Source organism: Pseudomonas sp. 5Vm1k (assembly GCF_056161485.1).
Genome location: NZ_JBSPCZ010000015.1, coordinates 57,672 through 169,809, shown reverse-complemented (window position 1 = coordinate 169,809; position 112,138 = coordinate 57,672). Strand labels below are relative to the sequence as shown.

Here is a 112,138-nt window from a genome sequence, read left to right as displayed (position 1 = left end):
TGGTTTCACAGGCAGCGTTATCACCCTGCCCCTCTATCTGGACAATCAGCGAGTTTGCCTGAGCGTCGCCGCGTCGTTCATCACTCAATCGTGACTGAATATGAACAGCACATCAGTAGATGTCGATGTAGTCGAACGGTGGCGTCGGCCAGTTCTCTTTCAGTGCATTGAAAATCTGCATGACCCAGACCTCGTCACTGGCCGCGACCAATCCCACATAACCCGAGCCCTTGGCCCACGTCTCCAGACGAAACAGCAGGCCACCGATATCGGTACCGCCGACAACGCCCGATGAAATATAAGCGATGCCAGCCTTGGTCACCCGCAACTGGGTGTGCTCGTCGTCGCTGGCGGAGGCCAACAACTGGCGCACGGCCTCAAGGGTCAAACCGTCAGGGGTGTTCAAATCGATCTGCACAGCGCGGTCCTTGAAAATCCATCAAAGACCAAGTGTCGCATAGCCCTACCCTCATGCCTAAGTCGGAGTGCCAAACGTTGCGCAAAATGGTTAACTCAGCACTCAGACTTTTCCGACTTTACGAGCGCCATCATGACCACCGTAAGTATCGACGCCGACATCAAAGCCAAGTGGGCACAGGGCCACAGCTCTTACAGCCCCGGTAGCCCGGAAGAGCTGGCAATCATTGGGATCGATCTGTTGGTCAAGGAACTGGGAACGCAAGCCGCGCAGTCGTTCATCGCCCAGGTATTCGAGAAATACCCGGCGGACTACCTCGGCGTGGTGGATTCAGGCAGGGAATAAAAACCCGCAGGCTGGCACCTGCGGGTATACGGCTTACTTCAGACGAGCCAGACGCTGGGTCAGCAGATCGAAGAAACCCTGAGCATCGCCATTCTCGACCCAGAAAGCATTCTTCGGCGCTTTCAGGCCGTCATACCAATCGACGACAGTCTGGCCAAAGGTGATGCCTTCGCGGCTGTCGATCGCCACATTGACCGAACGACCGGTGAACAGCTCTGGCTTCAGCAGGTAAGCGATGACAGTGGCGTCATGCACCGGGCCGCCCGGGATACCGTAGTGCTCCATATCGCCCTTGACGTACTCATTGAGAATATCGCCCACGATCTTGCCGGCATTGTTGTTGAGCGCGGCGATCTGCTTCAGGCGCGCGTCACTGGTGAGGATCTTGTGGGTCACGTCCAGCGGCAGGTAGGTCAGCTTCACGCCACTCTTGAGCACCACTTCCGCAGCCTGTGGGTCGGCGAACAGGTTGAATTCGGCCACCGGGGTGATGTTGCCGCCATTGAAATGCGCACCGCCCATGACCACCACTTCCTTGATGCCCTGAACGATTTCAGGCTCCTGGATCAGCGCCAGAGCCAGGTTGGTCTGTGGACCGAGCATGGCGATGGTGATGCTGTGGGGTTTGGCGGCTTTCAAAGTATCGATCAGGTAATTGACCGCATTGCCCTCGGCCAAGCCTTTCTTCGGCTCGTGCACGGTGACACCCGACAGGCCTTCCTTGCCATGGATGTTCTCGGCGTAGATCGGTGTGCGCATCAGTGGTTTCGGTGCGCCAGCGTAGACCGGCACTTCTTCGCGCCCTGCCCACTCACGAGCCAGGCGCGCATTACGCGAGGTCTTGTCCAGGCGCACGTTGCCCGCCACGGTGGTCAGCGCGCGAATGTTCAGTTCTTCCGGCGAAGCCAGGGCAAACAGCAAGGCGACCACGTCATCGGCACCCGGATCGGTGTCGATGATCAAGTCGATTTTTTCCGCCGCCTGGGCGCTTGTTGCGGTAATCAGGGACAAAAGCAGCAGACTCCGGAGCAGATGATGCAGTTTCTGAGCATAGCGGTGCATAGCGCACTCCTTGTGCGTGGGAAAGCAAAAAGGGATACAGCGAGTTAGAACGTCACCCCGGACACCAGCACGATGTTGCAGTACGGCGAGCACTCGCCGGTACGAACAATCGCCCGCGCCTGTCGGCTGATGACTTTGAATTGCTCATGACTAAGCAGTTCGCGACGACCCAGCGCGCCTTCGACATTCAGCTCATCCAGCGTCGTCAGGGCCACCGGTTGCTTGTCCAGAATCTCCTGGGCGAGCACATGGCTTTCAACCTGCATTTCGCTGAGCACCACCTTCAAGGTGCTGACAAAATCCGGAATGCCGTGGGTCAGGGCCAGGTCGATCAGTTCGACGCCTGGCGGCACCGGCAGGCCGGCATCGCCGATCACCACCATGTCGCCATGGCCCAGGGACGCGATCAGCCGCGACAGCGCGACGTTGAGCAAAGGTGTCTTTTTCATGGTGTCTTAAAGGCCTGTACGTCGGACAAGGTAGGAATCGAAGGTTGAGCGCCCGCACGAGTGACCGATAGCGCTGCGGCGACTTGACCGAAACGGATCGCCTCGGCCTCGCTTTTGCCGGACGCCAATGCTGCGGCGAAACCACCGACGAAGGTGTCACCCGCCGCCGTTGTATCCACCGCTTTCACGGTCGGCGCAGGGAAATGCTCGAAGCCTGTGCCATTAGCAAACAACGATCCTTGGGCGCCAAGGGTAATGATTACTTTCGCGGCGCCCATGGTGATCAATCGAGTCGCGGCGGTTTCGGCGGTGTCCAGGGAATCCACCGGCAACCCGCTCAGGGCCGATGCTTCGCTTTCATTGGGGATCAGATAGTCGATGGACGCGTACCAATCCGCCGGCAGCGGGCGACTGGCTGGCGCCGGGTTGAGAATCACGGTTTTGCCCAGTTCACGACCGCGCTTGAGCGCATGACCGACTGTGGCGTCCGGCACTTCCAGCTGACAAATGATCACGTCTGCTGCTTGCAATACTGCATCGAAACCGTCGATCACTGCCGGCGTCAACGCACCGTTGGCACCGGCGACAATCACGATCGCGTTCTGGCTGTTGTCATCGACCACGATCAAGGCCACGCCACTGGCGCCGTCGACAATACTCACGGCCTGACAATCGATCTGCTCGGCCAACAGCGCCCCGCGCAACTCCTGCCCATAGGCATCGGTGCCGACGCAGCCGACCATCGACACCTGGGCACCCAATCGCGCCGCGGCTACGGCCTGGTTTGCGCCCTTGCCGCCAGAGACTGTGGAAAATGACTGGCCGATCAGTGTTTCACCGCCACGGGGCAGCCGCGGCGCTCGGGTCACCAGGTCCATGTTCAGGCTGCCTATTACCACTACTTTTGCTGGCATACGTCACTACTCATCAATTCGGTTTCTGCGGTGCTTTCAGCGGAATTCGGAGAACACGCCGGCCAGCGGCGCAGTCGATTCTCGCAAGACGATACTGGGGGTCACGATCCGTTGATCGGTGGCCAGGTCCGGCGTGGCAATCCTGCGCAACAGCACTTCGGCGGCCATCTCACCAAGCTGCAGGATCGATTGGCCGACGGTGGTCAGCGCCGGGTAGACATAACGACTCATCTGGATGTCATCGAAGCCGATCACCGACAGTTCGGTGGGTACGCGAATATTGCGCTCGGCGGCCGCTCGCAGCACACCGATGCCAATCATGTCGTTGCCGGCAAAAATCGCGCTAGGCGGGTTCTTTTCCAACAGGATCGCGGCGGCACTGTAACCGCCGGTGCTGGTGAAGTCGCTTTCCAGCATGCGCTCGCGGGGCACTTCGACGCCCGCCTCTCTCAGCGCCCGGCAATAACCGGCCAGACGCATTTGCGCCACGCTGGTATCCGCCGGCCCGCCGATGGTGGCGATGTCTCGATGCCCCAGTTCCAGCAGATGTCGAGTGGCCAGGTAGGCGCCATATTCGTGGTCGATGCGCACCAGGTCGGCATTCACACCTTCCAGCCCACGGTCGACAATCACCATCGGTGTGCGCACGCCGGCCAGGCCTTCAGCGAGCACGGCATCACCGCCGGCCGAGGCCACGATCAAGCCGTCGATGCGTTTTTCCAGCAGCACCCTTAAATAGCTGCGCTGCTTATCCGGGTTGTCATCGGAGTTGCAGAGGATCACGCAATAGCCGTTACGCTCGCAGTAATCCTCGATGCCCCGAGCCAATTCGGCGAAGTACGGGTTGAGGCTGTTAGGCACCAGCAAACCGATGGTCGCCGTGGTTTTGGCTTTCAACGAACGCGCGACGGCGCTGGGTACGTAATCGAGGCTTTTGATCGCCGCCTCGACTTTTACCCGCACTTCTTCACTGACCGGCCGCGTCTTGTTCACCACGTGGGACACGGTGGTGTAGGAAATTCCTGCAAGTGCCGCCACATCCTTGATCGTTGCCATGAATCAGGTCCGCCGGCTTGCGCGCTGACTGCGATAAGTATCCAGCACCACCGCCACCACGATAACCGCACCGGTGATGATGCGCTTGGTTGGTTCGGTCGCGCCGATCTGCGCCAGACCGGCCGCCAATACCGAAATGATCAACACACCGAAGAACGTACTGATCACCGAACCACGGCCGCCCATCAGGCTGGTGCCGCCGATGACCACGGCAGCGATCACTTGCAGCTCCAGACCGGAACCGGCATTCGGGTCCGCAGCTTCCAGTCGGGAAATCTGAAACAGCGCAGCGATGCCGGCCAGCAGCCCCATCAGGCTGAACACCAGAATCTTGTAGGGTTTCGGGTTGATCCCCGCCAGACGCACCGCTTCTTCGTTGGTGCCGATGCCGATCAGGTAACGGCCGAACACAGTACGGGTCAGCACCGCCTGGGCGACGATGATGATCACAAAGGCAATGATGAACGACGGTGAAATACCGAAGGCAATCGGGTTGGACAGCCAGGCGAAAGAATCACCGATGTAGGCAGTGCGCGAGCCGGTCATCTGGTACGCAAGGCCTCGGGCCATTTCCAGCACACCGAGGGACACGATGAACGACGGGATCCGCCAGGCCACGGTGATCGAACCGGTGATGGTCCCGGCCAGTGCCGCCACCGCCATGCCGAGCAAGGCTGCCGGCAAGACGCTCCAGCCCCAGCCGAGAATCGCCACGCTGACCGCCGAGGCCGCGAGCGCCAGCACCGAACCAACCGACAGGTCGATGCCGCCGATGATCAGCACGAAGGTCATGCCGACCGCCAGTACCATCAAGTCCGGAATCTGGTTGGCCAAAGTACTGAAGGTGTCGTAAGACAGAAAATGGCTGCTCAGGACCGAGAACAGCGCGACCATCGCCAGCAAGGCACCGGCCAGGCCCAGATAGGTGCCGAGGCCGTAAAAATTGCCACTACGTTTACCGGCAGACGTTGCAGTTTTCATGGAAGATCCCTAGGCGCTGCTTCGTTGAGCAACGCATCACGTTTTTGGTAGCCGGCAAAAGCGGCGGCAAGCAAATCATCCTGGGTCCAGCTGTCGCGCTCGAACGTGTCAATCAGACGTCCCGCCGACAACACACCGATCCGGTCGCAGATCAGCATCAGTTCACGCAGGTCACTGGACACCACCACCAGTGCCTTGCCCTGACGAGTCAGTTCACCGAGCAAGGCATAGATGTCGAACTTGGCGCCGACGTCGATGCCGCGGGTCGGTTCGTCGAACAACATCACCGAACAATCGCGCTCCAGCCAGCGGCCGATCACGACCTTCTGCTGGTTACCGCCAGACAGCTCGGACACCAGTTGCGTCGGGCTGGAACTGCGGATGCGCATGGCGTTGATCTGACGCTGGGCCAGGGCCATCTCGTCACCATTGTTGACGACGCCCGCGCTGGAAATCACCGGCATGTTGCCCAACGCAATGTTGGCGCTGATCGATTGGGTCAGCAGCAGGCCTTCGCCCTTGCGGTCCTCGGTGATCAGGGCAATGCCGTGACCCACCGCGTCGGCTGGTGAACGAATGCTGACGACTTTAGCCGGTGAGCCCAGAGCGACCGTGCCGCTGTCTGGCGTGTCGGCACCGAAGATCAGGCGCAGCAACTCGGTGCGCCCTGCCCCGATCAGCCCGGAAATCCCGTAGATTTCACCGGCACGCACTTCGAAAGACACGTCACGAACCTTGTCGGAGCGGGTCAGCCCTGTAACCGTCAAGGCTGGCGCCCCGATGTTGCGCGGGCCCATGTCCATGTGTTCGCCGAGCTCGCGGCCCACCATCAGGGTGACCAGTTGCTCGCTGTTGTAATTGGCCATCGGCTCGACGCAGACCAAGTTGCCGTCGCGCAGCACCGCAATGCGCTGAGCCACCCGCGCCAGTTCTTCGAGGCGATGGGAAATGTAGATGATCGACACGCCGCGAGCTTGCAGGCGGGTGATCTGTTCGAAGAGCATCTCGACTTCCCGCGCCGTCAGCATCGCTGTCGGTTCGTCGAGGATCAGCACGTGGCAGTCGCCGATCAGGTTGCGGGCGATCTCGACCATTTGCTGGTGACCGATGCCCAGCTCGCCAACCAGGGTGTCCGGGTCAATCGCGTCGAGGCCGACCTGGGCCATCGCCTCGATCGCCGCCTTGCGCAGTTGCTTGCGACTGATCCAGCCACCGTTGCTTGGCAGGTTATCGAGAAAAAGGTTTTCCGCCACCGACAGGGTTGGCAACAGATTGAGTTCTTGCATGACCATGCGGATGCCCAGGTCTTCGGCCTGGGTCCGGCTGCCGGGGCGGTAGTCCTGACCCTGGAATTGCATCTGGCCGGTGGTCGGTGAGACCAGCCCGCCAATGATCTTCGACAGGGTGCTTTTGCCGGCGCCGTTCTCGCCGGTCAGCGCCAGTACTTCACCGCGCATCAGCGTCAGGTCGATGCCGGTCAGGACCGGTTGGGCATAGGTCTTACCGATACCGCTGACCGAGAGGACAGCGTTCGGGGCGGAAACTGACATAAAAACTCTCCATGCGCTCGCCCGGACGGGCGAGCACCGTTGTGTCGCCAGAAGGACTACTTGGTAACCAGCTCTACCGGAGTTTCGATCACACCGTTGGTACCGCTGTCGACTTTCTCGCCCTTGATGATTTTCAGCGCAGTCTCGATGCCGAACACGGCTTGCTTGGCGGCAAACTGGTCAGCGGTGGCCAGGACACGGCCATCCTTGAGCATCGGTTTGATGGCATTGATGTTGTCGTAACCGACTACCTGAACCTTGCCAGCCTTGCCCGCGGCACGGACGGCAGAAACGGCACCGACGGCCATGCTGTCGTTGCCGGTCAGCAGCGCTTTGACGTCCGGGTATTCACTGAGAATCGAGGCGGCAACCTTGTTGCCTTTGTCGATCTCCCAGTCACCGGATTGCAGCGACACGACCTTGATATTCGCCGCTTCCATCGCATCCTTGAAGCCTGCGGTGCGCTGCTGGGCGTTGGTGGTGGTGGACACGCCTTCGATGATGCCGACTTCGTCACCGGCCTTCAGTTGCTTGGCCAGGTACTCGCCGACCAGACGCGCGCCTTTGCGGTTGTCCGGGCCTACAAACGGTACGCTGATGTTCTTGCTTTTGACGACCGCCGGGTCGAGTTGGTTATCGATGTTGATCACGGTGATACCGGCATCGACAGCCTTCTTGATCACCGGCACCATGGCCTTGGAGTCAGCCGGCGCGATGACCAGCGCATTGACCTTGGCCAGAATCATTTGCTCGACGATGCGCGTCTGGCCAGCGGTGTCGGTTTCGTCCTTAATGCCGTTGGAGATCAGGTCGAAGTCGGCGGAATGGTCTTTCTGATAAGCCTTAGCGCCGTCTTCCATGGTCAGGAAGAATTCGTTGGCCAGGGATTTCATGACCAGCGCTACTTTAGGTTTTTCAGGGGTGTCGGCGAAAGCCGAAGAGAGGGGCAAAGCGGCGGATGCGGCAGCCAGCATAGCGACAGCGAGAAGACGTCCAGCGAATGGCAGCTTCATGGGTTCACTCCGATCTTATGATTATTGTGAGCAACGCTTGCGCTGGCGTAGGCTACAGGGCGTTCGTCGATGGATTAAGCCATCACGACTGCCGCGCAAACGTTTGCGTAGACCGAACTATGCGAACCCTGCCGAGATTTGTCAACGAGCAGAATCGACCATTTTGTGTCCTGGCTGGCAAAAACCGGACATTGCCCTTATGCCGTGGTATTGACCACCGATCCGGTGCTGGCCCCCTTGGACAATTCCTTGATCAGGGCGGCTGACACTTCCAGCAGCGCGCCGTTGGTCTCGGCGATCTGCCCTTGAATGGCCATAACCGCAGTGGCCTTGGCTTCCGGCGTCGGATAAGACGCTGCTTGAGCCTGGGCCAATTGCTGCTGTTGCTCGCGCAATTGCTGTTGCAACTCTTGCATACGTTTGAGGAGGACTTTCACCGCCACGCTCTGGTTGCTAACGGCCTCGGCTGTGGCTTTTGCATCGGCGCTTTTATCCAGCCCTACGGGACCGGTCTTGACGACCTTGCCGTCGTCTTCTTTAGTGCCCAGCGCTTTGGCTGCCTCGGCCTCCGTAGCGTCGTTCAACGCGCGGATGATGGCAGCGGACTTGCCGCCAATGGTGACGCCCGCGGCATTCGGAATACCGACCGATAACGACATGTGAACTCCTGAAAAAATAAGATCCTTTAAAGGACCATCGACCTGAGTGCAATTTTCTTTAGCACTGATTCGAAAATCAGCAAGGCGATTTAATCTGCAAAGTTCGCAGTCCTTTTCGGAGAACCGAACATAGACGCTCAACGCGTTCGGAAACCCGGACAACCCGTTGTGTAATTTCGTTTAAACCCACCTAAATACTGATAAAAATCATCAACTTAAAGTTTTCCCTCATTCAAAGTTCGGCTGGTACAGATCCTGCTCCTTCTCGTGTACCCCAGGCGTTCAGATCTGCCGGGGGCGTATCTAGATGAACCTGCATCAGCACCGTCACTACTAGAGAGAAAATAATGAAATCTGCATTCAACACCCTTCTTCCGGGCGCTTTGGCCCTCCTGCTACTCCTGCCCACCGCCCTTCAAGCGAAAGAAGCCGAAACCCAACAGAAACTGGCGAACGTGGTGATCCTGGCCACTGGCGGCACCATCGCCGGCGCTGGCGCCAGTGCAGCCAACAGCGCTACTTATCAGGCTGCCAAAGTCGGTATCGAACAATTGATCGCTGGCGTGCCGGAACTCAGCCAACTGGCTAACGTGCGTGGCGAACAAGTCATGCAGATCGCGTCCGAAAGCATCACCAACGACAACCTGTTACAGCTGGGTCGCCGCGTCGCGGAATTGGCAGACGACAAAGCCGTCGATGGCATTGTCATCACCCACGGCACCGACACCCTGGAAGAAACCGCCTACTTCCTGAACCTGGTGGAAAAAACCGACAAGCCAATCGTCGTTGTCGGCTCCATGCGTCCGGGCACCGCGATGTCGGCTGACGGCATGCTGAACCTGTACAACGCCGTGGCCGTGGCCAGCAGCAAAGAGGCACGCGGCAAAGGTGTGCTGGTGACCATGAACGATGAAATCCAGTCCGGTCGCGACGTCAGCAAAATGATCAACATCAAGACCGAGGCCTTCAAAAGTGCCTGGGGTCCGCTGGGCATGGTCGTTGAAGGCAAATCCTACTGGTTCCGTCTGCCGGCCAAGCGCCACACCATGGACTCGGAATTCGACATCAAAACCATCAAGAGCCTGCCTGACGTAGAAATCGCCTATTCCTATGGCAACGTCAGCGACACTGCCTACAAGGCCCTGGCGCAATCGGGGGCCAAAGCGATCATTCACGCCGGCACCGGCAACGGTTCCGTGTCTTCCCGCGTGGTGCCAACCCTGCAAGCCCTGCGCAAGGATGGCGTGCAAATCATCCGTTCGTCCCACGTCAACGCCGGCGGTTTCGTCCTGCGTAACGCCGAACAGCCTGACGACAAGTACGACTGGGTCGTGGCGCATGACCTGAACCCACAGAAGGCGCGCATCCTGGCCATGGTCGCGCTGACCAAGACCAACGACAGCAAAGAGCTGCAACGGATGTTCTGGGAGTACTGATCCGCCCTCGCCCGACCGGTTCCGGTCGGGCACCGCTTGCGCCACTTGCCCATCTTGGAAAGTGGCATCTCCTACAAAAAAACGCCAACCGTCTTACACCAAACGGAAAAAAACACTGTCAGAGGATTTTCTTGAATTTTAAGCAGTTGCGAAAATGCTTACAGTTAAATACTGTATACACGTACAGCTTAATAAGGATAACTCCGTGGCCACTACTCCTGCCTCTCCTGGCTCCTTTGAACGCATGGGTCTGCGCGTTCAAAAAATCATCAATTCCCCTACCGCGCAAAAATCCAAAGCCGCACTGATTTTCCGTTTGCCGGACGAACCGGTGGACGAATGGGAACAGTTGCTCGAAGAAATCGACGAGAACGATAACGTCACCCTCGCCTACCGCGACGATGGCGGCGTGCAGATTTTCTGGGTTGTGCCGAAGGAAGATTGAGTCAATGAGTGTCCGTTGTTTTGCTTTGCTGTTTCTGTTCATCGCCATGGGGGCCCAGGCCGGCGCGCCGCGCACTTTCAACGAAGCCAAGAAAGTCGCCTGGAAGCTCTACGCACCGCAATCCACCGAGTTTTATTGCGGCTGCAAATACACCGGCAACAAGGTCGACCTCGCCGCCTGTGGTTACGTGCCGCGCAAAAGTGCCAAGCGCGCCGCCCGCATCGAATGGGAACACATTGTCCCCGCGTGGCAGATTGGGCATCAGCGCCAATGCTGGCAGGCCGGTGGACGCAAGAATTGCACCCGCTACGATCCAACCTATCAGAAGGCCGAGGCCGACTTGCACAACCTGGTGCCGAGCATCGGTGAGGTGAATGGGGACCGCAGCAACTTCAGCTTTGGTTGGCTACCGGTGCAATCAGGTCAATACGGTTCGTGCCTGACCCAGGTCGACTTCAAGGCCAAGAAGGTCATGCCCCGGCCGTCGATTCGCGGAATGATCGCCCGGACCTATTTCTACATGAGCAAGCAATACGGGTTGAAGCTGTCCAGGCAGGATCGCCAACTGTATGAAGCCTGGAACAAGACCTATCCGGTGCAAACCTGGGAACGCCAGCGCAATCAAAGCGTGGCGTGCGTGATGGGGCGCGGCAACGAGTTTGTCGGCCCGGTGGACATGAAAGCCTGCGGTTGAACAAACGCTGAAAACACAAAGGCCTCAGGCATTAAAACCCGAGGCCTTTGTTCGTTTCTAACCGCCGGTTTTGTTGTAGCGCCAGTAACCCATCAGATTGAGCGACTCACGGGGAATGCCGCGCTCCTTGATCAGGTACTTGCGCAGGCTCATGACCGCGACCGTTTCCCCGGCGATCCAGCCGTAGAAACCATCACTGGCAGATTCGGCGGTTTCCCAGAGGATGTCCTCGTCGACGTCGACTTCCGCCAACTCCGCCGTGTCGCGGGCTTTCGAAGAAGAGGACGGCAGGCTCGCTCGGCGAACGGCATCGACCATCAGTGATCCTGCGCTGGCGTGATCGCGAATCAGCCATTCAACCGAAAGCCCCGGCCAGTCGGGCACCGGCAACGCATCTTCCCGGCTGTCGACTTCAAAAAAAGCCTGGGTCACCGGCGGTTCGGCCAGGGCAGCCATCTCGTCGAGAATCCCCAGTGCCGCCGGCAATGCCGTGGCATCGGCGACCAGCAACAATTGCCTGAGCGCTTGCGGCGGTTTCCATTCAAAACCGCCCGCGTCCTGGGCCGTAAAGTGCCGATCCGGTGCGGTGATCTGGATCGAAGTCCCCGGCACCGCATGAATGGCCCAACGGGAAGCCGGACCGGTTTCACCGTGCAATACAAAATCGATGTCCACTTCGCCTTGCTCGGCGCGCAAATGGCGAATGGTGTAAGTGCGCATCGCCGGACGCTGCATCACCGGCATTGAACGGTAACGGGCGTACCAGCCATCGTCATGGGCAAGCCTGGCAGGCGATCCATCTTCCGCGGGAAAGAACAGTTTTACCCGCTGATCCGGGGCCCAGGTGGCCATTTCGGTGACCATCGGCCCGGCCAGGGTGACGCGCATCATATGCGGGCTTAGCGTCTGCTTGCGCTGCAAGACCGCGTCGAAGATTTTGTAAGGATTGGCGGAGGCCATGGGAACTCCTTCTGGGAATCGACAGTGATTACGTATAAATACGAGTCACCACCGACGCCCTTTAAGATTCCCTGCTGAACGGTGCCTGAACAGATGCGCGGTTATTGAGCCGCCGGACGCTCGATGATCAGCGACTCGATGTTCATCTTTTTCGCCCGGGCCAGCGCCGCGTTCAAATCAGCCTGCCTGGCCTCGGCCTCAGCTTTCGAACCGAACGGGCCGAGCAGGATCCGGTCCTTGCCGTTTTCCCGGACCACATTGGAAACGAAGCTGTGCTCGATCAGCCAGCCGCTCAAGTCGCTGACCGCCTGGGTTGTTTCGCCGCGCACTTCGAGGTCCCATTGCGGACCCGTTGCCACAGCGGGCGCTTTTGCCGGCGCGGAAACAGTCGCGGATGGCGTTTTTTGAGCGCTCGCATCCTTGCCCTCACCACATCCCGCCAACGCCAATACTGCGATTACCAAGGCCATTTTGCGCACAACGTTTCCCTCTGAATGCTGAAAGCGCGGATTTTAACATTCATGAATACTTCCCGAGTGCCGCAAAATGGGCTCAAAACAACGAGAATCATGGATGCGGCCTCTGTATAGTTACGCCTTGGGAATTAATGCAGCATCTGCGCGTCAGAAAGAGGCACCCAAACCGTGAGACTTCGCACTAATCTATAACTACACCGACCTCTGCACTGTCTGAATCAGGTGCCCTACAAAGCAATCAAGGAGAAGACCATGCTGATACTCACCCGCAAAGTCGGTGAAAGCATAAACATCGGTGATGACATCACTATCACCATTCTGGGCGTTAGCGGCCAGCAAGTCAGAATCGGCATCAACGCTCCGAAAGACGTTGCCGTGCATCGCGAAGAAATCTATCAGCGCATTCAGGCCGGTCTGACCGCTCCAGACAAACCGCAAACACCCTGAATCCTGCTGCAGTCAGTAGCCAGCCCGTTCGCTTCAGCGCAATGGCTGGCTAAAGATTCATGCTCAGTGTTCCGCTGAGCACCCGCCGCCTCCCCCTCCTCGTTACGTGAAGCCGATACTACCGGCTTCGGCTAAGCCATGGCTGTCAGACCATTCGCTTTAACCCCGACGAATAGTTCACCACTACCCGAAGGCAACGCCGCGCGCCATGCCGGTGGCCGCCACCACCATGAGCATCAGCAACAACGCTTCGATATGGCTGATTCGGGCAAACAGCTTCGCTCGCCCCAGATCAACTGCCGCGCCGCGCCCCAAAGCCATCCGCCATTTGATCAAGGTGATCATCGGTGCCAGCTCGAGCAACAGAATGATCACGAAAAGTGTCATTTTGAGATGAAACAGCGGCTGATGAAGGTAATAGTCAGTGCCTTTTTCGTATCCGCCGAAGGCGCGCATCAGGCCGGTAATCAGCAAAATCCCCGCCGAAATCCCCCACACGTTATCAGCCACCAGCACATTGCGGACCTGCGCCGTACCCGCAGCCAGGCGACTTAATGCCGTTCCCCGGGTGAGCACACCCCAAAGCCCCATGGCAAAAGCCAAGAGATGGATCGCCGCAAGAAACCAGTGAGACAGCATAGGAATGCTCCAGACAGGGAAAAGGAAAGGGCTTGTCAGTAGTAGTCCAAAACCCGGAAATCTGCCTGTCAGCGACCTACAGAAAAAGAGGCCGATTCTGACCAGCATGATGTGACTCAAATGCACCAGAATAGGTGCTCACCAAGGATGGAACACATGGACCGATCAAATCTGCCCACACTTGTATTGCTGCCGGGAATGGATGGAACAGGCGAACTGTTCAAGTCTTTCATGTCGGCGCTGCAGCACGCTTGCGACATCGTTGTCGTGACCTACCCCTGCGATGTCCCGCTGAGTTACGGGGAACTGGAAACCATTGCCAGACAGTCGCTGCCCACCGACCGACCGTTCGTACTGCTGGGCGAATCATTCTCCGGACCGATCGCTATCGCGCTGACGTCTTTGCGCCTGCCGCAGCAGGTCGGGCTGGTGCTGTGCTGCACGTTTGTCAGAAACCCTCGACCGCTGCTCAGTCCCCTGCGCTTTGTAGCCAACCTCCTGCCGATTGGAGCCGTGCCCGCCAGATGGCTTAGCCCGCTGTTACTCGGTCAATTTTCTACCGCTGCATTGCGCACGGCCCTAAGTCGAGCGATCAATCGGGTCAGCTCCGCGGTGATGCGCTCGCGACTGCGGTCGGTGCTCGATGTCGATGTGTCAGCGCAACTTGTCCGTGGGATCGTGCCGACTGTTTATCTGCGCGCCACCTATGACCGGGTGGTGCCAAAAACTGCCTCCGGGCAAATCGCTCAGTTGAAACCGCAGGTGCAGATAATCGACGTAAAAGCACCCCACTGCCTGCTTCAAGCGGCACCCGATGAGGCCGCACGCCGGGTCATTGAGTTTTTGCGAACCACTGACACCCCGTAACGCATTACAACTTTGTCATTGAGCTGTCAGCGTAGGTAGCACCCTCGATTCATAGAGTGGCGTCGTCAGTTACCCAGCCTGGGTGACTCGCCTCCCACTGATGATGACAAGGGTCGACACCATGAAGCCAATGAGCAAACTCTGCCTGATCGCCGCCAGCCTGTTGATGCTGGGCACCGGCTCCGCCATGGCCAGCAACATTGCCCCAGTGAAGGCCAACAACGTTGTGCTGGTGCACGGTTCCTGGGCCGATGGTTCGAGTTGGTCCGAAGTGATCACGCGACTGCAGGCCGCCGGTTTGCACGTCACCGCGGTGCAGAATCCGCTGACCTCCGTGGTCAACGACGTCGCGGCCACACAACGCGTTCTCGATCAACAGGACGGCCCGACGGTATTGGTCGGCCATTCCTACGCAGGCACCGTGGTCAGCGAAGCCGGGGTTGATCCGAAGGTTAGTGCGCTGGTCTACGTCGCCGCCCGCGCGCCGGACGCCGGAGAAGATTTCGTCGCCCTCGCTGGTAAATACCCAACCATGCCCGTGCGGGCCGGCACCGAGGAACACGACGGCTACGTCAGCTTGAAGCAGGACGCTTTCCTCAAATACTTCGCCGGCGATGTCCCGCACGACAAGGCCCTGGCCCTGTTTGCCGTGCAACAACCGATCGCCAAAACCCTGTTCAGCGAGCGCACCACTGCGGCGGCCTGGCACACCAAGCCATCGTGGTACGCGGTCTCCAGCCTCGACCAGACCATCAACCCGGACCTGGAACGCTTCCTCGCCAAGCGCATGGGTGCGACCACCATCGAGGTGCCATCGAGCCACCTGTCGCTGGTGTCCCACTCGAAAGAAATCGCCGACCTGATCCTCGAAGCCTCCGGCCGTCAGCCGTAATCCCGGGCCGATTTGCATTACAACTTTGTCATTCAACTGTTGGTCGGCTGTTCGGATCGCCTCGTTAACCTTAGCTCACTGCCCAGACACCCAATCGGCAGCCACCTTCATTCAGATCTTAGAGAGACACGTCATGAAAATGTTAATCCTCGGTTTCGCCGCCCTCCTCGCCACCGGTTCGGCCTTTGCCGACACCCAGCCACAAACAACCGTGATTCATGACCAGACCGGTTTCTTCGTGCACCTGGACGTCGCGAAAGTGCTGTCCACCACTGACATCTCACAACAGTGCGGCATTATTCCTGCGCGGCTGGACTACCTGGACCACAAAGGCCTGGAGCATGTGCTGGATTACCAGGTTGAAGGCTCCGGTTGCACCAATGACAATTGAGTGTGCGTCGCCAGCCCTGTGTAGCTCGCCTCAGGTGCAGATGATCGGGCTACACTGGCTCACGCCCTCCGCAGCGCAATGACTTCTTACGGATACCGACCATGAACATCCTTGTCGTTGAAGACGAGCCAAAGGCAGGCAATTACCTGCTCAACGGCCTGCAGGAACTCGGTTACTCGGTCAGCCTGGCACGCGATGGCGTGGACGGGTTGCACCTGGCCCTGGAAACCTCGTTCGACGTCATCGTGCTCGATGTGATGATGCCGAAAATGGACGGCTGGGAAGTGCTGCGGCGCTTGCGCAAGGAAGCCGATACACCGGTGCTGTTCCTCAGCGCCCGCGACGACATCGCCGACCGCATCAAAGGCCTGGAACTGGGCGCCGACGATTACCTGATCAAGCCGTTCTCCTTCGCCGAATTGGTGGCGCGCCTGCGCACCCTGACCCGACGCGGCCCATCCCGGGAAGAAGAACAATTGCAAATCGCCGACCTGCAAATCGACGTGCTCAAACGCCGCATCACCCGCGACGGCGTGCGGATCACCCTGACCAACAAAGAGTTCGCCCTGCTCCACTTGTTCGCCACGCATCAGGGCCAAGTGCTGTCGCGCTCGCTGATTGCCTCGCGGGTGTGGGACATGAATTTCGACAGCGACACCAATGTGGTGGACGTTGCGGTGCGGCGTTTGCGCTTGAAAGTCGACGACCCGTTCCAGCTCAAGCTGATCCATAGCGTGCGTGGCATCGGCTATCGCTTTGATACGCAGCCATGAACAGTCGGCCGCATTCCCTGACCCTGCGCCTGGCACTGTTGTTTGCCTTGCTGGCATTTGCCTCTGTGATCACGCTGGGCGTGTGTTTGTATCGCGAGTTGGAACGCGAGTTGATCCGGCGGGACGATGCCGCACTGATCACCCGGGTCGATCAACTGCGCACCTTTCTGAATGACAGCAACACCCTGGACTTGATCAAAAGCAAACCGGCCTTGTTCCAAAATATGCTCGGCAACCGCGAATCGGTGCTGGTGATCGGTGCGGCCGGACAAAAACCGTTGCTGGTGGTCAACCCTGGCAACCTCGACATACCGACCTTGGCCCCCGTGACCATGGACCATCCGTTGATTCTGGCCGACGTGCAGCATTTTTCCGGCGTGGATGGCGTGCCCTTCGCGGCGCTGGCGGCGACCATCGACTCGGGCGACCTGGGCAGCCTGCAAGTCGTGGCCGGGCGATTGATGACTGAACGCACCAGCGTGCTGGCCAACTACCGGATACGCGTTTACCTCCTGGCCGGTGTCGCCGCCCTATTGCTCGCGCTCTGCGGCTATTTGCTGCTTTATCGCGGGCTGCTGCCATTGCGTCGCCTGGCCAAACACGCCCACGGCATTGGCGTCGGCAACCTCACCGAACGCCTCGATAACCACGGCGCGCCGCTGGAAGTGCAGCCAATGATCGACGCCTTCAACGGCGTCCTCGACCGCCTCGCCAAAGGCTTCGTCCAGCTCGGCCAGGTCTCCACCGACATGGCCCACGAACTGCGCACTCCGATCAACAACCTGCTCGGCGAAACCCAAGTCGCCCTCCAGCAAAACCGCAGCGTCGAAGCCTACCAACAACTGCTTGCCTCCAACGTCGAAGAACTTGAACGCCTCGCGCGCATGCTCGACAACATGCTGTTCCTGGCCCGAACCGACCCCGCCAGCGCCCTGCGCCAACGCCAGGAACTGGATGCTGCGGACGAAATGGAACGCATGGCGGATTACTTTGAAGGGCTGGCGGCAGATGTCGGGATCAGCATCAACGCCCATGGCAGCGGCGTGATCTGGGCCGAGCCGATGTTGCTGCGGCGGGCGTTGGCCAACTTGTGCTCGAATGCCATCAAATATGGCGCGCCGGATTCGGAACTGGCGGTGAGCGCGACGCCCTCCTCTGACGGGATCAGCCTGCGAGTGAGTAACCATGGCGCAACCATTGCGCCCGAACATCTGCCGAAACTGTTTGATCGGTTTTATCGGGTGGATGAGTCGCGGGAGCGGTCGGCGCAATCGAATGGGTTGGGGTTGTCGATTGTGGCGACGATCATGCAGTTGCATAGCGGAGGGTATGGCGTCACCAGTGAGAATGGGGTGACGTGTTTTGAATTGTTCTTTCCGGCGCGGGTATTGGAAGGATGACAGGGCTTATGGGTCTATTTGAATAACAGGCCGTGACATAACTGGCGAACAGCCACCTATCTCCCTATCATGCCGCCCACTGGCCCTCGACTAAGAGGTCAGAGGACAATCATTCAAAAGGGAATAGACGTGAAAGAGTTTGTAATTGGCGTAAACAACGTAGTTCTGTATGTCGCGCTGGCTGTTATCTGGATCATGGCCGTGGTCATGGTCTTCGTTCAGGGCTTCTGGTCCGGCGCCGGCATTTTCATTGCGGGCACCCTGACCTGGTGCATCGTTTCCGGCTTCTGGTTTGTACAGTCGGCGACGTATGAAGAACTGAAAAAGTTGAACGCCAAACAAGGCTGACACTTGTTGGCTGGACCTACCGCACAGGTCCGATATTGCTTCATGCAACAAGTGTAACGAGGGGGCAATCCCCTCGTTACAGTGCCTGGCGACTACCCAGGCTTGTGGTTATCCAGCACTCGATTCACCGCTAACTCACCCAACCTGATTACCTGCTGCAACACCAGCATTCTCCTGCGCTGTGCGCCGTCCATTGTGCTGGCGATCTCACTCGCTATCTCGGTGGCAGACCCCAACGATTCGCAGGCCTGGACGAGCAATGTTTCGTCATTCGCCGCTGGGTTGATGATGAAGGTGTCGTTACTGGAGCTGTGGGGCGGTATCTGCGTTTTCGTCGCCCCGGGGTTCAGGTAGAAGTTGAGTGCGCGGTCGGCTGCTTCTTTTAGCTTCTTGGGGTCAAGATCAAGAGAGGCGTCGTAGGGTACTGGATTGGTGTTCGGGGGATTGGGCGTTACTTTGAACATAAATTGCTTACTCCAAACTGGGGCCGCAACCGTTCTCGACTAAAAGTAGGGTGGCGGCTGTACGCAGGTTAGTCGACCGAGGGAGTTAGCAAACCCGGCGCGCCCTAGGGCGCCCTGCGCACAACCACCATCAAGTGCAGGAATAGAATGACCTGACTGAATGGCGCTTATGCACCTCACTAACAACCTCGGGCGACTAAACCCGACCACTGATGGGCAGTGGCAGGTAAACGATAGAGGCCGGGCGCAAGAGGCACAAGCCGGAGGATTCTGGCGTACGCGTAGGCAACGGCGCAAGGGTTTGTAGCCTTTAGGACGTAACACTGAGTGTCTTTAAACGTCCTGCCCTATCCAGTTAAACACCCACCAAAAAACCCGTAATCCTTGGTCAGAGCCAGCAAAAAGGTAACGACGCCGTGTCCGCAACAAAGGTGAATGGCAGATCGATCAGCGCAAACGGACCAATAAACTGCGCGAACTGGTACTCAACGTCTAACCCGCTATAGCAGTCGTATGAGTGGTAGGGATTCGTCACTGCACCAAGCCAGGCACAACCGCTCAACTGCAAAATAGCCGCTATCAAAACAAGCTTCCGTAGCACGTAATTTCCTTATTACTTTTCCATGCGTGAGGCATAAGCACCTCAAATATTGCAGGTGTACTGAAATTCGAAAGGGAAAAACACGGTATCGACCACAAAAGAAAACGGCGCGTCGATCAGCAGGAACGGGATGAGTTTTCCGTGGGAGGTGCCAACTAACCACCAATCAAAACGAAGCCCCGTGTAAGGGCAAGGGTGGTTGTAGTCCATTCGCATCGCGACCGCCATGCAACCACCCAAACAGGTGAACATAACCTGCAAAATCACTTTCCAAAGCACGTAACGTCCTTATTACTTTTATACGCAGAACTGCAGAGACGGCATCGCAAGAAGTTAGTCACCAATGCCGAGTTCGTCAGCGACTGCGATGCCCTTACGCGCTAGATACCTTGGAGCGCGGGATCAGCTTATGGCTTGGTCGCATGCCCTTGGAAAAGCTTGGTATAGGCGAAGTAACCACCCGCTATCTCAACGACGGCCAGCACCCCATACGCCGCGCCAAACATGAACGATGAGGCGATGAAACCTATCGCCACAATGCCCACAAAAACCTGGATGATTTTCAGCGTCTTTTCTTCCAGAGAAAATTTCCCATGCAGAAACAGACCTGCGGCAAGACCGATCAGAACGCCCACAATGATTCGTGCAAACATCACTCAACTCCTTTTGCTGAAAGGCAGGAAGCTTACTCCAGAAAAGACAACCACACTCCTTCCAGAGGGATTCGGCTTGCACTCAACCGCCCCACTAACGTTGATACCTCGAGCTGACCTTACAAACCTGACCGAGGATGACCTATGCTCCTCGGCAGCTACTCCCTTCGAGTGTTCCCTCAATGATCAAACGCTGCACTTTGCTCGACCATAATGGTTGGCTGCCCCTGCGTATCGCCCTGTGGCCTGATTCCGCCCCGAACAATGACCATGACAAACAAACCCTACTGAGCACGCCAGAACGCTACGTGGTATTGATCTTCGTTAATGAAGAAGGCAATGCGCTAGGGTTTGCCGAAGCGTCGATCCGAACGGATTACGTTAACGGCACCAACTCCTCGCCCGTGGCCTTTCTCGAAGGTCTATACGTCCAGCCTGCCAGTCGGGGCGAAGGCATAGCGCGGCAACTCGTGGCGCGCATTCAACAGTGGGCCGAACAAATGGGCTGCACAGAACTGGCTTCGGATGCACTGGTGGATAACGAGGGAAGCCACGCCTGCATAAGGCCTTGGGCTTCGCAGAGACTGAACGGGTGGTTTACTTTCTGAAGCCTTTAGGGGGAATCAAGGCGTAATAGAAGTGCGCGTATGATCAGCATTCATAGCAAAAGGTGACAGGTTTATTTATTGGTTGGAGCGATGGAAAGTAGATTCGCCACTTTTCTGTAAGCATAGAAAAGCCACGAAAATGGATGCGTCACCTTTTTTCAGGTTTCAACTAATGGCGCAAGGATTCGTAGCCATTAGGACGTAACACTGAGTGTCGCTAAACAAACGGTGTGCAAGAGATAAACACGCCTAAAAATCAGAAAGCACCTGAGGTGCTTTTGGCTGCAAATACCGGCAGGTGTAGAGCAAAAAAGGGCCGAGATCCATGATGGACTCGGCCCGCGAACTACTTTTAACTCAGAATGCGGCCTATCAGCCGCGGCTGACCGTGAAGCCCATAGCTGGCGAGGTATAAATTTTGAGAGACTCAGACTCAAATACGTCCTCTAAGCGCTTGGCCTTATCAAACCATTGGCATTTGACTCCATCCTTTGGGCCCGTCCCGTATCCGCTATAGTCGCCAATATCTACAACAGTCATTTTCGGCCCCCCACTAAGCATCACTACAACGTCGCCTTTCTTGAATTCAGTCATGACACGCTCCTATGTGTGAACTGCTTTTATTGGGGCGCCGCGCCACCATTTCAATACCACACCCAAAGAAACACTAAATACATACGCGTCACAAATTACGCATCCAAAAATGTAACGCGAATCACTTACTTCGCCTCTCGCCCAAGAAAAAGGTGATGGATTTATTTACTGATCAGACCTATGAGAAGTAGATATTTCAAGGATCTGTAGTGTAGGAAAACCGCGAAAATATGTCTGGCTCTTTTTTCTCGTTTTTTCTTGAGGTGAACCCAAGCCCAGTCCGCTAGTCTTCCACGTGTATGGATTCACAGTATTACCTAAGCATCAGTGATGGCATAATGCCGTTTCCGTATTTTTGAATAATACGTTGAACTTTAAAAATTAACCACTACTGGGAAGTCAAATGGACGTAACCTCAATCCCCTCAACGGTCTATGTGGCCTTCGGCGTAATTACCGCTGCGCTTCTTACCGGATTTTTCTCGTTTATGAACATGGTAAGTGCAAAGGAGAATAAGGTTTCTGAATTCCGCCTTGCTTGGGTAGATGGCCTTAGAAACGAAATCGCCGAATATACCTCTGCAGCACAGGAGCTCGTGCGTGTTTCCAACAGATTTCAAGCAGAGGATTTTCATACTCCGCAGGAAAAACACGCGCTCAAAATCGAATGGTATAAAGAGACTAAATCAGCATATGCCAGAGCTATTGAATGCCTGAGCAAAATCCAACTTCGCCTAAATGCAGAACACATCAAGACTCACCCTGAAAGCCCGGAAGCAAGTCTAATGAGAGCAATTTCAATTGCACGAGACTCTTCAGCCAAGGGAGACTTCGATAGCGTTTTAAACTCTTGTAATGATATTAGGTCGGCAGCCGCGCCCATTTTGAAAAGCACATGGAATCTAGTCAAGCTTGGAGAAACAGGATATCGACGAATTCGCAAATACGCACTGCTAACCGTTACAGCAGGATTTTATGCAGTCATCGTTTTCGGAATTTATATCGGAGTGAACACATACAAATCTGAAGTAGACAAACCACGAAAGGATTTATCCGTACCTCCAAAGGAGGCTATAGGTAAGTTCCCAACTCCTTCTGGCGAGACTCCAGCCCAAGACAATACTAGCAAGTAGTAAACGCAAAAAGGTGACGAATTTAATTAATAGACCCAACCTTAAATAGACCCGTCAGTTATGAATATCAAATATCTTGACCCATCACGCACTGAATTAAACGACGCATATTTTGATCATGAAATATCACCGATCGTGACTCCAGCACGAAGATAAAAACCATTAGAGCCCGCCCCGAGAAATAATTGGGCCAACCTGCTAATAAATGCATTCATATCAACTTCACTAACCTTATAACTTACAACCGAGCAGTCGGAGAATGACGTGAGGCGGCTGTTTGAACTATTCAACTCTGTTATTCCAGTGCTCGTGAGAAGCTTAAGTAAAAAGTCAACTGCTTGATTTTTGAGGATCAGGTCCCACTTTTTACACGTGATCTTTCCAACCCAAAATATCGAAAAAACAATCCAGTCGTTGCTCATAGCAAACTTTGTCATCAGGCGCCCAGCTCAAAATCCACTCTCGCGAAAAATAGTTAGATAGGGGCACCGATGTTACTCGCCCATTGGCATTAAACATCTGCTACAACTAAGTACGTGTAAGTACGTGCACGTAACTCACGCTTAAAGCCTTCCGCATCGTAACAAACGCCACGTTCTTATTTGGATTTTTACGCCCACCTTTAGCTGTCAGCACTCTCCCCTTGCAAAAAGATTGACGGTTTTTTAAAGGACAAAATGTGACAGATTTTTTCACTGATTGAATTTACGAAAACGATCTGCCAATTTCTGTTTCGAACCCGGGTAAAAAGTGACAGATTTATTTATGGTAGAGCCATGTAAAACAGATCTGCTACCTATTTTAAAAAGCATTAATCAGGCCATGTTTTTTTTAAAAAACCCTTCAAAGGCAATGCTGTACGCGGCGCCTTCAAATTCAACTTACCAACAAGTCGCCTCATAAGGTTATCAGCGTCTTTTTCACTTACAGGCAAAGTGTATTGATTAGTAATTTCCGCCTTCCACTTCTTAACAAAAACAGGCTCTGCAATTTTTTTACTTGAAAACTCAGCATCGAGTGTTGTGATAAGTCTCAATACAACATCTCCAAACCCGACGACCCCTCTAAGCGTAACATGATAACTATCACCAATCACAATTACGGGACACTCTGGAATTTCTGACACCCCCAAATCCGCAGCTGTTAGAGCACTGTATAATTTATACGCCTTCAGCTGATTATCACCAGCTACCCCGCCCTTGTGGATAAAACCATTTCTCAACTCTTTAAAAAATCGATAGCAAGTCATCATACAAGGAAGAGCAGACAGATTATATTTCTTATTCTCAGCAAGAGTGACATGTATAGTATCTTTAAGTGGCAAACTATTAGGCAAAGTCTGGATCTTCGCTAAAACCGCAGGATATTCATATCCTTTTTTTTTACCACCCATCAATCCATCCAATTCTTCATCAAGCGAAGAATACCAAGCCTCGTATAAAGCGCAGAACTCGGAAAGCATAATTTTCGCAAACTGCTCTTTTTGCTGATCCCAGGTACTTTCAATACATGAACGCCTCAAATTTACTCCACGGATATCACTCCCGGCAACAAATCTACCGAGAAGTGCGTCATGGCCAATATCCGGATTTTCGCCAAGCAGACCTTTCACTTGCCATCGTAAATTCCACATCGCCGCGGCGGTTGGCCAAATGAAGTCAAATATCGCTGTCATCTGAGCGATGATAATTTTTGAAGAGTCGAAAAATAATCTCTGCTGCATCAACCAATCTCCCTATCTAAAAAGGTGACGAATTTATTTAAGGAATAGTCCATTAAAAATAAATCAGCCATTTTTTATGTCCGTTCTCTTGATGTAGTGAGAAGAGGCCTATATAGCACAGCCACTGCCATCCGCTCACTTCAATTTGCATGCTTGCATGAATTTGTCTGTTTCTCGTGTAGATCCACCTGCGGAAGCGGTTCCAGACCATTTAGAGTCAAATTCTTCCGACTGAAGTCCGAGCTGAATTACTGACTTCGCATTACGAAGATCAGCTAAAACCTTAAGAATTTCCTCTTTCTCGCGAGTGATGTACTGAGCGTAATCGTTGTTACGCTGAGCGCTCTCCGCCGTGAAGTGGTGAATCTCACCTTGATCTACTTTGATCAGAAGTTTCCACTCTGAACTGGTCCGCCCGTCCGCCCATTTTTCTTTTTGCAAGAGCGCAAGGGAAAGCCCTTCCGAATCGCAGTCGAACGCGACCGCTTGGCTCGGGCTAATGTTGCCAAAAAGCATTGCTTTCTTGCCACCCGAAAAGATGTCGTCTTGAGTGCTGGTACTCCAATCAGCACTAGCAACTGATGGAATGGCGATACCGAGAAATAAAACCGTTGCGGCTATCCCTGCTTTCATGTCGATACCCTTCGGAAAGATAGGGTGATCTTAGCCGCTCTATGGGCACCTTGCCATCACGTCACGCGCTGAATCTACGGTGGGTGATTGCCACCCTCCTCGCTTCGAATCCGATGTAGGGCCCACCCACGGAATTAGCCACTATCGGCATTTGCATGCCAAACGTGATCGAACTCAAGATGTCGCGAACGCAGCTCAAAAAACACACAGGCACAAAAAAGGGCCCACCTTTCGGTGAGCCCTTCTAGACCGCCCAGCAGAGCGGATTTTGTTTGGTAGGCGCGATTGGACTCGAACCAACGACCCCCACCATGTCAAGGTGGTGCTCTAACCAACTGAGCTACGTGCCTGCTGTGAGGCGGCATTCTACGGAATTCCGGAGGGGTGTCAACACCTTTTTTCGAGCTAACCCTATGAATATGCAAAATATTTAATTTTGGTGCTGCGACGAAGATTTTCCGGTGGCTGGCGGCGGTTTTTTAACTCGGGTAGGATCGGTGCACTCGTAAAATATATTAAACAGAGGCTGCAGGATGGCGAACACCCCCTACCCAGAGTCCTATTATGCTGCATCGGCGAATGCGGTTCCGCCGCGTCCGGTTTTGCAGGATGACGTAGAGACTGATGTCTGTGTGATCGGCGCCGGTTACACCGGTCTGTCCTCTGCCCTGTTTCTGCTGGAGAACGGTTTTAAGGTCACGGTGCTTGAGGCGGCCAAGGTTGGGTTTGGTGCGTCGGGACGTAACGGTGGCCAGATTGTTAACAGTTATAGCCGTGACATTGATGTGATCGAGCGCAGTGTCGGGCCCAAGCAGGCGCAGTTGCTGGGGCAGATGGCGTTTGAGGGTGGGCGGATCATTCGAGAGCGGGTCGCCAAATATAATATCCAGTGCGATTTGAAGGACGGCGGTGTGTTCGCGGCCATCACGGCCAAGCAGATGGGTCATCTGGAATCGCAGAAGCGGCTGTGGGAGCGCTTCGGGCATACGCAGCTTGAGTTGCTGGATCAGAAGCGCATCCGTGAAGTGGTGGCGTGCGATCAGTATGTCGGCGGCATGCTCGACATGAGCGGCGGGCATATTCATCCGTTGAACCTGGCGCTCGGTGAAGCGGCGGCCGTGGAGTCGTTGGGCGGCACTATATATGAGCAGTCGCCGGCGGTGCGCATCGAGCGCGGGGCGAATCCGGTGGTGCATACGCCGCAGGGTAAGGTTCGGGCCAAGTTCATCATTGTTGCGGGCAATGCTTACCTCGGTAATCTGGTGCCGGAATTGGCAGCGAAGTCGATGCCGTGCGGGACTCAGGTGATTACCACTGAACCGCTGAGTGATGCGCTGGCCAAGGCGCTATTGCCGCAGGATTACTGTGTCGAGGACTGCAACTACCTGCTTGATTACTACCGTTTGACCGGGGACAAGCGTTTGGTCTTCGGCGGTGGCGTGGTGTATGGCGCGCGGGATCCGGCGAACATCGAGGCGATCATTCGGCCGAAGATGCTCAAGGCGTTTCCGCAGTTGAAGGACGTGAAGATCGATTACGCCTGGACCGGAAATTTCCTGCTGACGTTGTCGCGTCTTCCGCAGGTCGGGCGGCTGGGGGATAACATTTACTATTCCCAGGGTTGCAGTGGGCATGGCGTGACGTATACGCATCTGGCGGGCAAGGTGTTGGCTGAAGCGTTGCGTGGGCAGGCCGAGCGGTTTGATGCGTTTGCGGATTTGCCGCATTACCCATTCCCGGGTGGGCAGTTGTTGCGCACGCCGTTTGCGGCGTTGGGTGCGTGGTATTACGGGTTGCGGGATAAATTCGGGTACTAAGCAACACCGCAACACCCTGTAGGAGCTGAGCTTGCTCGCGAAAGCGGTGTGTCAGGCAACAATGATGCCGACTGATACGGCCTCTTCGCGAGCAAGCTTCGCTCCTACAGAGGGTTGGGTGTCAGTCGATATTTATGTTGTCTGACAGGCCGCCTTCGCGAGCAGGCTCGCTCCCACAGGGGGAACGGGGTTAGAGGCGATGTCGGGGGATACCGCTGCGGATTCGCAGGATATCGGCCAGGACGGCCAAGGCAATTTCCGCTGGGGTTTTGCTTCCGAGGTTCAGGCCAATCGGCGCATGAATCCTTGCGAGCTCCACATCCCCCAACCCTCCAATCCTGCGCAACCGCTCAAAGCGCTTCTGCGATGTCTGCATCGACCCCATCACACCGATATAAAACGCATCGGTGCGCACGGCTTCCATCATCGCCAGGTCATCAATACGCGGATCATGGGTCAGCGCTACCACCGCCGTATCGCTATGACAGCCGCCATCCGCGATAAACACCGACGGCAATTGCCGGCGAATCTCGACGCCCTGCAGCACCACGCCTTCCAGCACTTCATCGCGAGGATCACAAAGGATCACCTCGAAACCCAGGCCCACGGCAAATTCCGCACAAGCCTGGGCGACGCTGGAATACCCCGCCAGCAATAACCGCTGAGCCGCACCGATCCGCACGCGCACCCGGTCGATCTCACGCTCGATGCGCGCACCCTGCTCACTGTCCGCGAACACACTGCGCGCGCCGCTGGCCAGATCGACCTCGCGGATCAACCGACGCTGCCCGAGCAACGCCGATTCCAGTTCCCGCAAATGCGCCTGAACCTCGCAATCCGATTCAAGCGTCTCCACCAGCACATCGAGTACGCCGCCACAGGGCAGACTCACCCGCGAACGCGGGTCATCGCCTTCACCGTAGCGGACAACGCTGACGGCTTGATCAAACAACCCTTCGGCAACCCGCTCAAGAAAATCTTCCTCAACGCAGCCACCGGACAGCGAGCCGATCCATTTCCCATCAACGTTCACCGCCAGCAACGAGCCCGGCGCACGGGGCGCCGAGCCGTAAGTGGCGAGCACGGTGCACAGCCACACGCGCTGCCCAGCCACCGACCATTCCAGCGCGCGGCGCACCACTTGCAGATCGAGATGCTGCATGTCAGTGCGCCTTGTGCTCGGCCGGTGGTGCGTCCGCTTGCAGCTTCTGCACATCACTGACCGCCAGCTCACTCGACTGACCGCCCCAACCCTGACGCAGGTAATTCAGCAGATCCGTCAGTTGCTCGTGATTGAGTTTGTCGGCGAAGCCCGGCATCGGTTGCATGCGTTCGAACCCGGCGAATTTCTGTTCGCCGATGCCGTCCTCGATCACTCGCAACAGGTTGCGCGGATCTTCCAGGCGCAACGTGGTGTTGCCGCGCATGGCCACCGCGATGTGCGGCTTGCCTTCGCCGTTCGGTGCGTGGCAACCAGCACAGACGTTCAGGTAATCCTGACGACCGCGCTGGGCGCTTGGGCTCATCTTGTCCAACGGGACTTCGGTCAGCACTTTGGCCGCAGGCGCTGGATCGCCCAGCAGGTACGTCGCCATCGCCGCCAGGTCCGGGTCGCTGAGGCCTTGGGTGCTGTTGTGGAACACCGGGAACATCTCGTTGAACATCGTGCCCTGGGCGCTCATGCCGTGTTTGAGGAACGTGCTCAGGTCCTGATGATTCCAGCCGCGAGCGGCCAAATCAGTGGCCAACAGGCTTGGCGCCAGGTAGCCGTTGAGTAGGCCACCAGTCAGGCGTTTGTCCTGCTGCATCGCGCCGGGCAAACCGCGTGGGGTATGGCATTCGCCGCAGTGACCGAGCACTTCGACCATGTACTCGCCGCGCTTGAACTCTTCACTTTTGCCTTCGGTCGGCGCGAGTTTCACGTCCTTGCCGTAGAGCATGTTCCAGCCCATCAAACCCAGGCGCACGTTGAACGGAAAGCTCAGGCTGGTGACCGGTGCTGCGCGTTCAATCGGCTCAACGGTTTTCAGGTACGCGTGAATCGCGTCCGAGTCTTCGCGCGGCATCAGGTGATAGGAGGTGTAGGGCATCGCCGGGTACAGGTTCGCGCCATCCCGGCGCTTGCCTTCGGTGAGCGCGGCAAAGAATTCGTCATCGTTGTACAGACCGATGCCGTGCTCTTTGCTCGGGGTGATGTTGGTGCCGTAGATCGTGCCGAACGGCGAGACGATCGGCAAACCACCCGCAAACGGCGCGCCGCCCGGTGCGGTGTGGCACGCCATGCAGTCAGCCGCGCGCGCGAGGTATTCGCCGCGTTTCACCTGATCATCCGCATGGGCCAGCAACACCGGCGCAGCCAGGCCGACCGCCAACGCCAGGCGGGAAAGTAGTTGCTTCATCTTTAACCCTCCTTGACCAGGCCGAGATCAGTCAGCACGTTGCGCGTCGCGCTGTAGTAACGCACGTAGCCGGTGCAGCGGCAGATGTGATGACCGAGGCTGTCCTCGATGACTTGTTCCAGCTGACTTTTCACGATCGGCTGACGCTGGAGTTTTTCCACCAGCACGGTCGCGGCGTTCACAAAACCTGGCGCGCAATAGCTGCACTGGAAGGCGAACTCATCGACGAAGCGCTGCTGGATCGGATTCAGTTCGGTGACCTTGCCCTGCTCATCGCGAGTCGCATGGCCTTCGATGGTCCGCACTTTCTTGCCTTCGAAGTAATGCGCGCCAGTAATGCAGGTGCGCACTTCTTCGCTGGTGCCGTCCGGGTTATCGACGATCACCACACAAGCGTGGCAGATGCCTTGGCCACAGCCCAGACGCGAGCCGGTAAGGTTTTTGTATTCGTGCAGGTAGTCAATCATCGGCAGGTCATCAGGGATGTCCACCGGGCCGACGGATTGACCGTTGAGGGTCAGTTGAAGCGGACGGTTAGCCATTGAGGGCCTCCTTGATGCGTGCGGAAGTGATAGGCAGGTCGCGGACCCGTTTGCCGATGGCGTGGGCCACGGCGTTACCGATGGCGCCGACCACCGGGATCATCACCACCTCGGCGATGCCCTTCGATGGGTCGCTCGGCGACAGCGGCGGCAGGATCTCGGCGGTCTGGTTCCAGACTGCAACGTGCCGGGCCATCGGCAAGCGGTAACGGTTGAAGTTCCAGTCACCCTCCCCCGGCCCGCCTTCGTACAGCGGCATCTCTTCGAGCAGCGCATGGCCAATGCCCATGGCAATCCCGCCTTCGAGCTGGCCCTTGACCAGTTCTTCCACCAGCACCCGACCGCACTCGACCCACGAGTGATGGTTGAGCACTTGCACCTCGGCGGAGCCCTTGTTGACTTTCAATTCCACCAGCGTCGCGACCGGGCTGTAGTAAGTCACCGCCGCATTGTTTAGCTGGGTGTCCGGGTAGTGCACGTTCTGGCGATCCAATAAATGGAAACCGGAGCTGGTCATCTGCGCTTTCTTCGCGCTCGGGGCGCCGTCGCCGTACTTCACGGCCAAGCCGTCGAGGGGCAGACGCTCGCGCACGCCGTCGATGCTGAACTCGGCCTCGGCCCAGCTCCAGCGGTTGAAACCGTGCACGGTCGCGCCAGTCACCAGGCCTTTTTCGTGGGCGTGTTTCGCCAGTTGCTCAAAGCTCAGCGGCTGCATGCCGTTGGCAGTGAGTTTGCCGTCGACCCAATGCGCGTCTTCGCGGCGCACCACGTACGGGTTGGCCTGGCCGCCGTAAGGGCCCTGGCCCCAGATCTGCAACGCTGCCGGCCACAAGCCGTGGTTGAACAGCACGCGAGAAGCTTCACGGGTGGCGTGGCTGAAGTAGTAGGCAGAGTTGGTCGCCGACGAGGCCGAGGCGAGTTTGCCGACCCAGCGCGGATTGCGCAGGAAACCGTCCTGTTCAGCCTGGCTCATGATGTACGGGTTGCCGCCGGTGATCAGCTGCAACTCTTTCCATTCGGTTTCGCCGGTCTTCACTTCGGTGGCCGGGATACCAATGAAATCCGCCACCACCAAGGCTTGTGAGGTGGACATGCCGGTGCCGATTTCGATGCCGATGTGGCGCAGGCTCACGTGGCCCTCAGCGGTGAACTCGATGCTGGCCATCGGCGCTTCGGAGCCGGTGCCAAAGTCTTTCTGGCAGATGGCGAAACCGACGCCGTACCAGTGATCCGGGTCGGCGGCTTCGCGCTGAAGCTTGATCAGGTCGCGGTTTTTCCAGACTTCATGGACCGCGGCTTTGTCGAGAATCTCGTGCAAACGCAAGGCGCCAGCCGGGACCGCGCCCTGGGTGTTTTTCATGCCCGAGAGCATGGCGTTTTTCTTGCGCAGATCGATGGCGTCGATGCCAAGACGACCGGCGATTTCATCGACCATCATCTCGGTGGACGCCATGCTTTGCAGGGTGCCGTAACCGCGCATCGACCCGGCCTCAACGGCTCGGGAATGGTAGGCCGTGACCTGCAAATCGTTCTGCGGCATGTAGTAGATCGACTGCGCCGCCGTGGCGCCAACCGCTGCCACCGACGGGCTGTAGTTGATCCGCCCGCCGCCGTCGACGCTCATCTCGGCACGGAAAATCTTGAAGCTGTGATCGGTCTTGTCCACGGCCAACTGGTAGCGGATGTCGAACGGATGACGCTTGATGCCGCTCTGGAATTGCTCGTAGCGGTCGTTGGCCAGACGCACCGGCACACCCGCGCCGTACAACGCAGCGAGGGCGGCGTAGTAGACGAATATGTTGTGGTCTTTGGAACCGTAACCGACGGTGTAACCAGGGTGCATATTCAGATTGGCCAGGCCGAAACGCGACGGCGCGATCATCTTCGCGGTCTCGGTGGCGGCTTCTAGCGGGCACTGGGTAGCGACGACAAAGTGCAGGGTCTTGGTTGCCGGATCGTACCAGCCGTTGCCGTTGTCCGGCTCCATCGCGGCGGGTTCGATCGACGGGGTTTTGTAGCGCTCGTCGAAGACCAGCCAGTTGTCTGGCGGGCTGTCGATTTGCTGCTTCATGCGGTCGGCGTAAAACAGTCCGCGCTCAGTCAGATTGCCGTGCAGGTCCGGCTGGGAATTCCACACCGGGCGACGGTTTTTCAGCATCGGGAACAGGATCGAATCCTTGAGGCTGGCGAATTCATCTTCGTCCGCCGAGGTCGCACCGCCGACGCGCACGTAGCGGAAACTGCCGTAGGGATCGCCTTCGTAGAACGGCACCTGAGCACCGTAACGAATTGCTTTGTCATTGAACTTGAGTTTGGCCTTGGCCTGGCGGAAGCGCTCGAAATCGTTCCAGATCAGGATCGCCACCGGGTGACCGATGAACATCGGCACCTTGCCTTCGGGCAGCAACGGATCAGGCGCGTGTTCTTCCGGGAAGACGATGCCGTCCTTGTCCAGGTCGGCGGCGGTGACGATGCGGTCAGGCTGCAAGTCGGCGCCGAGCCACGACAGGTCGTAGCCGGCATAGATACGGTCGGCCTTGGTGATTTTCAGCAACATGGCGTGGCCCTGCTGCTGCGGCCAGCCCGGCATGTCCTTGGCACGAATGTCGCGGGCAAAGACTTTGCTGCCGCAGACCTTGGACAAGGCATCGTTACGCGAGCGTGCCTTGCCATTGTTGCCGAGCCACTGCTCGGACGGCACGGTCACGCTGTTTTCCATCAAGGCAGCCAGCGCCTGGGAGCTGAGCGGCGTGAGCGTCACGCTCACACCCGCCACCAGCCCGCCCTGAAGGAACGAGCGCCGGGAGATATCACGGTTGGACATGGATCATCCTCTGGGCGGTTATGGGTCCGCCCTTCTGGTTATGTTCTGGGGATCTCGAGTCTTGCAGAAGCGCTTTTGGACGAAGCAAAAGGCTGTATTTGACAGTGCAAAGCTGACCGAAAGGTTAACTTTATAGGTTTCTGCGCTTGCGGCAAACAACCGGTTACAAAAAAACTGACCAATGAATCAAAATATTGCTGCGTTGCGCTGCAATAAATCGATGGAACACGCTGATCTCTATCGATGAAAAACGCTGTTCCCTGTAGGAGCGAGGCTTGCCCGCGAAGGCGTCCTCAAGGGCACCACCTGTAGGAGCAAGGCTTGCCCGCGATAGCGATCTCAAGGACGCCTTCGCGGGCAAGCCTCGCTCCTACAGGTTCTGCGTACGTCAGGCTTCGAGTCGCTGGAGGAATTCCGCGCGGCGGTGCTGGTCGGCTTCTTCTTTGGCCATCAATTCGGGTAGCAGCTCGGCCGCTCGCTGGGCATCGATGATGTAGACGCCGTCATCGTCACCGATGACCAGATCCCCCGGATGCACCGTCACTTCGCCAATCTGGATCGGCTGATTGACCTCACCTTGGGCGCCAATGCCACGAGTGGTGTACGCACTGACATCACGACAAAACACCGGCAAGCCATGTTGGCGTAGCGCGCTGACATCAGTGACGGCGCCCGACACCACGACCCCGGCCAGGCCCTTGATCAAACCGGCCAAGGTTCTCAATTCGCCCCAGCAGCCGCACTCTTGATCGCCCACACACTCAATCACCAGCACATCCCCCGGCTGACTCAGCAATAGCGCTTCACGTAAAACGCTGCCATCCGGCGGGAAGACTTTGATGGTCACCACATTGCCGACCATGCGGATATCGTTGAACAGCGGTTTGACCCCACGCAGGAAGCCGTGGTCGGAAAAATGGCCGATGGTGGACGACGGGATGGTTCGGTATTTTTCCAGTAACTCTGGACTGACCAGTTGCTGGCGAGGGTTGATCTGATAACTCATCGGCATTTTTTCCCCGGACGCAGCAATGGGCAGGTCGAACAGTATTCAGCGGGCTCAGTGGCCAGGTAATAGAAACAGCAGGTTCGGCGAAAACGAATGCTCCGCTGCCCGTCGTCCACCAGCGTCGGCGGTCTGCGGAAATGGCTCAGCGGGTTGTATTCGAGGCCGAACAGCGCCGGTTCGGCCTGGCTCATCAGCCAGGTGAAATCCGCTTCACAGCGCACGCGCACCGCCGGGTCCTCGATTTTCGCCATGCGTTTTTCATACAGCGAATACACGCGCACCGCGGTGTTTTCCCAGAGGATGCGCCGGGAAACGCCGGTGATCCGGTTGAAGGTTTGCCACAGCGGTTTCAGCAGATCGGCAAACAGTGCCTGCACCAGAGCTTCGCGCCAGGCGTCGCGCTCGTTGGCCCCATAGGTCAGCGGCTGGCCGTGAATCAGCGGCATCGACGACGTCCACAACCCATCATCGTGGCCATACTCGACCACCGTGTTGTCCAGCGACATCAGCAAGCCTTTGTCATACACCGACATCGCGTACAAACAGGCGCCGGTCGCCAGAAACGACAAACGCTTGCCCAGCAACGAGGCGGTAATCGCCCGAGTCGGCGAGCCGATCACCGGGCCCAACCTGTCCAGCAACTGTTCGCACACGTCCTCTTGCAACAAGTCCCGTGCCATCAGCGACCGCAGCGAATCGCGTTCAGCGCCGTCCTTGAGCCGCAACCCAACGGACAATGCTGCCCACTCCGACTCAGTGAAATGGCCAGCCAGATTCATTGCGGCAATTCCCGGCCAAACGGAATGCACAGCGGAGTGCCGAAGAACGGATCAGGAATGATTCGGCAATTGAGGTCGAACACGGTTTTGACCAGCGCCTCGGTCAGCACCTCGTCGGGTCGGCCCTGAGCGAATGCAGTCTGGTTGTGCACCGCGACCATGTGGTCGGCGTAACGACAGGCCAGGTTGAGGTCGTGCAGCACCATGATGATGGTTTTGTTTTCGAGCCGATTGAGGTCGCGCAGCAGGTCCAGCACTTCGATCTGGTGCGCCAGGTCGAGGAACGTGGTCGGCTCGTCGAGCAGCACGATGCCGGTGTCCTGGGCCAAAGTCATGGCGATCCACGCCCGCTGGCGTTGCCCGCCGGACAACGCGTCCACCGGTCGATCCGCCAGGGCCAACAGACTGGTTTGTGCGAGTGCGCGGTTGACCATGGCTTCATCTTCCGCCGACCACTGTTGCATCCAGCTCTGATACGGATAGCGCCCCAGCGCCACCAATTGCCGCACGGTGATGCCCTCCGGCGCGCTCGGGGTTTGCGGCAAAATCGCCAACTCCCGGGCCACCGCCGCCGTAGACTTTTGCTGGATGTCCACGCCGTTGAGAATCACCGAGCCCTGCTGCGGTTTCAGCAGCCGGGCGAAGGATTTGAGCAAGGTGCTTTTGCCGCAGCCGTTGCTGCCGATCAATACCGAGATCTTGCCTTGGGGCAGTTGCATGTCCAGCGCGTCAATAATCACCTGGCGCTGATAACTCAGGGTCAGGCCGCGACTTGCAATCGACGTCATACGTTGAATTCCTTAATGACGTTGTTTAATCAACAGATAGAGAAAAAAGGGTGTGCCCAGCACAGCGACAAAAATCCCGGCGGGCAGGTCCAGCGGCAAAAACAGCGTGCGCCCGGCAAGGTCGGCCAACACCACAAGATTCGCCCCGACCAGCGCCGCCATCACCGCTTGGCCGCCAAACCCCGGCGCCACCAGGCGCTTGGCAATGTGCGGCGCGATCAGCCCGACAAACGCAATCGCCCCGCCCCAGGCAATCGCCGCACCGGCCAACGCCACGCTGACCAGCAACAAACCGGCCCGCAGCCACTGCACGCGCACGCCGATGCCTTGGGCGAGGCTGTCATCCAATTGCTGCACCATCACCTGCCGCGCCAGGAACACCAGCAGCGGACAAATGCCCAACAGCCAGGAACCCAACGCCAGCGGTTCCGGCCAACTCGCACCGTACACGCTGCCGGTCAGCCAGACGTAGGCCGACAAGGTCGTGGTCAACGGACTGAATACCAGAATGAACGTGGTGGCGGCGGTCAACATCGCGGAGATGCCAACGCCGATCAACACCAGTCGCAGCGGTGAAGTCCCCTGTTTCCAGGCCAGCAGATAGATCGCCAACGCCGCCAGCCCCGCGCCGAGCATCGCTGCCAGCGGCAGATATTGTTGGCCCAGCGCCACTGAGAAAAACGACAAATACAACACCGCCGCCGCACTGGCGCCGCTGGTGATGCCGAGTAGGTCTGGCGAGGCCAACGGGTTGCGGATGATGCTTTGCAGGATCAGCCCGGACACCGACAACGCCGCGCCCACCAACGCCGCCAGCAGCAGGCGCGGAAAGCGCAGTTGCTCGACGATAAACGTCAGGCTGGCGTCCTGGTTCGACAGCAATATCCGCAGCACTTCCAGCGGCGACAGCATGACTTTGCCCAGGGACAGCGAGCCGAGCATGATCAGCGCCGTCACTATTAACGCCGCCAGCAATCGCCACAATGTCGCAACATTGATCCGCCGGGAAAACCCGCTGCGACGCCAGGTCAGGACCTTATCCATAACGACCTCCACGCCGCGCCAACAGGATGAAAAACGGCGCGCCGAACAGTGCGGTCATCACGCCCACCGGCACTTCTTGCGGCAAGATCAGCACCCGCGACAAGGTGTCCGCCAGCAGCAATACAATCGCGCCCAGCAGCGCACAGCCCGGCAGCAACCAGCGATGGTCAATCGACAAGCCTTTGCGCACCATGTGCGGCACCAGCAAACCGATAAACCCGATGCTGCCGGCCAACGCCACCGCACTGCCCGCCAGACACACCACCAACACGGCCATTAACAAGCGAATCAAACCCGTCCGCTGTCCGAGGCCGGTGGCAATTTCTTCGCCTGCGTTCAGCACATTGACCTGCCCCGCCAGCAACATCGACCCAAACAACCCGAGCACGCCACACAGCAGCAGCGGTGCGGCGACCGACAGACTACGTTCGGTCAACGAACCTGCGAGCCAGAACAGCACCGTGTCCAGTCCATCCTGATTCACAACGAGCAACGCCTGGCTGAACGCGGAGAACAACGCCGCCATCGCCGCACCCGCCAGCACAATGCGCAACGGGCTGAGACTGCCCTGCCCCATGTTGCCGATCAGCCACACCAGACTGCCCGCCACGGCCGCGCCGATAAACGCGCACCACAGCCAGGCGTCCGGGGATGCCAGGGAGAACAACGAGGAACCGAGGATGATAAAAAACGTCGCGCCCGCGTTGATGCCGAACAGTCCGGGAGACGCCAGCGGATTGCGCGTCAGCGCTTGCATCAGGGCACCGGCCACCGCGAGGCTCGCGCCGACGGCCATTGCCATCAAGGTCCGCGACAGGCGCGTGGTGGTGACCAGCACATGACTGACGCTCAGTGGATCAGGATGCACAAATGCCGCTGCAATCTGCGACAACGGAATCCAGGTCGCGCCGACCGCCAGACTCAGCACGCAGCTCAGCAACAACACAACGCCCGCACTCCACATCTTCAACGCGTTGCTCATGAGGCCGTGACCAAACGCGCAACATCATCGAGCATCAGATTCGCGCCAAGCATGCCGCCGGACAGGCTCCACGCCACGCCGTCGACCCGCCACACTTGCCCTTGTTGCGGCGCGCGCATTTGCTGCCACAGCGGGTGCTGCACCAGGCTTTCATAATTTCGCTGCACCGCCGCTTTCTCCGCGCGCAAGAAGATGAAGAAAATATCGGCATTCACGACAGCAAGACTTTCCTTGCTGGTGAGTTTGATCGACACCCCGCTCGCCGCTCGACTGGCTTCGCTCCAGTCAAAACCCAACTCGGTGATCACCGAACCCGGAAAACTTGCCGGCAAATAGCTACGGATATGGTCTTCACGCACATCCAGAATCGACACCGTCGGCGGCCAGCGCCCGGCAAACTTCTGCTGCAATTGCTGCCGCAGTTGCGCAACACGCTGCTGCCATTGGGCCAACACCTCGTCAGCCCGCTGCTGGCGGTACAAGGCAACGCCCATCAGCGCCAGGGTCTTTTTGAACTCGAACACTTCCTCCAGCATCACCACCGGGGCGATCTGCTTGAGCAACGGGGCGATGCGTTCATGGCGAAAGCGCGAGGCGATGATCACGTCCGGCTTTAGCAACGCGATGTCCTCCAGGCTGGGCTGAGTTTCCAACCCGACATGAGGCACCGGCTCCAACGCCGAACGCAGATAACGATAAGTGGGTTTCTCGCTCCAGGAATCGACGATGCCGCACGGCGTAACGCCCAACGCCACGGCGCTGTCGGTGGCCCCTTGAAACAGGGTGATCACCCGCAGCGGCGCGGCGTCGGTTTGCGCCCACGCCGGTATCGAATACCTGAGGGCAAGCGCACCCAACGACAGGCGCAACAGCGTGCGCCTGGAGGGATGGCATTGAAGGTCAGTCTTCACGATGCAACCGGTGGAAAGGGTTTACCACCTGGCCTTTGCCGAACGGCATGCTGCCGGGGCCGCCCGCCCGTTCGATCATCGGCGTAAGCAGCAACTTCTGTGGCCAGTGCGGTGCTTCGAACAGTTGCTGTTTAATCATCGCCCGAGCTTCGGTGTCGAAGTCGATGGTGTCAATCAACTCGTTCAACACTTCGCCCATCGCCTTCCACAAACCGCGCTCCGGCAACGCGTAAACCAGCGCCAGAGTTTCGATGATCGAGCGGAAGTTGACCTGGATACCCAGGGTCTGCAACCAGAACAGCAGGTCTTCAGGGCGCTCGTGATACAGGGTGTTGGCGTGGCCCTTCTTCAACCGGTATGCCGGATCGGCCAGGCCGTTGCGTTCCAGCCACGGCACGAAAATGCGCAGCGAATCGTGATCGCGCAACAGCAAGCCTTGAGCATGACCGGCCTTCCACACCAGCACCGCGTTTTGCCCGTGAATCTCCCCGAGCATGCCGATGCGGAACATCCGCAGGTTGATGTCGAAGAAGCTGTGGCACAACTCGCGGAACAACGTCATCACCGACGCCGCGCTGGCCGGCAGTTGACGATAAGCCATCCAGTCATCGAAGAAGTGCTGATTGCTGCCGGGCAGCGGCGTGCCGAGGGCGGCCATCGGCACCAGTCGGGTGTCCCGATCTTCCAGCAGCGCCGGTGGATAACCACGGACCATGGCGGCCAAGTGACGCGGCGCTTCATCGAACAGCGTCGCGTCCGGCGGCATGAACGCCCACCACTTGGTTTCATCGCACAGGTGCAGTTTCTCTTGCAGGGTTTCATCTTTGCCCAGCGCCTGGCGCAGCAGCTTTTCACTCAAGCCGCCGTTGATCATCTTCACCGCCGGCAGGTAACGCGAGGCGCCGAGGGAATAGATCGCCATCGGCAACTTGAGGTAATCGGCGCTGTTGAAGCACGGGGTCATCGAACGCAACGACGAAGTGGCGTAGAAATCACCGTCGTTGAAGTCCAGGCGTTGGCAATCACCCTTGGCGAAGGCGTCGCCGAGTTGCGCTTCCAGCACGTGATCGAACTGCCACGGATGCACCGGCAGCGCGATATGGCTCTCGTAAATGCCCCGTTGTTGCATCTCGTGTTGCAGGCCGGCGTGCAGGGCGAATGGCAGCAGGTACTCGGCGGGATTATCCAGCGTCAGGTCCGTCACACCGTCGCCGCATTGCAGCAACGTGCGGTCGATGGCGACCCAGTTCAGCGCCACCGGGCGAGCGAATTCCGCTTGATAGTGTTGATATTCCGCGTCGTTTAAACCCTGTTTGGCCTTGGCCAGCGGGTGATAAGGACGATCACGCAATGAAGCCCACTGCTCCATGGTCAGGAAAAAATCGGCGTTGCTCTTTTCCAGCAAGCGCTCGCTGTTGACCCGATGGGCCAGAGACAACTCGGTCTGGCGCACGCTGGTGCGCAGCACGTCGAGGAACAGCGCAAAGCCCTTTTCATTGTCCTGGTAGCGGTCGGTCATCCCGGCCAGTACTTGGGTCATGAACGCTTCGGGTGACAGTTCAGTCAGTTGGCCATTCTCGCGACCCAATACCGGCGTACCCGGGACTTTCTCCCATTGCTGAGTGATGCCGGGACGCAGGGCTACGAAGATTGAACCCTGCCATTCCCAGATGCGCTGATCGGCATTCAACCCGGTGAACGGCTGGTCGGCTGCGGGCGCCACCAGGTTCAGCGGTTCGGGCCCGAAAAAATGTTCGGCCAGCAAACAATCGACCAGATCCTGCATCACCCTGTCGGCGGCCATTGTGGTGAAGTTCATCGGATTATTTTCCTTCTGCTGAAGTGGCGGCCAATTTGGCCTGGAGGGCACGAAAAGCGATGCCACGCTCGTCACCCAAAACAAAACTTTTAACGCCCCGGCCCAACCACCGTTCGTGGTCGCCCGGCTGACGTGGAATCGCGCAATACGGCACGCCGGCAGCACTGGCGGCTTGCCAACTGGCGAGCAGCGCTTGCTGCACGTCGGGGCGGTCGATCTGCCACGGCAGGCCCATCGATTGCGATAAATCCGCAGCGCCTTCGAGGATCATGTCGAGGCCCGGCACAGCAGCAATCTCCGCCGCGCGTCGCACGCCTTCGGCGCTTTCGATCATCGCCACGATCATGATTTGCTCGTTGGCCAGACCGATGTATTCCGCCAGGCTGTGTTTGCCAAACGCACCGGGGCGCCCGGCATTCAGGCTACGAGTGCCCTGCGGATGGTATTTGCAGGCGCGGACGCTCTCGGCCAACGACTCGGGGCTTTCGATCATCGGCAACACGATGCCCTGGGCGCCGCCGTCGAGCAGGCGCAGCATGGTTTTCGGGTTGAGGTCCGCCACCCGCACCAGTGGCGTGAGCGCGTAACTCTCGGCGGTGCGGATCATGTTCTCCACGGTTTGCGGGTTGATCAGCACGTGTTCCATGTCGATGATCACGAAATCGAAACCGGCTTCGGCAATCAACTCGATGGCCGCTGGCGCTGGAATCGAGCTGATCAGACCGTAGGCCGGTGCCCCGGTGGTGAGTTTCTGCTTGAGCAGATTGGTCCTCAGCATGATTGCGGCCGAAAGGCTTGCAGCGGATTGGGCACCTTTTTGAATCGACGCTCACCGTCGCCCAGCAGGCGACGCTTGGTCAGTTCCTCGACTTCATAGAACGGCGCGAACACATCAAACGCTTCGTAGCGCACGCGGTGTTGCGGATGCTCGACTTGGTAGCCGGTGATCACCTCGGCGGTCATCTGCCAGAACTCGGTTTCGGCCAGTTGATAGTGCTGATGCAGGAAGATCGCCATCTCGGCCAGGGCGATGAAGAAGAACGAGTCACAGGAGAAATCGCGCACCGCATCCACATCGTCCGTGAGGATGAACGAGTTGCGGTTGAGCTTGGCGTGGCTGGCCGGCAGCGGCACCAGGGTCGGGCTCAGTTCGGGACGGCCAAGGTGTTGCGGCGAATAGCGCACGCCGTCGTGGAAGTCTTTCAGGGCAATCCGTTGCGGCCAGCCCTGCTTGACGATCAGGACGATGTTCTGCCCGTGGGATTCCATGCCGATGCCTTCGGCGTAGAGCATGTGAATGATCGGCGACACCGCGACTTGCAGCAGTTGGCGGGTCCAGGCGTGCAGGCCGTATTGCTTGATCCAGGCGTCGATAAACGGGGTTTGCTCACCGTCACCGTATCGGTTGTCCACGGAGCTCAAACCATTGAAAGGCACCGCTTGCTCATCGTCTTCCAGGTACTGGTGAATGCTTTCGCGCCACAAGGTACCCATGGTGCCGTAGGCCTGGGACATGCGCGTGGCGGGCAGGCGGTCGTAGTCAAAACTGACGCCGACCACTTCGCCGAGAATCACAAAGCCAAGGTCGCGGGCGGTGCTGTCGCTGCGGATCAACTGATGCAGCCAATCGGTAATGATCGGGCCGTTCATCACGGTGTGACGGGCCAGGATGCGGGTGCTGGAGGTGTTGGTCATGCTCAGCGCAAGCTTGACGTAAGGCCGCTGCTTTTCCGTGACGTTGGCCAGGGTGCGGATCGATTGCTGCGCTTTATAACGATCATCCGTAGTGCCGAGATGGATCAGCTCACCGCTGACCAGTTCCGGGTAGAACACCGGGACAACAACGTTTTCCCACTGCCACGGGTGCACCGGCATCAGCCAGTAATCGCCCATCGACTTGCCTTGGTCGGTGAGGCTCTCAGCGAGTTCCTGCCAGCGTTGAAGACCGAATTCCTGCTGGATGAAATCGTCGTAGTTCAGGTGTTGGGAGATGTTCATCGCACCGCAGGTTTTCGCCACGGCCAGCCAAACGATGGCGACTGGCGTGGCAAATTCCGGCCCGTAGTTGGCGTTGTCTTCCAGCGAGAAACCGATGCGCGATTTGTAGCAAGGGTGATAGCTGTGGGCGTCCATGAAGTGCTGTTCCAGCGCATCGACGTCCAGTTGATGGGACGGTTGCGCCGCTTGATAACCCTGACTGCGCGATTGCAGATCCTTGAGCAGTGTCTGTTCCAGTTCATGGGTGAAGCGTGGCAGGTGTGGGCTGTCTTGAAGCTCGCTCAGCAGTTCGGCCAGCGCCTGATGCAAGCGCGGTTGACTATGCTTGCCTTGGGCATCGACGCGCTCAAGGCTGGAGTAGTCGAGGCGGATCAGTTCGAAGCTGGCGCTGAGCAAACCGGTGCAGTGGTATTCCACCGGCTGTTGCAGGGCGTCAACGCCGCTAACGACAAACCGGTACTGGCTACCCGCCAAGGGTGAATGTTGGTACGGCAGCACGTTTTCATACAGCAGGGTTTGCAGCAGTTGGCCGACCACTCGCTGCTCCACTTGTTGATAGCGCTGGGTGTCGGCGGTCGCCAGCCAGACGCCTGGAGCCTGAGGTGTTGCCTGAGATGAGGTCGCCATTGTCATACCTTGTCGATTAAAGAATTAACGGTGTTCGAGGGCCGAAGGCAGTGCTTCGGCCGGCTCGTCGGATGCGTGTACGGGAAAACGCCAGGCGCAGGGCAGCGCCAGCAAAACCAGGATGCCGGTGGCCATGAACACTTCGCTGATTGCCCCCGGCGTAGCGGCGGAATCAACCCCGGTCCCGAGACGAAACTCGAGCCAGAGCGAAGCAATGACGATGGCCAGTGACGACACGAGACGGCGTGAAATGTTGTTCATCGCCGCACCCTGGGTGACCATCGGTTCGGGCAAGGCATTGAGCCCGGCGGTGGTAATCGGGATGTACGACAGGCCGAGCCCGGCGCCGCGCACCATCATCAGGAAAAACACCACGCCGATAGAGGTGCCGGCACCGAGCAGGCCCAGGCCCAGCGTCGCGGCGCCGGTCAGCAGCAGCCCCCAGAGCACCACGCCCCGTGGTCCGTGCCGATCCAGCCAGCGACCGCCGATGTGCCCGAACAAACTGGCAAACGCCGCCGTGCACAGCAGCGACAGGCCGGTCCAGATCGCGCTGTAACCCATCACCACTTGCACCAGCAGCGGCAGCAATACCAGGCACTCGAACATGCCGACCGACTGCACCACCGCGATGATCACGCTCAAGCGATAACCGCGCAGGGCGAAGATCCGCAGATTGAGCAGCGGTGAGGTGCGGTTCAGTTCCAGGCGTACAAATGCGATCAGGCACAGGATCGCCGCCAGCAACATGCCGAGATTGAGCGGATCGGTCAGGGCGTCGGCGTGACGCAAACGCCCCACCGCGACCATCAGCAGGCCGATGCCCGCCGCGATCAACAGATAACCCGTCAGGTCGAACGGTTTGCGCTCGGACGCTTCGGACGCTGGCAGCACGGCCACGCCGAGAATCAGCGCCACCAAACCGATCGGCACATTCATCAGGAACAGCGAACGCCAGCTAAACCACTCCAACATCAGGCTGCCGCACAACGGCCCCAGCGCCGGCGCCAGCATCACCGCCGCGCCCCACATTCCCGTGACCCTGCCCCGCTCGCCTTTGGCGTACACCGAAAAAATGATCGCCAACGACAACGGAATCATCAGCCCGCTGGCAATGCCTTGCACCACCCGTGCGGTGATCACCAGCGCGATAGAGTTGGCGAAAGCGCCCATCAGCGAGCCACAGACAAACAACGCCACGCCCCACAAATAGAGTCGCTTGCGCCCTACCCGTTGGCTGAGAAAACTGGTGAGCGGCATGGTCATGCCCATGCTCACCATGAATGCCGCGACGATCCACGTGGCCAGCAGCGGCCCGATCTCGAAGGCAGTCATGAACGCCGGCAATGCCGGGTTGAGCGAGCTGTTGTTGAGGCTGACGGTCAGCGTGCCCAACAGCACATTGACCACCACCAGCCAGCGCGGAGCGGCGACCGTCAAACCCAAGATGCGCCTCCTGCGTCTTGCACAAACATCTGCGGCGGTCGCGGATGGCAGAGGAAATCGGCGTGGGAAATGTTGTAGCCGTAAGCCCCGGCCAGCGGCAGCACCAGCATGTCGCCGACTTCGACGCCGGTCAGCGGACAATCGCGGCTCAGCACATCCTTGGGGGTGCAGAGTTGGCCGACCACGGTCCATTTCTGCTCCACCGCACCTGATGTCATGGGGTGCCGAGGCAGATGAATCACCGGGTGATCGTGACCTTGGGCGACGGGTAGACGGAAATGGTGGGTGCCGCCGCGACAGACCAGGAAGTGCTTGCCGTGACTGGTTTTGCTGTCCAGCACTTCAATGGCGTAGTAGCCGCAATAAGCACTGATGAAACGACCGGGCTCAAAGCGCACGATCGGTGCATCGGCACACGCCGCCAGGGACTCGCCCAGGTGCGCGCACAAACGCTGCCAATCGAATTGCTGCGGGCCGAGGTAATTCACACCGATGCCGCCGCCGACATTGAGATGCGTGATGGTCGCCGGATTGGCTGACAACGCCTTCCATTGCGGCCAGCGTTCCAGGTATAGATCGAGCAGTTGTTCGTGACGCTCCACCAGCGACTGATGGGACATCGCATGCACATGGAAACCCTTGAGCCGCAGATGGCTGGCGTTATCGACCCAGCTCACCGCTTGCGCCAGTTCTGACTCGTCGATTCCGAATGGCGTCGCGGTACCCGCCATCGCCAGTTTGCTCGACAGCGGCGACGGCAGTTCCGGGTTGATCCGCAGCAACACGTCCTGCACCCGCCCCGCTTCCAGCGCCAGCCGTTGCAGGCGAACGATTTCATTCAGGCTTTCGATGTGGATCGCTTCGACCTGATGGTGCAGCGCCGAACGCAGGTCGGAATCGAGTTTGCCGGGACCGGAGAAGATGAACGGTTTGGGCGTTGGGCATGTCTGGAGTCGATCGATTTCGCCGCCGGAGGAAATCTCGAAGCCGTGCACCAACGGCGCCACGGTGGCGAGGATCTGCGGTTCGCTGTTGGCCTTGATCGCGTAGTAAAGCTCTACGCCTTTGGGCAGCGCTGCCATCACTTCCGTGACGTGCTGTTTCAGTGCGTCCAGGTCGTAGATAAACAGCGCCAGCGGGTCTTCGCTTTGGATGCGGGCTTCGTCGATGGCGGCCAGCACCGTTGCGGGAAGCTTATCCATGCTGGGTCTCCTTGCCCCACGGGGACACCAGACTGACGTAGCCGGCCTGGCGATCAGCCTTGGCTGCCAGACGCACTTTCAGGTTGGTTTTGCAGGCAATTGGCTGACCGTCGATTAGCGCATCCAGCTCCGGTGCCGCGCGAGTCAGTTCGGCGCGGATGCTGATCAGTTGCTGCTCGACCCGTTGCCACATCAGCGGTGCCAGGTGCGGACGCTCCCAGCTCAGGGCCAGCACTGCCTCGGACAAGTTGTTGACGAACAGGCAATAGACGATGCGGTTCCAGCCTTGCTGGCGGGTATAGAGCAGCGACTCACGCACTCGCGGATGCACGTCGGCATCGATCCGCGAAGCCCCCAGTTCCTCGGTCAGTTTCACTCCTTCGAAATCCCGCAGCAGCAGGCGTTGCGGGCGACCGTTGTCGTGCACCAACACGCTGTTTTGCAGGTGCGGTTCCATGACGATGCCGTGGTTGAAGAACAACGCCAGCACGGGTCGCAGCAACAGCGCCTGATAATCGTCGAACCAGCTCAACAGCTGTTGGTCGTCGATGTCATTGCCGTTGAAACGGGTGAGAAATTCATGCACCAGCGGCCGCAAATGCAGGCCGCGAGCGAACAGCGTGCCAGCCATGATGCTGCAGTCGGTGCCGCTGTCGAGACAGAAGTTCTCGCGCAGGATTGCTCCGGTCTGTTCGCGGAACCAATGGCTGTCGGCTTCGCTGGCGCTGTGCGGCGCCCAGCTCAACAAACCCGGTTCGGCCACCACTGACAAGCCGCCGAGGGTTTCGGGTTGGGTCAGTTGCAGGTTGCGGAAGATCCGGTCGATCATCAGCGCGCTTTCCAGTTCGTACCAGGCGTTTTTCCTGACGCAATTGGTGATGCGCACGTTCAACGAGCCCTTGATAAAGAACTCATGGCCCTCGATGTACCAAGTGCGGATCGAGGCCGTGGGATTGGCCATCAGGCCCGTGGCGCCGAGATCGACGATGGCCTTGGACTTGAGCAATTGCTGCACCCGGCCATCCTGTATGAACAACTGCGCCTGGACCGGGTGCATGCAGATCACTGCGTGCCCCGGACGTGCCTGTGCCTGATCGGCAAAACCGGCCAACACCTGGGCTTTGCTCAGGCCGTTGGCGCCGACGCTCAAACCTTCCAGCGGCACTTCGAACAGGTGCAACGCCGTGCGCGCCTGGAATTCCGGGGCGTAGGTTTCCTGGGCCAGATGCGCTGGCCACAATCGCGCCTTGGGTGCCGGGTGATTCGGGTGACCAAACCACAAGCCCTGTTCGCTGGCCAGGTACCCGCTGAGCGGGTCTGAGTCCTTCGGCGTGTTGTGGCCGACGATGGCGGCGGTCAACAACTGGCTTTGCAGCACCTGATCCAGCAACTCGTCGTTGCTGGCGCGGGTCATGTGTTCGCACGCCGCGAGCAACTGCTCGACGAACTCGGCAAACCCCAGGCACGACCAGTCACCCTCGCCGCGCCGGGCATAAACGTCCGACAGGTAACGGTGACTGCCGAGACCGTCGCGGCGGTCCACCATCACAAAGAACTGCTGCTGGTTCGGCAGTTTGATGGTCAGGGGAATGCCCTTCCATTCCAGACCTTCGAGGTAACTGCCCGGAGCGATACCTTGCATCTGCGTCGGCCAACTGTAACTGAGGCAGTTTTCCGGTAAGGCAAACTCTTTGATCAAACAATTAAGCAACGCACAGGTCGTCGCCAACTCACTGACCATATTCGGTAATACATTGCGATTTGGATGATTCATGGGTGCTCCACAGTAGCCCGTGAGGTCACTGAATACGTTATCTCGCGAAAAAATTAATTGCTGATCGACTGATTTAACGGCCGACGAAACTCCACATAACGACATGACTTCGTTGAGCCTTTTAAATAATCAATGGCATCTTCACCAACACCATAAAACTGAAATATGGCGATTGGCTTACGTAACTTCGATGGATTAACTCAAGGGCGCAACTGCAATAACGCAGCAGCCACGGCGTTATCAAAACGCTGGATCACTTGCTGACATTGTTCTTCGTCGATAATCAATGGCGGCAACAAACGGATGACATTGCCCTTACGCCCGCCGCGTTCCAGCAACAAGCCTTGTTTGAAACAGTGGTGCTGGATGGCCACGGCCAACGCCGGGTCCATCGGGAAATGCCCGTGGCGATCAGCCGATTGGCGTTCGTCGACAATCTCGATGCCCAGCATCAGGCCGCGACCGCGTACCTGGCCGAGGGCTGGATAATGCGCCTGCAATTCCACCAACCGGTCCTTGAGCCACTGGCCACGGCGCTCGGCGTGGGCTGCGAGGTGTTGCTGTTGCAGCACCTGCATCGTGGCCAGCCCGGCGGCCATGGCCATCTGATTGCCGCGGAAAGTGCCGGCATGGTTGCCGGGTTCCCAGGCATCGAACTCGCGACGGATGCCCAGCACCGCCATGGGCAAACCGCCACCGAGGGCTTTGGACATGACGATCAGGTCTGGCTCGATTTCGGCGTGTTCGAAGGCAAACATCTTGCCGGTGCGACCAAAACCGGTCTGCACTTCGTCGAGGATCAGCAGGATGCCGTGCTTGCGCGTTACTTCGCGGATCGCCCGCAGCCAGCTGACCGGGGCACAGTTGACCCCGCCTTCACCCTGCACCGCTTCAAGTATCACCGCCGCCGGCAGCGACACGCCACTTTCGACGTCTTCAATGAACTGGGTGAAATAGTGGCTCAGCGCTTCGACGCCGGCCTCACCGCCAATGCCCAGCGGGCAGCGGTATTCGTGGGGGAATGGCATGAACTGCACCCCCGGCATCAGGCTGGCGATCGCGTTTTTCGGCGCGGTGTTACCGGTCAGGGCCAGGGCGCCGTGGGTCATGCCGTGGTAGGCCCCGGAGAAACTGATGATGTTATTGCGCCCGGTGTAGGTCTTGGCCAGTTTCAGCGCCGCTTCCACTGCATCCGCCCCGGACGGCCCGCAAAATTGCAGGCAGTAATCGCGCCCCTGGTCCGGCAACAGGCTGAGCAGCGTCTCGCAGAACGCATCTTTGACCGGTGTCGTCAGGTCCAGCGTGTGCATCGGCAAGCCAGACGTGAGGAAGCTGTCGAGGCAGGCCATGACCGCCGGGTGATTGTGCCCCAAGGCCAACGTACCAGCGCCGGCCAGGCAATCGAGATAAGTATTGCCCTCGACGTCAGTTACCCAGACTCCGTGTGCCTTGGCAATTGCCAGTGGCAATTTGCGCGGATAACTGCGTACATTTGATTCGAACTTGCTTTGTCGAGCCAGATAGTCGGCATTGGTTTTTTGCAATGGATTAGAGTGCAATAAGCCATCATTCAACATCGGTTTATCCTCGATAAGTTTCGATATGCAAACTATTCCCATTTAGAAATGGACGCAACTGCTGACCCTGACTTTTTTGGAAAATTTACATAACTTGATATTCAGTCATTAAAACTTTTCGCGCACACAAAATCACAAGTTATGAAAACCTGAGAGTCGATCATCAGTGCCATTATCCGGCCATGTTCTTGTTATAAAACTGACAACTTTGTTATTACCTTGGAGCAGGCACTAACTTATAGAAATATATCGTGATAGTTCATCAAGTCAGGGTGAGCATGGTTTCTTCCTCTAAAGGAAATAGCTGACTGCGGCGCCCCTCCCTGTGGCGCAGCGCACGTTTGAATCGATTCAGAAGTCGACGGTCGCCGACAGGAGGTAGGTTCGTGGGGTCGCGAGCGTCAAACCAGGCTCGCTGTCATCCGAGGCCCCGGCGGAACTCCAGTAACGTTTGTCCGCCACGTTCTCGACATTGGCCCGCAGGGTGATGTTCTTTTCGTCGACCTTGAAGGCGTAGCGAGCACCGACATCCATGCGCGTCCAGGCGTCGATTTCCTTGACGTTGGACTGATCCAGGTACTGCGAGCTGGAATAGATGGCGCGACTGGTCAGGGTCAGGCCTTCCACGGAGCGCACGTCATATTCGGCGCCTACGTTGACGTTGTATTTCGGCGTAGCGGGCGCGCGGTTACCGTCGAAGGTGCCGTTGGTGGTGTTTTTCAACTCGCTGTCGATGTACATGACACCGCCGAGCAGGCGGACGCCTTTGAGCGGTTCGCCGAACATGCTCACTTCCACACCGGTATTTTCGCGTTTGCCGTTCGGGCCGAAGACGCGCGTCTGGGCGTTGGTCTCATAGGCCGGCTGCTTGATTCGGAACACCGCTGCCGTTACGGCGAAAGGACCCGCGTCATACTTGGCACCGACCTCAACCGAACGGCTGATGAACGGCGGGAAGATTTCGTCTTCGTTCACCGAAGTCGACGGCGCGATCTTGCCCTGGCTCAGGCCTTCCATGTAGTTGGCATACAGCGACAGCTTGTCGGTGGCCTTGAACAGGATGCCACCCGACGGCGAAACTTTTTCCTCGTCATAGGCCGTGTCGCCTTTGATATTGTCCGACCAGTCGTCAACCTTCACGCGCTGCCAGCGGGCTCCGAGGGTCAGCAATACGCGGTCATCGAAGAAGCCCAGGGTGTCGGACAACGCCACGCCGCTGAAGCGGTTCTCGGTATAGACCTTGGGATCCTGCCGCGTGGGTCGGACCGGCGTCGGCGTTTCCACGGGGTCATAAAGGTTGCTGGGGGACGCAGCATAACGGGCGCCGCCATTTTCGAAGTCCATGTAGAAATAGCTGGCCGCCAAGTTGACCTCATGGCTCACCGGACCGGTATGGAACCAGTTGCGCACACCGAAATTGGCCGTACGGACATTTTCGTCACGGGTGAAGTCGCGCGGTTGAACGCTGAAATCGCCAGCGTCGTTGGTGATGGAAACGGCATGCCGGAGGAAGTCATGATTACTTTTCCGGGCGCCCACACCGCCGTAGAGCATCACGGAATCACTGACATCGAATTCGCCATTCACCGTGCCGAAGGTGTCCTTGGTCCGCGCCTTGCTCCAAGGCTGCGCATAGTTGCTGCGGACTTCGCTGGCATGCGGAACCTGGGCGTTGGCGCCGACGATCACACGCTCCTGCGGGGCGTCGGTATCACGCTCGGTGTGTCCGACGTCGGTCGAGAGCCGCAAGCGTTCACCGCGAAAATCCAGGCCCAGCACGAACATGTCGCGGTCGACACTCTGGTGATCCCATTCGGTATCACCGGACTGCTTCACGCCGTTGAAGCGTAAACCGAACTTGTCATCCTCACCAAAGCGCCGGCCGATATCCACGGCGCCGCCAATCTGGTTGTTTGAGGCGTAGTTGGTGGTGAACGAGGTGATCGGTTTGTCGGTGGCGCGCTTGGGCACAACGTTGATCCCGCCACCGACGCTGCCTCGCGGCGAGATGCCGTTGATGAGCTGGCTCGGGCCTTTGAGGATGTCGACGCGGTCTGCCATCTCCATGTCGATCGTGTAGGTCGGCAAGACGCCATACAGACCGTTGTAGGAAACATCACTATTGAACAGGCTGAGCCCGCGAATGGTGAACTGCTCATAGCGCCCGCCGGCCGGGTTGGTGGCGCGAACGGAAGGATCGCTGGCGACCAAGTCGCCCAAGGTTCGCGCCTGCTGGTTCTTGACCGCCTCGCTGGTGTAGGTGGTCATGCTGAACGGCGTTTCCATGAAGTCTTTCGAGCCCAGCAAGCCTTGCGAGCCTTTGCGCGCGACCTGGCCACCGGCATACACCTCGCCGTCCGATCCGCCTGTGGCACCGAGAATCGAGGTCGGCGCCAGTTGCAGGCTGCCGCCTTCCGGCGTCGGGGTCAGGATGTAGGCCTGTTCACCCACCGGTTGCAGTTGCAAACCGGAACCCTGCAAGAGTCGAGCGAAGCCCTCCTCGACGGCGAAGTCACCGGAAAGACCAGGGCTGTTACGCCCGCTGACGAGTGCCGGGTCCACCGACAGATTGACCCCCGCGAGCCCCGCGAATCGGGTCAACGCGGCACTGAGGCTGCCGGCTGGCACCTGATAACTGCGTTTAGACGCATCGGCGGCCCAACCGGAAGTGATGAACAACGGGCAGGCACTCAGGCTCAACAACAGACTCAAGTGCAACAACGGGCGCAGCCTGGAAGGAGCCAGACGCGTACTGCAGGGCATCACTGCGGGCATTGAGAATCTCTCTGATTTCGTTTCACTTGCCTTGAATGACAAGCGACGCGAAAAAAGGGGACACACCTCAAACAATATTTTTGCGCGGCAGCAGCGTTACCCAATAACACGTACGCGAATGCACCTCCAGCGGCAGGCTGGCCGCTAGCAACGCAAGGATGCGATCAGTGTCTTCCAGGCGAAAACTGCCGGTAACGCGCAGGGATTCCAGTTCGGGCTCCCAGCGCAACACGCCCGGGCGATAGGTGCTGAGTTCGCGCAGAAAGTCCCCCAGAGGTTGGTTCTGCGCCATCAACACACCGTCACGCCAGCCTGGGGCGAGCACGTCGAATGGCTCAACAGCGCCAACACCTATCGCCTGAAGGCTGACTTGCTGACCGCCGCGCAACGAGAAGACTGGCCCGCGTAAAGGCTGTAATTGCACCGTGCCTTTAAGCACTGACACCTTGCACCCAGTCTGGCCCTGACGAACGCAGACTTCGCTCTGACTGACGATCACTTGCCCGAAGTGCGTCTGGACCGTCAGCGGCGAGGCGCCCGGCACGTTCAGTGCTATTTCGCCTTCGACGAGTTTCAGAAGCCGATTCTTCATATCGATATCGACGGCGCTCGCGGTGTTCAATTGCAGCGTGCTGCCATCGGCCAACTGGACTTTCTTGCCCTCCCCGGTCGCGGTCCGCAGGTCGGCGCTCCAGACATCCAGCGGCAACTGCCGACTGATCAGCCAGGCAGTCGGCACCAACGCCACCGCGCCAACTGCGCGTTTGAGGACGGTGCGCCGACTCGCTTGCGGACGATCCAGACTGGCCATTGCCAGCGCTGACGGCAGATCAGTAAAACGCTGGCGCAAGAGTTGCGCTTTCTGCCAGGCCTGTTCGTGACTGGAATGCCTGTCGCGCCAGCTCTGTAACTCGGCGCGATCGCGCTCATTGGCCGAGCCCGATTCCATAAGGGCCAGCCACTGCGCGGCGGCCCGCACGACTTGGCGGGCTTCAGCCGTAGGCGCTGAACCGATCACAGCTCCACCAATAGGCAATGTTCATAGGCTTGGGCCATGTAGCGCTTGATCGTGCGCTCCGAGACCTGCAGGCGCTCGGCGATCTCTTGATAACCCAGGCCTTCGAGCTGACTCCAGAGAAACGCCCGTCGCACCGGGCTCGGCAAGCCATCGAGCAATTCGTCCAGGGCTTGCAGGGTTTCCAGCAGAATCCAGCGCTGCTCGGGCGACGGCACGCAGTCCTCAGGCAGCAGCGCCAATGCACTGAGGTAGGCCTGCTCCAGGCTGCGGCGCTTGTAGAAGTTGGTCAGCAGGCGCTTGCCTACGGTCGCCAGGTAGGCGCGGGGTTCTTGCAGGTCGGCGATGCACTGGGAGCTGGCGAGTAAACGCACAAACGTGTCCTGACTCAGGTCCGCCGCATCACTGCCATTGCTCATGCGTCGTCTCAACCAGCTTTCCAGCCAGCCACGATGGTCGCGGTACAGGTCGTGGAAGGTTTGCCCCGTCGGCATCGCTGCATCACTCATCTAATGGAACCCTGCGCGAAGAAATATTTTAAATGCGACTCATTCTAATTAGTGATGGGACTTCAAATAAAGCGCTTTGTGCGGTTTGCACCCCGTAAATACTTGAATAAATCAGAGGTGGGAGGGGGATTTCGGCGCGCAAGCACCGGTTAATCAGGGCTGCGGGTATTTGAGGGGAATTATCACGAAACGTCAGAATTCATTGCAGATCGCGCCTGTTCGGCGGATGCGAATCCCTGAGGCCAGGGAAAAGAAGAGAAAAGCCAAATCGCAGACACAAAAAACCCCGGTCTTTCGACCAGGGTCTTTGCTATCGACTCGAAGTAAGCCAGCGGCTTTTCTTCGTAGCTCCAAGGCGTTCAGTGGGCCTTGAAGCAGATATGGCGCAGCGGACGGGACTCGAACCCGCGACCCCCGGCGTGACAGGCCGGTATTCTAACCGACTGAACTACCGCTGCGTATCGCTTTGGACTTGCATCCAATTAACTCGTCTGATTGAAAGCTTCGAGGCTTTCAATCTCGAACCAGGTCAAAACCTGATTCGGAAATATGGCGCAGCGGACGGGACTCGAACCCGCGACCCCCGGCGTGACAGGCCGGTATTCTAACCGACTGAACTACCGCTGCGCGTCGGTGGAGGCTTTTAAAAGCTTCCATCTTGCTTTCGCAAGACTCTCGGAAGTGGTGGGTGATGACGGGATCGAACCGCCGACATTCTGCTTGTAAGGCAGACGCTCTCCCAGCTGAGCTAATCACCCGTTTGCATCTCCGAGGCCGCGAAATTTACGCAGGTAGCGAACCTAAGTCAATAGCAGGATTGAAGTTTTTCTGAAAAAGACAAAATCGTGTCATTCGACAGCGCGTTGCCAACCGCCATCATCACGCTTATGCCGACAGACCGCTTTCGCGAGCAAGCCCGCTCCCACAGTTGATTGGCAGTAAACAGAGATTATGTATACGACACACTAACCCACTGTGGGAGCGGGCTTGCTCGCGAAGACGGCGGTACATTCAGCATCAATGCATCCAGATTGATGCGAACTACTCGCTGTAAATCATCTTCTTGGTCATCCCGCCATCCACCACGAACTCCTGGCCCGTAACGAAACCGGCGTTCCTGGATAACAACCACGCCACCATTGCCGCCACGTCCTCGACCGTCCCTACCCTGCCCGCCGGATGTTGCGCATGGTCAGCATCGGTCAGCGGTTCGGCACGCCGTGCGGATGGGTCCCGCGCATCGATCCAGCCGGGGCTGACCGCATTGACGCGAATCTCCGGCCCCAGACTGATCGCCAGCGCGTGCGTCAGGGCCAACAGACCGCCCTTGCTCGCCGCATACGCCTCTGTGTCGGGTTCTGACTGGCCGGCGCGGGTCGAGGCCAGGTTGACGATCGCACCGTTGTGAGCGCGCAGATACGGCGCACAGTGCTTGGCCAGCAACATCGGCCCACTGAGGTTGACCGCCAATACACGGTTCCAGTACGCCAGATCGAGGCTTTCCAGAGTGATGTTGTGCGGGTCAGCCACTGCCGCGTTGCACACCAGCGCGTCCAGTCGCCCGAACTGCCCCAGCACCTCGGCAACGCCCAGCGCCACCTGCCCTTCGTTCGAGACGTCCATGGCGATGAACCAGGCGTTGTCGCCCAGCACCTTCGCCACTTTCGAACCACGCACTCGATCCAGATCCGTCAGCACTACTTGCCAGCCTTCGCTGATCAGCCACGCCGCGATGCCCAGGCCGATGCCGCGCGCTGCACCGGTGACCAGCGCCACACGGCCATGGGTGCCCGTACTCGGCGTAGACAACTCGATCACAAGGCAGCCAACCCGCGCGCCAGATCGGCTTGCAGGTCTGCCACGTCTTCCAGGCCGACCGCGATGCGGATCAGGCTGTCACGGATGCCCGCCGCCTCACGCTCTTGCGGCGCCAGACGGCCGTGAGAGGTGGTGCTCGGGTGAGTGATGGTGGTCTTGGTGTCGCCGAGGTTGGCGGTGATCGAAATCAGTCGGGTTGCATCGATAAAGCGCCATGCGCCCTCTTTGCCACCCTTGACCTCGAAACTCACCACCGCGCCGAAGCCCTTCTGCTGACGCAAGGCCAGCTCGTGCTGCGGATGGCTCTTGAGACCGGCGTAATGGACTTTCTCGATGCCGTCCTGCTGCTCCAGCCATTCGGCCAGTTGCTGGGCGTTGGCACAGTGAGCCTTCATGCGCAGGTTCAGGGTTTCGAGGCCCTTGAGGAAGATCCAGGCGTTGAACGGGCTGAGGGTCGGCCCAGCGGTGCGCAGAAAACCGACGACTTCTTTCATCTGTTCACTGCGACCGGCCACCACGCCGCCCATGCAACGGCCCTGGCCGTCGATGAACTTGGTCGCCGAGTGCACGACGATGTCCGCGCCCAGCTTCAACGGCTGCTGCAAGGCAGGCGTGCAGAAGCAGTTGTCGACCACCAGCATCGCGCCTTTGGCATGAGCGATTTTCGACAGCTCGGCGATGTCCACCAACTCGGCCAGCGGGTTGGACGGCGACTCGACGAACAGCAACTTGGTGTTGGCCTTGATCGCCGCGTCCCAGCCAGACAGGTCCGCCAGCGGCACGTAGTCGACTTCAATGCCGAAGCGCTTGAAGTACTTCTCGAACAGGCTGATGGTCGAGCCGAACACGCTGCGCGACACCAGTACATGGTCGCCGGCGCTGCAAAGACTCATCACCACCGCCATGATGGCGGCCATGCCAGTGGCCGTGGCCACGGCTTGCTCGGCGCTTTCCAGCGCGGCGATACGCTCTTCGAACGCGCGCACGGTCGGGTTGGTGTAGCGCGAGTAAACGTTACCCGGCACTTCACCGGAAAAACGCGCCGCCGCATCGGCAGCGGTGCGGAATACGTAGCTGGAAGTGAAGAACATCGGATCACCGTGTTCGCCTTCCGGCGTACGGTGCTGACCGGCGCGTACGGCCAGGGTATCGAACGCTACGCCGTCGAGGTCGCTGTCCAGCCGACCGGCATCCCAATCCTGACTCATGCTGTCACTCCTTGCCCTACTCGGTAATGGATACAAAACCGGCCTGTAGGAGCATGGCTTGCCCGCGAAGGGGCCTTTGGGAACGCCAAAAGCTTCGCGGGCAAGCCTCGCTCCTACAGGCCGTTCGTTTACTTAGTTGTTATACAGATCAATGATCGCGCTGACTGCCTGGGTCTTGACCTTGGAGGCATCGTTACGCGCCTGCTCGATCTTATTCAGGTAAGCCTCATCGACGTCGCCGGTAACGTACTGGCCGTCGAACACTGCGCAATCGAACTTCTCGATCTTGATCTTGCCGCCACCGACTGCTTCGATCAAGTCAGGCAAGTCCTGATAGATCAACCAGTCAGCACCGATCAGATCCGCCACGTCCTGGGTCGAACGGTTGTGGGCGATCAGTTCGTGAGCGCTTGGCATGTCGATGCCGTAGACGTTCGGGTAGCGAACAGCCGGGGCCGCCGAGCAGAAGTAGACGTTTTTCGCGCCAGCTTCGCGGGCCATCTGGATGATCTGCTTGCACGTCGTGCCGCGAACGATCGAGTCATCCACCAGCATCACGTTCTTGCCGCGGAATTCCAGTTCGATGGCGTTGAGCTTCTGGCGTACGGATTTTTTCCGTGCAGCCTGGCCCGGCATGATGAAGGTCCGGCCGATGTAGCGGTTCTTCACGAAGCCTTCGCGGAACTTGACGCCCAAGTGGTTCGCCAGCTCCAGGGCTGCGGTGCGGCTGGTGTCCGGGATCGGGATGACCACGTCGATGTCGTGCTCAGGACGCTCGCGCAGGATCTTCTCGGCGAGTTTCTCGCCCATGCGCAGACGGGCCTTGTAGACCGAAACGCCGTCGATGATCGAGTCCGGACGCGCCAGGTAGACGTGTTCGAAGATGCACGGGGTCAGGGACGGGTTGGTCGCGCACTGACGGGTGTGCAGCTTGCCGTCTTCAGTGATGTAGACCGCTTCGCCCGGTGCCAGGTCGCGAATCAGGGTGAAACCGAGCACGTCCAGGGACACGCTTTCGGAGGCGATCATGTACTCGACGCCTTCGTCGGTGTGACGCTGACCAAAGACGATCGGGCGGATACCGTGCGGGTCGCGGAAACCGACGATGCCGTAGCCGGTAACCATTGCCACGACCGCATAACCACCGACGCAACGGTTGTGCACGTCAGTGACCGCAGCGAACACGTCTTCTTCGGTTGGCTGCAACTTGCCGCGCTGGGCCAGTTCGTGAGCGAACACGTTGAGCAACACTTCCGAATCGGAGTTGGTGTTGACGTGGCGCAGGTCAGATTCGTAAATCTCCTTGGCCAGCTGTTCAACGTTGGTCAGGTTACCGTTGTGCGCCAGGGTAATGCCGTAAGGCGAGTTGACGTAAAACGGTTGGGCTTCGGCCGAAGTCGAGCTGCCCGCGGTCGGGTAACGCACATGGCCAATGCCCATGTGGCCGACCAGGCGCTGCATGTGACGCTGATGGAACACGTCACGCACCAGGCCATTATCCTTGCGCAGGAACAACCGGCCATCATGGCTGGTAACAATACCGGCAGCGTCCTGGCCGCGGTGCTGGAGCACGGTTAGCGCGTCATACAGCGCCTGATTGACGTTCGACTTACCGACGATACCGACGATGCCACACATGCGACGCAACCCCTACTTAATGGATCTGAACTGAACACAACTCACTGAGGCGTTTTGGCCGTCGGCAAGAGATGTTCCTTGAACGGTAGATCAGCGGGTACGCTGATACCGCTGGCAAGCCACTGACTGCTCCACCCCAGAATCAGGTTTTTGGACCAGTCTGCGACCAATAAAAATTTTGGCACGAGCTGTGATTCTTTCCACCAGCCGTCCTGCTGTACCGGCCCCAGGCTCAACAGCCCGACCGCCACGACCACCAGCAACACGCCACGCGCGGCGCCGAAGGCCATGCCGAGGAATCGATCGGTCCCGGACAGCCCGGTGACGCGAACCAACTCGCCGATAAGATAATTGATCATTGCGCCTACGATTAACGTGGCGACAAACATGATGGCGCAGCCCGTGATCACACGGGCCGAAGGCGTTTCGATGTATCCGGCGAGGTACTCGGACAATGAACCACCGAACATCCAGGCGACGACTCCTGCGATGATCCAGGTCACCAGCGATAGTGCTTCTTTGACGAAGCCGCGGCTCAGACTGATCAATGCAGAGATGGCGACGATTGCAACGATCGCCCAGTCAACCCAGGTAAATGGCACAGTGCAGCCTACAGACGGATAAGGCGGCGCATTTTAGCAGAGCCCATGCTTATCGGTAAGCTGCGATTGTCAGTGCATTTCAAATCGGGGCGATAGTATTAGCCGCGCTCAGGCTGGAAACGTACGACAAAACCTTTCAGGTTCTGCTGGCGCCCCAACAAATCACGCAGGCGATCGGCTTCTGCGCGCTCGATCAACGGCCCGACAAACACCCGATTCTTGCCATCGGCAGTCCGGATATAGGCGTTGTAACCCTGGCTGCGCAGGGATTTCTGCAGGCTTTCGGCGCTTGCGCGGCTCGACAGACTGGCCAGTTGCACCGACCAGCTGACCGACAGGCCATTGGCATCGACGCGACTCTGGGTGGTGTCCGGTTTTGCCGGTGCAGCAGCAATCGGCTGAGCTGGCGCTGGTTTAGCGACAGGAGCAGGCGGTGGTGTCACCGGTTTAGCGGCAGGAACCGCAGGTGCTGCCGGCGCAATCGGCATCGAGGGTGCTTGCTGATCGGCGATTTCGTCGTCGCTAGGCACTGGCTCTTGAGGCAGAGCTTGCGGTTCAGGCACCACCACTGGCTCGACCTGCAACTGCGGCACCGAAGGTGCTTGCGGCGCAGACGGTGCCTGCACTGTAACTTGACGCTGTTCGTCCTGACGGGAAAACAGCATCGGCAAGAAAATCACTGCCAGCGCGATCAACACCAAGGCACCGACCATGCGCTGTTTGTACGCCTTATCCAGCAAAGCCATTTGCCGCTTCCTCCGTGGAGCGCCGGGCCAGCCATTCAAGGGCCTCGGCAACACAATAAAATGATCCGAACAACAGAATCTCGTCGTCGCTCGTCGCCAGTGCGCACTGCCCTTCCAGGGCGGCCGCCACACTGCCATAGGACGTTACCGACGCGCCAAGGTTCTGCAAGGCCGCGTGCAAATCCGTAACCGGCCGTGACCGTGGTGAATCCAGCGGCGCGACAGCCCATGACTGGACACTAGCATTCAATTCGCCGACAACACCATCCAGATCCTTGTCCGCCAGCAATCCGAACACCGCCAGGCGCTTGCCCACCGGCGGACGGCTGGCCAGGCGCCGGGCCAGATACTCGGCCGCATGCGGGTTATGCCCCACATCCAGCAACACATTCAGCCGCTTACCCTGCCACTCGAACTGCCGGCGATCGAGGCGACCGACGATTCGCGTGGCCTTCAACGCTTCAATAATCTGCGCATCGACCCACGGCAAACCGAGCAACAGGTAAGCCTGCAACGCCAATGCCGCGTTTTCCATCGGCAGGTCCAGCAACGGCAAATCATGCAGCTCGACCACACACCCTTGAGCGTCAAGGCCGCGCCACTGCCAGTTGTGATCGGTAATGCCGAGGTCGAAATCGCGCCCACGCAGGAAAAACGGGCAAGCCAGCTCGCGCGCTTTGTCCAGCAGGGGTTGGGGAGGATTCAGGTCGCCACAGAGGGCAGGCGCGCCCTGGCGGAAGATACCGGCCTTCTCGAAGGCCACGGACTCACGGGTATTGCCCAGGTAATCGGCATGATCGACGCCAATGCTGGTGACCAGCGCGATGTCGGCATCCACTACGTTGACCGTGTCCAGGCGCCCGCCCAGACCGACTTCCAGCACCACGGCATCGAGACCGGCCTGTTGAAACAGCCAGAATGCCGCCAGGGTGCCCATTTCGAAGTAGGTCAGGGTCGTCTCGCCACGGCCGGCCTCGACCGCAGCAAACGCTTCGCACAATTCGGTGTCAGTGGCTTCGACGCCATTGACCTGCACCCGCTCGTTGTAACGCAGCAGGTGCGGCGAACTGTAGACACCAACGTTCAAGCCCTGGGCCCGCAGCAACGAAGCCACGAACGCACAGGTGGAGCCCTTGCCGTTGGTGCCGGTGACCGTGATCACCCGAGGCGCCGGCTTGCCCAGTCCCATGCGGGACGCTACCTGTTGCGAGCGCTCCAGGCCCATGTCGATGGCCGAAGGGTGCAACTGCTCAAGGTAGGCGAGCCATTCGCCAAGGGTGCGCTCGGTCATATGTTGGAAGGTACCGGTGGAACCACGATTGGCTCGATTGGCGCAGCGACGAATTTCGGCGTCGGCAGGCCCATCATTTGTGCCAGCAGGTTACCCAGGCGCGGACGCAGTTCCTGACGGTGAATGATCATGTCGATCGCGCCGTGTTCCAGCAGGAATTCGCTGCGCTGGAAGCCTTCCGGCAGTTTTTCACGCACGGTTTGCTCGATTACACGTGGACCCGCGAAGCCGATCAGGGCCTTCGGCTCGCCGACGATCACATCGCCGAGCATCGCCAGACTGGCAGAAACGCCGCCGTAGACCGGGTCGGTCAGTACCGAGATGAACGGAATGCCTTCTTCACGCAGACGCGCCAGTACCGCAGAGGTCTTGGCCATTTGCATCAGGGAGATCAGGGCTTCCTGCATCCGCGCACCACCGGAAGCGGCGAAGCAGATCATCGGGCACTTGTTTTCCAGCGCGTAGTTGGCGGCGCGAACGAAGCGCTCACCAACGATGGCGCCCATGGAACCGCCCATGAAGGAGAATTCGAACGCCGACACCACCACCGGCATACCCAGCAGGGTGCCGCTCATGGAGATCAGTGCGTCTTTTTCGCCGGTCGCCTTTTGCGCAGCGGTCAGGCGATCCTTGTACTTCTTGCCGTCGCGGAATTTCAGACGGTCAACCGGCTCCAGGTCCGCGCCCAGTTCGGCACGGCCTTCGGCGTCGAGGAAAATGTCGATACGGGCGCGGGCGCCGATACGCATGTGGTGGTTGCACTTGGGGCAAACGTCCAGGGTCTTTTCCAGCTCCGGACGATACAGCACAGCCTCGCAAGACGGGCATTTGTGCCACAGACCTTCAGGCACCGAGCTCTTCTTGACCTCGGAACGCATGATCGAAGGGATCAGTTTGTCTACTAACCAGTTGCTCATGCTTTCTTTCTCCAGTACCGGCGGCCCGAACGCTTTGGTTCGCAGCCCCGCGTATGCCCTTGAGCTAAATTCATGTGTGTGTGGCGATGATCGATGGGTTGCCGGGTCAGTGAGACTGACCTGCGTACACCCCAAAAACCCTCAGCCGTGCCTGCTTTCGTGCAAGTGAAGTTATGGACGGCGGCAGTTAGCCAGCCGTCACATCACGTACCGCGTTAATGAATGCGCGAATCTTTGCGTGATCCTTGATGCCCTTGCTGGCCTCTACCCCACCGCTGACGTCCACGGCATAAGGCCGAACCCGGGCAATCGCCTCGGCGACGTTTTCGGCATTCAGCCCGCCCGCGAGAATGATCGGTTTGCTCAAGCCTTGCGGTATCAGAGACCAATCGAACGCTTCACCGGTTCCACCCGGCACCCCTTCGACATAAGCATCGAGCAGAATACCGCTGGCACCTGGAAAGGCATCGCATGCCGCCGCAATGTCATCCCCGGCCTTGACCCGCAGCGCCTTGATGTACGGCCGATGCCAGCCTTCGCACTCCGCGGCGGTTTCATCACCGTGAAACTGCAGCAGATCCAGCGGCACCGCGTCGAGGATCTCCCCCAACTCGCAGCGACTGGCATTGACGAACAAACCCACGGTGGTCACGAACGGCGGCAAGGCCTTGATAATCGACCTCGCCTGCTGGAACGTCACCGCCCGTGGGCTTTTGGCGTAAAACACAAACCCGATGGCATCGGCCCCGGCCTCGACTGCTGCCAACGCATCTTCTATGCGGGTAATCCCACAAATCTTGCTGCGAACGGCTGACATGTCGATAGAACCCCAAGGCAAATCCGAGAAAGTCCCGGATGGTAACAAATGCGTTCGAGGGCGTCAGCCGTCAAGTTCGGCGAAACCGGTCAAGAAGTGCGGCCCGATGTAACGCTCGGGCAACTGGAACTCATCGCGGTATTCCACCTGCACCAGATACAGGCCGTACGGGTGCGCCGTCACGCCGCCGGAACGGCGAATGCGGCTCTCCAGCACTTCTTTCATCCACTCCACCGGGCGCTCGCCGGAGCCAATGGTCATCAGTACCCCGGCAATGTTGCGCACCATGTGGTGCAGGAACGCGCTGGCGCGGATATCGAGCACGATCATCTTGCCGTGCCGGGAGACCCGCAGGTGGTGCAACTCCTTGATCGGCGACTTGGCCTGGCACTGCCCGGCGCGAAACGCACTGAAGTCGTGAGTGCCGACCAGGTACTGCGCCGCTTCGGCCATGCGCTCGACGTCCAGCGGACGATGGTTCCAGGTGATTTCTTCGTTCAAGTGCGCCGGGCGGATCTGATCGTTGTAGATCACGTAGCGATAGCGCCGGGCGATGGCCTTGAACCGCGCATGAAAATGCGCCGGCATGACCTGCGCCCAACTGACGCTGACGTCGTGGGGCAAATTGATGTTGGCGCCCATGACCCAGGCTTTCAGCGAACGCTCGACCTTGGTATCGAAATGCACCACCTGGCCGCAGGCATGCACGCCCGCATCAGTACGCCCCGCGCAATGCAGCGACACCGGTGAATCGGCGACTTTGGACAAGGCGTTTTCGAGGGTTTCCTGCACGGTCAGCACGCCAGAGGCCTGACGCTGCCAGCCGCGATAACGCGAGCCTTTGTATTCAACGCCCAACGCGATCCGGAAAAAGCCGTCGGCCGCCATTTCGGCGGCCGGATTATCTATATTTGCCAAGGGGTGACAGCCTGCTGATGTAAGCAAAGGCGGGCATTATAAGGCCGCAGGTCGATGACGCCAGAACTGTGTGGCGTTTGGGTCATTGCATCGCTCCTGCAGACTTCGCTATATAGATAACTACACAACGAAAACACAAAAACCGAGACCTGATGATGACCGCCACACTCAAAGAAGCCGTAGGCCTGGCGTATAGCCTGGAAGGCATGCTCCACGCCAAACGCAAGACCTGGGAAGCCATCGACGAAATGGCCCGTCGCGTCAAACCCGGCATGCTGGAATCCGAGGCCCAGGCGATGAGTCTCGAAGTGCTGAACGAACTGGGCATGGACCGTATCTGGCACCCGTCGAAAATCCGTTTCGGCGACAACACCCTGAAAACCTTCAAACAGCGTTCCGATGGCGATCCGGTGCTGGCTGAAAACGATATTTTCTTTATCGACCTCGGCGTGGTCTGGGACCGCCATGAAGGCGATTCAGGCGCAACCTTCACCGTCGGCAACGATCCCGAAATGAAGGCCTGTGCCGAGGCGGCGAAAACCCTGTTCGACCAAGTTCACGAGTACTGGCGCACGCAGCAGGTAGCGGGCCCGGAACTGTATCGTTATGCCGACAAGCAGGCGGCCGCGATGGGCTGGAAGCTGAACCTGGAGATCAAGGGGCATCGGGTCAGCGATTTCCCCCATGCGATTTATCGTGCGGGGGATTTGGGCAATTTTGAGGATTGCCCGAATGTCGGGTTGTGGATTCTGGAGATCCAGATTGCCCACCCTACCCGGCCGTTTGGTGCGTTTTATGAGGATTTGCTGGCCTGATTAGCGCAGTAGCTCCCCTTGTGGGAGCGGGCTTGCTCGCGAATGCGGTGTGTCAGTCACCATCAATGCTGAATGACACACCGCATTCGCGAGCAAGCCCGCTCCCACAGGGGATTTGCGGTGATGCAGAAACAAAAACGGCAGCCTCAATGGGCTGCCGTTTTGTTTACAACTGACTCAACTATCAAGCCAGGCGCGAAAGCATTTCCTTGGCTTCGCTCTTCTGCCCTGCATCACCCTCGGCCACCACTTCGTTGAGGATGTCTCGGGCGCCGTCGTTGTCGCCCATGTCGATGTAAGCCTGGGCCAGATCGAGTTTGGTGGCGACTTCGTCAGTACCGGAGAGGAAGTCGAACTCCGGCTCGTCAGCCACCGAGGCAGCTGCATCTTCGGCGGTGAAGGTAGGTTCGTTGATGGTCTGGGACAGACGATCCAGCTCGGCGTTGACGTCATCCAGCTCGGTCGCGAACGCATCCTTGGGCTCAGGAACGTCCATTTCGTCCGCCAGGGACAGGTCGAAATCGGCCGGCAGTTCCAAATCATCCAGCGCCGCTTCGTTCACGGTAGGTGCGTCGACAGGAGGCAGGTCTTTGACGCCTTCATCCAGGTCCAGCAGGAAATCGTCTTCGGCCAGGGTCGCTGGCGAAGCATCGCCACCGAGGTCCAGGTCCAGATCGAAGTCCGACAGGTCGTCGAGGTTTTCCTTGATGTCTGTCTGCTGTTGCAACACCGACTCAAAGCTCAGGTCGTCGTCCAGCGGGAATTCGTCCAGCTCGGCCAAGGGTTCCGGTGCCGGTGCCGGAGCAACCACCGCCGGAGAAGCGTTTTCCAGATCATCCAGGCTCAAGTCGAACGCGCTGTCGAGATCATCTTCAGCCACCGGAGCCGGCGCTTCAGGCTCGTCCAGCAGCAGGTCCTTGACGTACTGGGCGTCCAGTTCGGCGGCAATGGCGGCGGCAGCGATACCGCCGGCCGCTGCGAGGGCCATGGCCGGGAAACGGCTTTTCAGCTGTTCGACCTGGGCGAAGTTATCGCCATTGGCCACCAATTGGCGTTCCTGCGCGACGAACGCATCACGATCACCTTGCTGTCCGTAGACTTCCATCAGCTTCAGGCGCAAGTCGCTGCGTTGCGGTTCTTGCTTGATGCCGTCTTCGAGCAACGCGCCGGCCTGATTCAGGCGACCCGCGTTGATGTGCGACTGGGCCTGGCTCAGTACGTCATCATTGCGCTCGGCGGCTGGCGAAACCAGCGGTGCGGCGATCGGCGGAGTGACGATGACCGGCGCAATCACCGGAGCCGGGGCTGGCGGAGGTATTGGCGCCCCTGGCTTAGTGAGCGTCACCGCTGGAGGTGGAACTTCAAGGCCTTCGAAGCTGCTTTCCGGCAAGTCTTGCTCGGGAGAAAACTCCTGCTCTTCAGCCAAGGCGCGCGCCATGCGCAGGTGCTTTTCAGCTTCCTGCTGGGCTTTGCGGCGACGGGCCAGCAGCAACAGCAACAACAGTAGAACGATCGCACCGCCGCCCACCAACCCCAACAGTACCGGGTTGGTCAGCAGGTCGTTGAAGGTCTGATCTTCGGAGGCCGCTGGTTTCGGCTCGATCGGCGTCTCGGTCGGGGCCGGGGTTGCTTGCGGCGCTGTCACGACAGGTGCCGGCACTGCAGGAGACGCAGCGGTCGGTGTTGCCGGAGTTGCCGCCGGCGCAGGCGTCAGCTCAGCCGAGATCACCGGTGCTGCAGCCGTCGCCGCCGGAGCTGCCGGAGCCGCTGCACCCTCAGCCTGCAACTTGGCCAATTGATTGTTTTTCAGTTCGATCAGGCGTTGCAGCTTGTCCAGCTGACTTTGCAGATCGGTCATGCGGCTTTTCAGTTCGGCGTTGTCACGACGGGTCGTGTCGAGGCTTTCCTGGGTCACCGCCAGTTTGTTGCTCAAATTCTTCGCATCACCGGCGGCACCCTTACGGCCCTTGCCGGATTCGGCAGACACCAGGCTCAGCTTGTCTTTCGCTGCCTGGGTCGAAGTGGCATCGGCACTCCCACGCTTGGTGGCATCGAGTTGTTGCTGCCCGGTGCCAGGCTTGGCCACATAACGACGGCCCTGACGCCATGCGGTGTTCTGCGCGGCGACTTCAGCGATGGCCTTGGGTTGCGGCAGGCTGGTGCTTTGCACCTGATCCGGCATGCGCAGGACCTGGCCGGTTTTCAGCAGGTTGATGTTGCCGTTGATAAAGGCATCCGGGTTCAACGCCTGAATCGCCAGCATGGTTTGCTGCACCGAACCGCCATTGCGCGCCTTCGCCGCGATTTCCCACAGGGTATCGCGCGGCGTGGTGGTGTAGGTCGATGGTTTCGTAGCACCGGTGGTTGGCGCGGTCACTGCTTGAGCCGGCGCAGGTTGCGCGGCGGCATCAGCGGTTTGCGGCGAGAATTTGGACGGATCCAGCAGCACGCTGTAATCGCGCAGCAAGCGACCGTTAGGCCACATCACCTGAACCAGGAATTTCACCATCGGTTCGGAAAGCGGTTTGCTGGAGGTCACGCGCAGGATGCTTTTGCCGCTGGCGTTGAGCACCGGAGTGAAGGTCAGGTCGTTGAGAAACGCCTGGCGATCAACCCCGGCCTTGGCGAAATCTTCCGGCGAGGCCAGGCTCGGCACCACTTCTGCAGCGGTGAGGTCCTTGACGTCGAGCAGCTCGATTTCTGCCACCAGGGGCTGGTTCAGCGTCGACTTCAGGGTCAATTCCCCGAGCCCGAGGGCATGCGCCATACCGGAGGACAGCGCCGAGGCGGCCGCTATTGCTAACACCAGTTTGCGAACTTGAACCATAGCCTCATCCTTTGTTTGAACATTCCTCGGCCAGCGAGAAGGTGTTGATAGCCGCTGCCGTAAGGCATTGCGCGCGGCGGCGAAGGGTCGTCGCGCGCGATCATTTCTTTGCTGCCCGGGAAAGCCCCACAGGGTGACTCGCCGTCAAGCACTCCGGCCAAGCATAGCGCTCGGCTAGAATCATTCGACAAATTGTTGCCAAGTATCTTTTACAGCAGGTCTTTTATCAACAATTCAGCCACCTGCACAGCATTGAGCGCGGCGCCTTTGCGTACGTTATCTGACGTCAGCCACAGATTAAGTTCCGACAGGTCGTCGACACCACTGCGAACCCGCCCCACGTAGACCACATCCTGCCCTACCGCGTCACCCACCGCAGTCGGATAATCGCCGGCTTCCACCAGCTCTATGCCCGGTGCGTCTTCCAGGGCGGCGTTGACTTTTGCCAGGTCCACAGCGCTCGATGACTGCAAGGTCACGCTAAAGCTATCGCCAAAAAACACCGGGGCTTGAATGCAAGTTGCGGAAATCTTTAATAAAGGTAGCGCCATGACCTGACGCAACTCACGCACCAGGCGTTTTTCCAGCAGTGTATGACCCTGCTCGTCAGGTTTGCCCACCTGGGCCAGCAGGTTGAACGCCATCTGCCGATCAAAGAACGTCGGTTCCAGCGGACGCACATTCAGCAGCTCGGCGGTTTGGCGGGCCAGTTCGGTCACCGCTTCGCGCCCCTGGGCGGAGACGGCCAGGCTGGCGGTCACGTTGACGCGCTGCAGGTCGATCACTTCGAGCAACGGCGCGAGCACCACGGCCAAGGTGGTGGCCGACGGGCTTGGGCTGCTGACCTGGAATGGCTTTTTCAGACCGGTCAGTACGTGGGCGTTGGCTTCCGGCACGATTTGCGGCGCTTCATCCGCCGACAGTGCGCCGGACAGATCTATCAGCGAACAACCGGCGGCACGGGCACGAGAGGCGAAACTCAGGGTCACCGCAGGGCCGGCGGCGAAGAACACCAACTGAACCTTGCTGAAGTCGAACTCATCAACTTCCCGCACCCGAACGTTCTTGCCGCGAAACGGCACCGAATGCCCGGCGGATTCGCTGCTGGCCAGCAGGTGCAGGTTGGCGACCGGGAAATCCCGCTCTTCGAGAATCTGCACAAGCGTTTCGCCGACAGTACCGGTGGCGCCGATCACGGCAATATCGAAGGACTGGCTCATGGTTCTACCTCTGGCGAAACGGGGGGAGCGGCACTTTACCGGGTGGTAGACGGTGAGGCAATTCGGTTGGGGATTTGTGGCGTTTGTACCGGCCTCTTCGCGAGCAAGCCCGCTCCCACAGGTAACCGCATTCCCATGTGGGAGCGGGCTTGCTCGCGAAGGCGGCCGATCAGGCAACCCATCAGCATCAGGTCGCCGTCCATAAAAAAACCCGCACCTCTTTCAAGGCACGGGTTCTTTCACAGCTTCAACCGATCAACGCTCAAGCAGAATCCGCAGCATGCGACGCAGCGGTTCGGCCGCGCCCCACAGCAGTTGGTCGCCGACGGTGAAGGCGCCAACGTACTGGGTGCCCATGTTCAGCTTGCGCAGACGGCCAACCGGTACGTTCAGGGTGCCGGTGACTTTGTTCGGGCTCAGCTCCTGGATGCTGATGTCGCGGTTGTTCGGCACCAGTTTGACCCAAGGGTTGTGCTGGCTGATCAGCCCTTCGATATCGGCGATCGGCACGTCTTTGTTCAGCTTGATGGTCAGCGCCTGGCTGTGGCAGCGCATGGCGCCGATGCGCACGCAGATGCCGTCCACCGGGATCGGGCTCTTGAAGCGACCGAGGATCTTGTTGGTCTCGGCCTGGGCCTTCCACTCTTCGCGGCTCTGGCCGTTCGGCAGTTCCTTGTCGATCCACGGGATCAGGCTGCCGGCCAGCGGTACGCCGAAGTTTTCGGTCGGGTACGCGTCGCTGCGCATGGCTTCGGCCACACGGCGGTCGATGTCGAGGATGGCGCTGGCCGGGTCGGCCAGTTGATCGGCAACGGCAGCGTGGGTCGCGCCCATTTGCTTGATCAGTTCACGCATGTTCTGCGCGCCGGCACCGGAGGCCGCCTGATACGTCATGGCGCTCATCCACTCCACCAGGCCGGCTTCGAACAGACCGCCCAGACCCATCAGCATCAGGCTGACGGTGCAGTTGCCGCCGATGTAGTTCTTGGTGCCCGCGTCGAGCTGCTGGTCGATGACCTTGCGGTTCACCGGGTCCAGCACGATTACCGCGTCATCCTGCATGCGCAGGCTGGAAGCGGCGTCGATCCAGTAGCCCTGCCAGCCGGCTTCGCGCAGTTTCGGGAAGACTTCGCTGGTGTAGTCGCCACCCTGGCAGGTCAGAATCACGTCGAGGGTTTTCAGCTCTTCAATGCTGTAAGCGTCCTTGAGCGGAGCAATGTCCTTGCCCACGGACGGGCCTTGGCCACCGACATTGGAAGTGGTGAAAAACACCGGCTCGATAAGATCGAAATCCTGCTCTTCCAGCATCCGCTGCATGAGCACGGAACCGACCATACCGCGCCAACCGATCAGACCTACACGTTTCATCGCAACTACACCTTCTTTAAAAAGTGGGCCGCTGCTTTCGAAGTTGAAAGTGGCAGCGGGCCCGAGAGATTACAGATTCCGCAGCGCGGCGACTACTGCGTCACCCATTTCCTGCGTACCGACTTTAGTGCAACCGGTCGACCAGATGTCGCCAGTGCGCAGGCCCTGGTCCAAAACCAGACTGACGGCCTTCTCGATCGCATCGGCCGCATCCTGCAGGTTGAAGCTGTAACGCAGCATCATCGAGACCGACAAAATGGTCGCCAACGGGTTGGCGATGCCTTTGCCCGCGATGTCCGGCGCCGAACCGTGGCACGGCTCGTACATGCCCTTGTTGTTGGTGTCCAGGGACGCCGATGGCAGCATGCCGATGGAGCCGGTGAGCATCGACGCCTGATCGGACAGGATGTCGCCGAACAGGTTGTCGGTGACGATCACGTCGAACTGCTTCGGTGCGCGCACCAGCTGCATCGCGGCGTTGTCGACGTACATGTGGCTCAGTTCGACTTCAGGGTAATCCTTGGCCACTTGCTCGACAATTTCACGCCACAGTTGGCTGGACGCCAGCACGTTAGCCTTGTCCACCGAGCAGAGCTTTTTGCCACGGACCATGGCCATGTCGAAACCGACACGGGCGATGCGACGGATTTCGCTTTCGCTGTACGGCAGGGTGTCGTAAGCCTGACGCTCGCCGTTTTCCAGGGTACGGGTGCCGCGTGGCGCGCCGAAGTAAATGCCGCCGGTCAGTTCACGGACGATCAGGATGTCCAGGCCAGCCACAATTTCAGGCTTCAGGCTCGACGCCTCAGCGAGTTGCGGGTACAGGATCGCCGGACGCAGGTTGCCGAACAGGCCCAGTTGCGCACGAATCTTCAGCAGACCGCGCTCAGGGCGAATGTCACGCTCGATGGTGTCCCATTTCGGGCCACCCACGGCGCCCAGCAGTACCGCGTCAGCAGCGCGAGCGCGATCCAGGGTTTCGTCGGCCAACGGCACGCCGTGCTTGTCGATGGCGGCGCCACCGATCACGTCGTGGCTCAGCTCGAAGCCCAGGCTGTACTTGGTGTTGGCCAGTTCCAGCACCTTGACTGCTTCGGCCATGATTTCCGGGCCAATACCGTCACCTGGGAGAATCAGAATCTGCTTGCTCATGCTTTCCTCATGTCATCAGTCGGCGCGCCCATGGGCACGCCCGGAAAAAGTCTATCGCTCGACGCTTATCGTTCAGCCATCAGTACCAGCACATCTGTACTGAACGAACCATCGGCCTCAATCTCAAAATATTCGCGTACTTCATTGCCCATCGATTGCTGCAACTCGCGGATTGCCGCGCGCATCACTTCGGGTGTGCGCATGCGCTCGACCCACGAGGTGTATTCCAGGCGCAGCCGCTGGCGGGTGGTGCTACGGGTATGCAACCCCGCTTCGCTGACTTGGCGCAACCACTCGCCGGCAGAATAATCGCGCACATGGCTGGTGTCGCGCAGCACTTCAACGCTTTGCAGGTAGGTGTCGAACAACGGACTGCCTGGCGACAGCACGTCGACAAACGCCGCCACGCCACCCGGCTTCAGCACCCGGCGCACTTCCCGCAAAGCCAGGCCGAGATCGCTCCAATGGTGCGCCGAATAACGGCTGAACACGAAGTCGAACTCGCCATCGGCGAACGGCAGGCGCTCGGCGGCACCATTGACCGTGGTGACATTGCTGAAACCACGATCAATCGCTGCCGCAGCCACCACGTCGAGCATTTGCTGGGACAGGTCGTAGGCCACCACTTCTTTCACCAGCGAGGCCACGTGAAAACTCACGTGCCCGGCGCCGCAACCCAGGTCCAGCACGCGGGCATTGCCCTGCCCGGCCAGTTCAGCCTGTAGCAATGCGAATTCGGTGCCTTGAGCGTGTACGGCGCTGCTCAGGTAGGCCGAGGCCTGTTCACCGAATTGCTTTTGTACGACTTGGCTGTGCTGGGCGGTGCTGGTCATGGGGACTTCCTTTTGGGTTGCGGGTTTTAAGATCAAAAGATCGCAGCCTTCGGCAGCTCCTACAGGTGTATGCCGCCCCATGTAGGAGCTGCCGGAGGCTGCGATCTTTTCAACGGTCACCTCAAAACATCAAACGTCGCGAAACAACCACGGCTGGCTCGCCCGGTGCTTGCTTTCAAACGACGCAATCGCCTCGTGGTCCATCAATGTCAGACCGATATCGTCAAGACCATTCACCAGGCAATGCTTGCGGAATTCATCCAGCTCAAAGCTGTAGACCTTGCCATCCGGCCGGGTCACGGTCTGGGCTTGCAGATCAACCGTCAACTGGTAGCCCGGATTCGCTTCAACCTGCTGGAACAACTCATCAACCTCAGCGTCGCTCAAGATGATCGGCAGCAAGCCGTTCTTGAAGCTGTTGTTGTAGAAGATGTCGGCATAGCTCGGCGCGATAATGCTGCGGAAACCGTATTCTTCCAGGGCCCACGGCGCGTGTTCACGGCTGGAGCCGCAACCGAAGTTTTCCCGGGCCAGCAACACGCTGGCGCCTTGATAACGTTCGGCGTTGAGCACGAAATCCTTGTTCAGCGGACGCTTGGAGTTGTCCTGGTAGGCATAGCCCACGTCCAGGTAGCGCCACTCGTCAAACAGGTTCGGACCAAAACCGGTGCGCTTGATCGACTTCAGAAACTGCTTCGGAATGATCTGGTCGGTGTCGACGTTGGCCCGGTCCAATGGCGCGACCAAACCGGTGTGTTGGGTAAAAGCTCTCATGTGCGGTTCCTCAGATCAGTTCGCGAACGTCGATGAAACGACCGTTGACGGCAGCCGCCGCGGCCATGGCCGGGCTTACCAGGTGCGTACGGCCACCGGCGCCCTGACGCCCTTCGAAGTTGCGGTTGGAGGTCGAGGCGCAATGCTCGCCCGATTCCAAACGGTCCGGGTTCATCGCCAGGCACATCGAGCAACCCGGTTCACGCCACTCGAAACCGGCTTCGAGGAAAATCTTGTCCAGGCCTTCAGCCTCGGCTTGCGCCTTCACCAGGCCCGAGCCCGGCACCACGATGGCTTGCTTGATCGTCGAAGCGACTTTGCGGCCCTTGGCGATGACTGCCGCGGCGCGCAGGTCTTCGATCCGCGAGTTGGTGCAGGAACCGATGAATACGCGGTCCAGCTGAATATCGGTGATCGCCTGATTGGCGCTCAAACCCATGTATTTCAAGGCGCGCTCGATGGAACCGCGCTTGACCAGGTCCATTTCCTTCGCCGGGTCCGGCACGTTCTGATCAACGGCCAAAACCATCTCGGGCGAAGTGCCCCAGCTGACTTGTGGCTTGATCTGGGTCGCGTCGAGCTTAACCACGGTGTCAAACACCGCATCGGTGTCGGAAACCAGGTCTTTCCAGGCTTCGACCGCCATGTCCCATTCCGCGCCTTTCGGGGCGAACGGACGGCCCTTGACGTATTCCACGGTTTTTTCGTCCGCAGCCACCAGACCTACGCGAGCGCCGGCCTCGATGGACATGTTGCAGATGGTCATGCGGCCTTCGATGGACAAGTCGCGAATCGCGCTGCCAGCGAACTCGATGGCGTGGCCGTTACCGCCGGCGGTGCCGATCTTGCCGATCACCGCCAGGACGATGTCCTTGGCGGTCACGCCGAACGGCAATTTGCCTTCGACCGACACCAGCATGTTTTTCATTTTCTTGGCGACCAGGCACTGCGTGGCGAACACATGCTCAACCTCGGAAGTGCCGATGCCGTGGGCCAACGCGCCGAATGCGCCGTGGGTCGAGGTGTGCGAGTCGCCGCAGACCACGGTCATGCCCGGCAAGGTAGCGCCCTGCTCTGGGCCGATTACGTGAACGATGCCCTGACGCACGTCATTCATTTTGAATTCGGTGATGCCATATTCGTCGCAGTAGTCATCGAGGGTCTGAACCTGCAAACGCGAGACCTGGTCGGTAATCGCTTCGATGCCGCCCTTGCGATCCGGAGTGGTCGGCACGTTATGGTCCGGGGTGGCGATGATCGAGTCGACACGCCAAGGCTTGCGCCCGGCCAGGCGCAGGCCTTCGAAAGCTTGGGGCGAAGTCACTTCATGGATGATGTGGCGGTCGATATAGATCAGCGACGACCCATCGTCGCGCCGTTTCACTTCATGGGAATCCCAGAGCTTGTCGTAAAGCGTTTTGCCGGCCATCAGACGGTCCTCATCAGCTTGTTTCTATTTTCTATGCCTTGGGTTGTGCAGCAGTTCAATAACCCCTTGGCTTGTGAGGTCGATCCTAGGGGGTTACATTAAATAACTCAAATTCATATTTTTTATGCTTTGGATAACCAACTGGAATACATGAATGGATCTGGCCAACCTCAACGCTTTTATCGCGATTGCCGAGACCGGGAGTTTCTCTGGTGCCGGTGAACGCCTGCACCTGACCCAACCGGCCATCAGCAAGCGCATCGCCGGGCTGGAACAGCAATTAAAAGTGCGACTGTTTGATCGCCTGGGCCGTGAAGTCGGCCTGACTGAAGCCGGCCGCGCCCTGCTGCCTCGGGCTTATCAGATTCTGAACGTGCTGGACGACACTCGTCGCGCCTTGACCAACCTGACCGGCGAAGTGAGCGGCCGTCTGACCCTGGCCACCAGTCACCACATCGGCCTGCACCGCTTGCCGCCGTTATTACGGGAATTCACCCGTCGCTACCCACAAGTGGCGCTGGATATTCAGTTCCTCGATTCGGAAGTAGCCTACGAAGAAATCCTCCATGGCCGCGCCGAACTGGCGGTTATCACCCTGGCGCCGGAGCCCCACGCGCTGGTCAAGGCCACACCCGTGTGGGACGACCCGCTGGATTTCGTGGTGGCCCCGGAGCATTCGCTGATCAACAATGGCCCGGTCACCCTGGCGGACATTGCCCTGCACCCGGCGGTTTTCCCCGGCGGCAACACCTTTACTCACCACATCGTCCAGCGCCTGTTCGAGGCTCAGGGCCTGACGCCGAACATCGCCATGAGCACCAATTATCTGGAAACCATCAAGATGATGGTCTCGATTGGCCTGGCCTGGAGCGTTTTGCCGCGCACCATGCTCGATGAACAGGTGGCGCGGATACCTTTGCCGGGCATACAGCTCACTCGCCAGCTAGGCTATATCCTGCACACGGAAAGGACGCTTTCGAATGCGGCACGTGCCTTTATGGCCCTGCTGGACGCACAAATTGATCTGCCAGGGACCCACGGCTAACCTGTGCTACTCCTATAGAGCTGCAAAACCCCGTGCCTAACGCCCCATTCAGCCCAAGGCCTGCTGCCAATGCCCAAATCTGTTGACCGTATTCCGCCGATGCCGCGTATTCAGGCCATTGACCCGCAGCGGTCCGAGCAGAGCTGGGAAAGCGCGCCGCAGTTGTTGGCCGCTCTGAACGGTGCGCGTCTGGGGGCCTGGTATTGGGACATCGAACGCGGGCAGATCAGTTGGTCCCGGGGCACGCAGGCGCTGTTCGGCTTCGACCCCAAGCAACCCTTGCCGGCGGACCTCGAATACCTTGACCTGCTGCCACCTGAGGATCGGGCGAAAACCATTCGCGCGTTCCATCAGGTCATTGCCGGCGCACCGCTGGAACAAGCGATGCATCACCGCATCCGCTGGCCCGACGGCAGCCTGCACTGGCTGGAGATCAATGGCAGCCTGTTGCCGGACAAACACGGCCGGCCGCGAATGATCGGGGTGATTCGTGAAATCACCCACCAGCGTCAACGGGAACAAGCCCTGAGCAGTTCGGAAAAGCGCTTCGCCACGCTGTTCCACCTGTGCCCGAACATGGTGCTGCTGACCCGCCAGGAAGACGGCCTGATCAGCGAGGCCAATCAGTATTTCGAGAGTCTGTTCGGCTGGCCGGTGCAAAGCGCGATTGGCCGCACCACCCTGGAGCTGGGCCTGTGGGTGCATCCCGAACAACGCGAGGTGCTGGTCAAGGCCACCAAGGCCAAGGGCGAACTGATCAGCATGGAAGTGCAGTTTCGCGCCAGCAATGGCCAGGTCCACGATGGCATCCTCAGCGCACAAAAAGTCGAGCTCGAAGGCCAGCCTTACTTGCTGAGTACCTTCCTCGACACCACCGAACGCAAAGCCGCCGAGCACGCGCTCAAGGACAGCCAGGAGCGCCTTGATCTGGCCCTGGATTCGGCGCAACTCGGCACCTGGGACTGGCACATTCCCAGCGGCATGCTCTACGGCTCGGCGCGGGCAGCGCAGTTACACGGCCTGGACCCCAAGCCGTTCCATGAATCCTTCGATGAGTTCTTCGAAGGTGTGCCTGGCGAAGAACGCAGCAGCATGCGCAATGCCTACCGCAGCCTGCGCGAAGGCCCGGCCGGCAATTATCAGCTGACCTACCGCGTGCAATTGCCCGACGGCAGTTCGCGCTTCCTGGAAAGCCGTGCGCGGCTCTATCGCGATGAAAACGGCCAGCCGTTGCGCATGGCCGGCACCCTGCTGGACATCACCGATCAGGTCGAACGCGAGCAGCAACTGGTGGCCTCCGAGGAGAAATTCGCCACGCTGTTCCAGGTCAGCCCGGACCCGATCTGCGTTACCCGCCAGGACAGCGGCCAATTCATCGAGATCAACTCCAGTTTCACCCAGATCTTTGGCTGGACCACCGACGACGTGATCGGCCGCAGCGCCGATGAAATCGGCCTGTGGGACGCTTCAGCGAAAAGCCTGCAACGGATCGAACAGGTGATCCGCGAACAAGGCCTGAGCAACGTCGCGATCCTCGTTCAGCACAAGGACGGGCAAACCCTGACCTGCGTGATTTCCAGCCGGCAGATCAGCGTCGGCGAACAACCGTGCATCGTCACCACCCTGCGCGACATCACCCAGCAACAGCGCTCGGAAGCGGCGCTCAAGGCCAGCGAAGAGAAATTCGCCAAGGCGTTCCACTCCAGCCCCGACGCCATCACCATTACCGAACGTGATACCGGGCGCTATCTGGAGGTCAACGACGGCTTCTGTCGCCTGACCGGTTATCGCGCCGATGAAGTGGTGGGTAAAACCGTGTACCAGGTCGGTATCTGGGCCGAAGAGAAACAACGTTCGGCGCTGCTGGCCGAGTTGCAAATCAAGGGCCGCGTGCACCATCAGGAGATGCTCGGGCGCAATAAACGCGGGGACCTGCTCACCGTCGAAGTCTCGGTCGAACCGATCACCCTCAACGAAACCGCCTGCCTGCTGCTGACCGCCCGAGACGTCAGCCTGCTGAAAAACGCCGAAGCGCAGATCCGCCACTTGGCCTACCACGACCCACTGACCAACCTGCCCAACCGCGCGCTGCTGATGGATCGCCTGAGCCAGCAGATTGCCCTGCTCAAGCGCCACAACCTGCGTGGCGCCTTGATGTTTCTCGACCTCGACCACTTCAAACACATCAACGATTCCCTCGGCCACCCGGTGGGCGACACGGTGCTGAAGATCATCACCGCGCGGCTCGAAGCCAGCGTGCGTATGGAAGACACCGTGGCGCGGCTGGGCGGTGACGAGTTCGTGGTGCTGCTCAGTGGGCTGGAAGGTTCGCGCAGCGAAGTCAGCGAACAGGTTCGGGACCTCGCGGATACCTTGCGCGAATTGCTCTCGGAACCGATGTTCCTCGACGGCCAGCGCCTGCAAGTCACGCCGAGCATTGGCATCGCGCTGATTCCTGACCACGGCTCAACCCCGACGGACCTGCTCAAGCGCGCCGACATTGCCCTGTACCGGGCCAAGGATTCGGGGCGCAACACCACGCAGATGTATCACAACACCATGCAGAAGGCCGCCAGTGAACGGTTGCGCATGGAAACCGACCTGCGCCTGGCCCTTTCCCGGGGCGAATTCAGCGTGCATTACCAGCCGCAAGTGGACGCCCAGGACAACCGCATCATCGGCGCCGAAGCCCTGGTGCGCTGGAACCACCCGGAACTGGGTGCGCAATCGCCCACCGAATTCATCAAGGTCCTGGAAGACAGCGGGCTGATTCTGGAAGTCGGCACCTGGATCCTCGACGAAGCCTGCGATGCCTTCAAACAATTGATCGCCAAGGGCTTGATCGACCCGCTCAATTTCAGCCTGTGCGTGAACATCAGCCCGCGACAATTCCGCCAGAACGACTTCGTCGAACGCATCGAACGCAGCCTGAGCAGCCATGGCCTGCCCTGCTCGTTGCTGAAACTGGAAATCACCGAAGGCATCGTCATCCAGAACCTGGAAGACACCATCAACAAAATGCGTCGCCTGAAAAAACTCGGCGTGAGCTTTGCGATGGACGACTTCGGCACTGGCTATTCCTCGCTGACCTACCTCAAGCGCCTGCCGGTGGACACGCTGAAAATCGACCAGTCGTTTATCCGCGACGCCACCACCGACCCCAACGACGCCGAAATCATCCGCGCCATCGTCGCCATGGCCCGCAGCCTGGAACTGGAAGTGATTGCCGAAGGGGTTGAGACGCCGGAGCAGCTGGAATTTCTGCAAGGTCTGGGTTGCCATTTGTACCAGGGGTATTTGCACAGCCGGCCGTTGCCGGTGGAAGGGTTTCTAAAACTCCTGAAATAACGCGTGCCCCTGTAGGAGCTGCCGAAGGCTGCGATCTTTTGATGTTGCTTTTAGGAACAAGATCAAAAGATCGCAGCCTTCGGCAGCTCCTACACCGGGCACAAAAAAAGGGCGCCAATGGCGCCCTTTTCAGTGTTCAGTCAGATTTTTTCAGGCCGCTTCGGCCACTTGCAGACCCAGTAAACGCGAAACCTGATCCAGCTCCGTTTCACGCCGCAGGACAGTGAACAACTCCACCGCTTCGGGATAATTGCGGGTCAGCATCGCCAGCCACTGCTTCAAGCGCCCCGGCGATTGACGAGCCGTCATCTGCGCCTTGGCTTGCAGCCAGAAGTCCTGGATCAGCGGCAGCAGTTCGGCCCAGGTCATCTCGATCACTTCTTCACCGGCGCGCGCGGCGGCGATTTGTCGGGCCAGGTCCGGGCGCGACACCAGGCCGCGACCGAGCATGATGTCTTCCACACCGCTGATTTCACGGCAACGACGCCAGTCTTCGACACTCCAGATGTCGCCGTTGGCGAATACCGGGACTTTGACCACGTCTTGAACGCGTGGAATCCATTCCCAGTGTGCCGGGGGTTTGTAGCCATCGGTCTTGGTCCGCGCGTGGACCACGATATGCGCCGCGCCGCCTTCAGCCAGGGCCGTGGCGCAGACCAGCGCGCCGTCCGGGCTGTCGAAGCCCAGGCGCATCTTCGCGGTGACCGGGATATGCGCAGGCACTGCACGGCGTACGGTTTCGACGATTTCGTTGAGCAGCTCAGGTTCTTTGAGCAGGACCGCGCCGCCACGGGACTTGTTGACGGTCTTGGCCGGGCAGCCGAAGTTCAGGTCGATGACTTCGGAACCCAGTTCGCAGGCCAGCGCGGCGTTTTCCGCGAGGCACACCGGATCGGAACCGAGCAACTGCACGCGCAAAGGCACGCCGGAAGCGGTGCGAGCGCCGGTCAGCAATTCCGGGCCGAACTTGTGGTAATAGGCAGGCGTGAGCAGTTGATCGTTGATCCGAATGAATTCGGTCACGCACCAATCGATACCGCCGACGCGGGTCAGCACGTCCCGCAGGATGTTGTCGACCAACCCCTCCATGGGCGCCAAAGCAATTTGCATGGAAAACACACTCAACGAAAAACGTGCGGCAGTTTACTGGTTTAAGGGCGCAGAAGGTATTTCGTCAGACGGGGCGGTGGCGATTTTACTGATGCCTTCGCGGGCAAGCCTCGCTCCTACAGGTTTTGCGGCGTATGCAAATTGGGCGCACGTCGCAAAACCTGTAGGAGCGAGGCTTGCCCGCGAAGAGGCCCACCCAGACAACCTAGGAAGGTATCTGCAACGCCGGCCCATAACCCTCGATAAACTCCGCCGGCATGCGCTTGGGCTTGCCGGTGGAGAGCTCGATGCAGACGAAAGTGGTCTGGGCGCGCAGCAACGTGGTGTTATCGCTGGGGCGCTTGAGCTGGAAGTGTCGGGTCATTTTCAGGCGCTGATCCCAATCGACGATCCAGGTCGCCAATTGCAACTCGTCCCCTTCGTAAGCGGCGGCGAGGTAATCAATCTCATGGCGCACCACGGCCATCGCCCGATCCAGCCGACGGTACTCGACCAGGTCCAGGCCAAGCCGTTGCGAGTGGCGCCAGGCACAGCGCTCGAGCCAGGTCACGTATACCGCGTTGTTCGCGTGGCCTAGCCCGTCGATGTCCTCGGCGCCGACTTCCAGATCAATGATAAATGGCGTTGCCCGATCCCAGCCCATGCCCCACTCCCGGTCAGATAAATTCGACCGGGGCAGTGTAACGGATGCTCAGGCCGATTGCCGCGCTTGAAGGCTGCGGCCGGACAGCAGTGATAGCACCCCATCAATCACCCGAGGGTCTGCCAGCACGCGCTGATGCCCGCCCTCTTCCAGGCGCAACAGACGGCTGTCGAACCAGGCTTCGTGAATGATTTGAGACTCTTTGACCGAAACGAAAGTGTCGTCTTCGGCATGCACGATCAAGCCCGGCATATCGAGCTGATAGTGAGCGACATCCAGGGTCGCAGCGCGCATTCCAACGTCTTGCTCGACCTGACGGATAAACGCTGAACGCGCCTTGGGAGGCAGCTTGACCATTCGGGCAAAACCACGCAGCACGCCAAGAATCCGCGCCGGAGCGGAAATCGTGACCAGGGTTTCAGTGCGCAGACCCAACTGCACCGCGAGCATCGCACTGGCGCCGCCCATGGAGTGGCCGATCACCGCTTGCAGCGGCGGCAATTCAGCAGCAGCTTCGAGCATGGCCCGGGCGAACAACACCACATTGGCCTCGCGACCCGGCGAGCGACCATGGGCCGGACCATCCAGGGCCACCACGGTGTAACCGGCGTCCACCAACGCAGTGATCAGACTGGCGAACTGGGTGGGCCGGCCTTCCCAACCGTGCATCAGCAACACAGCCGGGCCCTGCCCCCAGCGCAACGCCGAGAGGCCGAAGCGCAAAGTGATGCGCTCGGATTTCGCCAGCAGCGGCAATTCCCAGTCACGGGGCGCAAACTCGCGAGGCGTCATGAACGCCAAGCGCATTTTGCTCGCGACCAATTGCGGTGCGAACCAGCCCAAGGTGCCATTAACGCCACGAACCCACTTTAACGTGCTCATCGCTCCACTCCTCAGGCCATTTTGCCTTCAGGTCATAGCACCGCTGATTTGGCGGCGCGCAGCAATCGATCGGACAATTCGCCTGGCCCCAACGCCCGCGCCAGGGCCAAACCACCGACCATCAAGGCCATGTCGGCCAAGGCTTTGTCGGTGTCTTCCGGACTGGCCGCCAACTGCGCGACCATCAGTTCCACGTGTTCATTCAACGCCACTCGGAATGCGTCCGGCAGACGCCCCAGCTCACCGACCGAAGCCGGGATCGGGCACGCCGAGCCAGAGGAGTCTCGGTGCTTGCGCGACAGGTAGAACGCAGCCACCAACGCGCGGCGCTCTTCTCCGGTCAACTCAGCATCCATATCGGCAATCAGCTCTCGACGGTGGCCGAGCAACTGCTTGAACGCTTCGAGCATCATTGCGTCCTTGCTTTCGAAGTGCGCGTAGAAGCCGCCAACCGTCAGGCCGGCTGCGCCCATCACTTCACCCACACTCGGTTCGGCCGGGCCGCGCTGAATCAGCGCTGCGCTGGCAGCCTTGAGGATGCGTTCGCGGGTTTGAGCTTTTTTATCGTTCATCGTTGCCTCCGAATATTACGACTAGAATATTATTCGCATAATAAATTTGCGCAAGTCATGGCTGTGACCGCTGGTCTGAAGAACAGTTTTGAAGAAAAAGGAGAATTGGCCAAACGCCAGACAAACAAAAGGGCCATTCAATAATTGAATGACCCTTATAAATCCCGCAGAGCGGGTAATCGTGGCGTCCCCTAGGGGACTCGAACCCCTGTTACCGCCGTGAAAGGGCGGTGTCCTAGGCCACTAGACGAAGGGGACACAAACCCTTCTATACAGCTGACCAGTGCTAATCGCTGATCGATTCAAGGCCGGTGTGGCCAGACCTTGAACTGTAAAATTGGTGGAGCTAAACGGGATCGAACCGTTGACCTCTTGCATGCCATGCAAGCGCTCTCCCAGCTGAGCTATAGCCCCGATTTATCGCCTGGCGGCGGAGCAGCATCTTGCGACACTACTTCTGTAAAACTGGCGTCCCCTAGGGGACTCGAACCCCTGTTACCGCCGTGAAAGGGCGGTGTCCTAGGCCACTAGACGAAGGGGACGCAAACCCTTCTATACAACTGATCAACGCTGAGTGTTGATCGCTTCAAGGCCGGTGTGGCCAGACCTTGAAGTGTAAATTGGTGGAGCTAGACGGGATCGAACCGTCGACCTCTTGCATGCCATGCAAGCGCTCTCCCAGCTGAGCTATAGCCCCTCATCGCTGAGGACGGGGCGAATCTTAATGGCGCATCGAAAGGCTGTCAAACTTATTTTTAAAATATTTCAAAGTTTTTTGCCGACATAACAATCACTTACCGCCCTCCCCCCGTAAATTCGGGATATCTCCTGCTGTAGGAGCCAGGCTTGCCGGCGAATGAGACGCCGCGGTGTGTCTGTTACACCGCGTCATCGTTCTTCGCGAGCAAGCAACGCTCCTACAAAATCGTGCTGATCAGGCGATATTGCCCAACAGTTTTTCCCACTCCTTGTTTTCCTTCTTCGACACGCCACCGAGCAAGTCGAGGGCCTGGCGCAGACGGAAACGCGTCAGGTCCGGGCCGAGGATTTCCATCGCATCGAGCACCGACACCGAACTGGCCTGACCTGTGATTGCAGCAAACATCAGCGGCATGGCGTCACGCAGCTTCAGCTCCAGGGATTCGACCACGGCCTGGATGGTCGCGGTGATGCTGTCCTTCTCCCACTGACGCAGGCTTTCGAGCTTCCACAGGATCAGTTGCATCAACTGACGAACCTGATCGCCCGAAAGTTTCTTGGATTCGAACAGTTTCGCGTCCGGGTTCACGCCACCGGCGAAGAAGAACCCGGCCAGCGGTGCGACCTGGCTGAAGGTTTCAACCCGGCCCTGCACGTGCGGTGCGATCTTCATCATGTATTCAGGGTTCAGCGCCCAGGTCTGCAAGCGGCTGGCGAACTCTTCCACCGGCAAATCACGCAGCCACTGACCGTTGAGCCACGAGAGTTTCTCGATATCGAAAATCGGACCGCCCAATGAGACACGGCTCAGGTCGAAGTTATCGACCATTTCCTGCAACGAAAACTTCTCGCGCTCGTCCGGCATCGACCAGCCCATGCGGCCCAGGTAGTTGAGCATTGCTTCCGGCATGAAGCCCATGCGCTCGTAGAACGTTACCGAGGTCGGGTTCTTGCGCTTGGACAGTTTGCTCTTGTCCGGGTTACGCAGCAGCGGCATGTAGCACAGCTCGGGTTGTTCCCAGCCGAAGTACTCGTAAAGCAGGATCAGTTTCGGCGCCGAGGGCAGCCATTCTTCACCGCGCAGCACGTGGGTGATGCCCATCAAATGGTCATCGACCACGTTGGCCAGGAAGTACGTCGGCAAGCCGTCGGTCTTCATCAGCACTTGCATGTCCATGCGATCCCACGGGATCTCGACGTCGCCACGCAGCATGTCCGGCACCACGCACACGCCTTCGCTCGGCACTTTCATGCGGATCACGTGGGGTTCGCCAGCGGCCAGGCGGCGCGCGACTTCTTCTTTCGACAGCAACAGCGCACGGCCGTCGTAGCGCGGGGTTTCGCCGCGAGCCATTTGCTCGGCGCGCATCTGGTCCAGTTCTTCGGCGGTGCAGAAGCACGGGAAGGCGTGACCCATTTCAACCAGTTGCTGGCAGTACTTCTGATAGATCTCGCCGCGCTCGCTCTGGCGATAAGGACCGTGCGGGCCGCCGACATCCGGGCCTTCGCTCCAGTCGATACCCAACCAGCGCAGGGCGTCGAAAATCTGCTGTTCGGACTCACGGGTCGAACGCAATTGATCGGTGTCTTCGATCCGCAGGATGAACTCACCGCCATGCTGCTTGGCAAAGCAGTAGTTGAACAATGCGATGTAAGCGGTACCTACGTGGGGGTCCCCGGTAGGCGATGGCGCGATGCGCGTGCGGACGGTGGTCATGGTAAGTCTCAACAAGAATAGAAAGCGAAGATCAAACAGGGGGCGAATGGTAACAGGCGATAGCCGCCCGGCTCCAGTCAGCAGGGCATTTAAGCCAAGGTTGCGTCTACAACGCCCGTATGCCGCAGTGAATGGCCGAATATCAGCCGATGGCATTTACCGTTTATCGGCTGTATGCCAGATTCGCCTGCTGATAACTTTCCTTACACTTCTCGACTACAGTCTGCCCCATGCCTGCCCAACTCAAGCGTCGCCTGTTCATTTTCCTGCTGCTCGTCCTGCTGATTGCCGGGGGCTTCTTTGCCAACTGGTTCTTCAAGGGACGCTTTTATGAAAGCACCGACAACGCTTATGTCCAGGGCGAGATCACCCGCGTCTCCAGCCAATTGGGCGCACGCATCGATGAAGTCCTGGTGCAGGACAACCAACATGTCGAGAAAGGCCAGTTGCTGATCAAGCTCGAAGGCGATGACTTCCACCTCGCCGTCGACCGCGCCAACGCCGCCCTCGCCATGCGCGAAGCCGAGCGCGTGCAAGCCCAGAGCAAACTGACCCAGCAAGCCAGCCTGATTGCCGCCAGCGACGCGCAAGTCGCCTCCAGTCAGGCCAGCCTCGGTCGCTCGCAGATTGACCTGTCCCGCGCCCAAACCCTGCGCAAACCCGGCTACGTTTCGGAAGAACGAGTGACCACCCTCTCCGCCGACAACCACATCGCCCGCTCGCAAGTGACCAAAGCCCAGGCCGATGCGCAAAGTCAGCGCCAGCAAGTCAACGCCCTGAGCGCCGAGATCAAGCGCCTCGACGCGATGATCGCCAACGCCAAAACCGAGCTGGCCCAGGCGCAACTGAACCTGACCCGCAGCGAAATCCATGCGCCCATCAGCGGCCTGATCGGCCAACGCGCCGCGCGCAACGGTCAGTACGTGCAGGCTGGCGCTTATCTGCTGTCGATCGTCCCGGACCAGGACATCTGGATTCAGGCCAACTTCAAAGAAACCCAGATCGGCCACATGCAGCCAGGCCAGAAAGCCGAGCTGACCTTCGATGCCTACGGTGACACGCCGATTGAAGCACGGGTCAACAGTCTATTCGCCGCTTCGGGCGCGCAATTCAGCTTGTTGCCGCCGGACAATGCCACGGGCAACTTCACCAAAGTCGTACAACGGATTCCGGTAAAACTGACGTTCGCCGCGGACAATCCGCTGCACGGCAAGATCCGCCCGGGCATGTCGGTCACCGTCAAAGTGAACATCAAAGACGCCCCTGACGATGGCCGGTGATCAACTGATCCGCCCGGCCGGCGAACCGACCCGGCGGGACTGGATCGCGGTGATGAGTGTGATGCTCGGCGCCTTCATGGCGGTGCTCGACATCCAGATCACCAACTCATCGCTCAAGGACATTCAGGGCGCGTTGTCGGCGACCCTGGAAGAAGGCTCGTGGATTTCCACTTCGTACCTGGTGGCGGAAATCATCATGATCCCGCTGACGGCGTGGCTGGTGCAGTTGCTGTCGGCGCGGCGCCTGGCGGTGTGGGTGTCGCTGGGCTTCCTCGGTGCCTCGCTGCTGTGCTCGATGGCCTGGAGCCTCGAAAGCATGATCGTCTTCCGCGCCTTGCAGGGTTTCACCGGCGGCGCGTTGATCCCGCTGGCGTTCACCCTGACGCTGATCAAGCTCCCGGAACATCACCGCGCCAAAGGCATGGCGATGTTCGCCATGACCGCGACTTTCGCCCCTTCCATCGGCCCGACCATTGGCGGCTGGCTCACGGAAAACTGGGGCTGGGAATACATTTTCTACATCAACATACCGCCCGGCCTGCTGATGATCGCCGGCCTGATGTATGGCCTGGAGAAGAAAGAAGCCCACTGGGAACTGCTCAAAAGCACGGACTACATGGGCATTCTCACCCTCGGCGTCGGCCTCGGTTGCTTGCAGGTATTTCTCGAAGAAGGTCATCGCAAGGACTGGCTTGAATCGACCCTGATCGTGACCCTGGGCAGCATTGCGCTGTGCAGCTTGATCACCTTTGTGATCGTGCAGTTTTCCAAACCCAACCCGCTGATCAACCTGCGCATCCTCGGCAATCGCAATTTTGGCTTATCGAGTATTTCCAGCCTGGGCATGGGGGTCGGGTTGTACGGCTCGATCTATCTGTTGCCGCTGTACCTGGCGCAGATCCAGAACTACAACGCCCTGCAGATCGGCGAAGTGATCATGTGGATGGGCGTGCCGCAGCTGTTCCTGATTCCGCTGGTGCCGAAACTGATGAAATTCATCCCGCCGAAATGGCTGTGCACGATTGGCTTCGGACTGTTCGGCTTGGCGAGTTTTTCGTCGGGCGTGCTGAATCCGGATTTCGCCGGGCAGCAGTTCAATCAGATCCAGATCATCCGCGCGCTGGGCCAGCCGCTGATCATGGTCACCATCTCGCTGATTGCCACGGCGTACATCTTGCCTCAGGACGCAGGGTCGGCGTCGAGCCTGTTCAATATCCTGCGAAACCTCGGCGGCGCAATCGGCATCGCCCTCCTCGCCACCCTGCTGGATGCGCGAACCAAGACGTACTTTGATTATTTGCGCGAGTCGATTGTGCCAAGCAATCCGCAGGTGGCGGAGCGCATGGCGTCGATGGCGGACCGGTTCGGCAGCGACACAGCGGCGCTGGGCAAGATGAGTGAAATCGTGCATCAGCAGGCGTCGATCATGGCCTACAACGATGCGTTTCACTTTGTCGGGATTGCGTTGGGGATCAGTATGCTGGCGGTGTTGCTGACCAAGGCGTTGCCGGCGGGGTTGAAGGCCGGGGAAGCGCACTAGCCGCTTATTGTGGTGTTCTTTCGGACGCCTTCGCGGGCAAGCCTCGCTCCTACAGGATCACACTGAACCCTGTAGGAGCGAGGCTTGCCCGCGAAGAGGCCCTGACAGGCGCCGCAAAACTCAGACAGAGATCAACCGCTCCCGCAACTTGCCAATCTCATCGCGCATCTGCGCTGCCGCTTCGAATTCCAGGTCGCGAGCCAACGCGTACATTTTCTCTTCCAGCGCCTTGATCCGCTTGGCGACTTCACCCGGCGAACGCAATTCGGCTTCGTACTTGGCGCTCTCCTCCGCAGCCTTGGCCATGCCCTTGCGCTTCTTGCTGCGCGAGCCCGGCACGGTGGCGCCTTCCATGATGTCGGCGACGTCCTTGAACACGCCTTTCGGCGTGATGCCATTGGCCAGGTTGAACGCAATCTGTTTGTCGCGACGGCGCTCGGTCTCGCCGATCGCCCGCTCCATGGAGCCGGTGATCCGGTCGGCATACAGAATCGCCCGGCCGTTGAGGTTACGCGCCGCCCGGCCAATGGTCTGGATCAGCGAGCGCTCGGAACGCAGGAAGCCTTCCTTGTCCGCATCGAGAATCGCCACCAGCGACACTTCCGGCATGTCCAGGCCTTCACGCAGCAGGTTGATCCCCACCAGCACGTCGAAGGTGCCGAGGCGCAAGTCGCGGATGATTTCGACCCGCTCGACGGTGTCGATGTCCGAGTGCAGATAACGCACCCGCACACCATGGTCGGCCAGGTAATCGGTCAAGTCTTCGGACATGCGCTTGGTCAGCGTGGTGACCAGCACCCGCTCTTCCAGCGCCACGCGCTTGCCGATTTCCGAGAGCAAATCGTCGACCTGGGTCAGCGCCGGACGGATTTCGATTTGCGGGTCCACCAGCCCGGTCGGGCGCACCAGTTGCTCGACTACGCGACCGGCGTGTTCCGCTTCGTAGTTGCCCGGCGTGGCGGAGACAAAAATCGTCTGAGGGCTGATGTTTTCGAATTCGTCGAAACGCATCGGCCGGTTATCCAGCGCTGACGGCAGGCGGAAACCGTATTCCACCAGCGTTTCTTTACGCGAGCGGTCGCCTTTATACATTGCGCCGACCTGCGGCACGCTGACGTGGGATTCGTCGATCACCAGCAAGGCATCGGCCGGCAGGTAGTCGAACAAGGTTGGCGGTGCCTGGCCGGACTCACGGCCCGACAGGTAGCGCGAGTAGTTTTCGATGCCGTTGCAGTAGCCCAGTTCGAGGATCATCTCCAGGTCGAATCGGGTGCGCTGCTCCAGACGCTGGGCTTCCACCAGTTTGTTGTTGCTGCGCAGGTAGTCCAGGCGCTCCTGAAGCTCGACCTTGATCCCTTCGATAGCTCCGAGCAGGGTTTCCCGCGGTGTCACGTAGTGGCTCTTCGGATAGAAGGTGAAGCGCGGCAACTGCCGGGTGACTTCGCCGGTCAGCGGGTCGAAGGCGGAAATTTTCTCCACTTCGTCATCGAAGAGTTCGATGCGGATCGCTTCAAAGTCGGATTCCGCTGGGTGGATATCGATGACATCGCCACGCACTCGGAAGGTGGCGCGGGCGAAATCCATGTCGTTGCGGGTGTATTGCAGGTCCGCCAGACGGCGCAGCAAGGCGCGTTGATCGAGCTTGTCGCCGCGATCCACGTGCAAGACCATTTTGAGATAGGTTTCCGGGCTGCCCAGACCGTAGATGCAGGACACCGTAGTGACGATGATCGCGTCCTTGCGCTCCAGCAGCGCCTTGGTCGCGGACAGTCGCATTTGCTCGATGTGGTCGTTGATCGAGGCATCCTTCTCGATGAAGGTGTCCGACGACGGCACATAGGCTTCGGGCTGGTAGTAGTCGTAATAGGAAACGAAGTATTCGACGGCGTTGTTCGGGAAGAATGCCTTGAACTCGCCGTACAACTGCGCGGCCAGGGTCTTGTTCGGCGCCAGCACCAGGGTCGGACGCTGCACTTGGGCGATCACGTTGGCGATGCTGAAGGTCTTGCCCGAGCCGGTCACACCGAGCAACGTCTGGTGCGCCAGCCCGGCCTCGATGCCCTCGACCATCAGGCGGATGGCTTCCGGCTGATCGCCGGCGGGCTCGAAGCGGGTGACTAGCTGGAATTCAGACATGAAATACCTCTGGGTTCGCGCCTGTACGATTAAACCGCACAGCAACGAGAAAGACCGCAAACGACCAACGTCGCCCGAGGAAAAAAACTGGATTGTGCTCAATGTGGAGCCGATTGCCCGCGCTTTCAAGGCAAACGTCCTACATCCCTCGAAGTCTTTGACGATGCCAATCGACTAACGGTCGAAAAATAATCGAAAAAACTTGCTGTAAAAGCTGAATCGTCTGTCGCCATCAATCGCAGATGGCCTCTATACTAGCTCCCCGTTTGTGCACCGCTCTAGTGCATTCGGCTGGAGCGCGACACGTCCCTCCATACTCCATTCAGAGCCGCCGCAAAAATGAGCCTGTTCTCCGCTGTCGAAATGGCACCACGCGATCCAATCCTGGGCCTCAACGAAGCATTCAACGCTGATACCCGTACCAACAAGGTCAACCTGGGGGTCGGTGTTTATTGCAACGAGGAGGGGCGAATTCCACTCCTGCGCGCCGTTGTCGAAGCCGAGACGATTCGCGTCGCTCAACACGCTTCCCGTGGCTACCTGCCCATCGACGGTATTGCCGCCTACGACCAGGCCGTGCAAAAACTGCTGTTCGGCAATGACTCGCCGCTGATCGCAGCCGGCCGCGTCATCACCACTCAGGCCGTTGGCGGTACCGGCGCACTGAAAATCGGTGCCGACTTCCTCAAGCAACTGCTGCCGAACGCTGTCGTGGCGATCAGCGACCCGAGCTGGGAAAACCACCGCGCGCTGTTCGAAACCGCCGGTTTCCCGGTTCAGAACTATCGCTACTACGACGCAGCAACCCACGACGTTAACCGTGCCGGCCTGCTGGAAGACCTGAACGCGCTGCCAAACGGCTCGATCGTTGTGCTGCACGCCTGCTGCCACAACCCGACCGGCGTGGACCTGAGCCCAGCAGACTGGAACAACGTGCTGGAAGTGGTGAAAGCCAAGGGTCACGTACCGTTCCTCGACATGGCTTACCAGGGTTTTGGCGACGGCATCGACGAAGACGCCGCTGCTGTGCGCCTGTTCGCCGAATCCGGCCTGACATTCTTTGTGTCCAGCTCGTTCTCCAAATCGTTCTCGCTGTACGGTGAGCGCGTTGGCGCCCTGTCGATCGTTAGCGAATCGAAAGAAGAAAGCGCGCGCGTGCTGTCGCAAGTCAAACGCGTGATCCGCACCAACTACTCCAACCCGCCGACCCACGGTGCAAGCATCGTCGCCGCCGTACTGAACAGCCCGGTACTGCGCGCGCAGTGGGAAGAGGAACTGGCCGAAATGCGCCTGCGGATTCGCGGCATGCGTATCCAGATGGTTGAGGCGCTGGCAAAGCAAGCGCCACAGCGCGACTTCAGTTTTGTCGGTCGTCAACGCGGCATGTTCTCTTACTCCGGCCTGACGGTTGAGCAAGTCACCCGCCTGCGCAGCGAGTTCGGCATCTACGCCCTGGACACCGGCCGCATCTGCGTGGCCGCGCTGAACCAGAGCAATATCGACGCAGTGACCAAGGCCATCGTTCAGGTGATCTGAGTCTCATGCGGCACGAAAAACGGGAAGCCTTTGGGCTTCCCGTTTTTTATTTGTCGCAGATAAGTGTCAAAGCGATGTCTGCGACCTCTAAACTGCACACAGATCCAATGTGGGAATGGGCTTGATGTGGCGAGGGGGCTTGCCCCCGCTCGGCTGCGAAGCAGTCGTAAAATCATTGCATGCGGTGCAACTGAAAGATTTTGGGGTCGCTTCGCTACCCAACGGGGGCAAGCCCCCTCGCCACACAAGCCTCGCTCCTACAGAGAATGTGTACACCCGAGATTTCTGACGAGAACCCACATGAAAAACGATGACCTACGCGCTGACCGGGACGAGCTGGAGCATTTCGCGCCCCGTACGCCGACCAAACGCGGCAACAACCTGGTGCTGCAAGTGGCTGCCGGCGTGTTTCTCGGCGGCCTGGCCTTGTGGCTGGTGCAACTGGCCGCTACATCGCTGTATGCCAAGCTGATGCTCGGCACCTTCACCTTCGGCGGTTAAGCCAGTTCGGTTGCGCGCTGGCTGGCGGCATCGTCATAAGCCACGTAAAGCGATTCGGCCACCTGGCTTTTGATCGCCTTGGCGCTTTCCAGGCCAAGGACGAAGCCTTCAGCCTTGCCACCGGCGCGGTTCAATTCGTCGGCGGTGCTGGCCTGAGTGATGGCGTCCAACAGTTTTTCGGCGTGAGGGCCGACACCTTTGGGCAGACTGATCTGGGCGATGCTCATGCGAACACCCCGTTTTTTTGCGATGCGAGTGCTGGATGATTCATGGCGCTTACCTTTTCGGCGAATGGCCGGTAGCGCGTGTCACCACTTCCGGGCAGCTATGGTAGACCTCTACCACGATTCTGGTAACCGCCAATGAGCGCTAAAACACCACTAGCGCCATTGAATCGATGAAGTTAGCAATAGATGCTTGACTTCTCTTTTTGAATCAGTAACATACACGCCATTCCGCGATAGCTCAGTTGGTAGAGCAAGTGACTGTTAATCACTGGGTCCCTGGTTCGAGTCCAGGTCGTGGAGCCAGACAGCAATATCGAAAAGCCCCTGAATCGAAAGGTTCAGGGGCTTTTTTGTGGGCCTGTGAAAAGCTAAAAGATCGCAGCCTTCGGCGGCGCCCACAGGCGCGTAGGAGCTGCCGAAGGCTGCGATCTTTTGATCTACAGCCCTTCAGCTAATGCATTCGTCAGACATGCTCACCACTTTTCGAATGCAGCGCCCGTGGCTCTGCATGCCCATGGTCTGCTTCGATGATCGGGATCTCCTTGCCATCGCAGTCATGCAGCTTGCCTTCGCTGAAGTAATCCCCTTCGCGCAACGCCGCCAGGTCCTGGTAGCGCAGGACGCGCTCGGTGCCGGCGGCGAACACTGACTGCTGGTCCGAGTTACCGGTGGTGAAGTGGTTGAAGGTCAGGTTCAGCACGATGGCCATGATCGCCGACGAACTGATGCCCGAATGGAAGATCGTCGCGAACCAGCTCGGGAAGTGATCGTAGAAGTTCGGCGCGGCGATGGGGATCATGCCGAAGCCGATGGAGGTGGCGACGATGATCAGGTTGACGTTGTTGCGGTAATCAACCTTGGACAGCGTACGAATGCCGCTGGCCGCCACGGTGCCAAACAGTACGATGCCAGCGCCACCGAGTACCGATGTCGGCACGGCGGCGATGACCCGCCCCATGAATGGCAACAGGCCGAGGATCACCAGGAAGACACCGCCCGTGGCGACCACGAAGCGGCTCTTGATCCCGGTTACCGCCACCAGTCCGACGTTCTGGGCGAAAGCGCTTTGGGTGAAGGAGCCGAAGATCGGCGCGATCATGCTCGATAGCATGTCAGCGCGCAGACCATTGCCCAGGCGTTTGGAATCGACTTTGGTGCCGATAATTTCGCCCACCGCCAGGATGTCGGCCGAGGTTTCCACCAGGGTCACCATGATCACGATGCACATCGACAGGATCGCGGCGAAGTGGAAGCTCGGCATGCCGAAGTGAAATGGTGTCGGGAAACCAAACATCGGGCCTTGGGTGACGGACGAGAAATCCGCCATACCGAGGAACACGGCGATCACCGTGCCGATGACCATGGCCAGCAGAATCGACAGACGGGAGATGGTCGCGCTGCCGATCTTGCTCAACAGCAGCACCAGCACCAGAGTCACCGCTGCCAGACCGATGTTCGCCACGCTACCGAAGTCCGGCGCATGACTGTTACCGCCCATAGCCCAGCGTGCGGCCACCGGCATCAGCGTCAGGCCGATAGTGGTGATCACGATGCCCGTGACCAGCGGCGGGAAGAACTTGGTAATTCGCGAGAATACCGGGGTGATCAGCAACCCGATCAACGACGCGGCGATCACCGCCCCGAGGATCGACTGGAAGCCACCCTCCCCGCCACTGCTGACAATCGCCACCATGGTCGCGACGCCAGAGAACGACACGCCCTGCACCAGCGGCAACTGACAGCCAAAAAACGGCAGACCCAGCGTTTGCAGTAACGTCGCCAAGCCCCCCGCAAACAATGAAGCAGCAATCAACAAACCGATGTCCGCCGGTGAGAGCCCGGCCGCCTGGCCGATGATCAAGGGCACCGCGACGATGCCGCCGTACATGGTCAGAACGTGTTGCAGGCCGTAAGCCATATTCGCGCCGATCCCAAGGTTTTCATCCTCAGGCCGTTGGTGTGAAACATGGGGCGTTTTCATGGTTGGGGGGTTCCCTGGTTTTTGTTATGCGCACACTGTATGCAAGACTCAGGACAAATGTCTATAGAGTTGTATACAACTGGTCGGTCAGATTATGGACATCTGTCCATCCTGCCCACGTATCAATGCTCCTGACCCCGCAAAAACCTTGCAATACATCCATCCCGGCACAAACCCCTTCCCCCGCTAATCTTTTGCCTTCATGGCGACCGCCGGCACGGATGCCCTCTTTTTTATACATATAAAGTATGCATAATGAAGCCATTCGAAATTCAGTATGACAAAGCAAAAAATGCGGCCAATAAACTCAAGCATCGAGGTGTCAACCTGGCCGAGACCGAGACCGTATTCAATGACGAGCGAGCCCTGACGTTGCAAGACTGCGATCACGATGAACAACGCTGGGTCATCCTGGGACAGGATGCCAAAGGACGTGTGCTGGTGGTTGCCTACACCTGGAGCGATCCGAATTTCGTTCGAATTATTTCCGCGCGCATCGCCACCAAAAACGAGCGCAGCCAATACAGGGAGGCATGACCATGAAAGACGAGTACGACTTCAGTAACGCCAAGCGTGGGGCGGTTGCCTCCAGCAAAGGCAAAACCCGCATCACCATCATGCTGGATGATGCCGTGATCGAGGCGGCTCGCACACTTGCGCAGAACGAAGGGTTTGGTTATCAGACGGTGATCAACAACACCTTGCGCCAGGCGTTGCTCAACGATAAAGGGCAAGTTGCGCAGACCAATCAACACAGCGTTGCCAATGCTGGTCATCTCAAAAAAGGCGTAACGGCCACCGACCTGAAATGCCTGGAGCAAAAACTCGCAGATGCCCTCAGCGAAATCCATCGGGTGATGGAGCCGGATGTTCGGCCGTAGTTAACAACCTCACCGCCCGGCTTCGGTGTCTGGGCGGTGCTCAATGAAAATAGTGTGGTGATTTACAGGCGGGGAAAGAATTGAAACGTCCATCACTGTTCAGGCTTTTGGCCGTCCTGTTAATGGTCTTCGCAAGTGGCGCCAAGGCCGAGCTGGCCTGCGACGACTTCTTGGCAAAGCTCAGCGACAAGCCCGCATTTATCGAGTTTCAGGGGTGCCAGCAGTCAGTCGATCGCCAGGGACAACCGTTCATGGCCAGCTACCAAGTCTCGGGCGCTGACGCCTCTAAAGCTGAAAAATACCTAAAGCAACAATTTGGCCTGCCCACCCTCAAGCGAGTGTGTTGCCTATGGGAATCGACGGCACATTTCTATCGAGACAAGCAGACCGACATTGGTTACTTCATCGGGATGGGCTCAGGAGAGACGCTGGTCCATGATCGGAAATCGTGGCCCGCCATCGACTACTTTTACATCAGCGTCGACGCGTATGCAGAAGATCCCTGAAACGCCTGACGATAACCGCCCGATGCAAAGCAGACTCGATCAGCCCAGTTCTTTCGGCTCAATCAAACGCGTAAGCATCTGCCGCAACCGGTCATTGGCCGGCACCTGAATCCCGAACTCGCCTTCCAGCAATCCGGTCAATTCATCCACATCCATCACTTGACGCCGCTCGCTCTCACTGCCAATCCGGTGGATCGCAAAGCTGCCGTTGTTCAGCGTCTTGCGCCACCCTTCCCCGGTACGCGCCACCATCAACTGTTTGACGAAAGACGATTCAGGATGCGTCGAGACATACCAGTTGCCGAGGGTGTAATCGATGTCTTCCTGGCGTTGCAGATCAAAGATATACATCGCCCGCCACTCATCAGCGACCTTTGCACGAAGGGTGTAGCCGTCGACATGTTGTTCGATGCGATAAGGGTCGTGAGGGGTGCACTGTTCGTCGGTGCTATCGAGCTTCAGCGGTGCGGTGGGCACCATGCCGCCAAAGCCGACGTCAGTGATGTAGCGCACGCCGTCCAGGATCACCAGGCTCAAGCGGTGGGTACGCGCCGTCCATGCACCTTCGGGCTGCCCCATCACCACGCGACCACTGATGCCGCGAGCGTCAAAACCCAATTCCTGCAGCAAGGCCAGGAACAGATTGTTCAGTTCATAGCAGTAACCACCGCGGCCCTGATGCAGGACTTTCTGCTCAATCGAAGGCAAGTCGATCAGTACCGGTTCACCCGACAATGTTGTGAGATTCTCGAACGGGAAGGCGCCAGTGTGGCGCAGTTGAAGCTGACGCAAGGTTTCCAGCGTGGGGGCGGGATGAGCGCTGAAACCCAGGTGTTGCAAATACAGATTCAGATTCTTCAGGCGTGGCTCGCTCATTGCTCAGTCCTTATGCGCAGGGCTGCGGATCACTCCGCCGATGGGCGCCATTTATAAGGGATAAAGCGCTTTGATCGACAATTGATTTAGCCAATCGCCCTCCACGTAAATATCACCTGCGCTTGCGCGTCCCCAGCCGGATCCAGGTCGGCGCATGGTCACTGGCATGAGGCTCGTTGCGCACCCAGGCATCGACGCCGGCCTCTTGCAGATACGGACTCAGCGCCGGGTTCAGCAGCAGATGATCGATGCGCAACCCGGAGTTTTTCTGCCAGTGTTGTCGAAAGTAATCCCAGAACGTGTAGAGACGATCTTCCGGGTAAAGATGCCGCAGGGAATCGGTCCAGCCCTGGTCCAGCAATCGCTGATAACACTCACGGCTCTGGGGTTGCAGCAACGCGTCCTTGAGCCAGGAACGCGTGTTGTAGATGTCCAGGTCGGTGGGCACCACGTTGTAGTCGCCGGCCAGCACCACCGGATGTTCGCTGACTTGAAGCGCCTGTGCATAACTGATCAACCGCTCGAACCACGCCAGTTTGTAATCGAATTTAGGCCCCGGCTGCGGGTTGCCGTTGGGCAAATACAGACATCCCACCAAAACCCCGTGAACCGCGGCTTCCAGATAGCGGCTCTGGGTGTCGCTGTCGTCGCCGGGCAAACCTCGACGACTCTCCAGCGGTTGCGCATCTCGGGCCAGAATCGCCACGCCGTTCCAGGAGGACTGGCCCTGCCAGATCGCGCCGTAGCCGGCAGCTTCCAGCTCGGCGGCGGGGAACGCGCTGTCGACAGACTTGAGCTCCTGCAGGCAGACAATGTCCGGTTGTTCTCGCGCCAACCACGCCAGCAGGTTGGTCAGTCGGGCCCGCAGGCCGTTGACGTTGAACGTCGCGATTCGCAAGTTTTTCATCGACCTGGGCTCCTGGCAGCGAGGTGTCTAGCGTGTGACACCGGCCTGTTGTGGTGGTTGCGCCGGCAAAGCAAAGTGCGGCGTAATAGGCGCCCAACGCCCTGCCTGATTTGCCGAGAATAGCGACATCATGGAAACCAGCCTCGAAGGCCACAGAATCATCCTGCGCCCCCTGCAATACACCGATGCCGACGCCCTGGTCGAGGCTGCCGGGGACGGCAAACTGTGGAACCTGACAGTCACCGTCGTGCCCTCTTCGACCACCGTCGACAGCTACCTGAAAAGAGCCCTTGATGGCCGCGACGCTGGAACCGTTCTGCCGTTCGTCATCGTGCTCAAGGAAACCGGCAAAGTCATCGGCTCTACGCGATTCTGGAAAGTCGACCGACTCAATCGCAAGCTCGAAATCGGCAGCAGCTGGATCGGCGCCAGTTGGCAGAAAACCTTCGTCAACACCGAAGCCAAATACTTGATGCTGCGCCATGCTTTTGAAGCACTCGATTGCGTGCGAGTGCAATTCACCACCGACGAAAACAACCAGAAGTCACGCAACGCGATCCTCAGGCTCGGCGCCCAGCAGGAAGGCATCGTGCGCCACGAGCGGATCATGCCGGACGGGCGCAAGCGCAACTCGGTGCGGTTCAGCATCATCGATGATGAGTGGCCGCAGGTTCGGCAGCATCTGGAAAAGAAGCTGGCTGAATACAACCCTCACTGACATCACAACTTAATGTGGGAGCGAGCTTGCTCGCGATGGCGGCGGTACATCCAGCATTGATGTGACTGATACACCGCTATCGCGAGCAAGCTCGCTCCCACAATAGAAATGCGTCATAGCTTGATTACCATGAACGAAAAGGAAATCGTCCCCATGCCTCTCCACTACCGTCTCGGCCATCCCGCTGATGCCCTTTGCATCAGCGGCCTCGCCACTCAGGTATTTCTCGACACCTACGCCACCGACGGCATGCGTGCCGATCTCGCGCAAGAAGCCCTGACTGTCTATGCCCCGGCGTGTTTCGAAGCACGCTTGAGCAATCCAACAACCCGATTCGTACTGGCCGAACGCGATGGCCATCTACAGGGTTTCGCCGAGATAGCTGCCAACGCCGAGGGGCCGCTTCCTTCGTTATCCGCCGGAGCGGAACTGGTTCGCTTGTATGTGCAGCGCCATGCGCACCGGCAAGGGATCGGGCAAGCGTTGCTCAGGCACGCCGAGGCGCTGACGCAGGAAACCGGGCAACCCTTCCTGTGGTTGTCAGCCTGGGTAGAAAACCACCGCGCACGGGCGTTTTACCAGGCGCAGGGCTATGAAGAAGTGGGCGTCACACACTACGAATTCGGGGGCAACGCGTATGAGAACCGGTTGTTCCAGAAACAACTAGGGGCAAAATAACCATTCGTCATCTAATCGGCACCAACGGCGCTGCCCGTCACACCAATATCAGGTAACGACTCAATTCTGGAGACGTACCATGATCACGACCAAAATCACCTCCCTGCTGCTCGCCGGCATGCTGTGCACCGCGTCGATAGCCTACGCAGCCGATGACTCCGCCGATGCAACAGGCACCAAATCGGGTGGCGTCAGTGGCTCGACGTTGCCACCCAACAGCACACCCGGCGCGCCGTCAGGCGGAAAAGAAACCAATAACGGTACTAATTCACCGAGCACCGGTTCCGGCGTCAATGGCAGCAATGGTGGCACCAGTGGCTCTGGCGCCGGTGGCGGCACCGGAGCGGCCGGTGGCGGGACGGGTGGAGCCGGCGGTGGGACGGGCAGCTGAACGCGTAAAGGCAGCTTCTGATGTCGAAGGTCGGGATCAGGGCCTGCCTATTCACCCAATCAGCGATCCGAACGCAACAATGCCTCGACGCCTCCCTCCATCGACAGCACCGCTGAACGGTTTCGTCCGGAGTGCTTGGCCTGATACAACGCCGCGTCCGCGCGCTGGATGAACACTTCGATGCTGTCGCGCCCAGTCGGCACAAATGAATAGCAACCCAGGCTGACGGTCACGTACCCGGTGGGTGAGCCGCTGTGGGTGATGTTCTTGTCCATGACACTGCGGCGAATCTGCTCGGCAATCGCCAGCGCGCCGTGAATGTCGGTGTCCGGCAGCAACGCCGCGAACTCTTCCCCACCGTATCGCACCGCGAGATCAGCCTTGCGGTGGCAGCAACTCTTCAGCGCTCGCGCTACTTCTGCCAGGCAGTGATCCCCCGCCACATGGCCGTAGGTGTCGTTGTAGCGTTTGAAGAAATCGATATCGAGCATCACCAGGCTCAGCGGGCTCGCCTGCCGGGCGCCCCGGCCGAATTCGATATCCAGCGCCCGCTCGAACAGGCGCCGGTTGGCCAGCCCGGTCAGACTGTCATGGGTGGCGATCAGCTCCAGCGCTTCCTGGGCCGTGCGCAGATCGGCTTCGATCCGCCCACCGTCACGCACCTGATGGATGAACACCCAGCCGAACAGGCCTACACCCAGCACCACCAGGGCCACAATGACACTGGATTGAAACGCCGTGGCGTACCAGTCCTTGAGAATCGCGTCCTTTGAGGAGGCCGCCGACACCACCAACGGATAGGCTTCCAACTGACGGTAGCCATACAAGCGCACCGTGCCATCGACCATCGAGCCGATCATCGCATTGCCGGAATTGGCGTTGGGCAAGTGCTTCTGGAAAATCGCACCCTGGGCCAGCGACGTACCGATCGCCGATTCCACAAACGGTCGCCGCGCCAGCAACGTGCCGTCCGTGAGCGCCAAAAACATCGATCCCTGCTCATCGATATTGAAGCTTTTGAAGAACTGGTCGAAGTACGCCATCTTGATGCCGGCCAGCAAAACGCCCTGGAAGTTACCGTCCTGGTCGTTGACGCGTTTGGTCACCGGAATGATCCATTCGCCGTTCTCACGACTGCGGATAGCCGGGCCGATGTGCGCCAGAGACGAGACGTTTTGCTGGTGGAATTTGAAGTACTCGCGATCCGACACGCCCGAGCCCCGGGGCAGGTCCTGGAACGAGGTCACGACCCATTGCCCCTGTTTGTCGAACAGGAAAATCCCGTGCAATTGATGCAACGCCTGCACCCGTCGGGCAAAGGTTTTTTGCAAGCGCGGCAACTGGGTCGGGTCGTAGCCGTCGGCCTGAATCCAGTCCGCCAGGCTGGTCAATACCAGATCAGCCTTCATGAACGTGTCTTCAGCCTGCTGCGCCATGGCCCGGGTAAGGTTCGACGACGCGACTTCTGCCAATGCCAGATCATGGCGCCGCGACTGCTCCAGTTGCAGGTACAGCAAACCACACAGGCACAGGCACACCGCCGCGATAAAAAACGCCGCTGCCTTGAGCAAAGGCAAGCGTTTCAGTGCGCCGGGGGCGTGGTGCGAGTCATGAATGGGGATAGGCAAAAGTGCTTCCTGGAGGGCACGGCACGGGCAAAGGCCCAAAGCCCTTATTTTTTGTGAGCTTAGTCTACGGGGTCGTCCGGGGCCAATGGGAAATCCCTGTCTGCTAGGATCACAGACCTGTCCCGCAGGTTTACCCATGGAGGAAAACATGAGTGCTCAGTCTCACCCGGTCGCCATCAACACCGCCGTTTTCGATCTCGGTAATGTACTTATCCGCTGGAACCCCAGAAACCTTTACAAAAAATTGTTCGGCGACGACGTCGAGGCGATGGAAACCTTCCTGACGGAGGTCTGCCACACCGCCTGGAACGAACAACAGGACAAGGGTCGGACCTGGCAGGAAGCGATCGAGGAAGCCATCGCCCGGCATCCGAGCCAGGAAGCGCTGATCCGCGCCTACCGCGAACGCTGGGAAGAAACCCTCGACGGCGCCATCGAAGAAACCGTGACCATTCTTGATGAACTGCATGCCAACGGTATCCGACTGCTGGCGTTGACCAACTGGTCCGCCGAAACCTTCCCGATTGCCCTTGAGCGTTTTGAGTTCTTGCAGCGATTCGAAGGGATTCTGGTGTCGGGTGCCGAGGGCGTGATCAAGCCTTCGCCGGAGATTTTCCAGTTGTTGGCGTCACGTTATGACGTTGATTGCAGTCGTGCGGTGTTTATTGACGATCACCGGCCGAACATCGATGGGGCGCAGCGTGAAGGGTTTCATGCGATCCAGTTCTTCGATGCGGCGCAACTGCGCAAGGATCTGGTGGCGCTGGGGTTGCCGGTTCACGCAGGCTGACATTGGGAATACCGCATTCGCGAGCAAGCCCGCTCCCACATTGGATCTTCAGTGAACACAAATTTTGTGTACGACACAGATCCAATGTGGGAGCGGGCTCGCTCGCGAAGAGGCCCTCCCGGTCACCGCAAAACCTACCGGGCCAACCGCCGCATCGCACTCTGCAAATGCGCCCGCGCACTCTCAGCATCCCCCAATCGCATCTGCTCATAAGCCCGCTGGGCAATCTCATGAGGTACAGGCTTGAGCTCGCGCTGGGTCGCCATGGCCAGTAACTGCACTTGGGCGGCACGCTCCAGGTAATACAAATCATCCCAGGCCTCGGCGATCGTCGGCCCGCAAACAATCACCCCGTGATTCTTCAAAAACAGAATATCGGCATCCCCCATCACGCTGGCAATCCGGTCGCCTTCGGATTCATCAAGGGCCAGACCGTTGTAGTCCTCATCCACCGCCGTGCGCCCGTAAAACTTCAGTGCCGTTTGCCCCAGCCACAGCAACGGCGGACCTTGCAGCAAACACAAAGCCGTGGCGTTGGGCATGTGGGTGTGAAACGCCACTCTCACCCGCGGCAGTTGTTTATGCAGTCGGGCATGGATGTAGAACGCGGTCGCCTCGGGCTGCCCATTACCTGCTACGACATTGCCGTGGAAGTCGCAGACCAACAGGTTCTCGGCGCTGACCTCGGCAAACGCATAGCCATAAGGGTTCACAAAAAACAGATCATCGCGCCCCGGCACCATGGCCGAAAAGTGATTGCAGATGCCCTCCTCCAAACCGTGCTGCGCAGCCAGTTGAAAGCACGCCGCGAGTTCCGTGCGGGCAATGATGGCGGCCTCCGAATCCAGATTCAGGTCGGTGTAGCGCACCGGGCGGGAACCGCCTGCAAGGGTGTGTGCCATAACGACTCCGTGAGTTACCAGCCAAGTGAAGTGAACAACGGCACGACCTGATCCAGCGTGCTCAAGATCGCATCGGGTCGATAGTCCGGCAGCAATTGCCGACCGGTACCGCGGTCGATCCAGACGCAGCGAAACTGCATGTCCCGGGCGGCGGTGTGATCCAGTGTCGGACTGGCGCAAATATGCACCACCTGATCACGCCGCACGCCAAGTTGTTCATGAGCGTAGTCAAACAACCTTGGATTGGGCTTGTAAGCGCCAGCCTGTTGCGCCGTGATGACCCGATCAATATGCCCACCGAGTTGCGCAACGTTGCCGGCGATGATGTCGTCATCGGTGTTGGACACGATGCACAACTTGAAACCCATGGCCTTCAGCCGAGCCAGTGTCTCAATCACCTCGGGAAACGGCGGCATCCGCGGAATCGCTGCGGCCAACCGTTGACTGTCTTCGGGAAGACTCGCCAGCCCCAACTCTTCCAGGGCGAGTTGCAAACCCTGGGTGCTCAATTGGCGAAACGAACGGTGCGGCGGGATTTGCTCAAGGCGATGTTCATGCCGGTCGTACACCGCAATCAGGCGATCGACATCGACCGAGTGATCGCCCTTGTCCTGCAAAATCTCGGCAACCACGGCTTTCAGGCCTTCATCCCACTGAATCAGCGTGCCGTAACAATCGAAGGTCAGCCATTCGGGGCGCGGGGTGTGCTGGAGAGTCATGAGCATTTCCTCTGAGGTGAGAGCTTCAGCTTATGAGCGCTTGGTGATAGTGTGAAATTAAATCTATACCGCAACCTCAGTTGAAAATCGAATATCAGGAGACCCTGCCATGCTCGACCTCGAATTGCTCAAGAGCTTCGTCTGTGTGGTCGACGAAGGCAGCTTCACCCGCGCTGCAGAACGTGTGCACCGGACCCAGTCCACCGTCAGCCAACAACTGAGAAAACTGGAAGAGCTGATCGGTCACCCGTTGCTGATTCGCGACCGCACCGGGCAAAACGTCAGCGTCACCGAACATGGCGAACGGCTGCTTGGCTATGCCCGGCGCTTGTTGGCGCTGTCGTCGGAGGCGGTGCAGGCCCTGGCCAGCGATGTCGACCTGGAGATCCTGCGCCTCGGCGTGCCGGAAGACTTCGATGCCCGACGCATGGCCGTGCTTCTCGCTGGATTCAGCCAGGCCCGACCACATGCACGACTGGAAACCATCAGCGGCATGAGCCTCGACCTCAAGCAGAAACTCGATGCTGGTGACATCGACATCGCCCTGATCAAACGCGAACCGGACAGTGGTCCGTGTTGGGCGTCCTGGCCGGAAGTGTTGGTGTGGGTGAAAGGTGCGGGAGTGGATTCGGCTAATGGAGTGTTGCCGTTGGCGCTGTTTCCGCAGGGATGTATTTACCGGCAACGGGCGACTCGCTTGCTGGATGTGGCGCAGCGGCCTTGGCGCGTGGCATTCGGCAGCCATAGCCTGACCGGGATTCAAGCGGCGGTGGCTTCGGGATTGGGGGTTTCCGTGTTGCCGGAGTCGGCGGTGTTGCCCGAGCATACGGTGTGTACGGATTTGCCGGAGCTGCCGCCATCGGAATTGGCACTGGTCAGTCGTGAGGGCACGTTGACCGGGTTGCAGCGTGGGTTGGTGGAGTTTTTGCGGGAGGCGTTGAGCGGTACTGTCAGCCAATCAAAGATTTGAACAACCGTAATCCTGTGGGAGCGCGTTTGCCCCCACAGGTGCTGCGTTTTAACTGAGCGATTTCAGCGCGACGGCGGAACCCGAATATCCCCGTCACGACACGAAGTCTTCACGCCTTTCCCACACGCCCCAAACCCCAGGTCCTTGCCCATGCACACCCGCACTTCCGACAACTCGGGGCCATTGCAGATCACCGCGATACCGTCCGCCGCAATCCCGGGATTGCTCTGGCGGAACAGGTTGACGATTTCCTGGGCCTGGAAGTAGTGGGTGCTGCTGAAGGGTTGCAGTTGCTCCGGAATCTTCACCGCACCGACGGCTTTGTCCGCCGCGTCCAGATAACCCGAGGCGCCCAGGCCGCTGCAAGTGCCGTGTTTGGCCCACTCGTGTTCAAGCAGCTTCGGTGTCGGGAACAACGTCAGCCCTTGCGTTCGTTCGGCAGGTGACAACGCCACAATCGGCGGGCACGACTCCGGCCAGCCGCCCTTGGCGTATTGCGGCCAGAGGCCGTGCAGCACAAAGCCGTAGCCTTTGCCGGAGCATTGCGCGTCGTCTTTGTGGGTCAGGCAGAACGTTGGCGACCAGGACAGCGTCAGCAAGTAGTAATCGAATACCCCCGCCACCGACTCGGCCTGGGGTTTACCCTGCTGTGATTGCCGAGCGGCGCTCAGGCCGATATTGCCGAAGGTGATCGCGAGGATTGCGATGACTGCGTAAAGCTTCTTCATATACCCACTCCTTGGGGATAGTGCCTGGCCGGATATCGGCCAAGGGATGGTTTTGCCATGCAGGTGTTTCAATCGCATGACGCAAGGCAAAACGTGCATTACCTTGAAGGACTACGATCACACTTACATCACGACAGGGAATCGACATGAGTAAGGCAGACGAGCTCGCCGCAAAACTGAGAGAAACCCGGCAAACCGGCGTCGACGCGACCACCGGCACCGATCAGGCGATCGACAGTTGGCCGGGCCAGGTTTACGCAATGTATCACCAGATCGAAGCCTGGCTGAAGCCACTGCTGGAGGCGGGCCTGAGCATCCGGCGCAATCCCACCCATGTGTTCGAGCGCCACCCGAACGGCGCGACCTATGCCTACGCCATCGACCAGTTGGTGATTGAAGGCAACCACCACAACATCACCTTCGTCCCGATCGTGCGCTTCACCGCTGACGGCGAAGGCCGGGTCGAGATTCACCTCAAAGGCAAAGAGATACCCTTGCTGCGAACCGTGAACGAGCACGGCGAAACCCAGTGGTGGTTACAGTCGATCGAGCAATCCGGGCAGCAACCGGATGCGGTGGCGCTGACCGAAGTGAATCTGCTGTCGGTGATCCAGGAAGGGCTTGATCTCTAAGCCTCGCCACCTATCCCTGTGGGAACGAGCCTGCTCGCGAAAGCGCAGTGTCAGTCACCGTCAATGCCGGATGTGACGGCCTCTTCGCGAGCAGGCTCGCTCCCACAGGAGATCAGCGTTCATTACTGGCTGACCACAATCTTCCCGATCATCTGCGGGTGCAGCGCACAGAAATACTCAAACTCCCCCGGTGTGTTGAACACGTAGGAAAAGCTGTCGTTGGTATCCAGCGCCCCTGAGCGAAACACCTTGTGGGTTTCCGCCACCGTGTGCGGGATCTGATCGTCGTTCACCCACGTTACTTTAGTCCCGACGGCCACGGTCATGTCCTTGGGCCCGAACATGAATTCCTTGATATCGATTTTCACGTCCTGAGCCCACACCGGCATGGACAGCATCAGGCAAACCACAGCCAACAGTCGCGTTTTCATCTAAGCACCCTCCCCTAAACCAGTGTCGAATCGATCAGCGCCAGCGGATGCTCGCCCTGCGTCGCGCGCACATCGGTGATCCCCAGATAATTGCGCAGTTGATCCGCCGCCACCGTCATCGGCCCCGGTGCCGGCGCCGTACCCGGTGCGGGCTGTGGATAAGCCGTGCCGCGAGCGGTGTGGAAGGTGATGTTGCCTTCGACCTTCTGAATGACCTGATGGATATGCCCGTTCAACACCGTCACCGAGCCGTACTTGCGCAGCATGGCAATCGCCTGGTCGCCGTCCTCGGTGCCCCAGCCCCACGGCTGATAAATCGTCCACAACGGAATATGGGTAAACACCACAATCGGCGTGCTGGTAGTCACGGCGCGCAAATCGTCGGCCAGCCAGGCCAGTTGATCGGCGCCAAGAGTCGCCTCATGCCCGGCCTGGAAGTTGAAGACATTCACCAGCGCAATGAAATGCACACCATGATCATCGAAGCTGTACCAGCCATTGCCTTTGGTGCCCTTGCCATAACGTTCCAGGTAGAGCTTGCCGCCGCCCTCGTCGAGGGTGTCGTGCTCGCCCGGCACGTAGTGCACGGTGGACGGCAGGCCCTTGAGCATTTGTGCGGCGGTATCGAACTCTTCGGCTTTGGACAGGTGGGTGATATCGCCGGTGTGCAGGATCAGCGAAGGCCGTTTAGGCAACGCGATGACCCTGTCGATAGCCACCTGCAATGTCTTCAGCGGTTCCGGGTTGGCCTCCTTGTTGAAGCCGATGTGCGAGTCGCTGATCTGCACAAAATGGAAAGTGCTGTCTAACGCCTTGGGATCGGTAACGTTGCCGGAACTGTCCAGCGCAAACGCCCGCGGAATACCGCCGCTCAAGGCCCAGATCACACCTGCCCCGGCCCACGCCGAGCACTTGAGCAGCGTCCGGCGGTCGGGGTTCAGCGGGCCGTCGGTGCGGCGTTGATGTTTTGATTGAATGTCCATCGGTATGCCCTCGCTGGCGGACTACAGTGATGTAGCTGACACGAGATACAACCGGGTAGGACGAGTCTTTATTCCGCGTCGAAAAATATTTTTTTTCCTGGGAATAAAACACCGTGAATCACAGTTACAGGAGTGGGACGGTGCGGGAAACACTATGAAGCGATTTGAGGAACTGTTTGCGCCCCACATGGACGCGGCCTATAACCTCGCGCGCTGGCTCACCGGTAACGACAGCGCCGCGCGCGATGTCGTGCAGGAAAGTGCGCTGCGCGCCTTTCGGTTTTTGCACCGCTTCGCCGATGGCAATCCGAAAGCCTGGTTTTTGACCATCGTGCGTAACGAAAGCTACACCTGGCTCAAGGCATCGGCCGGCCACCGTTGGGTCACCATCGGCGATGAACTCATCGACGACGAACCGGCGCTGAGCCACAGCCAAACCCCGGAACTGCTGGCCATTCACACCGAAAACAGGTTGCTGATCCAACAAGCCCTGTGTGCCCTGCCGCCGGTGTTTCGCGAGGTCATTATTCTGAAGGAACTCGAAGACATGCCCTACAAGGACATCGCCCTGGTGGTCGACATCCCCATCGGCACTGTCATGTCGAGACTGGCTCGCGCCCGCGCCATGCTCAAACTCGAACTACTGAAGTTGCACGATCATGAATGAACTCGACTGCACGGTTTGCCAGACACTGATTCATGGCTATCTGGACAAGGAATTGGACACGGCAAAGGCTGCGAGCGTGGCTGAGCATGTGGCCGGATGTGCCGAGTGCGCGCAGTTGCTTGATGAGGCGCAGTTACTGACGGTCAGTGTGAAACGGCACGCGCCGTACTACGCGGCACCAGCATCGTTGAATGCCAACGTATTTGCCGCTGTGACGCCACCGATCAGCGCTGTCGAGCGCTGGCGAAAATGGTTCGCTCCTGCGTTTTCAGCGGCGGCGCTGGCCTTGGCGATGGTGCTATTTGTGGCGACGCCTGGCAGTGAACAACCGCTGATGGATGAGGCGGTGTCGAGCCATGTTCGCTCATTGATGGGTGAGCATTTGAATGATGTGGTTTCTTCCGACCGACACACCGTGAAGCCCTGGTTCACCGGCAAACTCGACTTCTCGCCACCGGTGTTCGATTACTCGGCGCAAGGGTTTCCACTGCTGGGTGGACGGCTGGATTATCTGCAACATCAGACTACTGCTGCACTGACCTACGGAAGGGCCAAGCACATCATCAACGTATTTATCCTGCCGACGACTGAGACGGACAAACCGCCGCAAACGCGGTCGATTCGTGGTTTCAACGTGGTGTCGTGGGAAGCGAATCACATGCGGTTTGTGATGGTTTCGGATGTGGAGAAAGGTGAGCTAGAGACGCTCGGTCAGTTGCTCAGGAATGGCGCCTGAGGCGAGTCCCCACCGTAGGAGCTGCCGAAGGCTGCGATCTTTTGATTGTTAAGATCAAGATCAAAAGATCGCAGCCATCGGCAGCTCCTACAGGGGCCGTTATAACCGGCCTTGCCCCGCCGCTGCTTGCAAATCCAGCGCCGGTAACTTCACCGGCAAATTCAGCGCCTTCAACACTGGGTCATCGTAGCCATACACATCCGGTTTAAACGCCACTCGTCCATTGTTGCCCATGTCTACTGTCCAATACGCCAACAGCACCGGCACTTTGACCGGCAAGCGAATGTTTTCAGTCTTGCCATTGGCCAGTTGCTTTTGAATCCCGGCGCTGTTCCAGCGCACCGGATCGTTGAACAGCAGCTCTACCAACTGCAACGGATTCTCTACCCGGATACAGCCCGAACTGGTGGCGCGAACATTCTTCGCAAACAAGTCACGGTGCGGCGTGTCGTGCAGGTAAATCGCGTAGTCATTGGGGAAGCGGATAACCACCTGACCCAACGAGTTTTCCGGCCCTGCGTCCTGGCGCAAGGTAATGCCCCGAGGGTTGCTCCAGTCGATGGTCGACGGATCGAGCACATTCCCTTCCCGGTCCAGCGGACGTATACGGTTGGCACTGAGGTAATTCGGGTTGCTCAGTATCTTCGGCAAAACATCTTCTTTCAGAATCGTCGGCGGCACGGTCCAGGTAGGGTTGAACGTGACGTATGTAATCTCGGCCTGAAAGATTGGCGTACTACGAAACGGTTTACCAACCTGCACCCGGGAACGCCATACAGGCAGACCATCGCGATACAGCGCGACCTTGTACCCGGCAATATCGACTATGACAAAAGTGCCTTGGAGCTTGTAAAGCAGCCAACGTGCCCGCTCCATGTTCACCCGCACCTGATCGATACGCGCTTGCACCGGCACGTTCAACGCCGCGAGAGTCGTCGCTCCGGCCACGCCATCCGCGCCCAGGTATTGCTCGGTTTGATACTTCTTCACGGCGGCGATCACGGCATCGTCGTAATCATTGTTTTTGCTGTGCTTGGAGTCCAGATAACCACCCGCCGCCAAACGCGCGCGCAGCTGCGCCACTGCGGCACCGTCCATCCCGGGCTTGAGCGACTGCCCTGCGGCAACCTTCGGCCAGCCGCCACGGTCGCGAATTATGCGCAACTGCGCCAGCGCCTCACGCAAACCGACATACACCGCCTCTTGCGGCGGCGCCTGCGCAAAGGCGCGCGCAACGTCATGGGTGTCCAGCGCGGTGAAAAAGTTATTCACGTCGTCTCGGGGATCGGCGCCGGTAATGTCGAAGTTCCAATGCATGTCCAGCCGCGAAGGATCGACCTTGCCCCGGCGCAACTGCAGCAATGCCGTGAGATAAGTGCGGGTGGCCGCAAGGTCGAAAGCTGCTTGCTGTGCAGGGGTTGGCGACGTGTTCTGCATCGACGCTTGGGCCATGGCCAAATCATCGCCACGAAAGTCTGCGGGCTCCAGGCCATCGATTTGCGTGTCGTTGAGGCTTTTCAACAACTGAGCGACATCGTCAGGATTGGTCCAGGCTGCCCGAAATTGGCGATGGGTATAGAAATCCAGGACCACTCGGTTAACGTCGATGCGCTGATGACGCGGCCGCGTCTGCAATGGCGGAAACGCCGAGATCAACGGTTCCAAAACGGAATGAATCTCTTGGGCGACGTTATCGTCGGGTATTGCCTCAATCATGCTGATCGACGGATTTTCCGGCGCAATCGGCGAAGTTTCAGCGAAGGCCGCGCCGCTGATCAGAAAGCCCATAAAAAACACATGGCTTATGACGAATAACCTTGATAGTTGCCTCATGGATAATCCTTAATCTCGTGCGTTCAGCACTTGTCGTTTGCCCTGCTAAACTCGAAATAACTTAATGAGACATCTCTATGGCGCTAAACCGCTTTGGCTTTCTATGCTCGGCCCTATTGCTGACGGTAACCTCAATACCCTTAGCGTACGCCGATTCGCTTGCCGCCGCCCTCGCCAAAGCGGCCCCCGGTGCTAACGCCAACGTCATTGGTCTGGCCGTACGCGCCTCCCAATGCAGCATCGCCCAAGGCGCAGCCCCCGTCCAAAGGCTTGCCGTCATCGATTACTCCCTGCCTTCGACCGAACAACGCCTGTGGGTGTTCGATTTGAAGAAACGCAAATTGCTATTTCATGAACTGGTCGCCCACGGTCGCAACAGCGGCGAAAACATGGCGGTCAACTTCTCCAACCAGAACGAAAGCTTTGCCACCAGCCTTGGCTTATACCGCACCCAGTCGAGTTATGTCGGGCAGAATGGCTATTCGTTGCGCATGGAAGGGCTGGAGCCAGGATTCAACGACAATGCGTTTGATCGAGCGATCGTGATTCACGGCGCGCCCTACGTCAGCCCGAAATTGGCGCGGATCAACGGGCGTATAGGTCGCAGCCTGGGATGCCCCGCGGTACGGCCAGCTATTGCGCATCGGTTAATTGATTCGATGAAGGACGGTCAGTTGTTGTTTTCTTACTATCCGGATCAGCGGTGGTTGAAGACTTCTTCGTTTGTTAATTGCGGGAGTGGGACGGTGGCGGGTGTTTCGGGGCTGAAGACTACTCGTTAAACCGATAGCCTGCGTGTCTATGACTTTGACTCTGGAACAGCAAAACAGGGCGCATAGCATTGGCAGCCGGGTTCGACGCATTGTCGATAGGCTGAAAATCGCTTGGTTGCGGGATACCCATGAGTACATCCGCAGGGGAATTCTGAAGCCTGTATAACCGTCAGACGTGATTAATAAACCATTTCCACACGGATTCAAGGATGAAAAAACTGATCGCTGTTGCCCTGCTGTTTTTGTTGGGCATGTTGAACATCGGGTACTACGAAGCACTTGAAGACGGCGACGTCGAGACGATCCCCTTCATCAAAAAACGGCCTACCTTGCAAATTAAGTTTCACAACATCCACGCCAATGACGGCGACACGCGAAAAGTGGAGCGCCTGACAGATGAACAGCGGGAGTGGATTATTGATTACTGCCTATATCGATTAGGGATAGAGACCGAACTGAAAACGCAGGATGACGTTGAGAGGTGTAGCAAAAAATAAGTGTTCCACGCAGCACCTCGTTAATAGCGAAAACCCGGCAGACTCAATCCTGATAAACTCCCCACCCCCAAGCCCCACCGATTCCAGATACCCCAATGCCCCCAATCACCGCTACACCTGCCCCACTCTCCCGCCGCTTCTCCGTTGCGCCGATGATGGATTGGACTGATAGGCACTGCCGCTTTTTCCTACGCCTACTCTCCAAACACGCCCTCCTCTACACCGAGATGGTCACCACCGGTGCGCTGCTCAACGGCGATCACGACCGCTTCCTCCGCCACAACGAAGCCGAGCACCCGCTCGCCCTGCAACTCGGCGGCAGCGTTCCCTTGGACCTGGCGGCCTGCGCACGCATGGCCCAGGACCACGGTTACGACGAAGTAAACCTTAACGTCGGTTGCCCAAGTGATCGGGTGCAGAACAATATGATCGGCGCGGTGTTGATGGGGCATCCGCAGTTGGTGGCTGATTGTGTGAAGGCGATGCGCGATGCAGTGTCGATTCCGGTGACGGTGAAGCATCGGATCGGGATTAACGGGCGGGACAGTTACGAGCAGTTGTGTGATTTCGTCGGCACGGTTCGGGACGCAGGCTGCACGAGTTTTACGGTGCATGCGCGGATTGCGATTCTGGAGGGGTTGTCGCCAAAGGAGAATCGGGACATTCCGCCGTTGCGCTATGACGTGGCGGCACAGTTGAAGAAAGATTTTCCGGAGTTGGAGATTATTCTCAACGGCGGAATCAAGACGCTGGAAGCCTGCCACGAGCATTTGCAGACGTTTGACGGTGTGATGCTGGGTCGTGAGGCGTATCACAATCCTTATGTGATGGCTGAGGTGGATCAGCAACTGTTCGGCAGCACGGCGCCGGTGATCACTCGGGCCGAGGCACTGGCGCAGTTGCGGCCTTATATTGCGGCGCACATCGACGCCGGTGGTTCAATGCACCACATCACTCGGCATGTGCTGGGGCTGGGCACCGGATTTCCGGGGGCGCGCAAGTTTCGGCAGTTGTTGTCGGTGGATATTCACAAGGCGAAAGAGCCTTTGGTGTTGCTGGATCAGGCAGCGGAGTTGCTTGAGGGGCGTTAGCGGTCGCTCGGGTTGAACCTGTGCCCCGATTTGGCATCGTATTTACCGATACCACGCCCCACCATTCAAACATCCGTTTTCAGGATGTTGCCATTGGGGCCATCGATACGCACACACGCCCTTGAGTGGCTGTCAGCGCTCGGGTAATGTCATCAGACCCATAGGACAGAGCACGCCCATGACTTCCAAGCTGGAACAACTCAAACAAATCACCACCGTCGTTGCCGATACCGGCGACTTCGAAGCAATCGCTCGCGTTAAACCCGTGGACGCTACCACCAACCCTTCCCTGCTGCTCAAAGCGGCGGCCATTCCCGGTTATGCCGAGCTGCTGAACGCCTGCGTTCACGACTGCAGAGGCGATGTGGGCCTGGCCAGCGACCGTTTTGGTGTCGCGGTAGGGCAAGAAATCCTGAAAGTGGTCCCTGGCCGTATTTCCACCGAAGTGGATGCACGTCTTTCGTTCGACACTGACGCCGTATTGAAGCGCGCGCACCGTCTGATCGAGCTGTACGACAAGGCCGGCATTGGCCGTGACCGCGTACTGATCAAGATCGCTTCCACTTGGGAAGGTATCCGTGCCGCCGAGATCCTGGAAAAGGAAGGCATCCAGACCAACCTGACCCTGCTGTTCTCCTTCGCTCAGGCTGCGGCTTGCGCTGACGCGGGCGTGTTCCTGATTTCGCCGTTCGTGGGTCGCATCTACGACTGGTACAAGAAAGCCAACGGCAACGACTACACCGGCGCGGATGATCCGGGCGTGCAGTCGGTGACGCGTATCTACAACTACTACAAGGCCAATGACTACAAAACCGTAGTGATGGGCGCGAGCTTCCGTAACCTGAATCAGATCGAGCAACTGGCCGGTTGTGATCGCCTGACCATCAGCCCGGATCTGCTTGAGAAGCTGGCGGCGGATAACGGTAAGCTTGAGCGTAAATTGGCGCCTGGGCACACCGGCGAAGCGCGTTTGAGCTTGAATGAAGCGCAGTTCCGCTGGTTGTCCAACGAGGATGCAATGGCGACCGAGAAACTGGCTGAAGGTATTCGTCAGTTTGCTCGCGACCAGGAGAAGCTTGAGGCTCTACTGCAAGCCAAGCTGTGATCTAGTTCCGCGTAACGCAAAAAGGGCGAACCTGATAGGTTCGCCCTTTTTTGTGTGTGCCGAGTCGTGGGACTGGACTGGCTTCGCGCTGACGGATGTGGAGGTCGTAGGGACGCCTTCGCGGGCAAGCCTCGCTCCTACAGTTTTGCGTCGTTCAAATGACCGCGCCCCGCCAAAATCCCCCTGTAAGAGCGAGGCTTGCCCGCGAAGGCGCCAGCGCGAGCTACATCATCTTAGGGATCAATGCCGCTCTAAAGCATTCACCAGATCATGAAACGCTTCACGATTGGAGTCATTCAGGCCCATGAGGATCTTGTGTGCTTCGAGCACTTTGATCCGCACCACTTCCTCGGACTGATCCTGGTCTGGCAGGTCGGTCAGGCATTCAGGGCATGGGATCGGGCGGTCAACAATGTTGAACACTTGCTCGAAGCCCATGGACTGCAGCAGACGGGTGATGTCTTCGTGGGTGGTGACGACGGTCGGCAGCAAGCCGACCTTCTGCCGCGACAGGATCGACAGTTTGGCCAGTAGGCCCAACGTGGTGCTGTCGATGCTGCGGGTTTCGGTCAGGTCGATCACGATCGCATTGAAGTTCAACGCCGTGAAGATACGCTCAATAGTCGCATCCAACGCCGAACACAGG

General features: G+C 58.9%; 110 protein-coding genes, 9 tRNA genes and 1 pseudogene (1 of these 120 running past the window's edge). 38 read left to right on the top strand and 82 right to left on the bottom strand.

The window, feature by feature from the left end; translation table 11 throughout:
* Positions 1–112: 112 nt before the first annotated feature.
* Complete coding sequence (locus ACWIKB_RS25675; protein ID WP_054053050.1) at positions 113–418, bottom strand: hypothetical protein; 306 nt, start codon at positions 416–418, stop codon at positions 113–115.
* A 132-nt stretch (positions 419–550) separates the two neighbouring features.
* Between ACWIKB_RS25675 and ACWIKB_RS25670 the strand changes: the two genes are divergently transcribed.
* Positions 551–763 (top strand): hypothetical protein, encoded by a 213-nt coding sequence (locus ACWIKB_RS25670; RefSeq protein WP_475270294.1) that lies wholly within the window; start codon positions 551–553, stop codon positions 761–763.
* Between the two features lie 33 nt (positions 764–796).
* Here ACWIKB_RS25670 and ACWIKB_RS25665 read toward each other — a convergent pair whose 3' ends face one another.
* The 8 genes from ACWIKB_RS25665 to ACWIKB_RS25630 all read right to left on the bottom strand — a co-directional run bounded on the left by ACWIKB_RS25665 (position 797) and on the right by ACWIKB_RS25630 (position 8,447).
* Positions 797–1,825: a nucleoside hydrolase gene (locus ACWIKB_RS25665; protein ID WP_475270293.1), complete on the bottom strand. Its 1,029-nt coding sequence runs from the start codon at positions 1,823–1,825 to the stop codon at positions 797–799.
* Between the two features lie 44 nt (positions 1,826–1,869).
* A complete protein-coding gene (gene rbsD / locus ACWIKB_RS25660) occupies positions 1,870–2,274 on the bottom strand; it encodes a D-ribose pyranase (protein ID WP_475270292.1) in 405 nt (134 codons plus the stop codon).
* Complete coding sequence (rbsK, locus tag ACWIKB_RS25655) at positions 2,271–3,188, bottom strand: ribokinase (RefSeq protein WP_475270290.1); 918 nt, start codon at positions 3,186–3,188, stop codon at positions 2,271–2,273. Before rbsK ends, rbsD begins: the two co-directional genes overlap by 4 nt.
* Positions 3,189–3,224: 36 nt before the next feature.
* Entirely contained in the window at positions 3,225–4,244 is a 1,020-nt protein-coding gene (locus ACWIKB_RS25650; RefSeq protein WP_475270289.1) for a LacI family DNA-binding transcriptional regulator, read from the bottom strand.
* Between the two features lie 3 nt (positions 4,245–4,247).
* Positions 4,248–5,225 carry an ABC transporter permease gene (locus ACWIKB_RS25645; RefSeq protein WP_475270288.1) on the bottom strand — a complete coding sequence of 326 codons (978 nt, stop codon included), beginning with the start codon at positions 5,223–5,225 and terminating at the stop codon, positions 4,248–4,250.
* Positions 5,222–6,775, bottom strand: coding sequence for a sugar ABC transporter ATP-binding protein (locus tag ACWIKB_RS25640; RefSeq protein WP_475270287.1), 1,554 nt, complete (start codon positions 6,773–6,775; stop codon positions 5,222–5,224). Before ACWIKB_RS25640 ends, ACWIKB_RS25645 begins: the two co-directional genes overlap by 4 nt.
* Positions 6,776–6,831: 56 nt before the next feature.
* On the bottom strand, positions 6,832–7,788 hold the full coding sequence (locus ACWIKB_RS25635) for a substrate-binding domain-containing protein (protein WP_475270286.1): 957 nt from the start codon (positions 7,786–7,788) through the stop codon (positions 6,832–6,834).
* A gap of 197 nt (positions 7,789–7,985) precedes the next feature.
* Positions 7,986–8,447, bottom strand: a complete 462-nt coding sequence (locus tag ACWIKB_RS25630) for a hypothetical protein (RefSeq protein ID WP_475270285.1) — start codon at positions 8,445–8,447, stop codon at positions 7,986–7,988.
* A 347-nt stretch (positions 8,448–8,794) separates the two neighbouring features.
* On the opposite strand from ACWIKB_RS25630, the gene ACWIKB_RS25625 reads away from it, so the two are divergent.
* The 3 genes from ACWIKB_RS25625 to ACWIKB_RS25615 all read left to right on the top strand — a co-directional run bounded on the left by ACWIKB_RS25625 (position 8,795) and on the right by ACWIKB_RS25615 (position 11,022).
* Positions 8,795–9,883 (top strand): asparaginase, encoded by a 1,089-nt coding sequence (locus ACWIKB_RS25625; RefSeq protein ID WP_475270284.1) that lies wholly within the window; start codon positions 8,795–8,797, stop codon positions 9,881–9,883.
* 154 nt (positions 9,884–10,037) lie between these two features.
* Complete coding sequence (locus ACWIKB_RS25620; protein ID WP_475270283.1) at positions 10,038–10,328, top strand: DUF1654 domain-containing protein; 291 nt, start codon at positions 10,038–10,040, stop codon at positions 10,326–10,328.
* Between the two features lie 4 nt (positions 10,329–10,332).
* On the top strand, positions 10,333–11,022 hold the full coding sequence (locus ACWIKB_RS25615; protein ID WP_475270282.1) for an endonuclease: 690 nt from the start codon (positions 10,333–10,335) through the stop codon (positions 11,020–11,022).
* Between the two features lie 57 nt (positions 11,023–11,079).
* Here ACWIKB_RS25615 and ACWIKB_RS25610 read toward each other — a convergent pair whose 3' ends face one another.
* Both ACWIKB_RS25610 and ACWIKB_RS25605 read right to left on the bottom strand, forming a co-directional pair.
* A complete protein-coding gene (locus ACWIKB_RS25610; protein WP_475270281.1) occupies positions 11,080–11,982 on the bottom strand; it encodes a siderophore-interacting protein in 903 nt (300 codons plus the stop codon).
* Between the two features lie 101 nt (positions 11,983–12,083).
* On the bottom strand, positions 12,084–12,461 hold the full coding sequence (locus ACWIKB_RS25605; protein WP_475270280.1) for an SPOR domain-containing protein: 378 nt from the start codon (positions 12,459–12,461) through the stop codon (positions 12,084–12,086).
* Between the two features lie 249 nt (positions 12,462–12,710).
* On the opposite strand from ACWIKB_RS25605, the gene csrA reads away from it, so the two are divergent.
* On the top strand, positions 12,711–12,905 hold the full coding sequence (gene csrA / locus ACWIKB_RS25600) for a carbon storage regulator CsrA (RefSeq protein WP_007938114.1): 195 nt from the start codon (positions 12,711–12,713) through the stop codon (positions 12,903–12,905).
* A gap of 183 nt (positions 12,906–13,088) precedes the next feature.
* Here csrA and ACWIKB_RS25595 read toward each other — a convergent pair whose 3' ends face one another.
* Positions 13,089–13,544 (bottom strand): DUF2214 family protein, encoded by a 456-nt coding sequence (locus ACWIKB_RS25595; RefSeq protein WP_475270277.1) that lies wholly within the window; start codon positions 13,542–13,544, stop codon positions 13,089–13,091.
* A gap of 156 nt (positions 13,545–13,700) precedes the next feature.
* On the opposite strand from ACWIKB_RS25595, the gene ACWIKB_RS25590 reads away from it, so the two are divergent.
* From ACWIKB_RS25590 to ACWIKB_RS25565, 6 genes are all read left to right on the top strand, one after another.
* Positions 13,701–14,411 (top strand): alpha/beta fold hydrolase, encoded by a 711-nt coding sequence (locus ACWIKB_RS25590; RefSeq protein WP_475270276.1) that lies wholly within the window; start codon positions 13,701–13,703, stop codon positions 14,409–14,411.
* Between the two features lie 121 nt (positions 14,412–14,532).
* On the top strand, positions 14,533–15,303 hold the full coding sequence (locus tag ACWIKB_RS25585; RefSeq protein WP_475270275.1) for an alpha/beta hydrolase: 771 nt from the start codon (positions 14,533–14,535) through the stop codon (positions 15,301–15,303).
* A 133-nt stretch (positions 15,304–15,436) separates the two neighbouring features.
* The gene (locus ACWIKB_RS25580; protein WP_475270273.1) at positions 15,437–15,694 is read left to right on the top strand and encodes a DUF2790 domain-containing protein; all 258 of its coding nucleotides are present in this window, start codon (positions 15,437–15,439) and stop codon (positions 15,692–15,694) included.
* A gap of 101 nt (positions 15,695–15,795) precedes the next feature.
* Positions 15,796–16,467 carry a heavy metal response regulator transcription factor gene (locus ACWIKB_RS25575; protein WP_475270272.1) on the top strand — a complete coding sequence of 224 codons (672 nt, stop codon included), beginning with the start codon at positions 15,796–15,798 and terminating at the stop codon, positions 16,465–16,467.
* On the top strand, positions 16,464–17,867 hold the full coding sequence (locus tag ACWIKB_RS25570; RefSeq protein WP_475270271.1) for a heavy metal sensor histidine kinase: 1,404 nt from the start codon (positions 16,464–16,466) through the stop codon (positions 17,865–17,867). Before ACWIKB_RS25575 ends, ACWIKB_RS25570 begins: the two co-directional genes overlap by 4 nt.
* 129 nt (positions 17,868–17,996) lie before the next feature.
* Entirely contained in the window at positions 17,997–18,215 is a 219-nt protein-coding gene (locus ACWIKB_RS25565) for a hypothetical protein (RefSeq protein ID WP_475270270.1), read from the top strand.
* Between the two features lie 92 nt (positions 18,216–18,307).
* Here the strand turns inward: ACWIKB_RS25565 and ACWIKB_RS25560 are convergent, their stop codons facing one another.
* The 4 genes from ACWIKB_RS25560 to ACWIKB_RS25545 all read right to left on the bottom strand — a co-directional run bounded on the left by ACWIKB_RS25560 (position 18,308) and on the right by ACWIKB_RS25545 (position 19,933).
* Positions 18,308–18,679 (bottom strand): DUF6124 family protein, encoded by a 372-nt coding sequence (locus ACWIKB_RS25560; RefSeq protein WP_475270269.1) that lies wholly within the window; start codon positions 18,677–18,679, stop codon positions 18,308–18,310.
* Positions 18,680–19,067: 388 nt separating this feature from the next.
* Complete coding sequence (locus ACWIKB_RS25555; RefSeq protein ID WP_475270305.1) at positions 19,068–19,214, bottom strand: YceK/YidQ family lipoprotein; 147 nt, start codon at positions 19,212–19,214, stop codon at positions 19,068–19,070.
* 108 nt (positions 19,215–19,322) lie between these two features.
* Complete coding sequence (locus ACWIKB_RS25550) at positions 19,323–19,559, bottom strand: YceK/YidQ family lipoprotein (RefSeq protein ID WP_475270268.1); 237 nt, start codon at positions 19,557–19,559, stop codon at positions 19,323–19,325.
* Between the two features lie 128 nt (positions 19,560–19,687).
* The gene (locus tag ACWIKB_RS25545; protein WP_475270267.1) at positions 19,688–19,933 is read right to left on the bottom strand and encodes a hypothetical protein; all 246 of its coding nucleotides are present in this window, start codon (positions 19,931–19,933) and stop codon (positions 19,688–19,690) included.
* Between the two features lie 182 nt (positions 19,934–20,115).
* Between ACWIKB_RS25545 and aac(6') the strand changes: the two are divergent.
* A pseudogene (gene aac(6'), locus ACWIKB_RS25540) lies at positions 20,116–20,567 on the top strand (aminoglycoside 6'-N-acetyltransferase).
* Positions 20,568–20,913: 346 nt separating this feature from the next.
* Here the strand turns inward: aac(6') and ACWIKB_RS25535 are convergent.
* A complete protein-coding gene (locus tag ACWIKB_RS25535; protein ID WP_475270266.1) occupies positions 20,914–21,135 on the bottom strand; it encodes a YodC family protein in 222 nt (73 codons plus the stop codon).
* A gap of 403 nt (positions 21,136–21,538) precedes the next feature.
* On the opposite strand from ACWIKB_RS25535, the gene ACWIKB_RS25530 reads away from it, so the two are divergent.
* Positions 21,539–22,267, top strand: coding sequence for a hypothetical protein (locus tag ACWIKB_RS25530; RefSeq protein WP_475270265.1), 729 nt, complete (start codon positions 21,539–21,541; stop codon positions 22,265–22,267).
* A gap of 116 nt (positions 22,268–22,383) precedes the next feature.
* On the opposite strand, the gene ACWIKB_RS25525 is transcribed toward ACWIKB_RS25530, so the two are convergent.
* The 4 genes from ACWIKB_RS25525 to ACWIKB_RS25510 all read right to left on the bottom strand — a co-directional run bounded on the left by ACWIKB_RS25525 (position 22,384) and on the right by ACWIKB_RS25510 (position 24,973).
* A complete protein-coding gene (locus tag ACWIKB_RS25525; RefSeq protein ID WP_475270264.1) occupies positions 22,384–22,689 on the bottom strand; it encodes a hypothetical protein in 306 nt (101 codons plus the stop codon).
* Between the two features lie 389 nt (positions 22,690–23,078).
* Positions 23,079–23,990, bottom strand: coding sequence for a hypothetical protein (locus ACWIKB_RS25520; RefSeq protein WP_475270263.1), 912 nt, complete (start codon positions 23,988–23,990; stop codon positions 23,079–23,081).
* Between the two features lie 135 nt (positions 23,991–24,125).
* A complete protein-coding gene (locus ACWIKB_RS25515) occupies positions 24,126–24,623 on the bottom strand; it encodes a hypothetical protein (RefSeq protein ID WP_475270262.1) in 498 nt (165 codons plus the stop codon).
* Positions 24,624–24,896: 273 nt separating this feature from the next.
* Positions 24,897–24,973: transfer RNA gene (locus tag ACWIKB_RS25510), tRNA-Val, on the bottom strand.
* Positions 24,974–25,156: 183 nt separating this feature from the next.
* Between ACWIKB_RS25510 and ACWIKB_RS25505 the strand changes: the two genes are divergently transcribed.
* Positions 25,157–26,440 (top strand): NAD(P)/FAD-dependent oxidoreductase, encoded by a 1,284-nt coding sequence (locus ACWIKB_RS25505; protein WP_475270261.1) that lies wholly within the window; start codon positions 25,157–25,159, stop codon positions 26,438–26,440.
* A 190-nt stretch (positions 26,441–26,630) separates the two neighbouring features.
* Here the strand turns inward: ACWIKB_RS25505 and ACWIKB_RS25500 are convergent, their stop codons facing one another.
* The 32 genes from ACWIKB_RS25500 to truA all read right to left on the bottom strand — a co-directional run bounded on the left by ACWIKB_RS25500 (position 26,631) and on the right by truA (position 62,385).
* Positions 26,631–27,602, bottom strand: a complete 972-nt coding sequence (locus tag ACWIKB_RS25500; RefSeq protein ID WP_475270260.1) for an XdhC family protein — start codon at positions 27,600–27,602, stop codon at positions 26,631–26,633.
* 1 nt (position 27,603) lies between these two features.
* Entirely contained in the window at positions 27,604–28,839 is a 1,236-nt protein-coding gene (locus ACWIKB_RS25495; RefSeq protein ID WP_475270259.1) for a c-type cytochrome, read from the bottom strand.
* 2 nt (positions 28,840–28,841) lie between these two features.
* A complete protein-coding gene (locus ACWIKB_RS25490) occupies positions 28,842–29,381 on the bottom strand; it encodes a (2Fe-2S)-binding protein (protein WP_093218009.1) in 540 nt (179 codons plus the stop codon).
* Positions 29,374–32,205, bottom strand: coding sequence for a xanthine dehydrogenase family protein molybdopterin-binding subunit (locus ACWIKB_RS25485; RefSeq protein WP_475270258.1), 2,832 nt, complete (start codon positions 32,203–32,205; stop codon positions 29,374–29,376). The genes ACWIKB_RS25490 and ACWIKB_RS25485 overlap by 8 nt, the downstream gene beginning before the upstream one ends.
* Positions 32,206–32,593: 388 nt before the next feature.
* Entirely contained in the window at positions 32,594–33,217 is a 624-nt protein-coding gene (locus tag ACWIKB_RS25480; RefSeq protein ID WP_475270257.1) for an RraA family protein, read from the bottom strand.
* On the bottom strand, positions 33,208–33,993 hold the full coding sequence (locus tag ACWIKB_RS25475) for an IucA/IucC family C-terminal-domain containing protein (RefSeq protein ID WP_475270256.1): 786 nt from the start codon (positions 33,991–33,993) through the stop codon (positions 33,208–33,210). Before ACWIKB_RS25475 ends, ACWIKB_RS25480 begins: the two co-directional genes overlap by 10 nt.
* Positions 33,990–34,781, bottom strand: a complete 792-nt coding sequence (locus ACWIKB_RS25470; RefSeq protein WP_054615494.1) for an ABC transporter ATP-binding protein — start codon at positions 34,779–34,781, stop codon at positions 33,990–33,992. The genes ACWIKB_RS25475 and ACWIKB_RS25470 overlap by 4 nt, the downstream gene beginning before the upstream one ends.
* A gap of 12 nt (positions 34,782–34,793) precedes the next feature.
* Positions 34,794–35,825 carry a FecCD family ABC transporter permease gene (locus ACWIKB_RS25465; RefSeq protein ID WP_475270255.1) on the bottom strand — a complete coding sequence of 344 codons (1,032 nt, stop codon included), beginning with the start codon at positions 35,823–35,825 and terminating at the stop codon, positions 34,794–34,796.
* Positions 35,818–36,807 carry a FecCD family ABC transporter permease gene (locus ACWIKB_RS25460; protein WP_475270254.1) on the bottom strand — a complete coding sequence of 330 codons (990 nt, stop codon included), beginning with the start codon at positions 36,805–36,807 and terminating at the stop codon, positions 35,818–35,820. The genes ACWIKB_RS25465 and ACWIKB_RS25460 overlap by 8 nt, the downstream gene beginning before the upstream one ends.
* Positions 36,804–37,718: an ABC transporter substrate-binding protein gene (locus tag ACWIKB_RS25455; RefSeq protein ID WP_475270253.1), complete on the bottom strand. Its 915-nt coding sequence runs from the start codon at positions 37,716–37,718 to the stop codon at positions 36,804–36,806. Before ACWIKB_RS25455 ends, ACWIKB_RS25460 begins: the two co-directional genes overlap by 4 nt.
* Positions 37,708–39,537, bottom strand: coding sequence for an IucA/IucC family protein (locus ACWIKB_RS25450; protein WP_475270251.1), 1,830 nt, complete (start codon positions 39,535–39,537; stop codon positions 37,708–37,710). Before ACWIKB_RS25450 ends, ACWIKB_RS25455 begins: the two co-directional genes overlap by 11 nt.
* 4 nt (positions 39,538–39,541) lie before the next feature.
* The gene (locus ACWIKB_RS25445) at positions 39,542–40,315 is read right to left on the bottom strand and encodes an HpcH/HpaI aldolase family protein (RefSeq protein ID WP_475270250.1); all 774 of its coding nucleotides are present in this window, start codon (positions 40,313–40,315) and stop codon (positions 39,542–39,544) included.
* Complete coding sequence (locus ACWIKB_RS25440) at positions 40,309–42,168, bottom strand: IucA/IucC family protein (RefSeq protein ID WP_475270249.1); 1,860 nt, start codon at positions 42,166–42,168, stop codon at positions 40,309–40,311. Before ACWIKB_RS25440 ends, ACWIKB_RS25445 begins: the two co-directional genes overlap by 7 nt.
* Before the next feature lie 18 nt (positions 42,169–42,186).
* Positions 42,187–43,602: a DHA2 family efflux MFS transporter permease subunit gene (locus ACWIKB_RS25435; protein WP_475270304.1), complete on the bottom strand. Its 1,416-nt coding sequence runs from the start codon at positions 43,600–43,602 to the stop codon at positions 42,187–42,189.
* The gene (locus ACWIKB_RS25430) at positions 43,599–44,810 is read right to left on the bottom strand and encodes a type III PLP-dependent enzyme (protein WP_475270248.1); all 1,212 of its coding nucleotides are present in this window, start codon (positions 44,808–44,810) and stop codon (positions 43,599–43,601) included. Before ACWIKB_RS25430 ends, ACWIKB_RS25435 begins: the two co-directional genes overlap by 4 nt.
* On the bottom strand, positions 44,803–46,584 hold the full coding sequence (locus tag ACWIKB_RS25425; protein WP_475270247.1) for an IucA/IucC family protein: 1,782 nt from the start codon (positions 46,582–46,584) through the stop codon (positions 44,803–44,805). Before ACWIKB_RS25425 ends, ACWIKB_RS25430 begins: the two co-directional genes overlap by 8 nt.
* A 200-nt stretch (positions 46,585–46,784) precedes the next feature.
* The gene (locus ACWIKB_RS25420; protein WP_475270246.1) at positions 46,785–48,161 is read right to left on the bottom strand and encodes a diaminobutyrate--2-oxoglutarate transaminase; all 1,377 of its coding nucleotides are present in this window, start codon (positions 48,159–48,161) and stop codon (positions 46,785–46,787) included.
* 351 nt (positions 48,162–48,512) lie between these two features.
* Positions 48,513–50,936, bottom strand: a complete 2,424-nt coding sequence (locus ACWIKB_RS25415) for a TonB-dependent siderophore receptor (RefSeq protein WP_475270245.1) — start codon at positions 50,934–50,936, stop codon at positions 48,513–48,515.
* A gap of 67 nt (positions 50,937–51,003) precedes the next feature.
* Entirely contained in the window at positions 51,004–51,954 is a 951-nt protein-coding gene (locus ACWIKB_RS25410) for a FecR domain-containing protein (protein WP_475270244.1), read from the bottom strand.
* Positions 51,951–52,460 carry a sigma-70 family RNA polymerase sigma factor gene (locus ACWIKB_RS25405; protein ID WP_403022112.1) on the bottom strand — a complete coding sequence of 170 codons (510 nt, stop codon included), beginning with the start codon at positions 52,458–52,460 and terminating at the stop codon, positions 51,951–51,953. The genes ACWIKB_RS25410 and ACWIKB_RS25405 overlap by 4 nt, the downstream gene beginning before the upstream one ends.
* A gap of 381 nt (positions 52,461–52,841) precedes the next feature.
* Positions 52,842–52,918: transfer RNA gene (locus ACWIKB_RS25400), tRNA-Asp, on the bottom strand.
* Between the two features lie 92 nt (positions 52,919–53,010).
* Positions 53,011–53,087: transfer RNA gene (locus tag ACWIKB_RS25395), tRNA-Asp, on the bottom strand.
* 55 nt (positions 53,088–53,142) lie between these two features.
* Positions 53,143–53,218: transfer RNA gene (locus ACWIKB_RS25390), tRNA-Val, on the bottom strand.
* A gap of 283 nt (positions 53,219–53,501) precedes the next feature.
* Positions 53,502–54,278: an SDR family oxidoreductase gene (locus ACWIKB_RS25385; RefSeq protein ID WP_475270243.1), complete on the bottom strand. Its 777-nt coding sequence runs from the start codon at positions 54,276–54,278 to the stop codon at positions 53,502–53,504.
* Positions 54,275–55,486: an O-succinylhomoserine sulfhydrylase gene (locus ACWIKB_RS25380; protein ID WP_475270242.1), complete on the bottom strand. Its 1,212-nt coding sequence runs from the start codon at positions 55,484–55,486 to the stop codon at positions 54,275–54,277. The genes ACWIKB_RS25385 and ACWIKB_RS25380 overlap by 4 nt, the downstream gene beginning before the upstream one ends.
* A gap of 132 nt (positions 55,487–55,618) precedes the next feature.
* On the bottom strand, positions 55,619–57,124 hold the full coding sequence (purF, locus tag ACWIKB_RS25375) for an amidophosphoribosyltransferase (protein WP_010456022.1): 1,506 nt from the start codon (positions 57,122–57,124) through the stop codon (positions 55,619–55,621).
* A gap of 41 nt (positions 57,125–57,165) precedes the next feature.
* Positions 57,166–57,726 carry a CvpA family protein gene (locus ACWIKB_RS25370; protein ID WP_475270241.1) on the bottom strand — a complete coding sequence of 187 codons (561 nt, stop codon included), beginning with the start codon at positions 57,724–57,726 and terminating at the stop codon, positions 57,166–57,168.
* Positions 57,727–57,824: 98 nt separating this feature from the next.
* Positions 57,825–58,472 (bottom strand): SPOR domain-containing protein, encoded by a 648-nt coding sequence (locus ACWIKB_RS25365; protein WP_475270240.1) that lies wholly within the window; start codon positions 58,470–58,472, stop codon positions 57,825–57,827.
* Complete coding sequence (gene folC, locus ACWIKB_RS25360; protein WP_475270239.1) at positions 58,456–59,763, bottom strand: bifunctional tetrahydrofolate synthase/dihydrofolate synthase; 1,308 nt, start codon at positions 59,761–59,763, stop codon at positions 58,456–58,458. Before folC ends, ACWIKB_RS25365 begins: the two co-directional genes overlap by 17 nt.
* Positions 59,760–60,680, bottom strand: coding sequence for an acetyl-CoA carboxylase, carboxyltransferase subunit beta (accD, locus tag ACWIKB_RS25355; protein ID WP_475270238.1), 921 nt, complete (start codon positions 60,678–60,680; stop codon positions 59,760–59,762). The genes folC and accD overlap by 4 nt, the downstream gene beginning before the upstream one ends.
* A 187-nt stretch (positions 60,681–60,867) precedes the next feature.
* On the bottom strand, positions 60,868–61,497 hold the full coding sequence (locus tag ACWIKB_RS25350) for a phosphoribosylanthranilate isomerase (protein ID WP_475270237.1): 630 nt from the start codon (positions 61,495–61,497) through the stop codon (positions 60,868–60,870).
* A 63-nt stretch (positions 61,498–61,560) separates the two neighbouring features.
* Positions 61,561–62,385 (bottom strand): tRNA pseudouridine(38-40) synthase TruA, encoded by an 825-nt coding sequence (gene truA / locus ACWIKB_RS25345; protein ID WP_475270303.1) that lies wholly within the window; start codon positions 62,383–62,385, stop codon positions 61,561–61,563.
* Between the two features lie 185 nt (positions 62,386–62,570).
* Here truA and ACWIKB_RS25340 point away from each other — a divergent pair, with 185 nt between their 5' ends.
* Positions 62,571–63,230 carry a M24 family metallopeptidase gene (locus ACWIKB_RS25340; RefSeq protein ID WP_475270302.1) on the top strand — a complete coding sequence of 220 codons (660 nt, stop codon included), beginning with the start codon at positions 62,571–62,573 and terminating at the stop codon, positions 63,228–63,230.
* A gap of 184 nt (positions 63,231–63,414) precedes the next feature.
* Here the strand turns inward: ACWIKB_RS25340 and ACWIKB_RS25335 are convergent, their stop codons facing one another.
* From ACWIKB_RS25335 to leuC, 7 genes are all read right to left on the bottom strand, one after another.
* On the bottom strand, positions 63,415–66,057 hold the full coding sequence (locus ACWIKB_RS25335; protein WP_475270236.1) for a motility hub landmark protein FimV: 2,643 nt from the start codon (positions 66,055–66,057) through the stop codon (positions 63,415–63,417).
* 209 nt (positions 66,058–66,266) lie between these two features.
* Entirely contained in the window at positions 66,267–67,277 is a 1,011-nt protein-coding gene (locus ACWIKB_RS25330) for an aspartate-semialdehyde dehydrogenase (protein ID WP_475270235.1), read from the bottom strand.
* Positions 67,278–67,532: 255 nt separating this feature from the next.
* The gene (gene asd, locus ACWIKB_RS25325) at positions 67,533–68,645 is read right to left on the bottom strand and encodes an aspartate-semialdehyde dehydrogenase (protein WP_475270234.1); all 1,113 of its coding nucleotides are present in this window, start codon (positions 68,643–68,645) and stop codon (positions 67,533–67,535) included.
* 69 nt (positions 68,646–68,714) lie between these two features.
* Entirely contained in the window at positions 68,715–69,797 is a 1,083-nt protein-coding gene (gene leuB / locus ACWIKB_RS25320; RefSeq protein ID WP_475270233.1) for a 3-isopropylmalate dehydrogenase, read from the bottom strand.
* Between the two features lie 65 nt (positions 69,798–69,862).
* Positions 69,863–70,630, bottom strand: coding sequence for a class I SAM-dependent methyltransferase (locus ACWIKB_RS25315; RefSeq protein ID WP_475270232.1), 768 nt, complete (start codon positions 70,628–70,630; stop codon positions 69,863–69,865).
* A gap of 129 nt (positions 70,631–70,759) precedes the next feature.
* The gene (gene leuD, locus ACWIKB_RS25310) at positions 70,760–71,404 is read right to left on the bottom strand and encodes a 3-isopropylmalate dehydratase small subunit (protein WP_475270231.1); all 645 of its coding nucleotides are present in this window, start codon (positions 71,402–71,404) and stop codon (positions 70,760–70,762) included.
* Positions 71,405–71,414: 10 nt separating this feature from the next.
* Positions 71,415–72,833, bottom strand: coding sequence for a 3-isopropylmalate dehydratase large subunit (gene leuC, locus ACWIKB_RS25305; RefSeq protein WP_054052917.1), 1,419 nt, complete (start codon positions 72,831–72,833; stop codon positions 71,415–71,417).
* Between the two features lie 154 nt (positions 72,834–72,987).
* On the opposite strand from leuC, the gene ACWIKB_RS25300 reads away from it, so the two are divergent.
* Both ACWIKB_RS25300 and ACWIKB_RS25295 read left to right on the top strand, forming a co-directional pair.
* Positions 72,988–73,878 (top strand): LysR family transcriptional regulator, encoded by an 891-nt coding sequence (locus tag ACWIKB_RS25300; protein WP_475270230.1) that lies wholly within the window; start codon positions 72,988–72,990, stop codon positions 73,876–73,878.
* A gap of 69 nt (positions 73,879–73,947) precedes the next feature.
* Entirely contained in the window at positions 73,948–77,226 is a 3,279-nt protein-coding gene (locus ACWIKB_RS25295; protein WP_475270229.1) for a sensor domain-containing protein, read from the top strand.
* Positions 77,227–77,376: 150 nt separating this feature from the next.
* On the opposite strand, the gene ACWIKB_RS25290 is transcribed toward ACWIKB_RS25295, so the two are convergent.
* The 9 genes from ACWIKB_RS25290 to gltX all read right to left on the bottom strand — a co-directional run bounded on the left by ACWIKB_RS25290 (position 77,377) and on the right by gltX (position 82,849).
* On the bottom strand, positions 77,377–78,336 hold the full coding sequence (locus tag ACWIKB_RS25290) for a tRNA dihydrouridine synthase (RefSeq protein WP_475270228.1): 960 nt from the start codon (positions 78,334–78,336) through the stop codon (positions 77,377–77,379).
* A gap of 205 nt (positions 78,337–78,541) precedes the next feature.
* Positions 78,542–78,979, bottom strand: a complete 438-nt coding sequence (locus tag ACWIKB_RS25285) for an acyl-CoA thioesterase (protein WP_475270227.1) — start codon at positions 78,977–78,979, stop codon at positions 78,542–78,544.
* Positions 78,980–79,027: 48 nt separating this feature from the next.
* Positions 79,028–79,861, bottom strand: a complete 834-nt coding sequence (locus ACWIKB_RS25280; protein ID WP_475270226.1) for an alpha/beta fold hydrolase — start codon at positions 79,859–79,861, stop codon at positions 79,028–79,030.
* Between the two features lie 32 nt (positions 79,862–79,893).
* Positions 79,894–80,433 (bottom strand): TetR/AcrR family transcriptional regulator, encoded by a 540-nt coding sequence (locus ACWIKB_RS25275; protein WP_123512499.1) that lies wholly within the window; start codon positions 80,431–80,433, stop codon positions 79,894–79,896.
* A gap of 182 nt (positions 80,434–80,615) precedes the next feature.
* A tRNA-Glu gene (locus ACWIKB_RS25270) sits at positions 80,616–80,691 on the bottom strand.
* Positions 80,692–80,771: 80 nt separating this feature from the next.
* Positions 80,772–80,847, bottom strand: a tRNA-Ala gene (locus ACWIKB_RS25265).
* 52 nt (positions 80,848–80,899) lie between these two features.
* A tRNA-Glu gene (locus ACWIKB_RS25260) sits at positions 80,900–80,975 on the bottom strand.
* Positions 80,976–81,054: 79 nt separating this feature from the next.
* Positions 81,055–81,130 (bottom strand) — tRNA-Ala (locus ACWIKB_RS25255).
* A gap of 237 nt (positions 81,131–81,367) precedes the next feature.
* Positions 81,368–82,849, bottom strand: coding sequence for a glutamate--tRNA ligase (gene gltX / locus ACWIKB_RS25250; protein ID WP_475270225.1), 1,482 nt, complete (start codon positions 82,847–82,849; stop codon positions 81,368–81,370).
* Positions 82,850–83,079: 230 nt separating this feature from the next.
* Between gltX and ACWIKB_RS25245 the strand changes: the two genes are divergently transcribed.
* On the top strand, positions 83,080–84,129 hold the full coding sequence (locus ACWIKB_RS25245; RefSeq protein ID WP_475270224.1) for an HlyD family secretion protein: 1,050 nt from the start codon (positions 83,080–83,082) through the stop codon (positions 84,127–84,129).
* Entirely contained in the window at positions 84,119–85,669 is a 1,551-nt protein-coding gene (locus ACWIKB_RS25240) for an MDR family MFS transporter (protein ID WP_475270223.1), read from the top strand. Before ACWIKB_RS25245 ends, ACWIKB_RS25240 begins: the two co-directional genes overlap by 11 nt.
* Before the next feature lie 120 nt (positions 85,670–85,789).
* Here ACWIKB_RS25240 and uvrB read toward each other — a convergent pair whose 3' ends face one another.
* Positions 85,790–87,805, bottom strand: a complete 2,016-nt coding sequence (uvrB, locus tag ACWIKB_RS25235; RefSeq protein ID WP_475270222.1) for an excinuclease ABC subunit UvrB — start codon at positions 87,803–87,805, stop codon at positions 85,790–85,792.
* Between uvrB and ACWIKB_RS25230 the strand changes: the two genes are divergently transcribed.
* From ACWIKB_RS25230 to ACWIKB_RS25220, 3 genes are all read left to right on the top strand, one after another.
* Positions 87,804–87,983, top strand: a complete 180-nt coding sequence (locus tag ACWIKB_RS25230) for a hypothetical protein (protein WP_475270221.1) — start codon at positions 87,804–87,806, stop codon at positions 87,981–87,983. The genes uvrB and ACWIKB_RS25230 overlap by 2 nt on opposite strands.
* 161 nt (positions 87,984–88,144) lie before the next feature.
* Positions 88,145–89,341 (top strand): amino acid aminotransferase, encoded by a 1,197-nt coding sequence (locus ACWIKB_RS25225; RefSeq protein ID WP_475270220.1) that lies wholly within the window; start codon positions 88,145–88,147, stop codon positions 89,339–89,341.
* Between the two features lie 300 nt (positions 89,342–89,641).
* Positions 89,642–89,842, top strand: a complete 201-nt coding sequence (locus tag ACWIKB_RS25220; protein WP_403022155.1) for a hypothetical protein — start codon at positions 89,642–89,644, stop codon at positions 89,840–89,842.
* Here the strand turns inward: ACWIKB_RS25220 and ACWIKB_RS25215 are convergent.
* Entirely contained in the window at positions 89,839–90,069 is a 231-nt protein-coding gene (locus ACWIKB_RS25215; RefSeq protein ID WP_054054139.1) for a hypothetical protein, read from the bottom strand. The two genes, ACWIKB_RS25220 and ACWIKB_RS25215, sit on opposite strands and share 4 nt — an antisense overlap.
* Positions 90,070–90,296: 227 nt before the next feature.
* On the opposite strand from ACWIKB_RS25215, the gene ACWIKB_RS25210 reads away from it, so the two are divergent.
* Positions 90,297–90,372, top strand: a tRNA-Asn gene (locus tag ACWIKB_RS25210).
* Between the two features lie 160 nt (positions 90,373–90,532).
* Here ACWIKB_RS25210 and ACWIKB_RS25205 read toward each other — a convergent pair.
* Positions 90,533–92,050 (bottom strand): nucleobase:cation symporter-2 family protein, encoded by a 1,518-nt coding sequence (locus tag ACWIKB_RS25205; protein ID WP_475270219.1) that lies wholly within the window; start codon positions 92,048–92,050, stop codon positions 90,533–90,535.
* A 255-nt stretch (positions 92,051–92,305) separates the two neighbouring features.
* Between ACWIKB_RS25205 and ACWIKB_RS25200 the strand changes: the two genes are divergently transcribed.
* The 3 genes from ACWIKB_RS25200 (at position 92,306) to ACWIKB_RS25190 (ending at position 93,437) form a co-directional block, all read left to right on the top strand.
* Complete coding sequence (locus ACWIKB_RS25200; protein ID WP_475270217.1) at positions 92,306–92,587, top strand: BrnT family toxin; 282 nt, start codon at positions 92,306–92,308, stop codon at positions 92,585–92,587.
* Positions 92,588–92,589: 2 nt separating this feature from the next.
* Positions 92,590–92,931, top strand: a complete 342-nt coding sequence (locus ACWIKB_RS25195) for a BrnA antitoxin family protein (protein WP_475270216.1) — start codon at positions 92,590–92,592, stop codon at positions 92,929–92,931.
* A gap of 80 nt (positions 92,932–93,011) precedes the next feature.
* Entirely contained in the window at positions 93,012–93,437 is a 426-nt protein-coding gene (locus tag ACWIKB_RS25190) for a DUF4952 domain-containing protein (protein WP_475270215.1), read from the top strand.
* A gap of 39 nt (positions 93,438–93,476) precedes the next feature.
* Here the strand turns inward: ACWIKB_RS25190 and ACWIKB_RS25185 are convergent, their stop codons facing one another.
* Positions 93,477–94,313, bottom strand: coding sequence for an arylamine N-acetyltransferase family protein (locus ACWIKB_RS25185; RefSeq protein ID WP_475270214.1), 837 nt, complete (start codon positions 94,311–94,313; stop codon positions 93,477–93,479).
* Positions 94,314–94,425: 112 nt separating this feature from the next.
* Entirely contained in the window at positions 94,426–95,220 is a 795-nt protein-coding gene (gene xth / locus ACWIKB_RS25180; RefSeq protein WP_475270213.1) for an exodeoxyribonuclease III, read from the bottom strand.
* 130 nt (positions 95,221–95,350) lie between these two features.
* Here xth and ACWIKB_RS25175 point away from each other — a divergent pair, with 130 nt between their 5' ends.
* From ACWIKB_RS25175 to ACWIKB_RS25165, 3 genes are all read left to right on the top strand, one after another.
* Positions 95,351–95,938, top strand: coding sequence for a GNAT family N-acetyltransferase (locus tag ACWIKB_RS25175; protein ID WP_475270212.1), 588 nt, complete (start codon positions 95,351–95,353; stop codon positions 95,936–95,938).
* A gap of 153 nt (positions 95,939–96,091) precedes the next feature.
* Complete coding sequence (locus ACWIKB_RS25170; RefSeq protein WP_475270211.1) at positions 96,092–96,616, top strand: GNAT family N-acetyltransferase; 525 nt, start codon at positions 96,092–96,094, stop codon at positions 96,614–96,616.
* Between the two features lie 79 nt (positions 96,617–96,695).
* Positions 96,696–97,007, top strand: a complete 312-nt coding sequence (locus ACWIKB_RS25165) for a hypothetical protein (protein WP_475270210.1) — start codon at positions 96,696–96,698, stop codon at positions 97,005–97,007.
* A gap of 59 nt (positions 97,008–97,066) precedes the next feature.
* Here the strand turns inward: ACWIKB_RS25165 and ACWIKB_RS25160 are convergent, their stop codons facing one another.
* Complete coding sequence (locus ACWIKB_RS25160) at positions 97,067–98,635, bottom strand: sensor domain-containing diguanylate cyclase (RefSeq protein ID WP_475270209.1); 1,569 nt, start codon at positions 98,633–98,635, stop codon at positions 97,067–97,069.
* A 148-nt stretch (positions 98,636–98,783) separates the two neighbouring features.
* Here ACWIKB_RS25160 and ACWIKB_RS25155 point away from each other — a divergent pair, with 148 nt between their 5' ends.
* On the top strand, positions 98,784–99,425 hold the full coding sequence (locus ACWIKB_RS25155; RefSeq protein WP_475270208.1) for an HAD family hydrolase: 642 nt from the start codon (positions 98,784–98,786) through the stop codon (positions 99,423–99,425).
* Positions 99,426–99,559: 134 nt separating this feature from the next.
* Here ACWIKB_RS25155 and ACWIKB_RS25150 read toward each other — a convergent pair whose 3' ends face one another.
* The gene (locus ACWIKB_RS25150) at positions 99,560–100,327 is read right to left on the bottom strand and encodes an aldolase (RefSeq protein ID WP_475270207.1); all 768 of its coding nucleotides are present in this window, start codon (positions 100,325–100,327) and stop codon (positions 99,560–99,562) included.
* Between the two features lie 14 nt (positions 100,328–100,341).
* Entirely contained in the window at positions 100,342–101,046 is a 705-nt protein-coding gene (locus ACWIKB_RS25145) for a haloacid dehalogenase type II (RefSeq protein WP_475270206.1), read from the bottom strand.
* A 109-nt stretch (positions 101,047–101,155) separates the two neighbouring features.
* Here ACWIKB_RS25145 and ACWIKB_RS25140 point away from each other — a divergent pair, with 109 nt between their 5' ends.
* A complete protein-coding gene (locus ACWIKB_RS25140; RefSeq protein WP_475270205.1) occupies positions 101,156–102,016 on the top strand; it encodes a LysR substrate-binding domain-containing protein in 861 nt (286 codons plus the stop codon).
* 62 nt (positions 102,017–102,078) lie between these two features.
* Here the strand turns inward: ACWIKB_RS25140 and ACWIKB_RS25135 are convergent, their stop codons facing one another.
* A complete protein-coding gene (locus ACWIKB_RS25135; protein WP_475270204.1) occupies positions 102,079–102,744 on the bottom strand; it encodes a ribonuclease T2 family protein in 666 nt (221 codons plus the stop codon).
* A gap of 146 nt (positions 102,745–102,890) precedes the next feature.
* Here ACWIKB_RS25135 and ACWIKB_RS25130 point away from each other — a divergent pair, with 146 nt between their 5' ends.
* Positions 102,891–103,376, top strand: coding sequence for a hypothetical protein (locus tag ACWIKB_RS25130; RefSeq protein ID WP_475270202.1), 486 nt, complete (start codon positions 102,891–102,893; stop codon positions 103,374–103,376).
* A 122-nt stretch (positions 103,377–103,498) separates the two neighbouring features.
* Here the strand turns inward: ACWIKB_RS25130 and ACWIKB_RS25125 are convergent, their stop codons facing one another.
* The gene (locus tag ACWIKB_RS25125; protein WP_475270200.1) at positions 103,499–103,807 is read right to left on the bottom strand and encodes a cupredoxin domain-containing protein; all 309 of its coding nucleotides are present in this window, start codon (positions 103,805–103,807) and stop codon (positions 103,499–103,501) included.
* 14 nt (positions 103,808–103,821) lie between these two features.
* Positions 103,822–104,790: a metallophosphoesterase family protein gene (locus tag ACWIKB_RS25120; RefSeq protein ID WP_475270198.1), complete on the bottom strand. Its 969-nt coding sequence runs from the start codon at positions 104,788–104,790 to the stop codon at positions 103,822–103,824.
* Between the two features lie 154 nt (positions 104,791–104,944).
* Between ACWIKB_RS25120 and ACWIKB_RS25115 the strand changes: the two genes are divergently transcribed.
* Together ACWIKB_RS25115 and ACWIKB_RS25110 are read left to right on the top strand one after the other, a co-directional pair.
* Entirely contained in the window at positions 104,945–105,457 is a 513-nt protein-coding gene (locus tag ACWIKB_RS25115; protein WP_475270196.1) for a sigma-70 family RNA polymerase sigma factor, read from the top strand.
* Positions 105,450–106,193, top strand: coding sequence for an anti-sigma factor family protein (locus ACWIKB_RS25110; protein ID WP_475270194.1), 744 nt, complete (start codon positions 105,450–105,452; stop codon positions 106,191–106,193). Before ACWIKB_RS25115 ends, ACWIKB_RS25110 begins: the two co-directional genes overlap by 8 nt.
* A gap of 99 nt (positions 106,194–106,292) precedes the next feature.
* Here ACWIKB_RS25110 and ACWIKB_RS25105 read toward each other — a convergent pair whose 3' ends face one another.
* Positions 106,293–108,026, bottom strand: a complete 1,734-nt coding sequence (locus ACWIKB_RS25105) for a L,D-transpeptidase family protein (protein WP_475270192.1) — start codon at positions 108,024–108,026, stop codon at positions 106,293–106,295.
* A gap of 77 nt (positions 108,027–108,103) precedes the next feature.
* Between ACWIKB_RS25105 and ACWIKB_RS25100 the strand changes: the two genes are divergently transcribed.
* The 4 genes from ACWIKB_RS25100 to tal all read left to right on the top strand — a co-directional run bounded on the left by ACWIKB_RS25100 (position 108,104) and on the right by tal (position 111,492).
* The gene (locus ACWIKB_RS25100; RefSeq protein ID WP_475270190.1) at positions 108,104–108,808 is read left to right on the top strand and encodes a murein L,D-transpeptidase catalytic domain family protein; all 705 of its coding nucleotides are present in this window, start codon (positions 108,104–108,106) and stop codon (positions 108,806–108,808) included.
* Positions 108,809–109,008: 200 nt separating this feature from the next.
* The gene (locus ACWIKB_RS25095; RefSeq protein WP_475270188.1) at positions 109,009–109,296 is read left to right on the top strand and encodes a hypothetical protein; all 288 of its coding nucleotides are present in this window, start codon (positions 109,009–109,011) and stop codon (positions 109,294–109,296) included.
* Positions 109,297–109,391: 95 nt separating this feature from the next.
* Entirely contained in the window at positions 109,392–110,387 is a 996-nt protein-coding gene (dusA, locus tag ACWIKB_RS25090) for a tRNA dihydrouridine(20/20a) synthase DusA (protein ID WP_475270187.1), read from the top strand.
* 178 nt (positions 110,388–110,565) lie between these two features.
* On the top strand, positions 110,566–111,492 hold the full coding sequence (gene tal / locus ACWIKB_RS25085; RefSeq protein WP_475270185.1) for a transaldolase: 927 nt from the start codon (positions 110,566–110,568) through the stop codon (positions 111,490–111,492).
* Between the two features lie 240 nt (positions 111,493–111,732).
* Here tal and rssC read toward each other — a convergent pair whose 3' ends face one another.
* A protein-coding gene (gene rssC / locus ACWIKB_RS25080; protein ID WP_007935262.1) for an anti-sigma factor antagonist RssC crosses the window boundary here: on the bottom strand, positions 111,733–112,138 show its 3' portion. It continues 77 nt past the right edge of the window; only the last 406 of its 483 coding nucleotides appear in the window; the start codon falls outside the window, past its right edge; its stop codon occupies positions 111,733–111,735.

Coding starts and splice junctions, on each gene's coding strand:
- ACWIKB_RS25670 (WP_475270294.1), top strand. CDS start 551: ATGACCACCGTAAGTATCGACGCCGACATCAAAGCCAAGTGGGCACAG.
- ACWIKB_RS25665 (WP_475270293.1), bottom strand. CDS start 1,825: ATGCACCGCTATGCTCAGAAACTGCATCATCTGCTCCGGAGTCTGCTG.
- rbsD (WP_475270292.1), bottom strand. CDS start 2,274: ATGAAAAAGACACCTTTGCTCAACGTCGCGCTGTCGCGGCTGATCGCG.
- rbsK (WP_475270290.1), bottom strand. CDS start 3,188: ATGCCAGCAAAAGTAGTGGTAATAGGCAGCCTGAACATGGACCTGGTG.
- ACWIKB_RS25650 (WP_475270289.1), bottom strand. CDS start 4,244: ATGGCAACGATCAAGGATGTGGCGGCACTTGCAGGAATTTCCTACACC.
- ACWIKB_RS25645 (WP_475270288.1), bottom strand. CDS start 5,225: ATGAAAACTGCAACGTCTGCCGGTAAACGTAGTGGCAATTTTTACGGC.
- ACWIKB_RS25640 (WP_475270287.1), bottom strand. CDS start 6,775: ATGTCAGTTTCCGCCCCGAACGCTGTCCTCTCGGTCAGCGGTATCGGT.
- ACWIKB_RS25635 (WP_475270286.1), bottom strand. CDS start 7,788: ATGAAGCTGCCATTCGCTGGACGTCTTCTCGCTGTCGCTATGCTGGCT.
- ACWIKB_RS25630 (WP_475270285.1), bottom strand. CDS start 8,447: ATGTCGTTATCGGTCGGTATTCCGAATGCCGCGGGCGTCACCATTGGC.
- ACWIKB_RS25625 (WP_475270284.1), top strand. CDS start 8,795: ATGAAATCTGCATTCAACACCCTTCTTCCGGGCGCTTTGGCCCTCCTG.
- ACWIKB_RS25620 (WP_475270283.1), top strand. CDS start 10,038: ATGCTTACAGTTAAATACTGTATACACGTACAGCTTAATAAGGATAAC.
- ACWIKB_RS25615 (WP_475270282.1), top strand. CDS start 10,333: ATGAGTGTCCGTTGTTTTGCTTTGCTGTTTCTGTTCATCGCCATGGGG.
- ACWIKB_RS25610 (WP_475270281.1), bottom strand. CDS start 11,982: ATGGCCTCCGCCAATCCTTACAAAATCTTCGACGCGGTCTTGCAGCGC.
- csrA (WP_007938114.1), top strand. CDS start 12,711: ATGCTGATACTCACCCGCAAAGTCGGTGAAAGCATAAACATCGGTGAT.
- ACWIKB_RS25595 (WP_475270277.1), bottom strand. CDS start 13,544: ATGCTGTCTCACTGGTTTCTTGCGGCGATCCATCTCTTGGCTTTTGCC.
- ACWIKB_RS25590 (WP_475270276.1), top strand. CDS start 13,701: ATGGACCGATCAAATCTGCCCACACTTGTATTGCTGCCGGGAATGGAT.
- ACWIKB_RS25585 (WP_475270275.1), top strand. CDS start 14,533: ATGAAGCCAATGAGCAAACTCTGCCTGATCGCCGCCAGCCTGTTGATG.
- ACWIKB_RS25580 (WP_475270273.1), top strand. CDS start 15,437: ATGAAAATGTTAATCCTCGGTTTCGCCGCCCTCCTCGCCACCGGTTCG.
- ACWIKB_RS25575 (WP_475270272.1), top strand. CDS start 15,796: ATGAACATCCTTGTCGTTGAAGACGAGCCAAAGGCAGGCAATTACCTG.
- ACWIKB_RS25570 (WP_475270271.1), top strand. CDS start 16,464: ATGAACAGTCGGCCGCATTCCCTGACCCTGCGCCTGGCACTGTTGTTT.
- ACWIKB_RS25560 (WP_475270269.1), bottom strand. CDS start 18,679: ATGTTCAAAGTAACGCCCAATCCCCCGAACACCAATCCAGTACCCTAC.
- ACWIKB_RS25545 (WP_475270267.1), bottom strand. CDS start 19,933: ATGTTTGCACGAATCATTGTGGGCGTTCTGATCGGTCTTGCCGCAGGT.
- ACWIKB_RS25535 (WP_475270266.1), bottom strand. CDS start 21,135: ATGACTGAATTCAAGAAAGGCGACGTTGTAGTGATGCTTAGTGGGGGG.
- ACWIKB_RS25530 (WP_475270265.1), top strand. CDS start 21,539: ATGGACGTAACCTCAATCCCCTCAACGGTCTATGTGGCCTTCGGCGTA.
- ACWIKB_RS25525 (WP_475270264.1), bottom strand. CDS start 22,689: ATGAGCAACGACTGGATTGTTTTTTCGATATTTTGGGTTGGAAAGATC.
- ACWIKB_RS25520 (WP_475270263.1), bottom strand. CDS start 23,990: ATGCAGCAGAGATTATTTTTCGACTCTTCAAAAATTATCATCGCTCAG.
- ACWIKB_RS25515 (WP_475270262.1), bottom strand. CDS start 24,623: ATGAAAGCAGGGATAGCCGCAACGGTTTTATTTCTCGGTATCGCCATT.
- ACWIKB_RS25505 (WP_475270261.1), top strand. CDS start 25,157: ATGGCGAACACCCCCTACCCAGAGTCCTATTATGCTGCATCGGCGAAT.
- ACWIKB_RS25500 (WP_475270260.1), bottom strand. CDS start 27,602: ATGCAGCATCTCGATCTGCAAGTGGTGCGCCGCGCGCTGGAATGGTCG.
- ACWIKB_RS25495 (WP_475270259.1), bottom strand. CDS start 28,839: ATGAAGCAACTACTTTCCCGCCTGGCGTTGGCGGTCGGCCTGGCTGCG.
- ACWIKB_RS25490 (WP_093218009.1), bottom strand. CDS start 29,381: ATGGCTAACCGTCCGCTTCAACTGACCCTCAACGGTCAATCCGTCGGC.
- ACWIKB_RS25485 (WP_475270258.1), bottom strand. CDS start 32,205: ATGTCCAACCGTGATATCTCCCGGCGCTCGTTCCTTCAGGGCGGGCTG.
- ACWIKB_RS25480 (WP_475270257.1), bottom strand. CDS start 33,217: ATGCCGATGAGTTATCAGATCAACCCTCGCCAGCAACTGGTCAGTCCA.
- ACWIKB_RS25475 (WP_475270256.1), bottom strand. CDS start 33,993: ATGAATCTGGCTGGCCATTTCACTGAGTCGGAGTGGGCAGCATTGTCC.
- ACWIKB_RS25470 (WP_054615494.1), bottom strand. CDS start 34,781: ATGACGTCGATTGCAAGTCGCGGCCTGACCCTGAGTTATCAGCGCCAG.
- ACWIKB_RS25465 (WP_475270255.1), bottom strand. CDS start 35,825: ATGGATAAGGTCCTGACCTGGCGTCGCAGCGGGTTTTCCCGGCGGATC.
- ACWIKB_RS25460 (WP_475270254.1), bottom strand. CDS start 36,807: ATGAGCAACGCGTTGAAGATGTGGAGTGCGGGCGTTGTGTTGTTGCTG.
- ACWIKB_RS25450 (WP_475270251.1), bottom strand. CDS start 39,537: ATGAACTTCACCACAATGGCCGCCGACAGGGTGATGCAGGATCTGGTC.
- ACWIKB_RS25445 (WP_475270250.1), bottom strand. CDS start 40,315: ATGCTGAGGACCAATCTGCTCAAGCAGAAACTCACCACCGGGGCACCG.
- ACWIKB_RS25440 (WP_475270249.1), bottom strand. CDS start 42,168: ATGACAATGGCGACCTCATCTCAGGCAACACCTCAGGCTCCAGGCGTC.
- ACWIKB_RS25430 (WP_475270248.1), bottom strand. CDS start 44,810: ATGGATAAGCTTCCCGCAACGGTGCTGGCCGCCATCGACGAAGCCCGC.
- ACWIKB_RS25425 (WP_475270247.1), bottom strand. CDS start 46,584: ATGAATCATCCAAATCGCAATGTATTACCGAATATGGTCAGTGAGTTG.
- ACWIKB_RS25420 (WP_475270246.1), bottom strand. CDS start 48,161: ATGTTGAATGATGGCTTATTGCACTCTAATCCATTGCAAAAAACCAAT.
- ACWIKB_RS25415 (WP_475270245.1), bottom strand. CDS start 50,936: ATGCCCGCAGTGATGCCCTGCAGTACGCGTCTGGCTCCTTCCAGGCTG.
- ACWIKB_RS25405 (WP_403022112.1), bottom strand. CDS start 52,460: ATGAGTGATGCAGCGATGCCGACGGGGCAAACCTTCCACGACCTGTAC.
- ACWIKB_RS25380 (WP_475270242.1), bottom strand. CDS start 55,486: ATGAGTCAGGATTGGGATGCCGGTCGGCTGGACAGCGACCTCGACGGC.
- purF (WP_010456022.1), bottom strand. CDS start 57,124: ATGTGTGGCATCGTCGGTATCGTCGGTAAGTCGAACGTCAATCAGGCG.
- ACWIKB_RS25365 (WP_475270240.1), bottom strand. CDS start 58,472: ATGGCTTTGCTGGATAAGGCGTACAAACAGCGCATGGTCGGTGCCTTG.
- folC (WP_475270239.1), bottom strand. CDS start 59,763: ATGACCGAGCGCACCCTTGGCGAATGGCTCGCCTACCTTGAGCAGTTG.
- accD (WP_475270238.1), bottom strand. CDS start 60,680: ATGAGCAACTGGTTAGTAGACAAACTGATCCCTTCGATCATGCGTTCC.
- ACWIKB_RS25350 (WP_475270237.1), bottom strand. CDS start 61,497: ATGTCAGCCGTTCGCAGCAAGATTTGTGGGATTACCCGCATAGAAGAT.
- truA (WP_475270303.1), bottom strand. CDS start 62,385: ATGGCGGCCGACGGCTTTTTCCGGATCGCGTTGGGCGTTGAATACAAA.
- ACWIKB_RS25340 (WP_475270302.1), top strand. CDS start 62,571: ATGACCGCCACACTCAAAGAAGCCGTAGGCCTGGCGTATAGCCTGGAA.
- ACWIKB_RS25335 (WP_475270236.1), bottom strand. CDS start 66,057: ATGGTTCAAGTTCGCAAACTGGTGTTAGCAATAGCGGCCGCCTCGGCG.
- ACWIKB_RS25330 (WP_475270235.1), bottom strand. CDS start 67,277: ATGAGCCAGTCCTTCGATATTGCCGTGATCGGCGCCACCGGTACTGTC.
- asd (WP_475270234.1), bottom strand. CDS start 68,645: ATGAAACGTGTAGGTCTGATCGGTTGGCGCGGTATGGTCGGTTCCGTG.
- leuB (WP_475270233.1), bottom strand. CDS start 69,797: ATGAGCAAGCAGATTCTGATTCTCCCAGGTGACGGTATTGGCCCGGAA.
- ACWIKB_RS25315 (WP_475270232.1), bottom strand. CDS start 70,630: ATGACCAGCACCGCCCAGCACAGCCAAGTCGTACAAAAGCAATTCGGT.
- leuD (WP_475270231.1), bottom strand. CDS start 71,404: ATGAGAGCTTTTACCCAACACACCGGTTTGGTCGCGCCATTGGACCGG.
- leuC (WP_054052917.1), bottom strand. CDS start 72,833: ATGGCCGGCAAAACGCTTTACGACAAGCTCTGGGATTCCCATGAAGTG.
- ACWIKB_RS25300 (WP_475270230.1), top strand. CDS start 72,988: ATGGATCTGGCCAACCTCAACGCTTTTATCGCGATTGCCGAGACCGGG.
- ACWIKB_RS25295 (WP_475270229.1), top strand. CDS start 73,948: ATGCCCAAATCTGTTGACCGTATTCCGCCGATGCCGCGTATTCAGGCC.
- ACWIKB_RS25290 (WP_475270228.1), bottom strand. CDS start 78,336: ATGCAAATTGCTTTGGCGCCCATGGAGGGGTTGGTCGACAACATCCTG.
- ACWIKB_RS25285 (WP_475270227.1), bottom strand. CDS start 78,979: ATGGGCTGGGATCGGGCAACGCCATTTATCATTGATCTGGAAGTCGGC.
- ACWIKB_RS25280 (WP_475270226.1), bottom strand. CDS start 79,861: ATGAGCACGTTAAAGTGGGTTCGTGGCGTTAATGGCACCTTGGGCTGG.
- ACWIKB_RS25275 (WP_123512499.1), bottom strand. CDS start 80,433: ATGAACGATAAAAAAGCTCAAACCCGCGAACGCATCCTCAAGGCTGCC.
- gltX (WP_475270225.1), bottom strand. CDS start 82,849: ATGACCACCGTCCGCACGCGCATCGCGCCATCGCCTACCGGGGACCCC.
- ACWIKB_RS25245 (WP_475270224.1), top strand. CDS start 83,080: ATGCCTGCCCAACTCAAGCGTCGCCTGTTCATTTTCCTGCTGCTCGTC.
- ACWIKB_RS25240 (WP_475270223.1), top strand. CDS start 84,119: ATGGCCGGTGATCAACTGATCCGCCCGGCCGGCGAACCGACCCGGCGG.
- ACWIKB_RS25230 (WP_475270221.1), top strand. CDS start 87,804: ATGAAATACCTCTGGGTTCGCGCCTGTACGATTAAACCGCACAGCAAC.
- uvrB (WP_475270222.1), bottom strand. CDS start 87,805: ATGTCTGAATTCCAGCTAGTCACCCGCTTCGAGCCCGCCGGCGATCAG.
- ACWIKB_RS25225 (WP_475270220.1), top strand. CDS start 88,145: ATGAGCCTGTTCTCCGCTGTCGAAATGGCACCACGCGATCCAATCCTG.
- ACWIKB_RS25220 (WP_403022155.1), top strand. CDS start 89,642: ATGAAAAACGATGACCTACGCGCTGACCGGGACGAGCTGGAGCATTTC.
- ACWIKB_RS25215 (WP_054054139.1), bottom strand. CDS start 90,069: ATGAGCATCGCCCAGATCAGTCTGCCCAAAGGTGTCGGCCCTCACGCC.
- ACWIKB_RS25205 (WP_475270219.1), bottom strand. CDS start 92,050: ATGAAAACGCCCCATGTTTCACACCAACGGCCTGAGGATGAAAACCTT.
- ACWIKB_RS25200 (WP_475270217.1), top strand. CDS start 92,306: ATGAAGCCATTCGAAATTCAGTATGACAAAGCAAAAAATGCGGCCAAT.
- ACWIKB_RS25195 (WP_475270216.1), top strand. CDS start 92,590: ATGAAAGACGAGTACGACTTCAGTAACGCCAAGCGTGGGGCGGTTGCC.
- ACWIKB_RS25185 (WP_475270214.1), bottom strand. CDS start 94,313: ATGAGCGAGCCACGCCTGAAGAATCTGAATCTGTATTTGCAACACCTG.
- xth (WP_475270213.1), bottom strand. CDS start 95,220: ATGAAAAACTTGCGAATCGCGACGTTCAACGTCAACGGCCTGCGGGCC.
- ACWIKB_RS25175 (WP_475270212.1), top strand. CDS start 95,351: ATGGAAACCAGCCTCGAAGGCCACAGAATCATCCTGCGCCCCCTGCAA.
- ACWIKB_RS25170 (WP_475270211.1), top strand. CDS start 96,092: ATGCCTCTCCACTACCGTCTCGGCCATCCCGCTGATGCCCTTTGCATC.
- ACWIKB_RS25165 (WP_475270210.1), top strand. CDS start 96,696: ATGATCACGACCAAAATCACCTCCCTGCTGCTCGCCGGCATGCTGTGC.
- ACWIKB_RS25155 (WP_475270208.1), top strand. CDS start 98,784: ATGAGTGCTCAGTCTCACCCGGTCGCCATCAACACCGCCGTTTTCGAT.
- ACWIKB_RS25150 (WP_475270207.1), bottom strand. CDS start 100,327: ATGGCACACACCCTTGCAGGCGGTTCCCGCCCGGTGCGCTACACCGAC.
- ACWIKB_RS25145 (WP_475270206.1), bottom strand. CDS start 101,046: ATGACTCTCCAGCACACCCCGCGCCCCGAATGGCTGACCTTCGATTGT.
- ACWIKB_RS25140 (WP_475270205.1), top strand. CDS start 101,156: ATGCTCGACCTCGAATTGCTCAAGAGCTTCGTCTGTGTGGTCGACGAA.
- ACWIKB_RS25135 (WP_475270204.1), bottom strand. CDS start 102,744: ATGAAGAAGCTTTACGCAGTCATCGCAATCCTCGCGATCACCTTCGGC.
- ACWIKB_RS25130 (WP_475270202.1), top strand. CDS start 102,891: ATGAGTAAGGCAGACGAGCTCGCCGCAAAACTGAGAGAAACCCGGCAA.
- ACWIKB_RS25125 (WP_475270200.1), bottom strand. CDS start 103,807: ATGAAAACGCGACTGTTGGCTGTGGTTTGCCTGATGCTGTCCATGCCG.
- ACWIKB_RS25120 (WP_475270198.1), bottom strand. CDS start 104,790: ATGGACATTCAATCAAAACATCAACGCCGCACCGACGGCCCGCTGAAC.
- ACWIKB_RS25115 (WP_475270196.1), top strand. CDS start 104,945: ATGAAGCGATTTGAGGAACTGTTTGCGCCCCACATGGACGCGGCCTAT.
- ACWIKB_RS25110 (WP_475270194.1), top strand. CDS start 105,450: ATGAATGAACTCGACTGCACGGTTTGCCAGACACTGATTCATGGCTAT.
- ACWIKB_RS25105 (WP_475270192.1), bottom strand. CDS start 108,026: ATGAGGCAACTATCAAGGTTATTCGTCATAAGCCATGTGTTTTTTATG.
- ACWIKB_RS25100 (WP_475270190.1), top strand. CDS start 108,104: ATGGCGCTAAACCGCTTTGGCTTTCTATGCTCGGCCCTATTGCTGACG.
- ACWIKB_RS25095 (WP_475270188.1), top strand. CDS start 109,009: ATGAAAAAACTGATCGCTGTTGCCCTGCTGTTTTTGTTGGGCATGTTG.
- dusA (WP_475270187.1), top strand. CDS start 109,392: ATGCCCCCAATCACCGCTACACCTGCCCCACTCTCCCGCCGCTTCTCC.
- tal (WP_475270185.1), top strand. CDS start 110,566: ATGACTTCCAAGCTGGAACAACTCAAACAAATCACCACCGTCGTTGCC.